Below are 115,343 nucleotides of genomic sequence, written 5' to 3' on the forward strand. Positions count from 1 at the left end.
CAAAGGCCGCTGTGGGCGACCGGTGGCGTTGATCGAGTGCGGCATAAGGATGCGACTGGGGCAGACCGCCCCCGTTGGGTAAACGCTGGATCAGCAAATCGATCGTTACAGGGGAGTTCGCGCTACCCGAAATCGTGACACTGTCGAGGAATACGGTGCGGCCATAATTCTGCGGAATTAACGCAGCTATATCACCTGTAATTCCGCCCGGAGAAAAGTTCAGTGTGCCAGATCTGAAGGACACCTGATCCGGCCGAACCTTGGCAGGAAGCGGCGTTGATTCGTCAACAGGCTTCGCTGCATTCCGCTCTCGTCCAAACGCGATGCCGCCAATTGCGGTATAGTTTGCGGTCGTACGTAATATGGAATTTGAATGCATGAATGGGACCTCGCTATGAAGCCCTGAAATAACCATATAGGTTGATCGTAGGAAAGAAGAATATTATATTTGGTTCAGGGTAATTGATTTAGCCACCGCCTGCCTGTGCACTTTTCAAGCTCTCGCAACAGGTTCATTGTGGCGGATTCCCATGTGAAACATTGCTTAAAAAGACGCTCTCCCCTGACCCGCATTGCGCCTTTTTGCTCTGGGCTGACTGCCAGAAATTGATTCAGGGCTTCAGTCGTACCCTGCGAGGTATCGGGGTGAACCATGCCTGCACCTGCTGCGCTTATTTCGCGCCAGATATTTACCTTGTCGCTGATCAATACTGGGCAGCCGCAAGCGAGACTTTCAGCGACCACGATGCCAAAGTTTTCCTGATGGGACGGGAGTGCAAATGCCTCGGCCCCGCGATAGGCGCCGTATTTGGCATCGCCTAACAGCATTCCCGGCCAATGAACCCGTTCGGAGATTCCCAAGCCGCGAGCCTGCTCGCGAAGCGAAGCAGCGATACCTGCCCGGTCAGGTCCTGCCATAACCAGATCCAGTTCCGGATAGTCGTCTGCGACATTGGCAAATGCCTCGATTAGAAGATCGCACCCTTTCTTTTCGTGAATTCTGCTCAAGAAAAGAATGTATTTCCTGCCGATGATTTCGGGGACTGCCCTCAAGAACGCCTCAACCTGTTCATTGCGGTTGTCCGGTGGCGGTGCAGCACCGTAGGGGACCACACGCTCCGTCAATTCATAAGGGCAAAATGTCCCGCGGGCGCGCATCATTTCCTCCTCGCTTGTAAATAACACGGCGTAGGCGTTCTTTACCAATCGCCCCTCGTTGAACGGCCATAAAACCTGTTTAGCCAGGTGTTTTAGCGGATGGCGCGCACGGAAATACGGGTCCAGCGTGCCATGAGGGAAAACGACGTAAGGCACAGTTGATCCCACCAACGCTTTAACGGCCACCCGGGTCGCATAATTCCACAGGCCATCCACCACCACCGCATCGTAATCGGCAACATGTTGCTTCGCCCAAGCTACAGCCTTTGGAGAAAAACGGGCCCAACTCTCAACCCTTCCCCGCCAGCCACCATTGCCGGAGCGTTCCTGTCCCATCGCATAAACCGGCCTCCCAAGGCCAGCAATCTGCGGCGATGATGGCGGGTCCAGCGTCAAAATCGATTGTTCGATGCCAAGTTTTCTGAGCTCGTCGCCAATCGCCAAAACGCCTTCGATCGGCCCCCCATCCGCGCGATCAACGCTGGCAATGATGTGCAAGAGTTTCAAGCAGCTTCTCCGGAATTTCTACCGCTCTTGCGGGTAACTATGGTTACAAGGACTGCGACAGCAACAAGTTTCAGCCCTTCATTGCCAAACCTGCCAATGGCTGCCCCAATCGCCCCTGACCAGACCGCCCCAATCGCGATGAGCGGCAGTCCAATAATGAGTACAGCGATTTGGGTAAGCAACAGCGGGCGACTTTGGCCTGCCGCCAGAAGCTGATTGTCAAATGCGTGGGTTAGCAAGACCAGCATCTGGCTCGCTGCAAGAACTGTCAGGAGTGTTCCCATATCCAGGCCTGGTGTTGGAAATGCGATTAAAAAATCTGCAAACTGATCACTCAGAAAGATAAATCCCAAAAGGCCCGCGCCGCCAATTGTCAAAGCGGTCAGCAGCCAGATTGTCAAAGGACTGAAGCCATCCCGCTCCTTTCCAGCTGCTTCATCCAGCATGTCAGGCCTGAATCTGTTGGTGAGCCCACTGGTTATTACCCCATATGGCTTTGCGACCGCGCCCGAAAGTGCGGCCAGCACGCCGGCCTGCGCCAATCCGGTGGTCGCTCCCACAATATACCGATCTGCGAACAGCCCGAGCCAGCCCAGTGGCCCCATAATAGCAACCGACGAACCAAATCTAATTGCCCGCGGGCGCGCGATCCGTGCAGCATCCCGGTCCACGTTAAACTTGCTTCCGATTATCGCGATGCCGCCGATCGAAGCGGAAACGATCCGCCCCGCAACCGCACCAGCGACAAGCGAGGCAGGGTTCCCTTGTGTGAGCTTTATGGCGATCACGGAAAAAAATAGTGTCATGACCGCTTCTAGCGCGATCCAAGTCGAAAGCGCGGCATATCGCCGTTCCAGCAAAAGGACCATTTGCCCCGTTAGTCGAACCGGCTCGAGAATGCAGAAGGCGGGTAGCAAAACGGCCAGGACGCCCGCGCTTGTCCAATCGAGAAAAATACCCGTTAAGATGATCGCGGCCGCTCCGGTAACAGCTTGGAAGAGTGCCATGTCGCAGCCCAGGCCAAGGCCCAAGCCAATCCGTTTGCGGCCATCGTCCAGATCTTTCAGTAACTGTGCGAGTACCTGGCCAAACGCGCTTGTCGTGAAACCGTCGAACAGAGCCATCCCGCCCAATGCCAACATCGCAGCGCCAAAGGGAACCGCCCCCAGCTCAGCAGAATAGATCCGGAGCGAGAACAGCAGCACAATCGCCGCAACTGCCTGGCCCCAACTGGCCGCCAGCAGCCCACCCGCAAATCTCACAGATTGATTGAACCTCACGATCTCAGGGATTCACCGGGTCGCAGAAATTGGCGGGAGAGCATGACTGACTTCCTCAATACCGGTCCGCCTACCCGACAAAAGGCGGTTCAGGACAAATAATGCAATGATGACCGGCAAATAAGTCATCACATCTACTCCGGCTTCGAACAGGCTGGGCGGAGCTTTCCGGACGGCCCAGTTGAAAAATGCCATGACAAAAAAGGTTTGCCCGATAACTCCGCCTTTCGAGAAAGTCGTAAGCAGAAACGCGAACAGTCCGCCTGTCAGCAGCCCGTTAATCACCATCCAGATCCATCCACCCTCGCGATATGCCAGAATACTACCGAATGCCGTGAGGCTTCCATCGGAAGGACCGACAACCAGCCTCCACGCCAGAATTGAAGCCTCACTCTGGGCGTCGCCGGTATCACTCAGCACGTGAGGTTTTTGGCTGTAGATTGCGCGGGGAACCGGGATAACAAGAACGGAAGTGTAGTACAGCGGTCCGACATATCCGGCGCGGTCGACATGGGCTTTCAGGGCCGCCATGTTGAGCAGAATATCCCCGCGATCGACAATCGATTGCAGGACCGTATCGACCGGATCATCGCCGTAGGAGAAATTCTTGGCAGCAATGTCCTGTTGGCTGTTCCAGGAACTGGAACGCAGGGCGACCGCAAAGGGACTTACGATCAAAAGCGCGACGACGGCAGTGACCAAGGCGATACTAGCAGTCCGATAACTTCTCCGCACGATCATGGCAGCGAAGGCCAAAACGATCGGCGTGATGAAAATCAGTCGCTGGCCGGCATTCACGACGAGGTACAGCTGTACCGCTAGCACCGCTGCCGCCACCATACTCTTGATCACATTCCGGTCTTTGATCGCAATCGCCAGATGCAATGCAACCATGGCTTGCGCGAAACTTGCCAAAAAACCAATAATACCTGCCAATGGCGATTGCTGCTCATTGAAAGCAGCGACGCCGCCGGCATCGTAAAATGTTAGAGTTCGCGAGCTGTAATAGTAAATCGTAATAATACTACTGACAGCAAAGGAAGGCCACCAGTTGCGGTATAGTACGCCGTCCAAAAGCGGGAAATTTAAGCCTTTTATAATTCGCTTGCGCCGAGCCATCGCAACAAAGCCAACCAGTAATGCGACAAAATAAAACAGCGCCATAGCTAGCACGGCGCTGACTTCGGTTAGCGGCAAGTAGCGTAAAGCTGACCGGTCGAGAAAAATGATCGGCAAGCAGTAATAGCCAATCGAAAACAACGCGAGGGTCGCCAGAAACATCGAGGTGGCGCTCACGCGGAGAACCGCAAATAGCAGGCAAGCACTGCATATAAGCAGCAGGGCCAAGACTAGAAGATTCTGCATGATTGCGCTGCCCGATAGCGGTTCAGGGCTGGTTGTGCCTTGAAAGCAGGCAGCGCTCAACTGTTTTACGGTTTCAGATCCGGCCGCACCCTAATCGGCTTAGTAACGTTTGACAGATGCTGTCTTGTAGCGGAGTCATTCTCCCGATGAAGATTACTATCGCGACCAGCACTGGATTCCATTTGCGAAACCTTGCGGCAGAGTTGCTGGATGCAGGGCATGAGGTGCGATTTTACTCCTATTTGCCGAAGTGGAAGACACGTTCTTACGGTCTGCCTGACACTGTTTGCACGTCATATTTTTGGCGGTTTTTGCCTTGGTCTGCGCTTGCCTTGGCGCGATTTGGCGGGACATCCTCGTGCCTTCTCAATATCCGGGAAAGCCTGTTTGCCCGTCTCGACGATGCCATCGAAAATGACATGGAAGTTGCCGATATATTTGTTGGCCTTTCCGCTATTGCGGTTCGCAGCGCGCAAAAGGCGAAGGCCATGGGCCAGCTGGTGTTGATAGAGCGTGGTGCCACACATATTCACTCGCAATCTTCGGTCGCACAATCGGCTGGCGCTATTCCTTGCACGACAACCTATGTGCAGCGCGAGCTCGCGAGTTACGACGCAGCCGATAGGATTGTCGTCCTCTCGTCTCATGCCAAAGCAACGTTTGTTGAGCATGGTCACGAAGTGGACACTGTGGAAATTGTTTGTCCGGGGACCGATCTTCGCCTCTTTCATGGCCCTGAAGAACCGCGAACTTCGCATGTAAAAGCGCTTTATGTTGGCGCTTGGTCAAAACGTAAGGGGGCCGATTTATTTGCAGGGTTGTTGCGAGAAATACCGGACCTCACCCTTTCGCATATAGGTGTAAAAGTGGATGTTGCGTTCCCTAAAACCGAGCGCTTTGCAGCGCTGGGATATATGGATCATGCTTCGCTGGCTGCGGCTATGCGCGAGCATCATGTGTTCATATTCCCGAGCCGTGATGACGGTTTCGGAATGGTGCTTTGCGAGGCATTAGCTTGCGGTATGCGTGTGGTTGCAACAACCTCGAGCGGCGCGCCTGACATCGCCCGGCTTGTTGATTCAAATATAATGACAATTGTTCAGCCAGATTCGTTGCCTTCACTGGTCGAGGGGACCCTTGAGCAGTTAAGTCACGCAAATGCGGATAAGGGTGCATCGGCAATATCGAACAGAGAACGCGAGAAGTTCGGGTGGACGCAATATGCCGAGCGCTACATCAACATGATCGATAGAATTTTGGCAACCCGGCGATGAAAACGGTAATTGTTTCGGTGTATATCGGGGAACTTCCCGGTCATTTCGACTTATGGATGCGGTCGGCAGGGTTAAACCCGGCCTTCGAGTTTTTGATAATTACCGATCAGGCTGCGCCCGCGTCAGCGCCATCTAACGTCCGGTTCTGGCATAGGGAGTTGGAAGAGTTAAAGGATTTCTGGTCACAAAGCCTGGGCCTCAACGCCGCCTTGAGCGACCCGTATAAGCTGAACGATTTCAAACCACTGTTCTGGATGCTCGTCGATAATCTTGATGACTACGATTATTGGGGGTTTTGTGATCTTGACACACTTTTAGGCGATTTATCCGGCTCCATCTCGCCCAGGCTGGGTAATTACGACGCAATTTTATCGGAAGGCCATCTAAGGCTGTTTCGCAATCGGCCTGAAATGCACCGCCTGTGGGAAAAAGTCGCATCGCCGATGTCAGGTAGGAACATACTTGCCCGGCCAGGGTTTTTCGGAATGGACGAACATTCAGGCATCAATAAACCTCTCATGGAAGGGAATTACGGTTGGTTCAGCGATCCGCCGCTGGTGGCCGACATCGATCCAAGTTTTCGTCGGTTTCGCTGCTTGCCTTTCCATGAGAACGACCGGCATCAAGCCTTTTTCTGGCAGGACGGCAAAGTCTTCCGGGAATCTATCCGTGATGGCGTTTATCAATTGTCCGAATATGCATACATCCATTTCCAGAAGCGCAAGATGCACTTTAATCCGCAATGCCTGCACGCAGATGCGGTCGACATCGGGCCGGGCGGCTTTTCAGTCAGGGACGATAGCAAGGCAAGTGTCGCAGACATCGACCGGCGTAATCCGCCGACAATTTTTCCCAATTTATCGGAAGCAAGAATTCTGGCGAAAGAATTGCGCCGGCGGCTGACCGGTGCGACGGTGCCATTCCCCTCGCTTGACCGCCCCGACCGCGCTGGTGAATCTGCTTGATGACGATTTTGCAACCAAGCCCCCTATCCCGCGCTGCTTCCCGGCGTCTCGACTGGTTCAAGCTGCTGCTGGTGGCACAGGTTGCGCTGGGCCATTATGCGATGCTGGCCTATCCGCAATTTCCGGAGCTTGATTTTGGACGGACTACTGATGTGTTTGTTGCCGGATACCGGCTGGTAACGCGGTTCGGCGCCCAAGCAGCCTATGCGTTTGTTTGCTTGAGCGGGTATTTTCTGATTGCCCGACTGATTCTCATCGCCAGCGATCGCGGCGACGGGCATTCAGCAACCACCTTTCTGGTGCAAAGGCTGCGGCGGATATACCCCACCCTGGTAGCGGCGATAGCGTTAACCTTCGTATGTGACTGGTCTGGAATTTACGCGCTGGATGCTGGCGCTCTGTACCGCAATTTTGCCAATTATGACGCTGTTGCTGCACTGAACGCGGGTTCGGCACTCGGCAATCTGGCTTCGCTTCAACCCACTTTTGTATCGGCTTTCGGTTCGAACGCCCCGCTGTGGACGCTGGGCTATATTGTACAGTTTTATGTTGTTGGCGCGGCCTTGGCTGCCATTGCGGCACGCTCGCGATTGATAGCGGGCGTACTCGCCATTGCAATAATGCTGGTGGCCGTCTTGTTCAGGCCGGAGTGGGCCATGCTGTTTGCCGGATGGACCGCATGCGGTGCCGTCCGATACTTCTCCAAACCCGCGCGCGGCACCGGATTGATCACGCTCGTCGCCGGTTTGCTGTTGTTTGTGTTCGCGAATCTTCTGCCCGCCCTCTGGTCGATAGCGATCTGCATTGCCGCCACGTCGTTGAGCGTATTTGGACTGGGCGCATCCTTTTCCGGTGATCAAGCAAAGAATTACCGCGCGAACGGTTGGCTGGCGGGCGTGTCGGATGCGAGCTATCCGATTTACGCATTTCATTTTCCTGTTGCAGTGCTGACCCTTGCGGCGTTGCCGGCATTCATAGACAAAGACAGTCTGATATTGAGGATGGCCTGGCCAATGGTTGCAGCGACGCCGGCTCTAATTCTTTCCCTCCTGTGGCAGCGCAGCCTGCGCCGGTGGCTGCCTGAGGGGGCATGAGCACGGCTCCCAAAATCTCCGTCATTTTGCCGGTTCGCGATGGTGAGGAATATCTCGTCGCCGCGCTCGAAAGCGTCGTTTCGCAGGATGGGCCCACTTTCGAAACGATCGTTATAGACGATGGCAGTACGGATTCCACTCCCGCTATTCTGCAAGATTTCGCTGGCAAGGGCATCACGGTTTTGCGGCTGGAGGGTGGCGGCCTGGTAAGTGCGCTCAATGCCGGTCTGGCCTGTGCGCAGGGCGAGTATATCGCCAGGATGGATGCCGATGATATCTGTTTGCCAGGCAGGTTCGCAGCACAGGCAGCGGTTCTGGACCAAGATTTCGGCACCAGTCTCGTTTACGGGGCAGTCCGGATTATAGATGATGTGGGCCGTGCCGGTCATACAATTGCTGCCCAGCCATTGGACGCCGCAGAGCGTCATTCGCAGCTAACAGATGCAATATCTGCGCGGCCAATAATCCATCCCACCGTCATGATGCGCCGCGATGCGCTTGATCAGGTTGACGGCTACCGCAATGCCCCCTGCGCTGAAGATCACGATCTTTGGCTTCGCACAGTGGATGACTGGAAGTTCACAGCCTTGCCCCAGCTCGTTTTGCACTACCGACAACATAGCGCAGGTGTATCACGAGCACGCGCTTTCGAGAGCCGGATTTCGCACCTGATAAACTGTGTTTGCGACCGCCACCGGCGTGCCACGGGAATCGATTTGTATTGTGACAGGCCAGAACGCTACGCCGCCATCCGGTCCGAAGTGGTCGCAGCGGTAGGGCGCAGGGTGGAAGACCTGGTCCAGGTTCGGAAGTTTCGTGAAGCTGTGCGCGCGGGGAAGGTCCGGGATGCCGTCAGATCAGCTCCGCGATGCCTGCTACATCAACCCGGCTTACTCAATCCGGAAAACGAGCGGGTGCAGATGCGAGCGATGCAAGCCGAATTGTTTGCCAAATTGACGCTGACTTAAGCCGCGCGTTCCACTTGTTTCACAAAGTTGCCCAGCAGTTCTCCGCGGCTCCAGCGTTCCTCGGCGCGCTGCCTTGCAATGGCTGCCATGGTTGCCAGTCCGTCAGGATCGTCAAGCAGATCTTCAACCTTGCGGGCAAATGCACCGACGTCGCCCGGCGGGGTAATCGCTCCGGCTCCACCGACTTCTTTGGCCAGACCGGTCCCTGCCTTTGCGGTGGCAATCACCGGCCTGCCCGCGGCAAGGATATTGGCAAGTTTGGAGGGCAGGACCAGATCTGCCGCGCCTGCGATTTGCGGCAACAGACAAATATCCGCGGTGGCCAATAATTCGCCGATTTGCTCTCGCGGCTGTAAGGGATGCAATTGAATGTTGGGCAGGCCCTCCGCCAACCGGTCCAGGTTCTTCCGGTTCGGGCCGTCTCCGCAGATGACGAAAACAATATCTGCCCGGCCGCGCAGAAGCCGCGCAGCCTCGACGATAATTTCGATGCCTTGCTTATGCGCAATGTTGCCGGAATATAATGCGACCTTTCGATCGCCCAAATTCCATGCCTGCCGGTAGATGGTGTCACGTGACCGGGGCACGATCGTATCGATTTCGGCCCAATTCCTGAATTCGACAATCCGCGCGGGGTCTGCTCCCTTGTTCGCAGCTTTCTCCATCATCGTACCCGAAATGGTGCTTACCGTATCAGCACATTCGAGCATTTTCTGTTCGAGCCACATTGCGATTTTTGCAGCCATGCTTGCGGGTTTGACGAGGCCGGTCGCAATCGCTGCGTCAACCTCGAAATCCTGGATATGTATCCAGAAATGCGCGCTCGCTATTTTCGCGCACAAGTAGCCGACCGGAGCGGACATAATCGATGGTACCGGCGCAAAAACCAGCCGGGGCCGCTGTTTTCCCCAGACAACCTTGAGCGCAGGCCAGATGGCGCTTAAGGCAAAGCTGAGTTGATGGATTATCCGCCGAAACCCTGTCGGCTGATCGGGGATATAATGCGCACACCGAATGACAGTCACTCCGTTTTCGCGGCTGGTGCGCCACAGCCCGCCGCGATAATTCTCAACAGATTGCCAATCGGGGTAAAAAGGCTTGCCGCAAATTACCGTTACACGGTGGCCTGCCGCGGCCAATGCCTCCGCAGTTCCGGCGCTGTATGGCCCGATGCCGAGGGGCTCGGGCGAATAATTCAACGAAAGGACAAGAATATTCACCCTCAACCCTGATTGGCTTTGAACCACTCGTAGGCCGATGACACACCGCCGCGCAGCGCAATCGACGGTTCCCAGCCCAACCTTTGCAGCTTTGACGAATCGAGCAATTTCCGCGGCGTGCCGTCCGGTTTGTCTGGGTCGTTCGATACGTGGCCATTGAAGCCGATAATCTGCTTGATCAGATCAGCGAGATCCGCAATCGAAACCTCCTCACCCGAACCGACATTCACGTGACTTTCGCCGGAGTAATTGCAGAGCAGAAAGATGCATGCGTCGGCAAGATCATCGACATGGAGAAACTCACGCAAGGGCTTTCCCGACCCCCAGATTCGGACGCTAGCCGATCCCGTTTCTTTCGCCTCGTGGATTTTGCGGATGAGGGCAGGCAAAACGTGACTGGATTCAAGATCGTAATTGTCGCCGGGGCCATAAAGATTGGTTGGCATTGCACTGATAAAATCGCAGCCATAATGCCGCCGGTATGACTGGCAAAGTTTGATCCCGGCGATCTTTGCTACCGCGTACCATTCGTTGGTCGATTCGAGCGGTCCTGTCATCAAAGCTGCTTCGCTGATCGGCTGGGCAGCGTGTTTGGGATAAATGCAGGACGAGCCAAGAAACAGCAGTTTCTGGCTGCCATGGACCCGCGCTGCTTCGATCACATTAGCCTGAATCATCAGATTGTCATAAAGAAATTCGGCGGGGTAACGATCGTTAGCCAGGATGCCGCCAACTTTAGCCGCAGCGAGAATGACCACTTCGGGGCGGTTCGTTTCAAACCAGCCATTCACGGCAACCTGATTGCGCAAATCCAGGTTCCGGGCTGATGTTACCACCGTACAATCTTCGGATACCAGCCGGCGAAGCAAGGCCGAACCAACCATACCCTGATGACCGGCAACATAAATGCGCTTGCCCTCCAGGCTGAACATCAATCGGCTTTCGGAGCGGACGCGGCGCGCAGAAGTTTCAAGTCCGCCTCGACCATTTCGCGGGCCAGATCGCGCGCTTCAATTTCCGCTTGCCAACCCAGCTTCTCCCTCGCTTTGGAAGCGTCACCCAAAAGAACTTCGACTTCTGTGGGTCTGAAATATCGCGGGTCGACCTCCACCAGAAGGCGGCCGTCGGATTTTGCATAGGCTTTTTCGCCTTCGCCGGTCCCATGGAATTCAACGGCGATACCGGCATCTTCGAATGCCCACCGCACGAATTCGCGGACCTGCGTGGTTTTGCCTGTCGCCAGCACGTAATCGCCCGGCTCATCTTGCTGCAGCATCAGCCACATTCCGTGGCAGTATTCACGTGCGTGTCCCCAGTCGCGTTTTGCGTCGAGGTTGCCCAGATAAAGCTTGTCTTGCTGGCCAAGCGCGATGGCCGCCGCCGCGCGAGTGATCTTGCGCGTCACAAAAGTCTCGCCCCGCAAAGGGCTTTCATGGTTGAACAAGATGCCATTGGAGGCGTGCAGCCCGTAAGCCTCGCGGTAATTTATCGTTATCCAGTAGCCGTATAATTTGGCCGCAGCATAGGGGCTGCGAGGGTAGAACGGGGTGGATTCGTTCTGCGGAGTTTCCTGCACTTTTCCGTAAAGTTCCGAAGTTGACGCCTGATAAAACCGGCAATGCTTTTCCAGCCCGAGAATGCGGATTGCCTCAAGCAATCGTAATACGCCGGTGGCATCCGAATTTGCGGTATATTCGGGTGTTTCGAACGACACCGCGACGTGGCTCTGGGCGGCCAGATTGTAGATTTCGTGCGGCTTCACATCCTGCATGATGCGGATCAGATTGGTTGAATCCGTCATGTCGCCGTAATGGAGTTGGAAGCGCTGGTCCTGCTCGTGTGGATCTTGATAGATATCCTCAATCCGGCCCGTGTTAAACGAAGATGACCGCCGTTTGATGCCGTGAACCTCATACCCCTTGCCCAGCAGCAAACGCGCCAGATAAGCGCCGTCTTGCCCGGTGATGCCGGTTACCAGTGCTCGCTTACGTTCTGTCATCGGTGTCCTCGTGGCTGTGCGACAAATTTTGCACCGATGCTGTGTCTAGCGGTATCGCGGTAACGGGCAAAGTGTCCCGCCGTGATTGTCCAGCGCTGTGATTTAGCCAGTTATTCAATTGAACCAGTTTCAAGCCGGTCCGTCTCGTTTCACGATCTGTAAGTTGGGCCAGCGTCCGACCCGTCCGGCCGAAAAGCCATTGCCAATAAGGCTGCCCGGCGGGGCGACCGCGGCCGCCAAGCCTGTCCAGCGCGCGTTTGCCCATCATCGCCGTGCCGCCTTCATGGTTCGCGCCGCCAAGTGCAGCCATGAGACCGGCAGACTTGCGCGTCGCCCTGCTTTGTAGCAGCAGGTCTGGTACAGCGTCGATCAACGAAGGGGGTACAGCGATCCTGCAGCCGCTGTGGTCGAGCAGTCCGGGAATGCGCCATCGATCCAGCGCTGCGATTATCAGCGCTGCCCCGTTCTCCCAACCTCCGTTTTCGGCCCGTGCCCACAATTGCTGCCAGTCCACAGCGGTTGACCGGACGAGATAATTTAGATCGCTGAGCAAGAGCGGGCCTACGTCCAACTGATGACTGTAAGCAGCGTGAATGATCAGGTGGTCGAGCATGTCGCGGGGCGAAGGGTATTTGACGGGATCTGTAGCGCGCGCGCCCTTGCTGGCTCGCTCGCGAATGCCGGGATCGTCATTGGCGGGAACAAAACTTTCGAATGCTGCTTGCGTTTCCCAGCAGCGCATATGCAGTTCCAGCCGGATACCGCCGGGGCTTTCAAGCGGCGGCAAATGTTTTGCCGACTTGACCATTTCAGCTGCTGGCTTGGCGCTTGGCTCCGCCTGCATATAGCCGGCATCCAAGAGCAATTCGAATGCTGCGAGCACCTGATTTGGCGCAATCAGCAAATCGATGTCGCGAACAGGGCGCTCTGCCGGTGACGGGTAAGCATACCAGGCGAGCCAGGCACCCTTCAATGCGGTTGGCGCAATCCCTGCGCCCGACAGGATGTCCGTCAGCCGCATGAGTTCAGCGCGGTGCGCCAGAGCGGAAATTGCCGACCGTCGATGTGCAGCTTCCCATGTTGCGGCAATGCCAGGCGGGGGCAGGACAGTCAGCTCGCCGCGCGATAATCTGCCGTGCAAATGCGGCTGGAGACGGTGTTCGCCGGCAAGCGAGGACAGCAGGTCCCACTGCCGGCTATCAGGCGCGGCGGCGTTTGCTTGTGGCCCGAGCAGGCCCATGAGCAACCGGCGTATTTGCGCGGGGCCGGTTAGCTCCGGCGCTGCCACCAGTTAGTTTTCCGGGACGGAGAACGTACCGCTGACCCGGCCATTATTGTTGGTAGATGTCCCCGGCGCACCCGAAACCGACGAAGAGCCCGATGCGCTGCCATCCACACTCGAGATGCCGCTTCGCAAGTCAATCACCAGCCGCCCGCCGTTAAGCGTATCGCCGCCGCGCTTCAGCCTGACATTGCCGGACAGGGTGATGATCCTGCGGTTGAAATCATAAATCGCGACATCGCCGCTGGCGGCTTCGTTACCGCGCGCCACATTCACCCCGCCGGTGGCGGTGATACGCTGGATCTGCAAACTTCCCGCGTCGGTGTAATTGACGATGGTGCGCGCCGCGCGCAGCCGCAGGCCGGCCTGCGTAATATCGACACCGCCCGACAGAACCACGCGGTTCTGGCGGTCCTGCAGTTCAATCCGGTCTGCAGCATAGCTTACCGGAGCATTGGAGTTGTGACCGGCAATTGCCTGGGCGCGCAATTGCATGCCGCCAAAGGCCAAGATGGTGACAATAAAACCGGTGAGTGCCGGGCGCCATGAATTACCAAGGGGAACTAGTTTCATCAGGGCATCCTTAATTTACCGGGCTGCATGCGCAACCGGGCATTGCCTTGCAACGCAATGACGCGGGCATCCAGATCAGCCTCTATCCGGTCGGATGAGAAGGTCCCGGCGGGAATTGCCCCTTCGATACCGCCGCTTCCGGCCAGCGTTTTGTTCTCCAGGTCGATCGCGACATTGCTCGCGCTCATCCGGTATCCGTCAGCAGCGACAAACCGGACCGGACCGATGACGCCGACCACGCGGTCTTCGATATTGTAACGGCCCGCATTGGCCACCAGCCGCGCGGGCCCGTCATCCAGCAATATCCGGGCGACAAGGTCCTGCATCCGGACAACCCCTTCGGCGGCGCTGCGCTGGACCGCTTCGCCTGCAGTGAGCGAAAATGGCCGGCCTTCTTCGTCGCTGCCGCGGTATAGCGCATTGTCCACCCGCAGCCGGTTTTCGATCACCGCGACCTTGTTGCGGTCGAGCAGGAAACTGACCTCGCCTCGCGGGCTGAGCGGAGTGATGACCATCAAGGCGGCAAGTACCCCGACCGCCATCGGCAATGCTGCACCCAGAAACCGCACCAGCCGGTCGTGAAATCCGCCTGGCGCAGCAAATGCCTGACGCTTCGAGCGCAGTTGCCTGGCTTGGGCGGTTTCGATCCTTTGGCTCATCAGACTAGCTAGCGCTTCCTTGTATTACGCGTGGCTGAAGATGTCGTGTTCAGCCCACCCGGCAAGGTCCAGTCTGGCGCGCGCAGGCAGGAAATCGAAGCAGGCCTGCGCCAGTTCGGTGCGGCCTTCGCGTTCCAGCCGCCCGACGAATTTTTCATGCAACTGGTGCAGATAGCGCACGTCGGATGCGGCATAATCCTGCTGGGCATTGCTGAGTTCGGGCGCGCCCCAGTCGCTGGATTGCTGCTGTTTGGACAAATCCTTGCCAAGCAATTCCTGCACCAGATTTTTCAACCCGTGACGATCGGTATAGGTGCGGGTCAGCTTGCTGGCGATTTTGGTACAGAACACCGGCGCGGCGATCGTGCCGAGATAATGTTCGATAGCCGCCAGATCGAAACGCGCAAAGTGATACAGCTTGAGCCGCTGCGGATCGCCCAGAACACCTTTCAGGACGGGCGCGTCATAGCCGCTGCCAGGCTTGAACCGCACAAGATGTTCATCCCCGCCGCCATCGGAAATCTGCACAAGGCAAAGCCGGTCGCGCGGCGTAACCAGGCCCATCGTTTCGGTATCGACGGCGATCGGCCCGGGTGCGAAAACATCTTCGGGCAGGTCTTCTTCATGGAGGTAAACTGTCATGCGTGCGGCCTTAGTCCGATTGGGGAAAGAGGGGAAGGCTTCGCTGATGACGAATTGCGCGCGAGAATCGCTGCGCCTAGACATCGCGCCATGATCGATGCGGTTCCGCAAAGCTGGCAGACGGTGCTTGAACCCGTGCTGACCGCGCCCGAGGCGCGCAGTCTGGGTGCGTGGCTGCGCGCGGAAGAAGCGGCGGGCAAGGCGATTTACCCACCTCGCGGCCAGCGGATGGCGGCATTGGAATTAACGCCGCTGGACCGCGTCAAGGCCGTGATCCTGGGGCAGGATCCCTATCACGGTCCGGGACAGGCGCACGGCCTCAGCTTTTCGGTGCAGGACGGGGTCAAATTGCCGCCCAGCCTGCGCAATATCTTCAAGGAACTGGCCAGCGACATGGGCTGCGGGCCGCCGCTTTCGGGCGATCTTGGCGAGTGGGCGCGGCAGGGCGTGCTGATGCTGAATACATCCCTTTCGGTGGAAGCCGGGCAGGCGGGAAGCCATGCAAACCGCGGCTGGGAAGCGATTACCAATGCCATCGTGGCGGCGGCGGCGGGGCGCAGCGAGCCGACGGTGTTCATTCTGTGGGGCAATCACGCGCAGGCCAGCGCGGCGCGTATTCCGGGTCTGGCAAGCGGCCACCATCTGGTGCTGCGATCAGCCCACCCCAGCCCGCTATCGGCGCACCGCGGCTTTTTCGGATCAAGGCCTTTCAGCCGGACAAATACGTTTCTGCAAGCGCATCACCGCGCCGCAGTGAAATGGTGCCGCGGGTAAACGGCAGGGTTACACTAGTTACCCCGTGTCACTCTGCGGATGGATGGCGCAAACCATTGATAGAACAGGAAATTATCTGTGGTACGCGCAGGTTACACCTTGCGCGACCGCGCGCAAAACACTGCAATATCGAACGACAATGGGAAAGAGCCGGCCAAAAAGGTAGCATCACGCAAAGGTGTAGGAAAATGCTGCGTTTCCAGATGCAACCTGCCCCGGATTGCTGTTCACGCGCTGCCATCTGCACGGTTCTAGATACCCGAAAACTTTTCGATATCGCTGATCCGTCCCGACACGACCAGTTGGTCGTCGGGGAACATGATTGTGTCGGGCACGGCATGGATGAAGTCTTCGCCGTGACGTTTCACGCCAACCACCGTGACAGAGAATTTCCTGCGGCATTCGCTGGTAATCAGCGGCAGGCCGACAATCGGTTCGGGCGCTTTCAGCCGGGCGATCGCAAATTCATCACCAAACGAGATAAAGTCGGGAAGCCGTTCATTCAGAAGCCGGGCAACCCGTTCCCCCATTTTCTGTTCGGGAAAAACGACATGGTTGGCGCCGGTCCGCTCGAGAATGCGGGCGTGTTTTTCGTTGGTGGCCTTGGCCCGGATATTCACCAGACCAAGATCCGACAGCGCCAGAACGGTCAGCACGCTGGCTTCTATATCAGTGCCGATAGCCACCACCGCAGCGTCAAAGTCTCGCACGCCCAGCTTTTCCAGTGTGGCACTATCCGTACAATCAGTTTGCACCACTTTGGTCAGATCGGCGGCGAAGTCCTGAACGATCTGCGGGTCCGTGTCGGCGCCCAGCACTTCATACCCCATATCCTCCAGCGTGCGTGCCGCCGCACCGCCAAATCGCCCCAGACCGACGACCAGTACAGGTTTGCGTTTCCTAGCCGACAATGGGGTTTTCCTTGGGATAACGATACGGGATTTCGTGTTTGCCCAGCGCCAGCGCCAGCGCAGTCGCAACCGTGATAGTCCCGACGCGGCCGATAAACATCAGCGCAATGATGACGAACTGGCCGGTCAGCGGCAAATACGCCGTAATTCCGGTGGACATTCCGACCGTCGCGAAAGCGGATATGCATTCGAACAAGATATCGTCGAGCGGCAAGGTGCTGACCGGGGCGATAGAGGTCGTCGCGGTAAAAATGAGCGAGGCCGCCAGAACGGTGATGGTAAGCGCCTGGCGTTCCACCGAATTGTCGAAACGGCGCTGGAACAGGCCTGCGTCGCGGCGGCCGCGTATTTCCGACAGGACGACTGCAAACAGGACAAGGAATGTCGTTATCTTGATCCCGCCTGCCGTACCCGCGCTGCCCCCGCCGATGAACATCAAAAAGTAATTCACCATGATCGTTTCGTCTTCGAATGCGCCGACATCCAGCGAATTGAAACCGGCGGTGCGCGGCATTACCGAATGGAAGGCTGCATTCAGCAATTTGCCCCCGATACCCATCGGGCCAAGCGTTGCCGGATTGTCCCATTCCATCAGCAGGATCGTGACAAAACCGAACAACAGCAAGGCAAGCGTGCCCGACACGGTGATTTTCGTGTGCAATGACCACAGCCGCCAGCGCAGCCGGTTTGCGCGAATATCCTGCATGACCGGAAAGCCCGGAGCCGACAGGATTACAGCAAACATGATCGGGCCGAGAATTACCGGATCGGACTGATACCCCATCACCCTGTCGGTATGGCTGGAAAAGCCGGCATTGTTGAACGCGCTGATAGAATGGAAGACACCGTGCCAGATCGCTTCCAGAGGCGGTATTTCATGAACCACCATCATTTGTGCGGCGAGTATCACTGCGATAATCGCCTCGACACGGATTGTAATTGCGAAAATGAGTTTGAGCACGGAGGCCGCATCGCCCGTTTCAAGCTGATTGCGTTCGATTTCGGTCGCCATCCGGTCGCGCAAACCGAAACCGCGTCCGGCCATCAGGCCAAATAGCGTGGCTGCTGTCATGATGCCCAGTCCGCCGATCTGGAAGAGCAGCAAAATGACGGTCTGGCCGAACATCGTCCAACAGGTCGCCGTATCGACTACAATCAGACCGGTCACCGCAACTGCCAAAGTCGCTGTGAAAAGTGCTGCCGCTAAGGGAGCGCGCTGAGCAGGCGTCAGGTCATGCCAGGATTTGCGGCATCGCGCGGATCCGGCTTGTCAACCGGGCTGGCCATGTCACGAAAATAGGCTGCACCCTGGGGTTTGGAGAAGTGATATCCTTGCATGAGCCGCACGCCGAGCGATCTTGCCTGCAGCGCCTGTGCTTCTGTCTCCACCCCTTCGAGAACGCATTCCAGGCCTATTTGCCGCGACAAAGCCAGGATCGTTGCAACGATAGCCCAGCCATGATCGCTGGAGCTTGCATCCTGGCAAAATGATTTGTCGATCTTGATCTGGTCGAGCGGCAGTTTGTGGATGCGCGAGAGGCTGGATTGGCCCACCCCGAAATCATCCAGTGCAATCCGGAAACCGCCAGCCCTCAAGCGGGTCAGATTGCCGGTGGCTAGCTCTCCGCCCGAAAGGATCGCTGTCTCGGTAAGCTCGAGCAGGACCTGCGTCCGGGGGAAGGTATGAAAAGCATCGCTTGCCAGAAGCCAATCGACAAAGTCGGTGTTGGTAATGTCTTTGGCCGACAGGTTGATATGGAGCGATAATTGTCTGAAAGCCTCGGGCAATTCGGAGATCGATTTTGCGACTATGATCTTCGTTAATTCGCTGGTGCGGTGCGTGCTTTCGGCCATCGGGATAAAGACGTCGGGCATGATGATAAACCCGTCGACGGAATTCCAGCGGGCCAGCACCTCGACCGACTGGATTTCGCCGCTATCGAAATCCATGATCGGTTGGTAAACAACTTCCAGCTGGTTGGCCAGATCGGCGCTGTCGAACAGTTGGGTAATTCGGGCGCGTTCGTGCATCACCACTTCGTCGTCTGCCGAGAATATGGTGACTTTCCCGCCATCCTGTTTGGCCTTGTAAAGCGCCCAGTCGGCCCGTTCGATGCACTCGTGCGTGGAAAGACCTGCAGTCTTCCTGAGGCCTATCGACGCTTTCACTGTCAGCAACTGGGGCTCCAGCGGGATGGGTTTGGCGATGAGTTTTGCCAGTTTCTCGGCCCGATCGACAGCCTCAGGCCTGCTCAACGAACCTGACAGGAGAAATCCGAATTCGTCCCCGCCCAATCTACCGCAGCTGATAACATTCGGGAAATCGGTAAGCCGCTTTGCAACCGCCTTCAGCACCTCGTCTCCGGCAAGGTGTCCAAGTAAATCGTTCACCGTCTTGAACCCGTCCAGATCGATCAGGCCCAGCCAAGGGGCTTCATCTCTTCGCCGGGTAAGATGGGTTTCGAAGGATTCCAGAAACGAACGCCGGTTCGCGATGCCGGTCAGATCATCGACATACGCCTGTGTGTGCAATCGATCATTCAGCCGCGCTGCTTCGATTTCCCGGAATTGGAGAGCGTTTTTGGACCGGATCAGATCGATCAGCCCTGCGTGCTGTGTCCGCGCAATCAACAGCAGCAACAGTGAAACGCAAACCATCGTGGCGCTGATGGCCCAGGCATTCGGGTGGCCGAGATAAAGGAACATCGTAATCGATGGAACAACACTGACCAAAGTCATTCCCAGCGCGGTTTTGGGTGACGGATTGAGGCCCAGAATACCGATAAAGCTGGTGAGCGTGGCGATATAGTGGATAAGGCTTTGTTGCTGCGTGTCGCCGAACGGATAAAGGCTCAGTCCAAACACCATCAGGCAAGCTGCAACTGCAGTGCCCGTGACGGGCAGGACAGCCAGGTCGCGAGCGATCTTTTCCGGCGAACGCCGCGCCACAAAATGCGGATGCCAATGCATCGCCCTGGCGATTGCGATTATCAGCAGAGGCACAGTGATAAGCAATAAATGGAGGTCGGAGACTGTGCCGTAAAATGCGTCCGCGACCAGAAGCAGATTTACAATGGCGATCGCATAAACAAACGGCATCCGCTTCGAAAGCTGTTTGGCGAGAGCGAGATCGACTGCTTTGAGGTCGAGGCCGACCTGTGCCATATCATGCGAATGCGGTTCTGCGGATTTGACCGGTACAGCCGGCCGCGGCGGGTGCTTGCCAGCTTGCCTTCGGCGCCGTTTACCAAAATTTTCGCCGACCCGCTGCATCATGCATGGGTAAATCGTTTAACCTACCATCGCGTTAATCAGCGCATTGGTTCGACTACGCATTCTGGTCTGGACGGCGCACATCGCGACCGCTGCCAACACATGAACACCGCCGGATTGTCAGCGCATCAGCGGGGCAATTGGGTTGTGCCCATCAATGCCTCGTCAACGCTGCGCGCGGCCTGGCGTCCTTCGCGGATAGCCCACACCACCAGACTTTGTCCGCGGCGCATATCCCCGCAGGCAAACACGCCTGCCTCGCTGGTTTTGTAATCTGCGGTATTGGCCAGCACATTGCCGCGCGGATCCAGTTCGACACCGGTCTGGTCAACCATTCCCGATTTGATCGGGCCAAGAAAACCCATCGCCAGCAGGATCAGGTCTGCCTTCAGCGTGAAGGTGCTGCCTTCAACTTCGGTAAATTTGCCGTCTTTCCATTCGATATGCGCGCATTCGAGTCCGGTTACCTGACCATCCTTGCCCACGACGCGCTTGGTCAGGACCGACCAGTCACGCTCCACCCCCTCTTCATGGCTGGAAGTGGTCCGCAGCTTCATCGGCCAGTCGGGCCAGGTGAGCGCCTTGTCCTCACGCTCGGGCGGTTTGGGCATGATTTCCAGCTGGGTGACGCTGGCTGCGCCCTGCCGGTTGGATGTGCCGACACAGTCGCTGCCGGTATCGCCGCCGCCCAGCACGACCACGTGTTTGCCCTGCGCGGTCAAGGTACCGCGCGGCGCGGCGCGGACTTCATCATCGCCGGCATTGCGTTTGTTCTGCTGGGTCAGGAATTCCATCGCCAGCCGCACACCGGGCAGTTCCGCGCCGGGGATTTCAAGCGGGCGGGCGGTTTCTGCGCCGCCTGCCAGCACAACCGCGTCGAAGTTTTCCTTGAGCGATCTGATCGAGACATCCACGCCGACTTCGGTGGAGGTTCTGAAAGTCACGCCTTCGGCTTCCATCTGGACCGCGCGGCGGTTGATCAGGTGTTTTTCCATTTTGAAATCGGGGATTCCGTAACGCAGCAAGCCGCCGATCCGGTCATTCTTTTCAAACAGGGTGACTGCATGGCCCACGCGGGCGAGCTGCTGGGCGCAGGCCATTCCGGCGGGGCCGGAGCCGATGACTGCAACCGATTTGCCGGTGCGCTGCGCGGGAAGTTGCGGTCTGACCCAACCTTCATCCCATCCGCGATCGATAATCGCCATTTCGATGCTTTTGATCGTGACCGGCTCGTCGGTGATATTGAGCGTGCAGCTGGCTTCGCACGGGGCGGGGCAGATGCGGCCGGTAAATTCGGGAAAATTGTTGGTCGAATGCAGTACATCCAGCGCGTTCTGCCAGTCGCCTTCATAGACCAGATGGTTCCAGTCAGGGATGATGTTGTTTACCGGGCAGCCGTTATGACAATAGGGAATGCCGCAATTCATGCAGCGCGCGGCCTGGTTTTTCAGCTTTTCTTCCGATGGCGGAATCGTGAACTCGCGGTAGCTTTTCAGCCGTTCTTCGGGCGCAATATAGTCACGGTCCTCGCGCTCGATTTCCAGGAAGCCTGTTTCTTTACCCATCAGTGTAACCCTTATTCCGCCGCAACCAGCGCCGCTTCGTCGCGCTCTGCTTCCATCAGCCGCAGCGCAGCCGCGTAATCGCGCGGCATGACTTTTACAAAATTGCCAAGCGTTTCATCCCACTCGTCCAGCATCTTTGCGGCCCGCGCCGATCCGGTGTGCAGTTTGTGCCGGGTGATCAGGATTTTCAGGCGTTCGGCATCATGGCGCAGCATATCGCCCATGCCGAAATCGCCCACGCTGCTGCCGCGCTGTGCAGGACGGCCGGTCCCGTCATCGGCATCCGGCGCGGCGGAAATCGGCTCCAGTTCCACCATCGCCAGATTGCAGCGTTCGTGGAACGTGCCCTTGGGATCGTACACATAAGCCACGCCGCCGCTCATGCCTGCAGCAAAATTGCGTCCCGTGCGGCCCAGCACAGCCACGACGCCGCCGGTCATATATTCGCAGGCATGGTCGCCCGCGCCTTCGACGACTGCAATCGCGCCCGAATTGCGCACTGCGAAACGCTCGCCCGCGACACCGTTGAAGTAAGCCTCGCCCGCAATCGCACCATAGAGCACGGTGTTGCCCACGATGATATTTTGCGCCGGATCGCGCGTCGTGCCATCGGGCTGGCGCACGATAATCCGTCCGCCCGACAGTCCCTTGCCGACATAGTCATTGGCATCGCCCACCAGATCCAGCGTGACGCCGTGCGCCAGCCATGCGGCAAAGCTCTGCCCTGCAACGCCGGTCAGATTGATGCGGATCGTGTCAGCGGGCAAACCCTCGTGGCCGTAAGCGCGGGCAATCTCGCCCGAAAGCATGGCGCCCACCGTCCGGTTCACATTCTTGACCGTGCGGTCCAGCACAACCGTTTCGCCGTGCGTGATCGCGGGCTGGCAGGCCTTGATCAGTTCGACATCCATCGCCGCACCCAGATTGTGGTCCTGCGTTTCGGTATGATACAGCGTCTTGCCTTCGGCGGGTTTCACCTGATGCAGCATTTTGCCCAGATCCACGCCCCCGGCCTTCCAGTGCCGGATGGCGCGGTTCATGTTGATGCGGTCGACGCGGCCGACCATTTCGTCAATCGTCCGAAAGCCCATATCCGCCATGATCTGGCGCAATTCTTCGGCGACGAAAAAGAAGTAGTTGATGACGTGTTCTGGCGTGCCGGTGAACCGCTTGCGCAGTTCAGGGTCCTGTGTCGCGACACCTACGGGGCAGGTGTTGAGATGGCATTTACGCATCATGATGCACCCTGCAGCAATCAACGGCGCGGTGGCAAAACCGAACTCGTCCGCGCCCAGCAATGCGCCAATCGCGACATCGCGGCCGGTGCGAAGGCCGCCATCCACCTGCACCGCGATCCGGCTGCGCAAATCGTTCAGCAGCAGCGTCTGCTGGGTTTCGGCCAGCCCGATTTCCCAGGGAGAGCCGGCATGGGTCAGCGAAGTCAGCGGCGAAGCGCCGGTGCCGCCTTCATAACCCGAGATCGTGACATGGTCGGCGCGCGCTTTCGATACGCCCGCGGCAACGGTGCCGACGCCGACTTCGGACACCAGCTTGACCGAAATCCGCGCGGCGGTGTTCACATTCTTGAGATCATGGATCAGCTGCGCGAGGTCTTCGATCGAATAGATATCATGATGCGGCGGCGGCGAGATCAGACCGACACCGGGCGTGGAATGCCGCACCGCGCCGATCCGTTTATCGACCTTGTGGCCGGGCAACTGGCCGCCTTCGCCAGGCTTTGCGCCCTGCGCCATCTTGATCTGGATATCATCGGCGTTGACCAGATATTCGGTCGTCACACCAAACCTGCCCGATGCCACCTGCTTGATCCGGCTGCGCATCGAATCGCCATTGTCCAACGGCTTGTAACGAAACACTTCCTCGCCGCCTTCGCCGGTGTTGGAACGCCCGCCGATGCGGTTCATCGCGATGGCCATGGTGGAATGCGCTTCATGGCTGATCGAACCGAAGCTCATCGCGCCGGTGCTGAACCGTTTAACGATTTCGGCTGCGGGTTCGACTTCGGACAATGGCAGTTTCCGGTCTGCCGGTTTCAATTCCATCAGCCCGCGGATGGTCAGCAGGCGTTCTGCCTGTTCATTCACCGACCGGGCAAATTCGTCGTAATTCTTGTGGTCGCCGCCGCGCACGGCGTGCTGCAGGCTGGCGACATTGGCGGGCGTCCAGGCATGGGTTTCGCCGCGCAGGCGGTATTGGTAGATACCGCCAACATCCAGCATATTCTTGTACAGCGGGTTGTCGCCGTAAGCCGAACCGTGACGGCGCGCAGCTTCTTCGGCGATCGCCTTCAGCCCCACGCCTTCGATGCTGGTCGCAGTGCCTTTGAAATAATCATCGACGAACTTGCTCGACAGGCCGACCGCGTCGAAAATCTGCGCGCCGCAATAGGACTGGTAGGTCGAGATACCCATTTTGGACATCACCTTGCGGATACCCTTGCCGACCGCCTTGATATAATTCTGTTCGACCGCATCCTGTTCGAGATGGGCAAACTTGCGGCTGCGCAAATTTTCAAGCGTTTCGAACGCGAGATACGGGTTCACCGCCTCGGCACCGTATCCGGCAAGCGCGCAGAAATGATGGACTTCGCGCGCTTCGCCTGTTTCCACGACGATGCCGGTCTGCATCCGCAGGCCCTGCCGCACGAGGTGGTGATGGACCGCCGCGGTTGCGAGCAGCGCGGGCATCGGAACACGGTCAGGGCCCTGCGCCCTGTCGGACAGGATCAGAATTGTGTGATCCTGCAGCACAGCCTCGGTCGCAGCCCAGCACATTTCGCGGATCGCCAGTTCGATCCCGGCTTCATCTGCCGCAACATCCCAGGTCATATCGATGGTGGCAGTGCGGAACGCGCCGTCCAGCGCCGCTTCGACAGAGCGTATCTTGGCCACATCACGGTTGGTCAGAATAGGTTGCTGCACTTCGAGCCGTTTGTGCGTACCGGCTTCGCGGCCCAGCAAATTCGGGCGCGGGCCGATCATCGACAGCAGGCTCATCACCAGTTCTTCGCGGATCGGATCGATCGGCGGATTGGTAACCTGCGCGAAGTTCTGCTTGAAATAATCGTACAGCAGACGCGAACGGTCCGACAGCACGGCAAGCGGTGTATCGGTGCCCATCGAACCCAGCGGATCATCGGCGTTCACCGCCATCGGTTCGAGAAAGCGGGTGATGTCTTCCTGCGTATAGCCAAAGGCTTGCTGGCGCTCCAGCAGGCTGGAATCGTCCATCGGCAATTCGGACAGCTCGGGCTCGATCGTGCCCAGATCCTCCAGCTTGTACTGCGCTTTTTCCAGCCACTGCGCGTAGGGGTGCGCTTCGGACAGGGTGGCCTTGACCTCCTCGTCTTCGATGATGCGCCCTTCTTCAAGGTCGATCATCAGCATCCGGCCCGGCTGGAGCCGCCATTTGCGCGTGATGTCTTCCTCGGCAAAAGGCAGCACGCCGCTTTCCGATGAAAGGCAGACAAGGTCATCCTTGGTCACGCAGAAGCGCGCGGGGCGCAGACCGTTACGGTCCAGTGTCGCGCCGATCTGCCGGCCATCGGTGAAACAGACCGCGGCGGGGCCATCCCACGGTTCCATCAAGGCGGCGTGATATTCGTAAAACGCGCGGCGCTGCGGATCCATCAGCTCGTTCTTGGCCCAGGCTTCGGGGATAAGCATCATCATGGCATGGGCCAGCGAATAACCGCCCGCAACCAGCAGTTCGAGCGCATTGTCGAGACAGGCGGTGTCCGACTGGCCATGCGGAATAATCGGCCACATCTTGTCCAGATCGGGGCCGAGCAGGTCGCTTTCCATCGTCCGGCGGCGGGCATTCATCCAGTTCACATTGCCGCGCACCGTGTTGATTTCGCCATTATGCGCGATCAGGCGGAACGGGTGTGCCAGCCGCCAGCTGGGAAATGTGTTGGTGCTGAAACGCTGATGCACCAATCCCAGCGCACTGATACAGTCAGGATCGCGCAAATCGTCGTAAAAACTGCCGACCTGTGTTGCCAGCAGCAGTCCCTTGTAAACGATGGTCCGGCTGGAAAAACTGGGAATATACAGCTCGGTCAGACCGGGCATGGAATGTTTTATCGCCAGTTTGTGCAGCGGGTTCAGCGCCTGTTTGCGGATCGACAGTAATTTGCGTTCGAAAGCGTCCTGATCGGCGCAATTCCTGCCGCACGCGACAAAACACTGGCGGATGACCGGCATCGAATCGATAACCGCTTTGCCCAACCCGTCGATGGTGACGGGAACATCGCGCCAGCCGATCAGCTCCTGCCCTTCCTTGGCGATGAATTTCTCGATCTGCTCGGTCACGAAGCCGCGTTCCTGCTCGCCTTGCGGCAGGAAACACATCGCCACGGCATATTGCCCTTCTGCGGGAAGGGTATGTCCGTTGTCACCGGCCCATTTCTGGAACAGGAGATGCGGAATTTGCATCAGCAACCCGGCACCGTCGCCCAGCAGCGGATCAGCGCCTACCGCGCCGCGGTGATCGAGATTGGCAAGAATTTCCAGCGATTGTTTGACGATAGAATGGCTTTTTACGCCCTTGATATGGGCAAGCATACCCACACCGCATGCATCATGCTCGTTACGCGCGTCGTAAAGCCCTTGGGGCGCTGGAAAGCCCATTCAATTCCCGTCCTGTCTGTGGCCGGACTGCCGCCATCAAGAGGGCGTCCGGCGATCAAGCGCGATTCTGCCCGCCGAAAAGCGGTAGAAACTGTCGCAGCCATTCTTCATGGCGACAGGAAAGAATTATTGCAACCGCGAAGACGCACTATTTCGAATGCGGAACGGGCAAGTTTTGTTTGTTTCAAATGAGACCGGATGCCCCGGTCAGGCCGCACCGCTCATGCGCCGTAGCGTCGATAACGCTTCGCGCAGCGCCTCTTCGGTGTCCTGGGTGGCGGAATTTTTCTGGTCACCGGCGGCCCCGAAATCCGGCAGCGCGGTCCTGATCTGCGTGGCAGCCGCAGCAAACCGGGCATCGGATGATTCCGCTTCTCCGGAGTTCTCTGCCGTAGCTTCCTTGGCATTATCGCGCGCGCGGTGTCGCACGTTCTCACTGCCGCCGGGAAAAATGACCATTGGCTGCACCGATCCGTCCATTTCATCAGGGTCTTCGAATTCTTCGATACGGAACGGTTCTGCGCCGTCCATAAACGGATTGCGCATGGCGAGAAGCGAGCTGTAGGTGCTCTCGTCCTCGCTCTCGGCTTCATCTTCGATCTGCGGACTGTCGGCGTCTTCGACAATCGGCTCTGCAGGAAGCGGAAAGCGTGAGGGCGCTTCGGCTTCCGCCGCTGCGGCTGGCACAAACATCTGTTTTGGTTCGGCATTCGCAGCTTCCGGCGCCGCACGGTGGATGGCTGCGTCGAGCGGGATTTGCGGCATTTGCGGCATTTTCAGGCTTGCCGCCGGAATGAAATCCTCCGCGCCTTCAGGCGCATCATCACAGTCATCACAGTCATCACCGTCATCTCGGTCATGAAAATCCAGGGTGCGTAATGCATCGGGTAAGCGGGCAGGCGGCGCAGGTTCCGCCTCGCGCGGGAAAGCTTGCGCGGACTGCTGCGGCGGCGCTGCCCCGGCTTCGTGATAGTGTCTGATCGACATACCCAGCCGCTCGACCAGTTCCACGATATTCAAGTCCGCAAGAGGCTTACAGGCTAAAGGTTCATTGCCCGATGGCTCATCCTGCGGCGGCGCGGCGGACACGTCCGGCTGCGCGTCCAGAGGCGTTTCAAGCGGCAGCGCGCCGGCTGTGAACCGTTCGCCGGGTTCAACCGAGAAGTCCCCCAGTTCGAGTGGTTCGATCCCCGCCTCGGCCGTATCGTCCCAATCGTATCCGTGTTCAGGTTCCGGTTCGGGTTCGGGGCTTGCTTCAGGAGCAAATCCGGACATATCGGGTAACGCCTCTTCGGCATAATTATGTCCCGGCAGCGGCGCTACATCAAGATATTCGCTGCGGGATTCTTCATTGTTCAATGACAGCGCGCGTCGGCGGCCGGGCAGTCTGGCGGGTTCTACTACCGCCGCAGGCGGTCTGGATGCACCCCGATCTTCACCCGGTTGCTCGCCTAACTCATGGCCCAACTCATCGCCCAACTCATCCGGCGCCGAAATCGGCCTGCGTGCGGGAGCATCGGGATGGCGATCGGTGGCGCGCACGCTTGGCGGCGACTTTACGCCAGACAGGCTGCGCTGCGATGCCGCGATTTTGCGCGCGATAAATATCCCCAGCACGATGCCAAAGCCCGATCCCACCAGCGCAATCAGCAATTTGGCTGTCACGCCCAGCGGTGGCTGTGCAGCAGCGACCATGCCCGCCAAACCGCTCGCCACAGCGACACGTTCGATCAGCGGTGTGGGCAAAACCAGACTGCCCACGCCGAATAATGCGGCAAACCACAATGCAACGATTGCGGGAAACAGCCGGTGGCTGCTGACCGGTTTTTTGCCGGCTGGTTGACGCTCGATTGTTGCCACTGTGCTTGTACCCCGTTGTGCGGCCCTGAATGGTCCGCACACCTTCAAGCGGCGCGGGACAGGTCCGGTCTGGCCTCGGGCGATAACAGGGTTTGGTAAACGTCTTGATAACGACGAATGTTGCGCGCCCAGTCATGATGCGCGGAAATATGGGCGCGGGCGCGGCTTTTCATCCCGGCCCAGTCGGTCCGGTCCGCCAGCAGCAACGCCAGTTCGCTTGCGATGCTCGCCGGATCGTCGGGCGCGAACAGGCGGCCCGTTACCCCTTGGCTCATCAATTCGCGGTGTCCGCCGACGTCGGATGCGGCCACAAGCCGGCCCTGCGCCATCGCTTCCAGCGGTTTGAGCGGGGTAACCAGATCGGTCAGCCTGCTGGCCTTGCGCGGATAAGCGAGAATGTCGATGAGCGAATAATACCGCTCGACTCCGGAATGCGGGACGCGTCCGGTAAAATGGACTGCCCCCGCCGCAGGCGATGCCGCAGCCTGCGCGCGCAAGGCGGCGTCCATCGGCCCGCCCCCGACCAACAGCAATCGGGCATCCGGCTCGCTTGCGATCAGTTCGGGCATCGCGGCGATCAGATCGTCCAGCCCTTCATAATCGTAAAAACTGCCGACATAGCCGATAACCTGCGCGTTGCCGGAATAGCCAAGGCTGCCAGCCAACGCATTATCGCGCGGCGGCGGGCTGCCGAACATGGCCAGATCGACGCCGTTGGGCATAACCCCGATTTTGCCCGCAGGATGGCCGCGCGCGGCAAGATCATCGCGCAGGCCGTGACAGATCGTGAAGACGGCATCCGCAGCCGCCACCACGCGGTTTTCCAGCGCTCTGGTCAGACGGTATTTCGCCGATCCCGTCTTGCCGGTTCCGTTGCCGACCGCCGCATCTTCCCAGAAAGCGCGGATTTCGTACACCACCGGAATGTCCAGCTTCCGCCCCGCGATTATCGCAGCGGCGCCGCATAGTGCGGGCGAATGCGCGTGCAGCACATCAGGCCGCCAGTCGGCCGCCAGGTGCACGATGGCCTGGGCAAGCGCGCCAATCTCGCGCCATTCGCGCAGCGCAGCCGGTCCGCTCGCGCAGCCGGGTGTCCGGTGGAAGGTCAGGCCATCATGTGTTTCCGCGGGCGGCCCGTCTGCCAAATGCCGTTGGCCGGTTATCCCGCGGACATCGATGCCCGATGCCTGCTGGGCCGACAGGATGGCGCGCGTGCGAAATGTATATCCGCTGTGCAGCGGCAGAGAATGGTCGAGAACGTGAAGAACGCGGGTCATCCCGGTCCTTTAGCTCGATAGCCTTAACGCCGCGTCAACCGGACGGTGTTACTGCGCGCATATCGGGATGAAGGAACCGCGTGCTTGATCGACTATTTTGCCCTTGTGCTGACCCACGGCCTGCTTGCCCTTGCGGTTGTCAGGCTGATGACGCGCGCCGATCTGGATAGCGAAGACACGGCGAAACGTCCGCGTTGCAGCCGCCGGGACCGCTAGGCCAGATGCTCGATCTGGCGCTGTTTACCTTTGTTATTGCGTTGCTGGCTGCCGGTGTGCGCCGTCCGTTTATCTGGGTTATGGCCTATATTTATATTGATGTGCTGGTGCCGCAAAAGATCGGCTGGTCGCTTATTCAGGCAATCCCCGTTTCGCTGGTCGCCTTTGCCGCCGCCTTTGCCGGTTGGCTGATGATCGACGACAAATCGAAAAGCCGTTTCACCTACCGCCAGTTTCTGATGGTTCTGCTGCTGGGCTATTGCGCGCTGACCACATTTACCGCCGATTTCCCCGAGGCCGCGCTCGAAAAATGGGCCTGGGTGTGGAAAGCCATGGTCTTCGCCATTTTCCTGCCGCTTACGCTGACGACGCGGCTCAGGTTCGAAGCCACCATCCTCACCATGATCCTGACGCTGGGGGCGATCGTGATCGGCGGGGGTATCAAGACGATCGGATCGGGCGGCGGCGGATATGGCAAACTGCCACTGCTGGTCGATGCCGATTACGGTCTGTATGAAACATCGACGCTGGCCTGCGTTGCGGTGGCCAGCATCCCCCTGGTCCGCTGGCTGGTAAATCACGGGACGATTTTTCCCAAAGACTGGCGGGTCCGGCTGTTTTCTGCCGGACTGATCTTTGCGTGCCTGCTGATCCCGGTCGGCACGGCTGCGCGCACGGGCCTGATCTGCATCATCGCGCTGGGGGTCATGATGCTGCGCGAGGTGAAGCGGCGTTTTACCTATCTTTTTGCGGTCGCTGCGCTGGGCATGGCCACCGTGCCGTTCCTGCCGGACAGTTTTTCGCAGCGGATGGGCACGATCAACAACCACGAAGGCGACGAATCCGCATCAACCCGTGTGGCGGTGTGGCAATGGACGCTGGACTATGTTGCGAAAAACCCCGGCGGCGGGGGCTTCAATGTCTATCTTGGCAATAGCTTCACGTACAACACCCGGTCAGCGGAAGGCGAAGGCAATAACCGCAAGATCGTGTCCGAAGAAGTGACGGACAAAGCCCGCGCGTTCCATTCCAGCTATTTCGAAATGCTGGGCGAGCAGGGCTATTTCGGGTTCGCGCTCTGGATGCTGTTGCAGGCCAGCGGTGTCTGGCAGATGGAACGCATCCGGCGGCGCTGGAAAGCGCGCACGGGCGCTGCCGAACAATGGCAGGCACCGCTGGCCAATGCCCTGCAAATGGCGCAGCTTACCGCGCTGGTCGGGGCATTGTTTGTCGGAATTGCCTTCCAGCCGTTCATCTTGCTGATTCTGGCCATCCAGTGCGGGCTGTGGTCATATTGCCGCCGCACCGATTCGCAGCCGGCCGGGCGGGTAAGACACCGACCCGAAGCCGCGAACGCGATAAAGCCCCGCGATACCGTAACGGCAGGCTCTCCCGCGTTGCAGTAAGCCCGATCATGCGCCATGTAACACCTCGACCAGCAGGTAATTATTGAGGAGAGGCGTATGTCCCCGCAGGAAATCGAAGCCAAAATCGGCGAAAACATCGGCAAATCCCAATGGGCCGAAATGTCGCAGGACCGGATCAACAAATTTGCCGATGCGACCGGTGATCACCAGTTCATCCATATCGACGAGGAAAAGGCCAAGATGACGCCGTTTGGCGGCACCATCGCGCACGGCTTTCTGACGTTGTCGATGATCCCGTATCTGACCGCGAACAGCGATGTTCCCCGCGTTGACGGGATCAAGATGGCGGTGAATTACGGCGGCAACAAAACCCGCTTCATTTCGCCCGTGCGCAGCGGCAAGCGTATTCGCGGCCACTGGAAACTGACCGAAATGACCGAGAAACGTCCCGGCCAGTGGCAACAGAGCTGCGAGATTACCATCGAGATCGAAGGCGAGGAAAAGCCCGCGCTGATCACCGAATGGATAACCCAGTACTTCGTCTGATCCCCGGACATTCCTTCCGCGAAACCAGACCTGATTGTAATTAACCAAGGAGTTCGCCATGCGCGACGCAGTAATCGTATCAACCGCCCGCACGGCCATCGGCCGCGCATATAAGGGCGCTTTCAACAACACCGCAGGCGCAACGCTCGGCTCCTATTCACTCGCCGCCGCGGTCGAGCGGTCGGGCGTCGAAGGGGCGGAATTTGACGATGTCGTCTGGGGCGCTGCGCTGCAGCAGGGCACCCAGGCGGGCAACATCGGCCGTCAGGTTGCCTTGCGCTCGGGCCTTCCGATCACGGTTTCGGGGATGAGCCTGGACCGCCAGTGTTCATCGGGCCTGATGACGATTGCCACAGCGGCCAAGCAGGTCATCGTTGACCGGATGGATATCGTTGCAGCGGGCGGTCAGGAATCGATCAGTCTGGTGCAAACGCCCGAAATGCGCGTCGCGCCCGACCGCGAACTGATCGCGATGCACGGCGATGTGTACATGAACATGCTGCAAACCGCCGAAACGGTTGCCAAGCGTTACGACGTCAGCCGCGAAGCGATGGACGAATATGCGCTCAGCTCGCAAATGCGCACTGCCGCCGCGCAGGAAGCGGGCAAGTTCGACGACGAGATCGTGCCCGTATCGACCACCATGAAGGTCCAGGACAAGGAAAGCGGCGAAATCAGCGATGTCGATGTGACCATCGCCAAGGACGAGGGCAATCGCCCCTCCACCACGCTGGAAGGCCTGCAGGCACTCAATCCCGTGATGGGCCCGGGCATGACGATCACTGCGGGTAACGCATCGCAGCTGTCAGACGGTTCCAGCGCCTGCGTCGTGATGGAATCCAGGGTTGCCGAAAAGCGCGGCTTGACCCCGCTCGGCCGCTATGTCGGCATGGCAGTCGCCGGAACCGAGCCTGACGAAATGGGCATCGGCCCGGTCTTCGCGATCCCCAAACTGCTCGAACGCTTCGATCTGAAAATGGACGATATCGGTCTGTGGGAACTCAACGAAGCATTTGCTGTACAGGTCATTTACTGCCGCGACCGTCTGGGCATCGATAATGATATTCTCAACGTCAATGGCGGCTCGATTTCCATCGGACACCCCTACGGCATGACGGGCGCCCGCTGCACCGGCCACGCATTGATCGAAGGCAAGCGCCGCGGCGCGAAATATGCGGTCGTCACCATGTGCGTCGGCGGCGGTATGGGCGCTGCCGGATTGTTCGAAATCTTCTGATTAAAGTCACAGCATCGGCCGCGGGAGGAAGTCGGTTTCCTCTCGCGGTTTTTTGTCAGGCTCCTGACGGAGCCGCCTCGGACGCCGGGCGCGGGCGGAGGCGGTGCATAGCCAACCAGCCGTGAGGAAATACAGACCCGCAATCTTGCCTCGCGCAAGAATCGGGCGCATCTTGCGCTGATGGGCGTCATGGAAATTATCGGGATTGCCGGAAGTATCAGCCTGTTATCGGGCTGGCGGCTGTATCTGACTGTGTTTGCCACGGGGCTGGCGATGCAATGGGGCGCCTTGCCGCTGCCCGAACATCTGGAAAGCCTGCAGGTGCTGGCCAATCCGTGGGTGATGGGTGCGGCGGGGCTTGCCGCCGTGCTCGAGTTTTTTGCTGACAAGGTCGCGTTTCTCGACACTGTCTGGGACGCCGTTCATACGTTTGTCCGGCCGGTGGGCGGCGCGATGCTGGCGCTGGCAATTGTCGATCCGTCCGATCCTGCGGTGCAGGTCATCGCCTTTGTTCTGGGCGGCGGCGGCGCGCTTCTGGCGCATGGCGGCAAGGCCGGAGCGCGCGCTGTCGTCAATACCAGCCCCGAACCCGTTTCGAACATCGTCGTCTCGACTGCGGAGGATGTCGCCACGGCAGGCCTGCTTTATGCGACCTACGAATATCCCTATGTCGCCGGCGGTATTGCGGCGGTTCTGCTGGCGCTGACGGTCTGGCTGCTGATCAAAGCGCGCAATTTCGTCAGGCGGATTTTCGGGCGCAGACCGGAAGCGGTCCGGCCCGCCGACTGACGCCTAGGCTACCGCTTTCAGGTCCGCTTTCTTCGCAGCGTGCTCGCGCATGAACTGTTCGACCTGCGGGGCGATTTTTTCGCGCCATTTGCTGCCGTTGAAGATGCCGTAATGGCCGGCCCCTTCGGCGAGGTAATAACGCTTCTTTTTCTCCGGCAGTCCGGTCGCCAGTTTCAGCGCGGCCCTGGTCTGGCCGACGCCTGAAATATCGTCCCGCTCGCCTTCGATGCAAAGGATCGCGGTATCGGTGATCTTGCCCAGATCGACGATTTTGCCCTTATGTTCGAATGTGCCGTTGGGAAGCGAGTGTTTCTGGAACACTTCTTCCACTGTCTGGAGGTAGAATTCGGCAGTCATGTCGCAAACGCTGCGATATTCTTCGTAGAAATCCTTGGTCGCATCCGCGCTGGTGGTGTCACCCGCGTTGAGATGTTTGAACATCTCGTAATGGCTTTGCATATGCGCGCCCAGGTTCATGCTCATGAAACTGGCGAGCTGGAGGAAGCCGGGATACACTTTACGGCCGCTGCCGCGATAGGACAGCGGAACGGTGGCAATAACATTCCCGCGAAACCATTCGATCGGGCGGTCCATCGCCATATCGTTGACCGTGGTGGGGCTCTCGCGCGTGTCGATCGGGCCGCCCATCATGGTGAGCGTGGCAGGGCGCGCAGGATGCTTGTCGATATTCATGAGTGCGGTCGCGGCGAGTGCGGGCACGGACGGCTGGCATACGGCCATCATGTGGCTGCCGGGGCCGATGTGGTCCATGAATTCGACCAGATAATCGATATAATCGTCAAGATCGAAGCGGCCTTCCTTCACCGGCACTGCGCGCGCATCGGCCCAGTCGGTGATGTACACTTCGGCGCTTTCGATCATCCGTTCGACTGTGCCGCGCAGCAGCGTTGCGTAATGCCCGCTCATCGGCGCGACGATCAGCAGTTTGGGGGCGCTTTTGGGCAAACCCTCACGGCGAAAGCGCAGCAGATCGCCAAACGGCTTGGTCACCACGATGCTTTCGACGACGACATCATCCTTGCCGTCCACGGCGACCGTCTCGATCCCGAATTCCGGCTTACCGCGTGTAGCAGCGGCGTGGGCGAACACTTCAAGCGCAGAAGCGGCCATCGGGCCCAGACCCAGATAGCCCATCGGCATCATCGGGTTGGACAGCATCTGGGATGAAATGGACGCCCAGGCGCTGGCACCGGCCAGCCACGAACGCTGCATTTCATGCATATGATAGAGCAAATTATAGTCCCCTGCGGTGCCTGAATGGCTATTGTGCACTGCACCCTGAACCGAACCCGCCCATGTTGCAATGCACTATATTTGCCAAATCACCCGCGCCCCGGGCCCGGTTGCCAGCTTTCATGCAGCCAATTCATGGTCTATGGGCGCGCCATGAGTTCTCCCGAAACACCGCATACGGCAAGCCAGCGGCCCCCATCCAGCGAACCCAAGCCGGCAAAGTCGCTTGGCCCGCTGACCATGATCTGGCGCGAACTGGTCAAATATCCGGACCGCGTGGGGTATGCGCTGCTGGCGTTGCTGGTCAGCGCTGCAGCCACGCTTGCGATACCGGCCGGGTTGCGGCTGGTGGTGGACCGGGGGTTTGCTGCCGGAGGCGATCCCGCGGATATCGGGCGCTGGTTCCGGTATCTGCTGCTGATCGTCGGCGTGCTGGGCATCGCTACGGCATTCCGGTTTTATTTCGTCAGTTGGCTGGGCGAGCGGGTGGTCGCCGATCTGCGCGAGCGGGTGCATGCCAATCTGCTGCGCCAGGCGCCGTCATTCTTCGAAGATAATTCGCCCAAGGAAATATCCTCGCGCATGACTTCGGATACGGCGATCATCGAACAGGTCGTGGGGACCACCGTATCGGTGGCGCTGCGCAATGCGATCATGGCAGTGCTCGGCACGGTCTATCTGTTCTGGCTGGCCCCGCAGTTGGCCACCACAATGCTGATCGCCATTCCCGTAATCATAATCCCGATTGCGGTGTTCGGGCGGCGGCTGCGTAACATCAGCCGGTCGAGTCAGGACCGCGTGGCGGATGTCGGCGCGATGGTGTCCGAAGTGCTTGGCGCGATGAAAATCGTCCAGGCGTTCGGGCAGCAGGACCGCGAGGCCAAGCGGTTCGAGGGGGCGGTGGAGCGGACATTCGATACGGCCAGAAAGCGGATTACAATCCGCGCAGCCATGACCGCGATTATCATCACGCTGATTTTCGGATCCATTGTACTGGTGATGTGGCGCGGTGCGTTGCTGGTGGCAGAAGGCGATCTTTCGGGCGGGACGATTCTGGCATTCGTCGTTGCCGGGGCCATCACCGCCGGCGCATTTGGCGCATTGACCGAAGTGTACGGCGATCTGCTGCGCGGGGCCGGCGCTGCGGGCAGGTTGAACGAATTGCTCAACGAAAAGCCGGCGATCAGCGCGCCCGAGCGTCCGACAGCCCTGCCGCAGCCCCCGCGCGGCAGCCTGTCGTTCCGCAATGTAACCTTCCGTTATCCGACCCGGCCCGAAATTGCCGCGCTCAAGGATTTCAGCCTCGAGATCGAACCGGGGGAGACGGTTGCAATTGTCGGCCCGTCAGGCGCGGGCAAATCCACCATCTTCCAATTGGCGGAGCGGTTTTACGATCCGCAGGCAGGCACGATCCGGCTGGACGGAGTGCCGCTGACAAGCGCCGATCCTGCAGAAATCCGCAACCGGATGGCGCTGGTGCCGCAGGACGGAGTGTTGTTTGCCGCCAATGCGCGCGACAATCTGCGCTACGGCCAGTGGGCCGCCAGCGATGAAGAAATCTGGGAAGCGGCGCGCGCGGCCAATGCGGCAGAATTTCTCGAACAATTGCCGCAGGGGCTCGACACCTTTCTGGGTGAAAGCGGGGCGCGTTTGTCGGGTGGCCAGCAGCAACGCATCGCGATTGCCCGCGCGCTGCTGCGCGATGCGCCGATCCTGTTGCTGGACGAAGCGACCAGCGCGCTTGACGCAGAAAGCGAAAAACTGGTGCAGGACGCGCTGGACCGTCTGATGGCATCGCGCACGACACTGGTCATCGCGCACCGGCTTGCCACCGTCCGTGCGGCTGACCGGATAATCGTGATGGAAGACAGCCGGATTGTCGAACAGGGGACGCACAGCGACCTGTCTGCTGCGGGCGGGCTTTATGCCCGGCTTGCCGCGCTACAATTCGACCAAGTGCATGATCGGGTCGGCTAAGGTCGTTCGGGCCCTTAACCAGCGGCCTGATTTCGTGTAGCCGGTATTAATTCTCGAAAGAATTGTCTCAATTCAAACCCGTGGAGCCTAACTGAATGATCAAGAGCACCCTTTTTGCCGGGGCATCTGCTGCCGCGCTTGCATTAACCGTACCCGCCATGGCGCAAGACGCCGACAGCACAGCGCCTGAAATGGTTTACGGCACCTGGGGGGTCGATCCTTCCACGATCGATCAGTCTGTCGATCCGGGCGATGATTTCTTCGAATTCGTCAATGGTAAATGGATTGCTGAAAACACCATTCCTGCCGACAAGGCCCGCTTCGGCGCGTTTGACGCGCTGGGCGAGGCATCGCGCGACGATGTGAAGACGCTGGTTGACGAACTGGTTGCTGCCAACCCTGCGCCCGGCACTGGCGAGCGCCGGATTGTCGATGCCTATAATGCCTTTCTCGATGTCGAAGCGATCGATGCCAGCGGCCTGACACCTGCCTATCCCTATCTTTCCGAGATTTATTCGGCCGCCACGCTCGACCAGCTGGCTGTCCTGTTTTCCAAGCCCGGCTATTCCGGCATGATTGCCGCCGGCGTTTCGGTCGATAGCAAGGATCCCAACAGCTACATCGTGTCGGTCGGGTTCGACGGTATGGGCCTGCCCGACCGCGATTATTACCTCGTCGATAACGAGCGTAACGAAGATATCCGCGCTTCCTATATCGAATATCTGACATTGCTGCTCGATAAGGCGGGTTATGATGATGCGGCTGGCACCGCACTGGCGGTGTACGCCTTTGAAAAACAGGTGGCGGAACTGGAATGGGACCGGACTGCGATCCGCAACAGCGATCTGACCTATAACAAGCTGACGCGCGACGAGTTTATGAAGCTGGCCGGCGATTTCCCGCTGGCAACAGTGCTGGAGGCGGGCGGTTTTGGCGATCAGGATACATTCCTTGCGCCGCAAATTCCGCCAAGTGCAGCAGAAGCCGCACAGCTGGGCCTGTCGGAAAAAATACTGGCCGGAATCGGCGGCGGCACGCCCGCAATGATGAAGCTGCTTACCCAAACGCAGCTGCCCTTGCTGCAGGCTTACATGGCCAAGAGCTTCCTTTCGAACAACGCTGCAGTGCTCTCCAGCGAGCTGGATGCGGCGAATTTTGCCTTTTACGGCACCAAGCTGAGCGGACAGGAACAGCAGCAACCACGCTGGAAGCGCGCGATTGCCGCAACGCAAGGCCAGCTCGGCGAAGTGCTGGGCAAAAGCTATGTCGAGCGGTTTTTCCCCGCCGAAAGCAAACTTGCGATGGACGAGCTGGTTGCAAATCTGCGCACCGCGATGGCGCAGGGCATTGCCGAAAACGACTGGATGACGCCCGAGACAAAAACCGCGGCCAAGGCCAAGCTGGATGCATTCAATCCGAAAATCGGCCATCCCGATACGTTCGAAACTTATGACGGGCTGACTGTCGCTGGCAATGATCCGCTGGGCAACCGGATGTCGGCAGGCGAATGGAACCGTCTCGACAATCTGTCGAAGCTGGGCAAGCCGGTCGATAAAACCGAATGGGGTATGCTGCCGCAGACGGTAAATGCCTATTTTAATCCGGTGTTCAATGAAATCGTATTCCCGGCTGCCATCCTGCAACGTCCGTTTTTCAGTGCCAGCAATGATCCGGCGGTGAATTACGGCGCGATTGGCGGCGTGATCGGGCATGAAATCGGCCACGGTTTTGACGATCAGGGATCGAAATATGACGGCACCGGCACTTTGCGCAACTGGTGGGGCAAGGAAGACCTCGAACGGTTTACCAAACTGGGCGACCGGCTGGCGGCGCAATATGACGCCTACTGCCCGTATGATGGCGGCGAAACCTGCGTCAACGGGCGCTTTACTCTGGGCGAAAACATCGGCGATGTCGGCGGCCTTTCGATGGCGTATCGCGCTTACCGCCTGTCGCTGAACGGCAAAGAAGCCCCGGTTATCGACGGGTTGACCGGCGATCAGCGTTTCTTCCTGTCCTGGGGCCAGGTGTGGCGTTCGATGCAGCGCGAGGCCATGGGCCGCCAGCGTCTGCAAACCGACCCGCATTCACCCGAGGAATTCCGCGTGAATGGCGCGGTGCGCAATCTTGATGCGTGGTATGATGCCTTCAACGTGACGGCTGACGATGACCTGTATCTGGCACCCGAAGAGCGTGTGCGTATCTGGTGATGCGGCCGGCTGCCTGTGCAGCGCCGAATACATGAGTAACAGAGCGGCGGGACCGATATGGCCTCGCCGCTCTGGTTTCGCCGCTCTTGCTTCATTGAACACCTTCCTTCATTGGCTCCGCCATGAATCTCACACTCACCGCAATTCTGCTCGGCATCGTCGAGGGCCTGACCGAATTTGTCCCTGTCTCCTCGACCGGGCATCTGATCCTCGCATCCGAACTGTTCGGCTATGATGCGGCGCAATGGGCGCTGTTCAATGTCGTGATCCAGCTGGGTGCGATTCTGGCTGTGGTTTATCAGTATTGGGGCACCTTCTGGAAAGCCGGAATGGGTGTCCTGCGGCTGGAACGCGAAGGCCTGAATTTTCTGCGCAATCTGCTGGTGGCGTTGCTGCCTTCGGTCATTCTTGGCCTCGCGTTCAAGGACCAGATCGATATCATGCTGGGCAGCCCGATGCTGGTGGCATGGGCGCTGGTTATCGGCGGGATCGCGATACTGGCTATCGAACAGGTCGCCAAACCGGGCAATTACACCGAGGTTGGCGATATGCCGCTTAAAACCGCGATTTTTATCGGTCTGGCCCAATGTCTGGCCATGGTGCCCGGGGTTAGCCGTTCGGGTGCGACAATCATGGGCGCATTGGCGATGGGTGTGAACCGCAAAACGGCTGCCGAATTTTCATTTTTCCTGGCGGTGCCGACGATGATCGGTGCCTCCACGCTCGAACTGGCGACCAAGGGTGATCAGTTGATGGCTGGCACCAGCACGGTCGGATGGTCGGAAATTGCGGTCGGGTTCGCGGTCAGCTTTGTCGTCGCACTGGCAGTTATCAGGATGTTTGTCGCCTATGTCGGCCGCGCGGGATTTGCCCCGTTTGCCTGGTACCGGATCGTGATCGGCATAGTAGCGATAGCCTGGCTCACCATGCGCTGATCCGCGAACCAAAAGGTTAACGGCGGCTTATCCATTTGAGGAACCATCGTCCGCTTCGTGTCTTTTAGTCATGAAAGGATCGATTTGTTGTAATGGGTTTGTTTATTGTCCTCGTTATCGGCGCGACCCAGGGGTGGCTCGCATCAATACTTACCCAAATCGAAGGGCGGCAGAACGTTGTGGTCAACGTGACCGCGGGCGCTATTGGCGCTGCCGCAGTCGCTGTGCTTCTGGCAGGGCCTTCGGTGCTTCAGGGCATTGCGCTGGAAACGCTGTTCTTTGCCATTGGCGGATCGCTGGTCTCGCTGGGTATCGCCAACTTCACCCAGCGCACTGCCGCGAATTGAGGCTCTTCGGCGACGCTGGCTAAACAGCCTTCGCGCCGCTACCCCGTCCGCCCCGCAGCAGATATTCCTGCGTACCGCGATGCACGACATTATCGACATCGATCACCGCCGAGTTTGCATAGGTAAAGGCGGGCGGTAAGTTGTTGTAAAGCCGGTCAAAATCTCGCTCTACCGTCTGCCGGTACAAATCTTCGAAACTTTCGATCACGAAATAGGTCGGCTGAAGATCGCTGATGACGTAATCGGTCCGCATGACGCGGTCCACGTTGAGCATGATGCGGTTGGGGGATTGCGCCTCGACCGCGAATTGCGCTTCCATCGGGCCGGACAGGATCCCGGCGCCATAGGCACGCACGCCGTCCGGTTCCGCTATCAAACCGAATTCGACGGTGTACCAGTAGAGCGCGCCAAGCGCCTTTAACCGGTTGTAACGCATAGCCTTCCAGCCGGCCTTGCCATATTCCTGCATATAGTCGGCATAGACCGGATCGGTCAGCATCGGGACATGGCCGAACACATCGTGGAAGACGTCAGGTTCCTGGATATAGTCGAAAGTGTCGCGCGTGCGGATGAAATTGCCCGCCGGGAAGCGGCGGTTGGCAAGATGCCAGAAAAACACGTGATCGGGGATCAGCATCGGTACAGGCACCACGCTCCACCCGGTCATCGCGCCCAGTTCGGTGCTCAGCCGGTCAAAGCTGGGAACCCCGCCATTGCCGAGATGGAGCTTGTCCAGCCCGCGCAGGAAACTGGTCGCCGCGCGTCCGGGCAGAATATCCATTTGCCGCGCGAACAGATCGTTCCAGATTGCATCATCGTCCGACGAATATACGTTCTGCTCGGGCTCCAGCCAGTCATCACCCAGATGTCCGGGCTTTTTGAGCGGCGCGGTAAACACATCATCCGGCATTTCGGGCAGGCGCGTGTAGTCGCTGTGTGGTTCAACCGATGTAGCCATAATCTGGAGCAGACCCTATCACCAGCCTTGTGGTTAGACAAACGGGTTCAGGCCGGACAGGAGGGTTTATGAAACAGAAAGATTACGAAAATGTGCTGGCGCCGCTCGAACAGGAGCTGGTGGCAATGGCCCGCTGGGCGCGGGTTACCGGCGCCCGCATCGTGGTTGTTTTCGAAGGGCGCGATACGGCGGGCAAGGGAGGCGCGATTTCGGCATTGAGCAATCCGATCAATCCGCGCCAATGCACCACCGCCGCGCTGCCCAAGCCCAGCGAAGAGGAAAGCACGCAGTGGTATTTCCAGCGTTATGTGAAGCATCTGCCATCGGCGGGGCAGATCGTCCTGTTCGACCGCAGCTGGTACAACCGCGCCGGCGTCGAAAGCGTGATGGGCTTTGCAACCGAAGAACAGGTCGCGCTGTTCCTCCAGCAAGCGCCGGTTTTCGAGAAAATGCTGACGGACGACGGTATTCTGCTGTTCAAATACTGGCTGACGACCGATCAGGCCCGGCAGGAAGAACGGCTAGCGGAACGGTTGGACGATCCGCTCAAACGCTGGAAACTGTCACCCGTCGATCTGGCGGCGCGGCAGCAATATGCTGCCTATACCAGCGCGCGGGCACGGATGCTCGAAGCGACGCATACCGGCCATGCACCCTGGACGCTGGTGGATTTCAACGACCAGAAACAGGGGCGTTTGACACTGATCCGCAATCTGCTCGACCGGCTGCCCGATACGCATTGCGAGCCGCAGGAACTGGAATTTCCGCCGCTCGGGCATGAACCGCTGGAGGAAAGCTATAGCGTGCTGAAGCCGATCCCCGATTTCACACCATGATGTGAAGGGCCTATTGCCGCAAGGCCGCCGCGGCCTGCATCACTTGCCGGCCGTCAGCCGCAAATGCGCCCAGTTCGATATTCTCGCCAGCACCGCGCATGGCCAGGATCAGCTCTTCGCCTGCAATTGCCGGGCTGGTTCCGCGAAAGCTGAAACGCGCCAGGGCATTGCCGCCCAATTGCTGTGCGGCATGGTCCAGCAGCAATGTTGCAGTTAGCGGCCCGTGAACCACCAGCCCGCGATAACGCTCGATGTCACTGGCATAGGGCGCATCATAGTGGATCCGGTGGCTGTTGAAAGTCAGCGCCGAATAACGGAACAGCAACGCCGGATCGGGCATCACCATGCGGGTCGCCTGCCATTGCGAAGCATCGAAAGCGGTGTCAGCCAGCGGTGGCGGCGACAAGGTGCTACCGGGTGAAGCGGCGCCGCGGAAAACCAGAGTTTGATCTTCGCGCACAGCCAGCCGGCCACTGGCAACGGTTTCATGCTCCAGAGTAACAAAGACCAGCGGTCCGCTGCCGCCCTGCTTTTGCGAGATTGCCTTGATCGTGGTCGTACGTTCGATTTTCGAACCCGGGGTAATCGGTGCGAGAAATTCAATCTCGCTGCTGGCCCACATCCGGCGGGGCAGGGTCAGCGGCGGAAGGAAACTGGCGGGTGATGTGTCACGCCGGGGGTGCCCGTCTTCGCCCAGCGCGCGGGTCGGTGCTTCGGGTGTGCAAAGGCACCAGTGGATCCCTTGCGGCATGGCGCTGTCGGCAGGGTGCTGAAGGTCGAATGTCGCCAGCCAGCGGCGCGATCTGGCGGCGCTCAGCCGGTCCTCCGATTGCAATGTCCGGCCGATCCAACCGGCAAAATCATAGCCTTGGTCAGTCATGCGCGTTCGAAGATGGCCGCGATGCCCTGACCGCCCCCGATGCACATTGTCTCAAGCCCGAAGCGTACCTCGCGGCGGTGCATTTCATGCGCCATATCGGCCAGAATACGTCCGCCGGTCGCGCCGATAGGATGACCAAGCGAAATACCCGAACCGTTCACATTCACCAGATCGCGGCGGCTGTCATCGTCGCTCCAGCCCCAGCCTTTCATGACTGCAAGAGCTTGCGGCGCAAAGGCTTCGTTGAGTTCGATCAGGCCGATATCATCCCAGCCCATGCCGGTCCGCCCGAACAGACGATCGACCGCAGGAACCGGGCCAATACCCATCCGCGCAGGATCGCAGCCCGCTGCAGCCCAACCGGTAAACCACAGCAGCGGTTCAAGACCAAGCTCATCAACCATATCTTCCGCCACCACCAGACACGCCGCGGCAGCATCATTTTGCTGGCTGGCATTGCCTGCGGTTACGACAGCAGCAGGATTGGTCTTGCCTTCGATTGCGCGCAACGCGCCAAGCGTTTCCATACTGGCATCAGCGCGGAAACCTTCGTCCCTGGCAAACCTGACCGGATCGCCGCGCTGCTGGGGGACATCGACGGGAACCAGTTGCGCGCCGAATTTGCCCGCCTCCCACGCCGCAGCGGCGTTCTGGTGGCTGCGCACGGCAAAGGCATCGGATGCCTCGCGGCCAATGTCATAATCGGCGGCAAGATTTTCGGCGGTTTCGATCATGCCGCTGATCACTCCGAAACGTTCGATCGGCTGCGACATCAGCCGTCCGCGTGTCAGCCTGTCGTGCATGGTCAGATCGCCGAAGCGAACGCCCTGACGGATGCCTGTCGTATAATGTTCGACATTGGACATGCTTTCGACACCGCCGGCAACGACCATATCGGCAGCGCCTGTCTGGATCATCATTGCCGCATTGACGACCGCCTGCAGGCCCGACCCGCAGCGTCTGTCCAGCTGATAGCCAGGCACCGAAATCGGCAGACCGGCGGCAAGCCAGCTCCAGCGCCCGATAGCCGGGGCCTCAGCACTGCCGTAACCCTGGCTGAAAATGACATCATCGACCCGCTCGGGATCGACGCCGCTGCGCTCGACCAGTGCCTTCAGGATCACCGCACCCAGCGGCCCTGCTTCAAGCGGAGCAAGCGAACCCAGAAATTTGCCGACCGGCGTGCGAAGCGGGCTGACGATTGCGGCGCGGCGTAAAGTCATGACGATTTCCTGTGGTCCGGTGCGTCGCTGCACGCGACGATTGCGCTGTCGATCAACTTTGCAATGGCGCCTGATGAAAGTCCCAGACGCTCGGCCAGAACTTCTTCGCTATGCTGGCCAAGAAACGGCGCCGGGCGGGGATTGCCGCGAGTTTCGCCGGGAATATTCGCAATCGATCCGGCCGCGGGATATTCGAATCCGCTGGGGTTGCCGGGCGAAGGGCCGAACAGCGGGTTATTGGTGACCAGATCGGGATCGGTCGCCGCTTCGTGCATTGTCCGGTAACGCTCGAACGTCGCGCCTGCGTTGCCCAGCCGGCTGGCGAGGGCCGCCCAGTCCAGCTTGCCGATGACCTGCTGGAACAACGCAAACAATTCGGCCCGGTGGGTGAAGCGGTTATGGTCGCTGCGCGCAAAGGACAGGCCATGCCTGGCCTCGATCGCGGCGATCTGCGCGGACAGACCCAGCGCCTCGACCAGCGCGGACCATTGCTTGTCGGTCAGCGCCGCCAGCATCATGCGTTGGCCGTCTGCGGTCATGAAATCGCGCCCGAATGCACCCCAGATCGCGTTGCCAAGCCGTTCGCGGTCACCGCCGCGGTAAAGCATTTCGGCCATCGCGCCGCTGTTGGCAACAGTGCCGATGGCGACATCGCCCAGCGGAATACGGATTTCGCCGCCGGCACCCGTCCGGTCCCTGTGCCGAAGCGCAGCCATCAGCGTGAACGCGGTATAGGCGCCCGTGATAAAGTCCCATGCGGGAAGCAACTGGTTGACGGGCGGGGCGCCTTGCGGATCGCCTTCGCCCAGTTCGACCGGGCCGGACATCATCGGATAGCCGCTGGCGGCATTGACGGTAAAATCCATCGCCTGACGCCCGTCATGCCAGCCCATGATCCGCACGGTGATCATGTCAGCGCGGCCCGCCGATACCAGCTCGTGGCTCAGGAAGCTATGTTCGGGAACATTGGTAATCAACTGCCCCGTGGCCCGCGCCAGTTCGGCGGCCAGTTCGCGCCCCTCGGCGCGGCGCATATCCAGAGCGACACTCTTCTTCGCGCGGTTCAGGTTTTCCCACGACAGTGAACGGCCGTCCCGGGTCAGCTGGTAACGGTCATAATCCAGTCCGCCGCCAATCTGGTCCACGCGGATGACTTCGGCGCCCATTTGCGCGCAATAAAGGCCGGCCGTGGGCGACGCGACAAAGCTGGAAACCTCTACAATAGAGAGGCCTTTCAGCAGATCATACATTTACGCTGCCGCTCCGGCTGCAAATTCGCGCAGCATATTCTTGGCGATGACCAGTTGCAGGATTTGCGTCGTGCCTTCGTAAATGCGGTAAATGCGGCTGTCACGGTAGAACCGTTCTGCCTCGTATTCGGCCAGATAACCTGCGCCGCCGTGCACCTGTACGCAGCGGTCGGCCACGCGGCCGCACATTTCGGATGCAAACATCTTGGCGGAAGCCGCCTCGATAATCGCGCGTCCCTGATTGGCTTTGGCGGCAGCATCGCGGATCATGCATTCGGCCGCGTAAATCTCGGCCTTGCTGTCGGCCAGCATCGCCTGAATCAGTTGAAACTGCGCAATCGGTTCGCCAAAAGCCTTGCGTTCGGTCGCATAACGTACCGCAGTATCCAATATCCGCTGCGCGTAGCCGGCACTGGCGGCGGCAACCGACAGCCGCCCGTTGTCGAGGCTTTGCATCGCGGTTGCAAACCCGCGACCTTCCTCGCCCCCGAGCAATGCGTTGCCGGGAATATGCACATCATCAAAAATGATGTCGCTGATATGGCTGCCGGCCTGACCCATCTTCTTGTCCGACTTGCCGCGCGTGATGCCGGGTGTGTCCATATCGACGAGGAATGCGCTGACATGCGCGTTCTTGGGTTGGTTTTCGCGCTGGGTTCGCGCCATGATCAGACCGATCCTGGCAAATGGCGCGTTGGTTATGTAACGCTTCGTACCGTTCAGGACATAGCCGTTGCCATCGCGCGCCGCAGTGGTCTGCATGGCTGCCGAATCCGAACCGCTGCCCGGCTCGGTCAAGCCGAAACACGCAATCTCGCCCGCCGCCAGACGGGGCAGAAATTCCTGCCGTTGTTCTTCTGTCCCGCCGTTCTTCACCGCCGAACATACCATTCCCAGATTGATCGAGGTGATCGAACGATAGGCCGGCAATGCATAGCTCAGCACGCGGATCGTTTCGACATATTGCGGGATATTCATACCGGCGCCGCCATATTTTTCGGGCATGGTCAGCCCGAACAACCCCATTTCGCGCATTTCGTCCAAAATCTCGTCGGGGATCATATCCTGTGCGATCACCTGTTCTTCCGCGGGAATAAGCCGGTCACGGACATAGCGTTTGAGCTGGTCGAGGAACTGGTCGAATATTTCGCCATCCATTCCGCCGGTCGATGTGATCAGTTCATTCATGGGCGGCATCCTTTTGACGGGTTAATCGTTCGCTTAAATCTTATGCAACAGCCCCGTGCGCTAATCAATCGGCCGGGCGCATGACACTTGGTTCTTCCGCAGCGCTGTCTTTCTCTGGCGCCGTCTTGTCGCGCGTCAACAGCCCGGGCTGCGGGCGCCGCGCCTCGATCATTTCGGCAGCATCATCCAACGCTTTCGCCTCGCCCACGCTTACACCGCCCGGGCCGCTTTCGTTGTCCGCAGGCCCGCACCCGGCAATCAACAAGCACAGGATGGCGGCATGATTGCGGGCGGTAGGGAAATGTTTTTTCATGATTTCACTCTAGCTGTGCCAGCCCAAAAGAAAACGGGCCAAAAAAAACGGGCCAAAAAAACGGGCCAAAAAAACGGGCCAAAAAAACGGGCGCGGGGCAATCTGCCACGCGCCCGTCCTGTATCCGATCCCGCTGTCATCACAACGCGGGCACAGTGCCTAGTTAGCAGCGTCCGCCGCGGCATTGGCAGCCTTGGATGCATTTTCGGCGGCAGCTTCGGCTTTTCTGATGGCTGCATTGACGTCTGCAGCCGCCGCTTCAGCAGCTTCTGCCGCGTTTTCGGCCTTCGTCTGCTGCGTTTCAGTGACGGTTTCATCAGTATCTGCAGCAGCGTCGCTTACCGCGTCGGCACCGGCATCTGCAGCAGGCTCTTCGGTCACGTTGGTCATGGCCGCATCTGCAGGCATCTCGACCGTGTCTGCGGTGGCATCTTCCGATGCATCATCGGCGCTTCCGCACGCGGCAAGCGCAAATGCTGCAGTACAGGCAAAGATAGCGGATTTCTTCATTTCATATTCTCCAAAAACTCTGTGCAAGGTTCACGGCCCCGCGAACAGCATTGTAGCGCCCGACTTAGATGGGTGCAAACAAGCTCTCCGTATTTGCAACGGCAAATCGCTCTGGCAGGGACGCGGCAATGGAACATGGTGCCCCGAATGTGTCGATTGCCCAAGAAAGTCCGCTGGGGGTTTTGCGGGAAACCTTTGGATTTGAAGGATTTCGCGGGGTTCAGCTGGACATTATCGAGCGCGTGCTTGGCGGTGGCTCCGCAATGGCGGTGATGCCAACCGGTGCCGGAAAATCGCTTACTTACCAATTGCCCGCGATCCTGATGCGCGGAACCTGCGTGGTTGTCTCCCCGCTCATCGCGTTGATGCATGACCAGATCGATTCGGCGCGGGCCAACGGCATTCGCGCAGCCAGCTTGACAAGCGCGGACAGTGATCGTTCGCAAACCATCGAGGCGCTGCTCGGCGGCGAGCTTGATCTGCTTTATATCGCCCCGGAGCGGGCGAGCCGCCCTGATTTCCGCAATCTGCTGTCCCGCGCAGACATCAGTCTGTTTGCGATCGACGAAGCGCACTGTGTGTCGGAGTGGGGGCACGATTTCCGGCCTGATTATCGTCAGTTGCGACCGTTGATGGATGAATATCCTGCGGTTCCGCGGCTGGCGCTGACGGCAACCGCCGATGCCGCCACGCGGGACGATATCCTTGCCCAACTGGGAATTCCCGCTGATGGTCTGGTGGTTGCGGGGTTTGACCGGCCCAACATCCGCTACGCGATCCGGCACCGCGACAATCCCGTGCGCCAATTGACCGAACTTATCGGGCAGCACCCCGGCCCCGGCATCATTTACGCGCCGACGCGCAAGAAGGTCGAGGATCTGGCCGCAAGGCTCGGCTCCGCGACCGGGCGCGACATATTGCCCTATCATGCCGGACTTCCGCCAGAACAGCGGGTGGCCAACCAGCGGGCATTTGTGGCCAGCGAAGATACCGTGATTGTCGCGACCGTCGCATTCGGCATGGGGATCGATAAGCCCGATGTCCGGTTTGTCGCCCATGCGGGCATCCCCAAATCGATCGAAGCCTATTATCAGGAAACCGGCCGGGCGGGGCGCGATGGTGATCCCGCGCAGGCCGTCCTGCTGTGGGGTGCAGGGGATTTCGCCCTGGCCCGCCAGCGTGTGGGCGAAGTCGAACAAGCGCGCCAGCAGGCCGAGCGGACACGGCTTGATGCATTGGCGATGCTGGTCGAAACACACACTTGCCGCCGCGCCATCCTGTTGCGGCATTTTGGCGAGGATCCGCCGGCAAAATGCGGCAATTGCGACAATTGCCTTGAAACGCCCGGCGTTACCGATGCGACGCAAGTGGCGCGCAAATTGCTCAGTGCGGTTTACCGTACCGGCCAGTCTTTCGGGTTTGGCCATTTGCAAAAAGTGCTGACCGGCCATGCCGATGACCGGATCACGCAGCGCGGACATGATATGCTGTCGGTTTTCGGCATCGTCGATGGCGAAGAAGCGGGACTGCTGCGGCCGGTGGCGCGCGCATTGCAGGCGCGCGGTGCGCTGATATCCACGCAGCATGGCGGCCTGGCGCTGGGCGGTGATGCACCGCAAATACTCAAAGGGCAAAAGGCGGTTGAAATCGTGCTTCCGCCCAGACGCGAGCGCACGCGCGGGAAGCGCGGCGGCGGGGCCGGGCTCAACCCGGTGGGCGATCCGCTGTTCGATGCCTTGCGCGAGCTGAGGCGCGAACTGGCCACCGATGCCGGCGTACCGCCCTATGTCATTTTTCACGACAGCACTTTGCGCGACATGGCGGCGCGGCGGCCGCGCTCGATGAACGATCTGGCCGGTGTATCGGGCATCGGCGTGAAAAAGCAGGAGGCTTATGGCGAGGCATTTTTGACGGTGATCCGCCAGCACTGATACGGTTCTGCTTGCATTCTCTCAAATTTGATATAAATATGATATCATAATTTAGGTTGGATAGGGAGTGTGCGATATGGCCAACGAACCGGGTAAAATGAATGTCAGCCGCGAACGGCCGGCAAATGGCAAGAATGGCTATGTGATGCTGTTGGTTTTGCTGGCGGTCACGATTATCGGTTTCCTGATTGTCAGCAGCGGCTTCCCTGCGGATGGCGCGGCCAAAGGTGCCAAAATCCTGTTTGCGCTGAGCTTGATCGGATCGATCACTGTACTTCTGCTGGTGTCCGCCGGCTTTTACATGATCCAGCCCAATCAGGCCGCTGTTATCACTCTGTTCGGGGCCTATGCCGGAACTGACCGGACGGAGGGGCTGCGCTGGGTCTGGCCGTGGATGATGCGCAAGAAAGTGTCTGCGCGGGTCAACAACATCATTTCCGAACGGCTGAAAGTTAACGATCTGCGCGGCAATCCGATAGAAATCGCCAGCAACGTTGTCTGGCGCGTGGACGATACGGCGCAGGCCACTTTCGATGTCGATGATTACAAGGAATTCATCCACGTCCAGATCGAGGCTGCAATCCGCGCGGTCGGCGCGCGTTACGCTTATGATGACATTGAAGATGATGAAATCACGCTGCGCGCACACCCTGAAGTGGTGAACAAGGAGCTGCGCGAGGAATTGAACGACAGGCTGGATGTCGCAGGTATCGAAGTCGATGAGGTAGGCCTGACGCACCTCGCTTATGCGCCGGAAATCGCGGGTGCGATGCTTCGCCGCCAGCAGGCCGAAGCGGTAATTGCCGCGCGGACCAAGCTCGTTATGGGCGCGGTCAGTATGGTGGAAATGGCACTGGTCAAACTGGGCGAGGATGGCATCGTGGAACTGGATGACGAACGCAAGGCGGCGATGGTTTCGAACCTGATGGTCGTGCTGTGCGGCGACAAGGAAGCGCATCCGGTGGTCAATGCCGGCACACTGTATCAGTAGGTCAGGCTGGAAGATCGATGCCCAAGTCTCCGCCAGCAACAACAGGCAAAAAGGCCTTTGCGCTGCGGCTCGATCCGGCGGTTCACGCCGCGGTCGAGCGACTGGCGGCTGCGGAACTGCGTTCCTCCAATGCGCAGATCGAAATGTTGCTGCGCGAGGCGTTGGCGAAGCGCGGGATCCGGCCCGCAAAATCAAAGCCGCCAAAACGCGGGCGTCCGGCGCTCGAAAGTTGAGGAGAAACCAGATGTATGGATTGAAAACCGGTATTTGTGCAGCAGCGCTGCTCGTCGGCGGCTGCGCGACAATGCAGGCGCAGGACCGGCCCGTCCTGCCCGCAAAGGCTGTATCGGGGCCGATCACCGCAATCGGTCCGCAGGGCGGTCTTGCAGGCACGCTTGTAGCGGCAGAGCCTGGCCAGCCGGTGGTGTTGATCATACCCGGTTCCGGCCCGACCGACCGTGATGGCAACAATCCGCTTGGCGTGGCCGCATCGTCTTACCGGCTGCTGGCCGAGGGTCTGGCGGCCCGCGGTATCGGCAGCGTGAGAATCGACAAACGCGGAATGTTCGGCAGCGCGGCGGCCGTACCCGACGCCAATGACGTAACGATCGGCGATTATGCGACCGATGTCGCAACCTGGAAGACTGCAATTCGCAGCGTCACCGGCGCCGAATGCGTCTGGCTGGCCGGGCATAGCGAGGGCGGTCTGGTTGCGCTGGCAGCGGCGCAGCAGCCCGGCAATATCTGCGGTGTCATTCTGCTGGCATCGATGGGCCGGCCCTTGGGTACCATCCTGCGCGAGCAGTTGAGTGCGAACCCGGCCAACGGCCCGCTTCTGCCAGACGCGATGGCGGCGATAACATCGCTAGAGAATGGCGAGCGGGTGGATGTATCGGCGATGCATCCTGCGCTGGCCGGCCTGTTCGCGCCGCCGATCCAGGGGTTCCTGATCGATGCAATGTCACGCGACCCTGCCGCTCTTGCTGCGGCGAGTGACCTTCCATTGCTGATCATCCACGGCGAAGCGGATATTCAGGTGGCGCTTGCCGATGCTCGGGCGCTGCATTCTGCCCGGCCCGACAGCAAGCTCGTAATACTCCCCGGGGTGAACCATCTGCTGAAAACCTTTGAAGGGGAAACGCCCGCTGCAAATCTGGCAAGTTACAGCAATCCCGACCTTCCGATTTCGCCAGCTGTCGTGGGTGCGGTTGCAGACTTTATATTCTCCGTTCGGGCAGGCGACTGATGCTGCATAAGTTCTTCGAAGAAGGGTATTGGTTCGCGCCCAAGCGCATTGGTTACGGATCAGGTCTGCCGATTGCCTGGCAGGGTTGGGCATTGATCGGCCTGTTTATCCTTTTGGCAGTCGGCTGCGGTTTGCTGGCGGAATGGGAGCCTGAATATGGCCCATGGATCGCGGGCGCAGTGATGATACCGGCCACGATCGGGTTTCTGTTGGTCGCCAGGGCGCGCACGCGCGGCGGTTGGCGGTGGCACTCCGGCGACAGGGATTGACCGGCGAAGAGCAGTTTTAGCTGGCCATTAACCCTTTGCTCCTATGCGGATGGGATGGACAAACCTGCCTATCCCGTCACCTCCGCCGGACAGCCACCGGCGCGCAAAAACCCGCTTTGGCACATGGTGCTTGGCTTTGCTGCCATTGCCGCAATTCCCGCAATTCCCGCCGGGGCATCGCTCGCCCAGTCGGGGGCGAGTTACACAGTGGTGGAGACCGGACAAACCTTTGCCCGGCTCCAGCAGGCGGTCGATGCAATCGGATCAGGCACGGGTTCGATTTCCATCGGTTCAGGCGTCCACCGCGATTGTGCGGTGCAGACCGGCGGAACCGTCTCGTATCTGGCATCGCAGCCGGGCAAGGCTGTGTTCGATAGCGTGACCTGCGAAGGCAAGGCCGCGCTTGTGCTGCGGGGCAGCGATGCGACCATATCGGGCGTGATTTTCCAGAATATGGCCGTGCCAGACGGCAATGGATCGGGCATCCGGCTGGAAAAAGGTAATCTCACGGTTGTCCAGAGCTGGTTCAAGGACAGCCAGCAGGGCATTCTGACCGCGCATGATGGCGGCGCGCGGCTGGTGGTGGACAAAAGCACCTTTACGCGGCTTGGTACGTGCGAATTTTCGGGTGGCTGCGCACATTCGATCTATGCTGGCGAGATTGCCCATGTGCGCGTCACACGCAGCCGCTTCGAAGAAGGGCGTGGCGGACATTATCTGAAAAGCCGCGCCGGACGGATCGATGTGGCATCTTCCAGCTTTGACGATACGGGTGGCCGTGAAACCAATTACATGATCGACCTGCCCGATGGCGCAACAGGGCAAATCACGAATAACTGGTTTGTGCAGGGGCAAAGCAAGGAAAACTATTCCGCATTCATATCGGTTGCCCCGGAAGACCGGGCCAACAGTTCGAACGGTTTGCTGATCGCGGGTAATGACGCACGGCTTGCACCAGGCGTACAGCGCAGCACGATATTTGTCGCCGATTGGTCGGGCGACAGTCTTGCCATCGACGATAACAGGCTTGGCAGCGGGTTGGAGCGGTTCGAAAAACGCTAAGCCGGAACGAGCGGCTTTCCTGCCCGTTAAACCGGCAAAGGAAGCATTCATGGCAGGCGGATGGGCGCGCGACGGCGCCGTTCAGGATCAGATAGACGACACTGTAAACGACGCGGTCAAAGCTGCGCGTTCCCGATTGCCCGCCCCGACACCCGGCGGCGAGAGTGCGCAATTTTGCGGCGATTGCGGCGATGACATTCCTGAAAAACGGCGTATTGCCTTGCCCGGTGTGACCACTTGCGTGGCGTGCCAGTCGGACCGCGATCAAACAGTCCGTCACAGCGCGTTCAACCGCCGCGGAAGCAAGGACAGCCAGCTGCGCTGATGCGCCGAACCGAAAAAGGCAATAATCACGCTATGTCGATCAATCCGTTTATATGGTTGCAGCACGCGGTGCCGCAACATCTGCTTTCACGCGGTGCGGGCACGCTCGCCAGCAGCGAATTGCCGTGGCTGAAGGATTTGTTGATCCGGCGCTTTATCGAATTTTACAAAGTCCCGATGGACGAGGCGCAGCGCCCTGCATCCCACTATCGTTCCTTCAACGATTTCTTCACCCGCGCTTTGAAACCGGGCGTGCGACCGCTTGGCGATGCGGCAGAGCACATTGTCTGCCCTGCGGATGGCGCGGTCAGCCAGCTTGGGGAAATTCGCGGCGGACGAATTGTTCAGGCGAAGGGACAGGATTTCAGCGCCGCTGAACTGCTTGGAGGCGATAAGGATCTGGCCGGGCAATTCGAGGGTGGTTCGTTCATCACCATCTATCTTTCGCCAAGCGATTATCACCGTGTCCATATGCCCGTCGCGGGCGCGCTTGAGCGATCGATTTATATCCCCGGAGACCTGTTTTCGGTCAACACCGCCACCGCCGAGGGCGTGGATCGCCTGTTTTCACGCAACGAGCGCATGGCGGCTATCTTCGGCACCGGATCGGGGCGGGTTGCCAGCATAATGGTCGGCGCGATGATCGTCGCCAGCGTGGAGACTGTCTGGTCGGGGTTGATCCAGCCGCACGGCAAAAAAATCATCCATTCCGCATTTGCAGAAGGTGAGCACCAGTTTGCCGCCGGCGATGAAATGGGCCGCTTTCTGCTTGGTTCGACTGTCATATTGCTGTTCGAGGCGGGCAAAATCGCCTGGCGTGATGATCTTGGGCCGCTAGATACGGTGCGGATGGGCGAAGCCATCGCGCGCAAGCTCTAGCCAAACGCAGGCGCGAAAGAAGCGACACCGCGCGGTTCTGAACCTGCTAGCACAAGCCGCTGGAAATATTCTGCCGGCGGTCCGGGATATTGCAGTTTCGGATCATGTTCGAAGCCGAACCGTGAATAATACAGCGGGCTGCCCAACAGGATAATCCCCCGCGCGCCAAACGCCCGCAGATCGGCAATCCCGCGCTCGATCAGCGCCGACCCGGTTCCCTGCCGTTGCAGTTCCGGCGTGACTGAAACCGGACCCAGTCCGTACCAGCCGCGCGATCCGTCGCTGATGGTCACGGGGGAAAAGGCGATGTGACCCACTATCCCATCGGCATCCAAAGCGACCAGAGACAGCGTCAGATCGCCATCATCGCGCAACTGGCCAACCAGTGCAGGCTCGTCACCATCGCTGAACTCCATCTTCGCAAATGCCGCTTTGGTGAGATCGTGGATCACGTTCTCATCGCCAGCCTGTTCTGGCCTTATCGTGATGGCGGTCATTTCAGCAAGTGTCCCGACCGGTCACGCTTGGTTGCAAGATAGCGGACATTATGCGGATTGGCGGGCAGTTCGTGCGCGACCCGCCGGCTGATGGTGACGCCCGCCTGTTCGAGCGCGGCAACCTTGCGCGGATTGTTGGTCATCAACTGCACCTCGCGCACACCCAGTAACTCCAGCATTTTTGCGGCCGTGGCAAAATCGCGAGATTCGTCGGGCAGCCCCAGACGCTGGTTGGCATCGACTGTGTCGAAGCCCTGGTCCTGCAAGCGATAGGCGCGCAATTTGTTTACGAGGCCGATGCCGCGGCCTTCCTGGCGCATATATAGCAGCACACCCCAGCCGCCCTTGGCCGCCTCGTCCGCCATCGCTGCGAGCGCCGCATCAAGCTGCGGCCCGCAGTCGCATTTGAGGCTGCCGAGGATGTCGCCGGTCAGGCATTCGGAATGCAGCCGGACCAGAGGTACCTTATCCGAATTTTGCGCGCCGATGATCAGCGCCACATGCTCGCGGGTGTCGTCGGCGCTGCGGAATGCGACGATTTGCGCGTCGTCGCTGGCTGCCACCGGCAATTTTGCGCGTGTCGCAATCGTGAGGTTATGACTGTCGGCCCATGCAGCCAGATCGGAAACGCAAACCGGCTGCGGTTCGCCCGGATTATCGGGATCAACCATGAATGCCGGCAATATCCCGGCCACACGGGCCAGTTCCAAAGCGGTTTCGGCCTGTTCGCGCCAGTCCAGCGTCTCTGCCAGAAAGGGTCCTTTGAGCGGAGCGGTCAAATCCATCGCGGGATCGGCGATAGCGCGGGCCGCAGCCAGAGTGAATTTCTCCGGCCCGCAAATCAGCACGGGCGAATGCGGCTGCGCGGCCTCGCGCTGGTTTGCCAGTTTCAGCGTGATGGCTCTGGCGCAGGAAATCAGCAAAGCGCCAGAACGCGCATCCCCCGCGATACCGGTTTCAACCGGCAGCAGAACAGGCCCGCCATCAACCATTATCGGCCAGCCATGCCGCAGCGCGTCGATTGCCTGCGCAACCCGCCGTGACGGAGAGGGGCCGCGCCCCGTCAGAGATCGAACTCGGTGATGAGCGGGACATGGTCGGACGGCTTTTCCCAGTCGCGGCAATCTTCGCGCACGCGGTGGCCGGTCGCCTTCGCCGCCAGATCCGGACTGGCCCACATATGATCGAGCCTGCGGCCACGGTCATTCACGCGCCAATCCTTCGAACGGTATGACCACCAGCTGAAATACCGTTCCGGATCGCGAATGTGCTCGCGGCCGATATCGACCCAGCCATGTGCGTCTTTGAACCGCTGCAAGGTTTCAACCTCCAACGGCGTGTGGCTGACCACCTTGAGCAGTTCCTTATGGCCCCAGACATCGCTGGGAAGCGGTGCGATATTGAAATCGCCCACGATCAGCGTCGGTTTGTCGATCACACCTGCCCAGTCGGTCATGCGCTGGAGAAAATCGAGCTTTTGGCCGAATTTCGCATTTTGGTCACGATCGGGAATATCGCCGCCTGCAGGCACATAGACGTTTTCGATCACGGTGCCTTTGCCGGGCCCGGTCAGTTCCACCCCGACATGGCGCGCCTCGCCATTGTCCTGCCAGTCATGACGCGAATATTCTTTCAGCGGAATGCGGCTGACGGTGGCGACGCCGTGATAACCTTTTTGCCCGTGCACAGCGTGATAGGTATAACCCAGATCATTGAATGCATCGAACGGGAAGGTTTCCTCGACTGTCTTTATTTCCTGCAAACACAGCACATCGGGCGCCTCCTGAGCAAGGAAACGCGCCACAATCGGCATACGCAGGCGGACCGAATTGATATTCCAGGATGCAACTGAGATCATACTGCCAGCTTTAGGTGCGTTGCGCGCACAAAAAAACCCCTGTCCCGGGGGCATTGGGACAGGAGTTCCTTCTAGCGTTCGTCACGCTGTCACAAGGTGGGTATCATTGAGAGGGTAACAGGGGGGAACCCGACTCAACCCGCCTTGTGAGATAATAATATTCGATGCGGTCTTTCGGGGGAATGAACAGCTTCGGTATTCTGCCCCGCGCGGCAAACGGTGTATCGCTTGCCCGTTCGTCAGTTGCGACGAGACGACGTGCGCGGGTCAGTAAAGGTGAATGCCCGGTCCGAAACCGACATCCCGTAACGATGGTTGCGCAAACGGACCGTGGTGCGCTGGTTCTGCGAATCGAGCGCGACCCAGCTTACCAGTTCCAGACCGCCGGGCGCCTTTGCCTTTTTAACGAACAGCAGCGTGATGACGCCGAATTCAGGTTTCTTGGGATCTTTCACCTCGACACTGATGACATCGGGGTTGCCCGTCGCCTTGAGCTTGCCGTATTTTTTTACATCGCGATTGGGGTCAAGCAGGGCGCCCAGCGGCGAGTTTTGGATCGGCCAGCGCTGGACCTGCTTCACTTCATAATCGACCAGCGTCAGCGATTTTCCGTTCGACACGACGAGCAGGGGTATACCCTTGTCATACTGGAAGCGAATCCTGCCCGGGCGCTTGAGCGTCAACACGCCGCCGATGGTTTGTCCGCGGCGGTCGGTCTGCGTAAAATCGGCCTGCAATGTAGAGATACCCCGCAAGGCGGTAACCGCTTTGTCGAGGTCACCGGCCGCGTATGCGGAAACCGGTTGTGCCGGGATCAGCAGGGCTGCGGGCGCGGCAATTGCCGTCATGCCGAACATGGCGGCATAAAGCGGCTTCGAAAAAATTCTGGTCAAACTGTTCATGCTCCGTGATTTAGGGTCGAAGCCTTGAACTGTCACTGAACCGGGTGCGTTCCCGCCGTTCAGGAGAATTACTTGATTTTCGCTTCTTTGAATTCGACATGCTTGCGCACGACGGGATCATATTTGCGAAAGGACATCTTTTCGGTGATGTTCCGCGGGTTTTTATACGTGGTGTAATAAAACCCGGTATCAGCGGTGCTGACGAGCTTGATCTTAATGGTTGCGGACTTCGCCATCGCGGTTTCCTAAATTTATGCTGGCCCACATGGGGCGAAAAATAAATCGGGCGGCGCGCGCAGCACCGCCCAAGACCGCGCGCAAATGGCGTAAGCGCGGCGACAAGTCAAGCATTGAGAACAGGCGGGAAAGCGCCTGCTACCAATCGACCTTGCCGCGGCCAGCCTTGATTGCGCCGCGGTTCTTCTTTGCTTTTATACGCTTTTCCTTGCCAATCCGGTTGACCCGGCTCTTTTTGCGCTTGGCCGGATGATCCTGTGCCTGCGCCAGCAGGGCTAGCATCCGTTCGCGTGCATCCGTCCGATTCGCTTCCTGCGTGCGGTGCGAGCGTGCCGTAATCAGCACTTCACCCTTTGAATTCATCCGGCTTCCGGCCAGTTCTTTCAGCCGGTTGAAGGTGGGCGGGTCCAGCCGCAAACCAAACACATCCAGCCGCAATTGCACCGCTGTCGCCACCTTGTTCACATTCTGCCCGCCGGGACCGCTGGAGGCGATGAAGCTTTCCTGCATGTGTTCCAGCGCGCGGTCGGCGATCTCACCCATCGGCAAAACCGAGTGCACGAAAATCGTCCGGCATCGGCGATGTCGCGGCAATCGGCGGCTTGTTGTCGCGCGTCATCGTGATGCTGGAGCCATGAAGCATCGTGCGCGGTGCAGTGCCGCCGTCGCCATAAACGGGATCGCCCAGCAGCGGGCTGCCAAGCCCGGCCAGCGCATGGATCCGGATCTGGTGCGTGCGGCCGGTTTCCGGCCGGAATTCGACCAGCGTATTACCGCCGCTTTCCGACAATTTGCGCCAATGCGTGACCGAGGGTTTGCCAGCCAAGTCAGCAATCATCCGCCAGCCTTCTTCTTTTGTGCTGACTTTGCTCAGAGCCAGGTCGATAGTGCCTGCTTCTTCCGCCAGCGTTCCCGCAACAATCCCGACATACCGTTTTTCGACCAGACGGTTCTGGAAGGCCTGTGCAAACCGTTTCACTGCCTTGGGATTGCGGGCCAACAAAAGGCATCCCGACGTATCCTGATCAAGCCGGTGCACGATCCACGGCGGGCGGTGAAAATTGAGTTTCAGATCTTCGAGATGGTCTTCAAGCGAAGTGCCGCCGCGCTTGGGCCGATCAACCGGCATCCCTGCAGGCTTGTCGATGACCAGCGCTTCGCCGTCCTCGAACAGGATGGGAAAGCGGCTCATGTCAGCAGCCGGGCAGGCAGCAAGCCGCGCAGGGCATTGCCGATGAAAAATCCGTCTTCAAGGTCGCTAATGGTCAATTCCGATTCTCTGGCTTTGCCGCTGTCGATCAATGAACGGCGCAGGACACCGGGCAAAAGGCCCAGCGACAGGGGAGGGGTAAGCAGGACGCCGGCTCGCTCGACAAAGATTGACGTATAACTGCCCTCGGTCAGCAATCCGTCGTCGCGCATCAACAGCGCCTCGTCCGCCCCGGCGCCGCGCGCGGCGGCCAACGCATCGTCGTAGAACCAGCGGTCGGTTGTCTTGTGCCTCAGCCGCAGATCGCCTTCATCAATCGGCAACGGCAGGACCGCGCATTTCATGGCGCCTTCGATTGTGCATGGCACGGGGGACACTTCCAGTGCCGTCGCCCCGCTCCGCGCCAAAGCCAGCCGCAGTTTCGCGGCATCCGACAGATCGAAACACAGCGCCTGGATCTGGTTGCGCATCGCATGACGGTCGAACGCGAAGCCAAGCTCGGCAGCGCTCGCTTTAAGACGCTCGAGATGAAGTTCGAGCAGGGCAATGCCTGTTTCAGGATCGAAATGCATCGTTTCGAACAGGTCGAACCCGGCAGCGTCACCCTTTTGCACGAACCCTCCTTTCAACAGACATTCCCGCCATTCGGGCAGGCACTGCGAATCTGCGACAATGGCGGAACCAACACCCATTACCGCGCGCCCGCTGCCATTTTCGTCAGGCGTAAGGTGCACTGTGCGGATTGCAACATTGAAGGCGGCATCGCCCGATCCGTCAATCCTGCCGATCGCGCCGCAATAGGGCCCGCGCGGATCGCTTTCGGTATCATTTATCAATTCCATCGCACGGATTTTCGGCGCGCCGGTTATCGATCCGCACGGGAACAATGCGCGGATCATGTCGGCTGCCGTGCGGCCTTCAGCCAACCGCGCCTTCACCGTCGTGACCATCTGATGCACGGTGGGGTAGGTTTCGACCGAAAAAGCATCTTCCACCGTCACTGTGCCGGTGCGGGCAACGCGCGACAGATCGTTGCGCAGCAGATCGACAATCATCAGATTTTCGGCGCGATCTTTCACCGATACGGCGAGCTCGCCGGCATAGGCTGAATCTTCCGCTGCAGTCTGCCCGCGCGGACGCGTGCCTTTCATCGGCTTGGCCTTGGCTTCCCCGTCCCGCAGCGACACGAACAGTTCTGGCGACAGGCTGAGCAGCCAGTGCGATCCGTCAAACACGATCCCGCCATAGCCGGCGGCTGCGTGGGGGCGGATGGCGGCATATAAATCCAGCGGGTCGCCGCGATAGGTTCCGCCCAGCGGAAATGTCAGATTGGCCTGATAGATATCGCCCGAACAAATCGCGTCCTGCATCCGGTCGAATGCGCGGGCATAATCGCCGCAGGAAATGCCCGGTTTCAGCGGGCCGATATGCGCCGGTTTCCCGCTGCCATGCGCGGCCAGCCATTCAGGCACTGCGGCGGGAGCAAATTTTTCGCAGCTTTCAAACAGGCCCAGCCAGACCAGCGGACCGTTCGCGCCGGTTCTGGCCGCCGCTAGCGGCGCCAGCTTTGCCTCCAGCGCAAGTCCCGCCTCATAAGCGATATAGCCCGCCAGCGTATGCCCGGTTTGAGAGCGGACCTGCTCTGCCTCTGCCAGAACTGGGGCCACCTCGTGAGCGCGGTATGCGACGAACATCTGCACCGGCGAGCGAAACAATTGCGCTTCCGCGGCATCTTGGGTGCGCGCATCATCGAGCAACACGAAGGGTTCGCTTATCGCCATCGCTTCCCCCCATAACCAGTGCTGCGGCCAAGTCGAGGCCTTGACCGTTTGGGCGCTGGCAAGCAGTGACTGTCGGGCGATTTGCGGAGACTGAACTGATGAGCGATATTTTCCTTGGGCTGGCAGCAAATGGCGAACGCCAGTCACTCGCCATGTCGCGTGCCAACCGGCACGGACTGGTTGCCGGGGCAACCGGCACGGGCAAGACGGTAACCTTGCAGGGGATGGCCGAAAGTTTCTCCGCGCAGGGCGTTCCGGTATTTGTCGCAGACGTAAAAGGCGATTTGTCGGGTGTGGCCATGCCCGGCTCACCAACCTTCAAACACGCGGACAAACTGGAAGCGCGCGCGAAAGAACTGGGCATGGCCGACTATACCTATTCCGATAATCCGGTGATTTTCTGGGATCTGTTTGGCGAACAGGGGCATCCTGTCCGCACGACTGTCAGCGAGATGGGTCCACTGCTGCTGTCACGCCTGCTTGATCTCAATGAAACGCAGGAGGGCGTTCTCCAAATCGTCTTCCGCTATGCGGACGAGAACGGATTGCTGCTGCTGGACTTCGCCGATCTGCAATCCATGCTGGCTTACGCGGCCCAGAACGCGGGCGAATTATCGTCGCAATACGGCAATGTCAGCAAACAAAGCGTCGGGGCGATCCAGCGCCAGTTGCTCAGCTTCGAAAGCCAGGGCGCGGACAGGTTTTTTGGCGAACCGGCGCTGGAAATAAACGATTTTATCCAGACTGATGATCAGGGCCGCGGGATGATAAACATTCTGGCGGCGGACAAGCTGATGCGCAGCCCAAAGCTTTATGCCACTTTCCTGCTGTGGCTGCTGGCCGAACTGTTCGAGACGCTGCCCGAAGTTGGCGACCCGGAAAAGCCCAAGCTGGTGTTCTTTTTCGACGAGGCACATCTGCTGTTCGATGATGCGCCCAAAGCGTTGGAAGACAAAATCGAGCAAGTTGTCCGTCTGATCCGGTCCAAAGGCGTCGGTGTGTACTTTGTCACGCAAAACCCGATCGATATTCCCGAAGAAATTGCCGGACAGTTGGGTAACCGCGTCCAGCACGCCTTGCGCGCGTTTACACCCAAGGACCAGAAAGCCATCCGCGCGGCGGCGGACACATTCCGGATCAATCCCGATCTGGACGTCGCAGAGGCAATTACCGAATTGCGCGTCGGTGAAGCGCTTGTCTCGACGCTGATGGAAGACGGGGCGCCTTCGGTCGTCCAGCGCACCCTGATCAAACCGCCGCGCTCGCGGCTCGGGCCGCTGACCCCGAAAGAACGCGCGATTATCCAGTCAATTTCGCCGGTCGAAGGCAAGTATGACACGTCGGTGGACCGCGAAAGCGCCGCCGAAGTGCTGACCCAAAAGGCTGCCGATGCGGCCGAAACCGCCAAAGAAGTCGCGGCGCAGGGCGAAGCGGAAGTCGCCAAGCGCGAGCGTAAATCGACCAGCATCTGGGACAAGGCGATGGGCCGCGCCACGGGCGCAGTTGCGGGATCGGTCGCGACAGTGCTGGCGGCCAAACTCACCGGCAGGCAGTCGCGCTCCAGCCCGGTGCGCAATGCGGCGACCTCGGGCGCAGGCTCGATCGCGACGGACCTGGCCGGTCCGATGGCCGGGCGCTTTGTCCGCAATCTGATCGGCGGACTGATGCGCTAGGCTTTGTTGGCCGGGCCCAGGATGCTTACAGATCCTGCCGCGCCAGCCAGTCGCCCACTTCCCCGCGAATGCGCGGTGCAGCCGAAAAACGCTGGCTCAGTACAGTGATCGCGCGGTCGAGCGGGCGGCGCTGGTCAGCGGGCAGCTTCTCGGCGTACGCTTCAAGCCGTGCCAGCATTTCTATGCTTTCCGCCCCGTAGAACAGTCTCGCGACGAATTGCGATTTGCCCGATTCGTCAACCAGCGCGTCCACTTTTTCCTGATTTGCCAGATAGAAGTCGAACGCCATTTGCGAATGCAACTGCGACACCGCGGCGATCATTCCCGCGCTGTTTGTTTTTCCCGGTACATCGGTCAGCGCCATGTCGAGCGCGGCCTGCGCGAGCGCCGTATCCGTTGTCTGACCAAGCAGGCGGTAATAGGTCTGCTTTTCGACGGTGCTTTTGGATGTTGCAGCCAGTTCGGCAATCCGGTCCCATTCCGACTTGGTGGCATTGCCCGCGACAATGCCCAGCCAGGTTGTCTTGAGCGGGCCGTCCATTGCCCTTTCATCACTGCCCAGCGCGGTGAACAGGCGGCGCGCCTCTGCAGTCACAGCAGCATTGCCCATCCCGCCCAGCACGCTGATCAGCTGCGAGCGCAGGTTGGAATCTGCCAGTGTTTCCTCGTCACGCGGCACAAATCCGAGCTCGCCCAGTCGCGCACCCCAGCTGTTTTCTGCCCATTTCGCCAATGCGGCTTTTGGTGCATCGTCCACCAGAACGCCGTAATAGCCGCCAAGCTGTCCGATCGCGGATGAAGCCACCACCGGATTGGCATCGACCGGAATGGCCGCCATCAGGTCCAGCGCGGGCGCCATCGGTTGATAGCCGGCTTCCGACATCTCGAGCTGGTCGCGCATCAGGCCAAGCTGGTCGATATCGGCAAATTCGCTCATTCCACCCTTCAGCGCCTCGAGATTGGCGGGCGTGTAGCGGGTCCGGTAATAGCCGAGCTGTCCCGCGTTGGCATTTACCGGGCCGCAGCCGGGCAGCGTAAGCGAGGCTGTGCCTTCAAGCACGTGGCGGGTGGCGGGGCCGCCCGATACGGACAGCAGGACAGGTACCCGCCAGCTTTGCGGGCTTTCCATTACTTCCTGCATCCGGTCGCGGCTGAATTCGCTTTGGCGGATTTTCAAGGTCGTATTGTTGCCAGTACAAGCGATGTCGCCCACTTCGACCATGGGCACACCGGGCTGCGTGGTGAAATCACGCGCGATTTCGCTCAATCGCGGCGCGCCGGCACTTTCAACTGCCGACCACAGATCATTGCCGACCGTATTATCGTAAGAGTGCGCTTGCATATACGCGCGGATACCGCTGCGCCAAATGTCTTCTCCGGCATAGGCTTCCAGCATGGAAATAACCGCTTCGCCCTTGGAATAGGTGATAGCGCTGAAGGCCTGATTGATTTCCTCCACCGAACGAATTTCCTGAACGATCGGATGGGTTGTCGCGAAAGCGTCCAGCGCCATCGCGCTTTCACGCCCGCCGACACGGCCGAGTTCGGGATACCATTCGGGATGGAAGTGCGCGGTGGTCTTGGTTTCCATCCAGCTGGCAAACCCTTCATTCAGCCACAGATCGTCCCACCAGGCCATGGTCACGATATTGCCGAACCACTGGTGGGCGACTTCATGCGCCTGGGTGGCCGAAAGGCCTTGTTTCGCTCGCGCGCTGGTAATTGCCGGATCGACCAGCAGAATGCGCTCGAACGTGAAAATCGCGCCCCAGTTTTCCATCGCGCCAAAAAATTGCGAGCTGCCCGGCCCGGCGATATTATCAAGTTTGGGCAGCGGGTAATCGACCCCGAAATAATCGTTCATATAGCCCATCAGCGGGGCCAATTCCGCCAGTGCGTAATCTTTCTGCGCACCGCTACCGACAGGTGCAACGATGCCCACTTCGGTGCCGCCCGAAGCCATCTTGGCCGCGCGTTCGAAATCGCCCAATCCGAAGAATAGCAGATAGGACGACATTTTCGGACTGGTCGCAAATGTAACCTGCTTGGTCCCGTCACCCAGATCGGTTTCACTTGCCACGGGCATATTGCTGACCGCCATCTGGTTTGCGGGCACGACCGCTGTCAGATCGAAAGTCGCCTTGTAACTGGGTTCATCGAACATCGGCGCGAACCGGCGCGCGTCGGGCGCTTCGAACTGGGTAAACAGCCCGCGGCTCTCGCTGCCATCGATCTTGCTGGGGTAATCCAGCGCGAACAGACCGTTCGCCTGCGTGTTTATCTGGCCCAGATAGGCGGTGTCGATCCGGTACTTACCCGGTTGCAAGGTGCGTGCGGCGGTCAGCGTGGCGGTTTGGCGCTGCGGATCGTAAGAAACCGTCAGCGCATCGCCGCTGCCCGTCGCCAGATCGATCAGGCTGGCTGACTTGATGTCCAGCGATACGGCGTGCAGCGTCACACTGTCGGAGGGTTCGAACAGGTCGATATTAACCGAAGACGAGCCCGAAAACACCAGATTGGCCGCATCGGGCACAATCTTGATCGCATAATGCGACGGGCGGGCGATGCGCGGCAAATCGGTGTTCGTCGATGCCGGCAATGGCTGCGGGGCCGCGGCCGCAATTGCAGCCGACTGTCCGTCCTGCAGCGGTACAGCGGTGGCGGATTTTGCGACAGGAACGGTGGCACAGCCGGCAAGCAGGCTGGCTGACAAAGCGGCGACAAAGGCAGAACGCATGGGGTTATTCTCCGAAATTCCGGCGCGGACTAGCAGGGTAACAATCTGTTAGCGAAGGTTTTCTGCCAGGGGAGCGTACACACCGCCAAAGTGGCCATTTTCAGTCCAGCGGCATGGTGATTGCCGCGTCCAGTCCTGCAGTGCGGCCCGCTGCATCGGCGCGGTTGGTCAGGGTAAGCTGACCGCCATGCTGTTCGGCGATGGCGCGCGCCAGCGTAAGGCCGAGCCCGGCCCCGCCGGTCAATCGATTTCGTGATGGTTCGCCCCGCGTAAAAGGCTCCTGCATACGTTCAAGATCGGCAGGCGGAATGCCGGGGCCATCGTCTGCCACCAGCATGATGACACCCCCCGGTTGCCGCATGATCGATACGCGCGCCGTGCCGCCATAGCGCAGCGCATTGGAAATGAGATTGCGCAACGCACGCCGGACCCAATTGGCGCGCATTCTGCCGACCATGCGCTCGCTCGCGACGAGCGTAACAGGCTCGCCAAGATCTTCGTACTCTTCGACGATCGACGCGGCGAGTGAACCGAGTTCGACCGATTCGAGCGGATCTGTCGGCCGGCCAACGCGCGCCAGCGATAATATGTCGTCGAGTGAATCGGCAATTCCGTCGATAGTTTCGGCCATTTTGGCCCGCTCCGCCTCGTTGGCGACCGTTTCAATCCGCACACGCAGCGCGGCGAGCGGGGTTTTGAGATCATGCCCGATCGCGCCGAGCATGACGTCTTTTTCATCAAGCAAACCGGCAATCTTGGTTTCCAGACTGTTATGCGCGGTAATAAGCCTGCTGACATCCGCCGGGCCGCTGGGCTCCAGCTGGTCTGCGGCGTCGCGCGTGCGGGCGAATTGCTCGCTGCGGGCGGTCAGCGCGGCGAGCGGGCGCGTGATGCGCCGCAGGATCACGGCCAATGCGCCAAACAGGATCAGGAAAAGCAGCAGCGTCTGGATGATGATTGCACTGATCCCGCGGAACGTCTGTTCACGGATGCCGGCGACTTGCACCACGCGCCACCTGCTACCGTTGTCTGCCTGCACCCCGACTATGAAAAACTGTCTTGGCATTGCCCGGTTTGGCAGACCGGCGCGGGCCGCGCGGCGCAGCATCCTTTGCCTCGCCTCGGGCTCGTCATCGAACCTGCGTCTCACGGCGACGATGTGTGCCGGAACAACGCCTTGCCGCAGCAAAATCTCGGCCAGTTGTTCCTCGATACCTGTTTGCCGCCGCTCCCCCGCCCGCTGCGGCGAAACATCCATCCACCGCGGCCTGAATGCGCGCGCGCCGCCGATATCGCCGCGCAAGCCGTCGTCGTTTCCGCGTCTGCGCGCTGCGCGGCGATCGTCGCTTCCGGGCCTCTCGGGCGCCAGCAATCTGAAGGCCGCGCTGTTGGCAACGGTCATCTCCTGCCGGACCTGCTGCCCGCGGTGCAGGACAACCAGATTGACGCCCTGCGCAATGAGCAGGGCAACGGCTATTGCGGCGAGGACTTGCCCGCGCAGCGAACGAGGCCACAAGCGCGTCACTGTTCGCGCAATTCAATCCGGCGCACGTCCGCAGCAAACCGGTAGCCGCCGCCGCGCACGGTCTGGATCAATTGCGGATCGCTGCGATCAAGTTCGATCTTGCCGCGCAATCTGCTCACCTGGTTATCCACCGCACGGTCGAACGCATGGGCCTCGCGGCCCTGAACCAGATCGAGCAGCCGGTCACGGTCCAGAACCTGGCGCGGGTGCTGGAGAAATGCCGACAGCAGCCGGTACTCAGCCGACGAGATCGGCACCAGAGCGCCTTCGGCATCGGTCAGCCTCTGTTTGAGAGTGTCGAGTTTCCACCCCTCGAATTCATAGCCAAGTTCGCCATCGGGGTTGGAATGCGTGGTTCCACGTGTGCCGCGGCGCAGCACAGAACGGATGCGCGCGACCAGCTCGCGCGGCTCGAACGGCTTGACGACATAATCATCAGCACCGATCTCCAGCCCGACGATCCGGTCGGTCGCCTCGCCCTTTGCCGTGAGGAGTATGACGGGAATGCCGATGGATTCGGTAATGTGACGGCACAGCGACAGGCCGTCTTCACCCGGCATCATGATGTCGAGCAGGACAAGGTCGGGCTTGTGGTCTCGCAGAATGCTGCGCGCAGCGGCCGCGCTCTCGGCCATAACGACAGAAAACCCCTGGCCGAAAAGATATTCGGCCAGAGGTTCCCTTAAGGATGCTTCGTCATCGACGAGCAGAATTCGGGTAGGCGATGTTTCGGCCATAAGATTTCGCAGCGCCTACCAGCGTGCCCTCGGTTCAATCAACCCGAGCTTAATTATCCGGCGCGATTGGTGCGGCGCAATTCGCGCATTTTTTCGCGCGCTGCCTTGCGTTCCTCGCCGGTAATCTGCCCGTCATTATTGGCATCGGCCATTTCGAAATGGCTGGTGACAACTTTATCGAATTCGGCCCGCGAGATGGTCTTGTCACCGTCGGCATCGGCCATGCGCATCATCATGCGTGCCTGACCCCCGCCGCCCTTTCCGCCGCCCTTTCCGCCGCGATGGCCGCGCATACCGCGCTTGCCTTCGCCGCGTTCGCCGCGGCGTTCCGTGCGCGCTTCATGGCCGGCTTCCATTTCAGCCGCCGTCAAGCCGCCGCTGCCATCGGTATCGAGGCGGGCAAAGCGTTCTGCCCCGCGCTGGCCGCGATTTTCACTGCGTTCAGCTTGGCGTTCAGTCCGGCGTTCAGCTTGCCGTTCCTGACGCTGGGCGCGGTGGGCCTGCATTTCGGCCTGTGTGACTTCACCGTTATTATCGGCATCCATTGCGGCGAAACGTTGGGCCTTTTTTGCTTCACGATCGGCGGGATTGATAATGCCATTGCCATCGGCGTCCATGCGGGCGAACATTGCCGCACCAGCGGTTCTGGCCTCGGCAAGGGTTACGACACCGTCATTGTTGGCGTCAGCTCTGTTGTTCTTGCCACCGTCCTGGGCAGCAATCGCGGCACCGCCAGCGGTCAGCGCGAGTGCGGCAGCGGATAATGCGAGAGTAAACTTCTTCATGGAAAACTCCTGAAATTACGAAAAGGCGGGCTGCGGCGATACGTGCAGAAGGGGGAGAAACTTTTCGGTATCGCCGCAGCCCTTGATCCCGGTTCTAGAGGCCGACTGTCGCAGCAATATCCCGCAAAACCGCAAATTTGTCGCAAATTGTCGCAAAACGAAGCTGGCGTTAATTTGCCAGCAAGCGTGCTATCGCGGACGGTGCTGCGTGCCTTCGCCAGCGGTTATGAACATCGCCTCAGCCGATCCGGATATGTCGGCTGTATGCCAGACGCCCGGCGGATTGATCGCATATTGACCGGGGGCCAGAGCGGTCCGGATATGCTCGCCATCACTGCCTTGCTGGATCAAATCCATTGATCCCGAAACGCAAACGACGACTTCGGTTCCGGACGGATGCATTTCCCAGACATCCCACGGTGCATCGAAACGGTACATACTGACCAGCCGCCCTTCCGCACCATCGCTACCGTGCCGCTGCTCGTAACCTCCATACCACTCCATCCCGTCAAATGGCGGCTGCGTGACCGAGGTTGCCCCCGGTCCCAGATGAATGAACTGTTTGCGGAGATCGGGCGCGTCAGCCATGGCTCAACCCTCTTTCGCCATACAGAAAGCGTTGAGCTTATTTCCGTCCAGATCGCGGAAATAGGCCGCATAAAAGCCGCCGCCACGATCGCCTGGCGCACCTTCATCAGTGCCGCCCTGGGCAATGGCAATATCGTAGATCCGTTTTACCTGATCCGCATCTTCAGCCTCGAACGCGACCATCGTGCCGTTCCCGGCTGTCGGTTCTTGTCCGTCGAACGGCCGGGTAATCGCGACCCCGGCGGGACCGCCCGGTTCCCCCCAGGCGATGAATGTGTCTTCATCCATCATCCGGCCAACACCCATCTCCCTGGCAATGGCATCGTAAAATTTCGCGTGTTCTTTGAGGTTTTTCGTGCCGAGCGTGACATAACCAATCATCTTTTTTCTCCCTGACGACTCGCGACCTCCTAGAACATTACGGGAACAAGGGTTCTGCTACAAGGGCGTGCACGCATCCTTCAGAAATGCCAGTGCTTCGCCGTCCATTTGCGGCGCGAGCACTGCGTCGACTTTGGCATGATAATCATTCCACCACGCCTTTTCGGCCTGCGACAACATCGACACATCGACCATGTTGCGGGCAATCGGGGCAAGTGTGAGCGTTTCGAAGCCGAGATAATCGCCGTCCGAACCGGCTATGTCGCGCGGTTCGATCAGCACCAGATTTTCGATCCGGATGCCGTATTCGCCAGCCTTGTAATAGCCCGGCTCGTTCGAGCAGATCATGCCGGCGCGCAGCGGTTCATTGGTGCCTGCCTGCCCGCCTGCAGGTTTCGCGATCCGCTGCGGCCCCTCGTGAACCATCATGTAAGCGCCGACCCCGTGGCCCGTACCATGCGCGTAATCAACACCGTCCATCCACAGGAATTGCCGTGCGAGCGCATCCAGCTGACCGCCGGTGGTGCCATCGGGAAATATCTGGCGGTCAAGCGCGATATGGCCCTGCAATACGCGGGTAAACCGGTCGCGAACTTCGGCTGGTGGGGCAGCTTTATCGCCTTCGCCGGCAATCCAGACGGTGCGGGTGATATCGGTTGTTCCGGCAGGATATTGCCCGCCTGAATCGCACAGAAATACGCTGCCGGGAACAAGCGGAGCGTTGGTTTCTTCATTCACGCTGTAATGCGGGCTGGCCCCGTTGGCGCCAGCGCCAGAGATCGTGTTGAACGAACGTCCGCGCAAATCGCCGCATTCGCTGCGGAATTTGAACAGCCGGGCTGCGGCGGACAGTTCGTCGAGCTCGCCCTTGGGACCTTCGACAGACAGCCAGTGAAGAAATTTGGTGATCGCTACGCCGTCCAGCGCCTGGGCATCGCGGTGGCCCTGTTGTTCGGCCGGATTTTTCTGCGCGCGCGGCAACACGGTGGGGTCGCGGGTGGTGACGATAGTGGCGTCCGCTTCGCCAAGCGCGGCAAAAATTGCCGCGACCGAGCGTTCTGCATCGACTGCAACACGCTTGCCCTTCAGGCCTTTGAGCGCAGGCACAAAATCATCGCGGCTGCGAACCCTGACGGCGTTACCCAGATGCGCGGTCAGTTCAGGAGTTACCTTTTCAGGTGCGATGAACATGTCCGCCGTACCGTCGGCATGAGCGATTACAAAGGACAGCGCCACAGGCGTATTATCGACATCGGCACCGCGAATATTGAGCAGCCATGCGACCGAGTCGAGCGCGGATACAACAGTCGCATCGAGATTTTCAGCCTTGAGCCACTCGCCGATCTCGCCGCGCTTTGCGGCGGAGGATTTTCCCGCCAGTTCATCCGAATATGGCACCGCAACGGCAGACGATGCCTCCGGCTGGTCCTGCCACACCGCGTCGAGCGGATTTCCGTCAGTGGCCACAAGCTCGCCGCCCTTAGCGTTCAAAACCGTCTCGACCGAATTTGCCCAGTCGCGGCCATGCAGCCATGCATCATAGCCCAGCCTGGTGCCTTCAGGCGCATTGGCCTTCAGCCATTTCGGGATACTGGTCGCCGGGACATTCTCATATTCCCAGAACTGGCCGTCCACCTGCTCGCGCACTTGCAGCGTGTATCGCCCATCGACGAACATCACAGCGCGGTCTTTCATCACCAGCCCGGTGCCCGCCGAACCCCCAAAACCCGACAGCCAGCCGAGCCGCTGGGCATAGGCCCCGACATATTCGGACATATGTTCATCGGAGATGGGAATGACGAAGCCGTCGAGTCCCCGGCGATCAAGCTCCTTGCGGAGGGCGTCGAGGCGGGCTTCGTGTGTGTGCATAAGCATGGCTTGCGGTCCTTTCGTGCGCACAATAGACGCGCTGGATGACCATTTCCACTCCAGTGTCGCCGCCCGTCGCGGCAAAACGCCCTTTTACCTCCACTCATCACGGGATTGAACTGTCGGATGATTATGCGTGGCTGCGCGATCCCGCCTATCCAAAGGTGGAGGATAAGGAGATTCTCGCGCATCTCGAGGCTGAAAATGCCTGGTTCAAGGCGCGCATGGGCGACCGGCAGGACCGGATCGATGCGCTGTTTGCCGAAATGCGTGCCCGTATCAAGGAAGCCGATAAATCGGTCCCGCAGAAGGACGGCGATTACCTTTACTGGACCGAATTCGAAGACGGCGCGGAATACCGCAAATGGTGGCGCAAACCTGTTTCCGGCGGGGCTGACCAGCTGATCCTTGACGAAGTTGCACTGGCCGATGGCAAGGAATATTTCCGCCTCGGTGCGCTGTCGGTCAGCAAGGATGGCAGGCTGCTCGCCTATTCGGTGGACGATAATGGATCTGAACGCTTCACCATGCGGATCAAGGACCTGGCGACCGGCGACCATTTGCCGGACGAAATTCCCGGTACATTGTCCGCACTGGTGTGGTGCGCGGATGACAAGGCACTGGTTTACTCGCTCGCGAATAAACAATGGCGCACGGATAATGCGCGGCTTCACTGGCTGGGCCAGCCGATCGAAGACGATGTCGAGCTGTATCACGAGGATGACGACGGTTTTCGTGTGGGCAGTTCAATCTCGGCGCAGGATGACTGGCTGGTGATCGGCACTTCGGATCATCAAACGAGCGAAATCCGGATCGTCCCCGCTGCCAATCCCGAGGCCGAGCCGGTGCTTGTGAAACAGCGGGTGGACGGTGTCGAATTCGACATCGACATCCGAGATGAAACCGTCTTCGTCCACACCAATGACACGCATGAGAATTTCCGGCTGGCCACCGCGCCGGTATCCGCGCCCGGCGAATGGACCACACTGATCGAAGGATCGGACGATTTCTATCTGACCGGCTTCGATATTTTCAAAGATTTTTATGTCACCGAAGGGCGTTTGCGCGGTCTGGATCAGGTCCAGCTGCGGTATTACGATGATCCATCGCGGGTTGAAACCGTAGCATGGCCAGAAGCCAGTTTCAGCGCGGGCACGGCGGGCAATCCCGAATATGACAGTCGGGTGCTGCGGATGACGTATAATTCGATGGTCACGCCCAACACGGTGTTCGATTATCACGTAGCCGAAAAACGCCTCGAACAGCTGAAGGTGCAGGAAATCCCGTCGGGCTATGATGCCTCGCTTTACACCACCGAGCGGCTGGAGTTCGCAGCGCGTGACGGAACGATGATCCCCGCCAGCATCATCTATCGCAAAGACAGAGAGGGCTCAGGCCCGCTGCATCTTTACGGATATGGCGCTTACGGGATCGCGATCGAACCGGGTTTTTCAACCACGCGGTTCAGCCTTGTGGATCGGGGTTTTGCCTATGTTATCGCGCATATTCGCGGCGGCGATGATCTGGGCCGCGCCTGGTACAAGGCGGGCAAGCTGGAACGCCGCACCAACGCCTTCAACGATTTCGTCGATGTCGCCAAAGGGCTGATCGATCGCGGATACACCGCTGCAGGCAAGATCAGCATTTCGGGCGGGTCGGCCGGCGGCGAACTGATGGGCGCGGTGATCAATTCCGATCCCGACCTGTTCGGCGCGGTGGTGGCGCATGTGCCGTTTGTCGATGTGCTCAACACGATGCTGGATGCCAGCCTGCCGCTGACGCCGGGTGAGTGGCCCGAATGGGGCAATCCGATCGAGGACAAGGCCGCTTACGAACTGATTGCCAGCTACAGCCCCTATGACCAGACCCGCGCGCAGGATTATCCGCCGATGCTGGTGACCGCTGGCCTGAACGATCCGCGCGTGACCTATTGGGAGCCCGCCAAATGGGTCGCTAAATTGCGCGAAGTGAAAACAGACGACAATATCCTGTTGCTCAAAACCAATATGGGCGCAGGGCACGGCGGCAAATCGGGGCGTTTCGAAAGCCTGAAAGAAACCGCCGAAGAGTATGCCTTCATCCTGTGGCAAATGGGCGCGGACGAATAGTGCTGCGTTTCACCCGCACTTTCACCGCTGCGCCCGAACACATCGATGTGATGGGCCATGTGAACAATGCCGTCTGGGTGCAATGGGTGCAGGATATGGCGACGCAGCATTGGGATGCAGCGGCGCGGCCGCAAGATCAGGCGGCTTTCATCTGGCTGGTGATCCGGCACGAGATCGACTATCGCGGCAATATCGGGGCGGGCGAAACCGTGACCGGTGAAACATGGATTCCCGGCGCGGCGACGGGGGCGAAATCCGTGCGGCGGGTCGATTTTCGCAATGCAGCGGGCAAAGTGATTGTCAGTGCCAACACCACATGGGCAATGCTGGATAAGGAGAGCGGACGACTGGCCCGCGTCCGGCCCGAAGTGCTCGCACCATTTATCGAGGAATCCGAATGACCCGGTCGCTGCTGTTTACCCCGCTAACGCTGCCCAATGGTGCAATCGTACCGAACCGCATTTGCAAGGCGGCGATGGAAGAAAACCTTGCCGATGCAGGGCAGCTTCCGGGCGAACGCCTGTATACATTGTATGAACGCTGGGCGCGCGGCGGGGCGGGCATGATTTTGACCGGCAATGTCATGGTCGCACCTGACGCGCTGACGGGTCCGGGCGGGGTGGTGCTGCAAAAGGAAACGCCGGTTGAACGGTTTGCGCGCTGGGCTGACGCGGGAAAATCGGGCGGCGCGCAGTTCTGGATGCAGATCAACCATCCGGGCCGCCAAGTGTATAAAGCGATGGGCGAACAGGCCGTCTCGCCGTCGGATATTCCAGTCGATCTGGGCAAGTTTTCGGGCATGATGGGCCAGCCGCGCGCGCTGACCGGGCCGGAGATAGAGGCGATCGTCACGCGCTTTGCCGATACCGCAGAGCAGGCCGAGAAGGCCGGCTTCGACGGTGTCCAGATCCATGCAGCGCATGGCTATCTCGTCAGCCAGTTTCTTTCGCCCAATGCCAATAAGCGAACCGATAGGTGGGGCGGTAGTCTGGAGAACCGCGCACGCTTCCTGCTGGCGATCGTCGATGCTGTGCGTGCACGCGTAAAGCCCGGCTTCGGCGTCGGCGTAAAACTCAATTCTGCCGACTTTCAAAAGGGCGGCTTCTCGTTCGAGGAAGCACGGCAGGTTGTCGAATGGCTGAACGACAAGGCGCTCGACTGTGTCGAATTATCGGGCGGCTCTTACGAAAGTCCCGCAATGCAAGGCAATACTGCGGAAGACAGCCCGGAGCAAACCAGTACTGATAAACGCGAGGCCTATTTCGTGAAATTCGCGCGCGACATCGCCCATGTCGCCAAAATGCCGATCATGGTTACCGGCGGTATCGTCCGGCTGGACGTTGCCGAGGATGCGCTGGAGAAAGACCCGCAGGGATTTGGCGTCGCGATGCTCGGGATAGCACGCGCGCTCGCGTTCGATCCCGACTTGCCCGAAAACTGGCTGGCAGGCGAGCAAACCGAAGTCCTCTGGCCCGACATTACCTGGAAATCGGGCGCGCTGAAGGGGCTGGCGACCATGTCCGTGACAAAGGCCCAGCTGGAACGGATTTCTGTTGGCAAGGCTGTGAAACCGGACGTCTCGCCGGTTTGGGCGTTGCTTTCCGATCAATTCAGGACAGCCCGGCGCACCAGGCGTTACAAGCAATGGCGCGCGGGCGGCACGGTCTAGGCAACCCGCCGGTCGTCCTTGCGCCGATCGGTACGCGCACCAAAATCGGTCAGCTTTTCATAGGCAGTGCGATTGCGGCCGGATTTCTTTGCCTGATAAAGTAGCCTGTCGGCAATCTCGAATGTCGGCCCAAACCCCATGTCGCGGAATTCTCCGCAGGGCATTTCCACAATGCCCATACTGGCGGTGATGGGCGAATCGAGGCCCGGCACCATTGCCGCGACGCGCGAAGTGATGGCCAGTCGCAGCCGTTCGGCACGTTGGCGCGTGTCGGTTCCGCGTAACAGCAGGATAAATTCTTCGCCGCCCAGACGGATAGCCAGAGTTTCGTGATCACCGCTGAGCGCACTGGCAGTGGCGCGGAGCACCTCGTCGCCCAGCTTATGGCCATGCACATCGTTAATCCGTTTGAAACGGTCCAGATCGAGTACTGCCATCGTGTCGAACCCGCTTTCGCGCAGCCGTTTGAAACGCGGTTCAATCGCTCTGCGGTTCATCAATCCGGTCAGCGGATCACGCTGCGACAGTTCTCCCAACACCTGCGCTTCGGTCAGCGCGCTATCGCGCTCGCGCCGGAGCGACAGGAAACGCTCAGCCACGCCCAGTGTGATTATCAGAACTTCGAAGCCGAGGCCGAGAAACAGCAGCTGATCAAGCGTCGATGGCCCAGAATAGGCGCCGATACCGCGTAACAGCCGGTCAATCGCAGCCAGGACAATCGGCACCCATGCTGCGGCAAGGAACCGCGCCGACCGGCTACCGCGCAAGAGCGCCTGCACTATGCCCGCGATGTAAATGGCTATGACGGGGATAAAGGCCAAGAAGTACAGCGCGTTGTCAAAACTTTGGGTCGCATCCAGTTGCAGCGCGCAAAACCCGATGACGATCAATGTCCACCAGCCCGAAGCGCGGATCAACTTGCGCATCGCCGGGGTGAGCGCGCTGTTTTCCAGAAATTCGAGCGAGAAGAACGCCGAGACGGCGACGCCGATTGCCCACAGCAGCGGGCCGCTGATCGCAAGCAAAGTTACGGGTAAAATGAGGAAAACGTTGATTAAACCTCCCGCAATCAACAGATAGCCGATCATCGAGATGATCATGACCGCGTGAAGCAGGACAAACCGTTCGCGCAGAACAATGTAGAAGTTTACATCGAACAATAACGGGGCAATCAGCAATCCGCCGATAAACGCCATCAAGGCGATTTCCTGCATTCCCCAAGCGGCATTCCCGATGTCCGGCGTCAATCTGGCGTCGGCAAACACAGTCACGCTGTGGGGCTTGGTTATTTTGACGATCACCGCGCTGGTGTCGGCGTTGATCTGCGGCACATCGGCTGCAAACATCGGGCCCGCAGGGATGGCTTCGACTTCGCTGGCGTTCAGGGTGGAGGCCCTGATCGACCCGTCTTTATCGATTGCCGCGATGGTGATGTCGGCAAACCGGGTGATCCGCGAGAAGAATGTTTCGGGCGCTGCCTGGCCGGTCCAACCGCTGGCATCGAACAACAGCCATCCTGCCTGCGCGTTACCTTTGAAATCCGTCGTATCACAATCCCACAATGCCCGGTTTGCAGCCATGGTTTCGATCGGGATATCTGCCGCGCCATGCGCATGACATTGGGCCTTGATTTCCGCCGGATCACCGTTTGCCAACGCAGGGACGCCTGCCGCGAGCGCGGCAACCATAATCCAGAAACGCAGAAAAACCTGTCCCATGAGCAGTTTAATATGGAACAGTTATTTACATACTGCTTACAATTGGCGCTTTATTAGACCTGAAAAATGGCAGTTTAATTAAGGTTAACGGTCAAGCGCGTCCGAAACCGGCAAATGCTCGTAATCAAGTTCCTGGGCAACAGCGGCGTAGGTTACCTTGCCTGCATGGACATTCAGACCTTCCGCAAGATGCGGGTTGGCGCGCAAGGCGTCCTTCCAGCCCAGTCGCGCAATCCGCAAGGCGTGGGGCAGTGTGACGTTGTTCAGCGCATAAGTGCTGGTGCGCGCGACTGCGCCAGGCATATTGGCGACGCAGTAATGCACAATGTCATCAACGACATAGGTCGGATCGGCATGGGTTGTCGCCTTGCTGGTTTCAAAACAGCCGCCCTGGTCGATCGCTACATCGACAAGCACCGAACCGGGCCGCATCATGCCGAGCATTTCGCGGGTAATCAGCTTGGGCGCGGCGGCACCGGGGATCAGCACGGCGCCGATGACCAAATCCGCCTCGCGCACTGCTTCTTCAAGATTGGCCTTGTTTGAAAATCGGGTTGCCGCGCGATTTTCGAAATGCGTGCCGACCGCTTCCAGCACTTCGGGGTTGCGGTCGAGGATGGTCACGCGGCCGCCAAGACCAACCGCCATCTGGGCTGCGTTGAACCCGACCACGCCGCCGCCGATCACCACGACGTTGGCGGGCATTACGCCCGGCACGCCGCCGATCAGCACGCCGCGGCCATTGTGCTCCTTTTGCAGCGCTGTCGCGCCAGCCTGTATGCTCATGCGCCCGGCCACCTGGCTCATCGGTTTGAGCAGCGGCAAACTGCCACCGGGGCCGGTCACCGTCTCGTAAGCAATTGCGGTGACACCGCTTTCAACCAGTTCGCGGGTCTGTTCCGGGTCGGGTGCAAGATGCAGATAGGTATAGAGGATCTGCCCCTCGCGCAGCATGGCGCGCTCACCCGCTTGCGGTTCCTTGACCTTGACCACCATTTCGCAGCCATCGAAAATTGTCCTGGCGTCGGGTTTGATGGTACCGCCCGCGCTTTCATACTCCGCATCGGTGCAGCCGATCCCGAGACCGGCGCCGGTTTCCACCCAGGCTTCGTTGCCTTGCGATACCAGTTCGCGGACGCTTTCCGGCGTCAAACCGACACGGTATTCGTGGTTCTTGATTTCGCGAGGTGTACCGACGATCATGGAAAAATCTCCCTAGGCCGCTGCTTTTATAGACGAAACGATTGCGCGGCAACGCAAGTTTGTTGCGTAAATCGCGCTAGTGCCGACCGCGTGCCCCGAACAGCGCGGTTCCTACGCGGATATGCGTGGCGCCCATCATGATCGCGGCCCTGAAGTCACTGCTCATTCCCATACTGCGGCCGGGCAGGTCGTGGTCGGTAGCCAGCTTGTCCAGCAGTGCGAAGAACGGGGCAGGCTCGATTGCCAGCGGCGGAATGCACATCAGGCCGATTACCGGGATACCGGCGTCATTTGCGCGGCTGAGCAGGTCCGGCAAAGCACTGATCGCGCAGCCGCCCTTTTGATCTTCCTCGCCCACATCCACCTGGATAAAACACGGTATGCGGCGTCCGGCCTTGTTCATGGCTTTGCCCAACGCCGTGACCAGACCGGGGCGGTCAAGCGAATGGATGCAGTCGAATACAGTCACCGCATCATCGGCCTTGTTCGACTGGAGCCGGCCGATCAGATGCACCTCCGCGTCAGGATATTTCTCACGCATCCGCGGCCATTTGGCCTGCGCCTCCTGAACACGGTTTTCGCCAAATACGCGGTGGCCCTGCTCCAGCAACGGGAGGATGCTTTCCTCCGGGTGCGTTTTGCTGACTGCGATTAGCGTAATATCGTCACTCTCCCGCTGTGCGATTTTGGCGGCCGCGGCAATCTGGCGGTTGATTTCCTCAAGCGGTGTGGCTGCGTTTTCCATGATGCCGCGCTATAGCGTGCAAATGGATCAAAACCAGCCCGACTTACCGCGCATCTGGCTGCTCAGCGATGCACGCAACGATGCAGTGCTGGAACGTGTGCTGGCTTTGCTGCCACCGCGTTCGGGGTTTATCTATCGCCATTATCATCTTGGTCCGCGCCAGCGCCGCAGCCGCTACGCGGCGCTTGCGACGATTGCCCGCTCGCATGATCATCTGCTGTTGCTTTCGGATGGGCCGGCAACCGCTCAGAATTGGTCTGCCGATGGAGTGTACGGATCGCCGACTTCGATCGGTCTGGGCGGCGGATTGGTGAGGCTGGCGACTGTTCATGATCGCCGCGAGTTGGACGCGGCCAATTTGGTCCGCGCCGATGCGGTGGTAATCTCGCCCGTTTACGAAACGAAGTCTCATGAAAATGCGCAGCTGCTGGGAGAGGATGGCTTTCGCAAACTGGCGCAGCTGGCAGAGATGCCGGCAATCGCGCTGGGCGGAATGGACGCAAACCGCGCTGCGCGGCTGGGTTGCGAGCGATGGGCAGCGATTGACGGACTGTCGAGCTGCTAGAACCCCGGCAATCGCAGACGCTCGCAAAACCGAAGGATTCTTGACGGGGACTCGCCTCCCGGCGCATGGTAGTGTCAGGGAGCTTGAGGATTATGGCATCACGCGCGGCAAAGGCGCAGACAGACTGGCGCGCTGCGTTTCGCCGCAGCGCCCGCCGCGCTGCCCAGATGACGGGCGCGGCAACGCTATTTGCGGCCATGGTGTTCCTCGGTCTGGCGCTGGCAAGCTACACGCAAACCGATCCGAGCATTTCAACCGCCGCTGCGACCGGAAATATCGGCAACTGGATGGGCCTGCCCGGCGCGTGGGCAGCCGAACGCGCGCTGTTGCTGTTTGGCTGGACAGCGACATTGCTGCTGCCGCTGCTTTATATCTCGGCGCGCAATTTATGGCGTGCGATCGAACAGGACGACAAGCCTGAAGACACGCATTGGTGGCGCCCGCTGGGGATGCTGCTGCTCGCCATGGTCCTGCTTGGCACCGCCTTGGCGCTGATTATCGATCCGGAGCGCGGCACGATGCCTGCCTCGATGGGGGGCATTTCCGGGTTGCTGGGCGCTGGCGCAATCAGGGCGATTGCCGCCCGTTTGCCCGAAGCTGCGCAATTCTGGACGATCCTGCTACTGGGGCTGGGATCACTGGCGGGCGGTGCGGTGCTGGTCGGGCGTGTCTTCACCATCGATTGGGCCGCTCTGCTCACGCTACCCGATTTTCTCAAGCGTTCGCGCGGCGATGACGAATTCGACGATGGTGCCGGTGCGAGGCCATCGCGCCGCAGTGCAGGCGAGAAGAAACCGCGCGAGAGCAAAAGCACCCCGATCATCGACGAAACACCGCGGCGGAGCCCTGAAATCGCCGATCCTTCAACCGCACCAAAACGCGCGAAACCGCAGCCGAAAAAACAGCAAAAGGACATGTTCGCCGAATACGAACTGCCCAGCCTCGACCTGCTTGAAGACCCGCCCGTCCACGCTGCGCCAAAGCTGGACAAGATGGGGCTGGAACGCAACGCCCGGCTGCTCGAAAATGTGCTCGACGATTTCAATGTGAAGGGCGAGATTACCGCAGTTCGAACCGGACCGGTGGTTACGATGTACGAACTGGAGCCTGCGCCGGGTATCAAGGCCAGCCGCGTGGTCGGGCTGGCTGAAGATATCGCGCGCAACATGTCGGCCATCAGCGCGCGCGTTTCGCCCATTCCAGGCAAGACCGTGATGGGCATAGAATTGCCAAATGCCGACCGCCAGATGGTGGTGCTCAAAGAACTCGCAGCGTGTGAAGATTTCGCCGAAGCCAAGGGCGCATTGCCGATCATTCTGGGCAAGGATATCGCGGGTGATCCTGTCGTCGCCGACCTTGCGGCCATGCCTCATTTGCTGGTTGCGGGTACCACCGGATCGGGAAAATCGGTGGGCCTCAACTGTATTCTCCTGTCGCTGCTTTACCGCTTCACACCCGCCGAATGCCGCCTGATCCTGATCGATCCCAAGGTGCTCGAGCTCAAGAGCTATGACGACATCCCGCATTTGCTCTCGCCAGTGGTGACAGAGCCGCACAAGTCGGTGCGCGCACTGAAATGGGCGGTCGAGGAAATGGAGCGCCGCTACCGCATGATGTCGAGCATCAACTCGCGCAACATCAGCGGCTTTAACGAAAAGCTTAAGGCCGCAGCGGCCAAGGGTAAACCGCTTGGCCGCCGGGTGCAGATCGGGTTCGATCCGGATTCGGGCGAGGAACTGTTCGAGGAAGAACAGCTCGATTATGAAGTGCTGCCCCAGATTGTCCTGATTGTTGACGAGCTGGCCGATTTGATGGTCACCGTGGGCAAGGAGATCGAGGTTCTGATCCAGCGACTGAGCCAGAAATCGCGCGCAGCAGGAATCCATCTCATCATGGCGACGCAGCGTCCGTCGGTCGATGTGATCACCGGCGTGATCAAGGCCAACCTGCCAACCCGCATCAGCTTTAAAGTCACCAGCCGGATCGACAGCCGCACAATTCTGGGCGAGCAGGGCAGCGAACAGCTGCTGGGCAAGGGCGATATGCTATACAAGCCCAACACGGGCGCGATGGTCCGCGTACACGGCCCGTTCGTATCGGACGAAGAAGTCGAAGCGGTTGCCGACCACTGGCGCGCGCAGGGCAAGCCAGACTATGTCGACGCGGTGACCGAGGAACCCGAAGATGGCGGCGGCCTCAATTTCGAAGACGATCTGACCGCTTCCGACAATCCGGACGAGCGCAAATATCGTCAGGCCTGCCAGGTGGTGATCGAAAACCAGAAGGCATCGGGAAGCTGGCTGCAGCGGCAGATGAGCGTAGGTTACAACACTGCTGCGAAATGGATCGAGCGGATGGAAGGCGAAGGTCTGGTTGGCCCGGCAAACCATGTCGGACGCCGCGAAATCTACCGCGACCGCGATGGCAATCCGTTGTAATCGGTAAATTCAGGCAGCAGCTTCCTCGGCAGCCAACTCGTCGCTTCCCGCCGCGACCAATGCAGCCTTGATTCTGCCGAGCCGGTCCATCGCCTCGATCTTGTGACCCAGCAGATCCGTGACGTAGAATACGTCGGTCGCGCGCTCGCCATAGTTGGTTATATGGGCCGACTGGATCAAAAGCTGTTGATCGAACAAGGCGCGCGCCAGCCGGCTGAGCAGCGCCGGCCTGTCGCGCGCCGTCACTTCGAACACGGTAAAGCGGTTGGAAGCCGAATTGTCGAACACCGCGCGCGGGCGGACTTCGAAACTGTCAGCGCGGGTCCGCGGCAGGGGCCGCCGCGCCAGTTGCGGAACCATCTCGATCCGGTTCGCCAGCGCATCTTCGATCGAAGTCTTCAGTCTTTCCAGCTGTGCCTGTTCTTCGAACGGGCGGCCAAAGGGGTCCTGAACCAGAAAATTATCGACCGCGATACCGTCGCGCGTGGTGTGGACACGGGCATCGATGATGTTTCCGCCAGCCAGGTGGATTCCGCCGGCAATCCGGTAAAACAGGCCGGGATGATCGGACGCTATGATGCTGACCAGCGTGGCGCCGCGCGATGCGTAAACCTCGCAATGGATCGATAATCGCCGCGCGAGCCCCTGCGCCGCGTCATGCTGGACCAGATTAAGCGCAATGATGTCGGCAGGTTCGGCAATCCAGTAAGAATCGTGAAACCGTTCGCCCAGCCTGTCAACAAGGTCCCCGCGCGGGCCAAGGATGGCGCGGACATCTTCCTTGCACGCCAGAACCCGCTCGGCCCGTCCGCGCGATTTGTGCCCCAGACGCAATTGTTCCTTCGCCAGATCATACAGTTCGGCGAGAAGCTGCCGCTTCCAGCTGTTCCAGACGCCGGGGCCGACCGCGCGAATATCGACGATGGTGAGGATCGACAGCTGACGCAATCGTTCCATCGTTTGCACTTCCGCAACGAAGTCGGTGATTGTCTTGGGGTCCGAAAGATCACGTTTGAACGCCGTCGCGCTCATCATCAGATGGCGCCTTACCAGCCAGGCGACCAGATCCGTTTCCGCTGGCTTCAGCCCCAGACGCGGGCAAAGGCGTTCGGCGATTTCTTCGCCGAGGACCGAATGGTCGCCGCCGCGCCCCTTGGCAATATCATGCAGCAACACAGCCACATACGCCACGCGCCGCGACACGAGCTTGGGCAGGATTCCGGTTGCCAGAGGGTGATCGGCTGCCAATTCGCCGCGCTCGATCCGCGACAGTAGCCCAATCGCGCGGATAGTATGTTCGTCAACCGTATAGTGATGATACATGTCGAATTGCATTTGTGCATTCACGCGGCCGAAGTCCGGCACGAAGCGTCCGAACACGCCCGCTTCGTTCATCCAGCGCAGCGCCGTCTCCGGGTCGTTGCGGCCGGTGAGCACATCGAGGAACAGCGCGTTGGCGCGTTTGTCCTTCCGCACACTTTTCGTAATCAGCTTCGTGTCGCGGCTGGCCTGCCGCATGGTTTGCGGGTGGATTTCCAGCTGTTCGCTTTCGGCCAGGGCAAACAGTTCGATCAGCCGAACGGGATCCTTTTCAAACCAGTCGTCGCCCGGCGCTTCGATCTTGCCGCCGAACACCCGGTAGCCTTTCAATATGCGCGGCTTCGCCCTGAAAGTTGCCAACAGCCCCCGGTGCGACTGTTTTTTCGCAAATTGTTCGTTGATGTGTTCAAGGAAAACACCGGTCAGACTGCCCACCCGCTGCGCTTGCAGGAAATACATCTGCATGAACCGTTCGACAGCGCTTTTTCCGGTCCGGTCGGCAAACCGCATCCGTGCCGCAATCTCGCGCTGCAAATCAAAGGTCAGACGGTCTTCTGCGCGCCCGGTTACGATGTGGAGATGGCACCGGACCGCGAGCAGAAAAGTCTCCGCGCGGCGGAATGCCCGGTATTCTGCCTTTGTAAACAGATTGGCCCCGACCAGTTCGGATGCGCTGCGGACCTTGTGGATATATTTGCCGATCCAATAGAGCGTCTGCAGATCGCGAAGGCCGCCCTTGCCCTCTTTTACATTGGGTTCCACGACATAGCGGCTGTCGCCCACTTTCTTGTGGCGCAGGTTCCTTTCGGCCAGCTTTTCGGTCACGAATTGCCGTTCTGTCCCGTGCACAACCTCCGTGTTGAAACGCGCAGCAGCCTCATCGTACAGGTCGCGGTCGCCCCAGACGTAGCGGCCTTCCAGCATGGCTGTCCGGATCGTCAGATCTTCGCGGGACATCTTGACCATTTCATTCAGGCTGCGGCTGGAATGCCCGACCTTGAGGCCCATGTCCCACATGAAATAGAGGATCGCTTCGATCACCTGTTCGCACCAGGGGGTGCGCCGGTCCGGCGTCAGAAATGCTATATCCACATCGGAATGCGGGGCCATTTCTGCGCGCCCGTATCCCCCGACTGCCATGACGGACAGGCGTTCGCCGGTCGTGCGATTGTCAGCCGGATAGACATTGGCAATGACATGATCATGGACCAGGCGAACGAGCTGATCGACGAGGAATGATTGCCCGCTGGTGCATTCATGCCCGGCTGACGGTTTATCCTGCAGCCGCGCCGCAATTTCAGCGCGGCCAGCCTCCAGCGCGCCTTTCAGCAAAGCGACTATCTGCGGGCGTGCATCGCTCCCCGCCGCGGCGATTATCGCTTCGATCCGGCCCGCCAGTTCGCGGCGGTCGATGATCGCGCGTTGCCGGGCGATCTTGATCCCGCTCACGCGTTTGCCGAACCCGCCGTAAACTGGTCACGGACTGTGCGCTTGTCGATCTTCTGCGTGCCAAGTCGGGGCAGCGGCTCTTTCGCTTCCCACATTATTTCGGGAATTTTGAACTTCGCCAGATGCTCCGCGAGATAGGCGCGCAGGGCATCTTCGGTCAGTCCGCTGCCGGGTTTGGCATACCAGACAGCGCCGGGCACTTCGCCCAGCCGTTCGTCGGGCAAACCGAATACGGAGCATTCGACGATATCTTGATGGCCGTAGATCCCCTGTTCGACTTCGATGCAGGTGATATTCTCTCCGCCGCGAATGATGATGTCCTTCTTGCGATCAACGATGAACAGATATCCGTCTTCGTCCAGATAACCCAGATCGCCGGTCAGGAAATAGCCGTCAGGCAGGATAGCTTCTGCGGTGGCTTCGGGGTTTTCCCAATATCCGCCGAAATTGGCGATGGTCCTGATAGCGACTTCGCCGACCTTGCCCTGCGGCACCGGTTTGCCGTCATCACTCAGAATCGCCATGTCCACCAGCGGCTGGCTGGGTTTGCCAGTGCTTTCGGGTTTGGCGAGATAGTTTTCGTTAAAATTGCCGCAGCCCGCAGCATTGGTTTCGGTGAGGCCGTATCCCAGGAGCGGGAAACCGCCCGGAAATGCTTCCTTGATCCGGGTCACGTGTTCGACCGGACGCGGCGCACCGCCCGCGGCAAAGCTCATGCAGGCGGACATGTCGTATTTGGCGCGGTCGGGGTGAGTGGCGATCTCATAGCTCATCAGCGGCACACCGACAAAATAGGTGACCTCTTCCGCCTCCATCATCCGCATGGCTTCGACAGCGTCCCATTTGGGAATAATCACCAGCTTGCGGCCGATCGCAAAGCTTTGCAGCAGCAGCGGAATTTCGCCGGTTACATGGAATAGCGGCACCGCCACGAGCGCGCATGGCTGGCGCGTAGGCGCTTCGCCCTTTGCCGTCAGATAATGCAGGCTCATGACGGTTTGCGCGACGTAGTTGAACACCCCTTGCACCACCCCGCGGTGGTCGGACCAGGCACCTTTGGACTGGCCGGTCGAACCCGATGTGTAGAGAATTGTTGCCAGATCGTCCGGCCCCAGATCGGGCAAGGCGGTGGTTTGATCGCCGCCTTTCGACAGCAGAACCGCCAGACCCGTTTCAGGCGGTCCGTCGTGCGAGAATACTACTATTTCGGCGCCATGATCGCAGCCATCGAGACGCGCGGCGCGGTCGGCATCGGCCAGGACGATGCTGCATCCGGCCAGTTTGATACCGCCGGTCAGTTCTTCACCGGTCCACCAGCCGTTGAGCAGCGTCGAACAGCCGCCCGCCATCATGATGGCCATATGCGTGATTATCCAGTTGGCTGAATTGCGCGCCGCAATACCGATGCGGTCACCGCGCTTTACACCGTAGCCGGCAACCAGACCGCCAGCGACCTTGCGCGCCGCGGCATAGGTTTCGGCAAAGGTCAGGCGGATGTCGCCATCGACGATAAATGTCTTGTCGCCATGTTCGGCGCAATAATGGGCAAAATAATGTGCCATGCTTGGCGGGGCGTTCTTGAACGCAGGCAAATCACGGCCAAACCGCTGCACCGGTTCGGTTTCGAACATAGCCCCCGGCGCAGTCAACGCTGCCATGATATTCGTAAGAGCGGTGTCGAGCTCGGTCGCCATAGTGCATTCTCTCCAAGAGGATCATTTCAACCAATTAACTGGCTATTTGCTGAATAGCGGTCTTTCGCCGCCTCTCAGCCTATGCCAAAAGCCGCGCGAAAGTCCCGCGCGGCGGGCTATGTCTTAAGGGGTAAGCGCCTTGCTGTCACTATTGGCTGCGGCTTCCGCGCCGTTGCAATGGTCCGAATTGGGCCTCACGCCGGGAATCGATCTCGGATTCTTCCAGTTGCGCTACTATTCGCTCGCTTATCTTGGCGGAATTCTGTTCGCTTACTGGCATGTCGGGAAAATGATCAAGGCGCCCGGCGCGCCCATGGCGCAGCGGCATGTGGACGATTTGTTTTTCTACTGCACTCTGGGTGTGATTTTCGGCGGACGGCTGGGCTATGCCCTGTTCTACAAGCCCGAACTGTTCAGCACATTTACCGAAGGCGAATTTGTCAGTTACAATCTGCTGCGGCTGTGGGACGGCGGGATGAGCTTTCATGGCGGATTGCTGGGTGTGGTTCTCGCCATCGCTTTTGTCTGCTGGCGCGGTAATCTCAAGCTGCTGCGCGTTGCCGATTATATCGCCGTGCCGGTTCCCATGGGCATGATGCTGGGCCGGCTGGCAAACTTCATCAACGGGGAATTATGGGGGCGTGAAGCCGAACCGGGTCTGGCGTGGGCCATGATTTTCCCCGGCGCGGGCGACATTCCCCGCCATCCCAGCCAGCTGTACGAAGCGGTTCTGGAAGGCGCGATTCTGCTGGTCATCCTGCTGTTTATGTTCTGGCGTACGCGCGCCCGCTGGCGGCCGGCTCTGCTTGTCGGTGTGTTCACAACGGGTATGGGGCTTGGCCGCTTCATCGTGGAATATTTCCGCCAGCCGGACGAGCATTTGACCGAGTTTGCGCTGCAATCCGGCCTTTCGATGGGCCAATGGCTGACGATACCCCTGATCCTGCTGGGAGCGGCGCTGATCATATGGTCGCTGACCCGGCCACCACTGGGCGCCGGCGACATCAAACTGCCCAAGGAGCCTGCCGAGGCATGAACGCGAGTTCGGGCGGCGACCTGACGGCAACCTTCCGCAGGTTGATTGCCAATAGCGGTCCGATTTCCGTCCAGCATTTCATGGGCGAAAGTAATGCCCGCTATTACGCCAGCAAGGATCCGCTGGGGCGCGCGGGCGATTTCGTCACCGCGCCGGAAATCAGCCAGATGTTCGGCGAACTGATCGGTTTGTGGCTGGCCGATATCTGGATCCGTTCGGGCAAGGATGATCTGGTCCATTATGTCGAACTGGGCCCGGGGCGCGGAACGCTGGCAAAAGACGCCATGCGAACCGCAAAACGTTACGGTTTGGAACCGCGCATCCATTTTGTCGAAGGGTCCACAACCTTGCGCGACCGGCAATTGGCGATGGTGCCCGGCGCGCAGTTCCACCACGATTTATCGACCGTGCCGCTCGACGGAACCGTGCTGATTGTCGGTAATGAATTTCTCGACGCCCTGCCGATCCGCCAATTGGTAAAAACCAGAGATGGCTGGCGCGAAAGGATGATCGGGGTGGACCCCGAATATGCTTCGTTCATTCCGGTTGCCGGCACCCAACCGATGGATGCAGCGGTGCCCGAAGATATGCGCGATGCGCCGCCGGAAACCATCATCGAAAGCTGTCCCGGTGCCGCAGCGGTGCTGTATGAGATAGCCGGACGGCTGAACGCGCAAGGCGGCGCGGCATTGCTGATCGATTACGGCTATACGAAAAAGCGCACAGGATCGACCTTGCAAGCCGTTGCCGACCACAAGAAGGTCAACCCGTTTGAAAATCCTGGAACGGCGGATTTAACCGCGCACGTCGATTTCGCCACGCTGGCGCAGATTGCGCAGTCGCGTGAATGCAAATGGCTGGGAACGGTAACGCAGGGCGACTGGCTGCGCGCATTGGGAATAGAAGCGCGGGCCGAAAATCTTGCCCATGCCGCCCCGCAATATGCGGCCGAACTGCAAGCAGCGAAGGACCGTCTGATCGGTGACAAGCAAATGGGCAGGCTGTTCAAGGTAATGGGTCTGTCGGCGCCGCATTGGCCTGACGGTGTGGGTTTTGCCGCCGCCCACAATATCGCCTGAAGTCAATCAAGTCCCAGTTTCGCCGCGAGCTGCGCTGCGGCACGGGCCGGCGTTTGCTTGTCTTTGGTCCGATCGACTGCAAAATTCGCTTCGCGCATGGCCGCCACATCGATCGCGCCGATCAGCGGCTGCAATGCTGCCTTCAACTGATCGTTTTCGCTGTGCTGCGGTGCCAATATCAACAGCGCATCGTAGGCCGGCAAAGCGTCCCGCGGGTCTTCCAGGACCAACAGCCGGTCAGCGGCGATCCGTCCATCGGAAGTATAGGCTGAGATCACATCCGCCTCGCCGCCGGTCAGCGCGTCATACATGAATGTGCTGGTGAAATTGCGCTGGCGGGCAAATTTCAGGCCGTAGGCATCTCGCACCGATTTCCATTCGGGACGTTCGAAAAACTCGACATCGCCGCCCATCACCAGCGTGGGCGCAGCGCGGGCCAGATCATCCAATGTGCGAATGCCCAGCTCGTCCGCGCGGCTTTGCTTCATGGCAAACGCATAAGCATTTTCAAAGCCCAGTGCGCCCAGCATCAGCGCGCCGCTGGTTTCCGCTTCCCAGCGTTTGATTTCAGACAGCATCTGCGCGGCGGGCAGATTGTCGGACCGGTTCAACTGATTGGTCCACAGCGTACCCGAATAGTCGATCGAGATATCGATCGCTCCGGTGGTCACCGCCTCGTGCACGACTGCCGAACCTAGCCCGTCGCGGTAGCGCACGTTAAAACCTGCGGTCTCGAGCCGCTGCCCGACGAGCCGCGCCAGAATATACTGCTCGGAGAAATTTTTTGCGCCGATTGTTACCGTGTCGTCATCGTCTGCCGTCTGGGATGCGAATGCAATTATCAGGCCTGTGGCAGCCAGTGCGCTGCCGGCCCAGACCATCCACCGCTGCCGGTCGCGCAACCCTTTTTCGACCAGACCAAGCAGCCCGTCGGTGGCAATCGCCAGCCCCGCAGCGGCGATGCAGCCAGCCAGAACCAGCGCCCAGTTCTGCGTTTGCAAACCGGCGAAAATCGGATCGCCCAGACTGGGTTGGCCGATCGTGGTGGACAGGGTGGCCGCACCGATTGTCCAGACGGCAGCCGTCCGGATACCCGCCATCACGAAGGGCGCGGATAGCGGCGCCTCGACCAGTCGCAATTTCTGCCACTGCGTCATGCCCACCCCGTCGGCCGCCTCCAGCACGCCGGGGTCGAGATTGGCGCGCGCGGTTACCGCGTTTCGCAGGATCGGCAGCAAGGCATAAAGCGACAGTGCCAGCAACGCGGGTAAAAAGCCCAATGTGGGCAACCCTTCGCCAAAGACAGCGCGCAGACTGAGCAGGATCGGGAAAAACAATGCCAGCAGGGCAAGTGCAGGAACCGTTTGGACGAGACTGGCAAAGCCGAGCGAGAGCCGCGCCACCATGGGCGAACGGCCTGCCCAGATCGCCAACGGCAAAGCGACCGCCGTACCCAGCGCCAGCGCCGCCGCGCTCAGGATCACATGCGCCGCGAGCCGGTCGCCAAGGCCCAGAAGCGCGGTCCAGACTTCGATCATCGTGTCAGGCCTGCCAATTGTGCGGCCTGATTTCGCGGCACAGCGACCATTCCTTGAGCAATTTCGCCGCCAGCGCCGGATAACAATGCCTGCGGAGTTTCGTCGGCAATCAAACTTCCCTGATCCATCACCAGCACGCGGTCAGCCAGCAGCAAGGCTTCGGCCATGTCGTGCGTCACCATAATCGTGGTCAGCCCCAGCCGGGCGTGCAGGCGGCGAACCGAAGTGCCCAGTGCATCGCGCGTGACCGGATCAAGCGCGCCGAACGGTTCATCCATCAGCATCAGTTCCGGCTGCGCTGCCAAAGCGCGCGCCACGCCGATACGCTGGCGCTCCCCGCCTGACAGTTCGTGCGGGTAGCGGGGCTCGTAACCCTGATCCAGTTCGACCAGATCCAGCAGCGCGCTTAGCCGCCCGGTATTGTCCCGCTCTCCCGCGATCCGCCGGGTGATGGAAAGATTTTCGCCGATGGTCATATGGGGGAACAGGCCGACCCCCTGAAAAACATAGCCGATTGACCGGCGCAATTGCGCGGGCGAGGCCGCCGCTACATCGGCCATCCCGAGCAGCACGCGCCCGCTGGTCGGTTCAACCAGACGGTTCACGGTTTTGAGTAACGTGGATTTTCCCGAACCCGAAGCGCCGACCAGAGCGGTAAAGCTGCCTGCTGCAATATCGAGCGATACGCCATCGACAGCGGTTATATTACTATAGGTCTTGTGGACCGCGTCAAAACGCAGCAACGGATCGGCGGGGCGGGGCATTGGACAGCCTCTACGCGGTCACCCGCTTTTTGCAAAGCGTGGCGCGCGGCCGCTTAGCTGGTGAGCGCGCTGCGCATTACCGTAAGTTCCACTTCGAGGCCTTCGGGATGCCATCTGCGTTCGAGAGATCCCTGCAACTGGCCCTTCACGCTCATTTCCATCAGCCGCGAGCCGAACCCGCGGTGGTCTGTTTCAACGATTTGCGGTCCGCCGGTTTCACGCCAGGCCACGACAACATTCTCGCCCGATTCCGAAATGTCGATGGCGACGCTGCCTGCGGGGGCGGAAAGCGCACCATATTTGGCCGAGTTTGTGGCCAGTTCATGGAACACCAGCGCCAACGGCGTCGCCGCCCTGACAGCCAGCGGAATATCGGCACCGGTTACCTTTGCACGTGCCTGATTACCGGTGCCATAAGGCGCCATCAGTTCCTTGAGCAGTCCGGCCAGAAATTCGCCCTTCTTGCTGTCGATCGGGCGGACAAAATCATGTGCCCGGCCCAGCGCGGTAATCTTGCCGTTCAGTTCCTTGGAAAAGTCCGCGACTTCCGGTTTGCCTCGCGAAGACAAGGCTATCAGGCTTGATACGACCGCGAATATGTTCTTGATCCGGTGGGAAAGTTCGCGGGTCAGAATTTCGTTGGTTTCGGATTCGCGGTATGTTTCATCGATATCCGTCAGCGTCCCGAACCACCGCTGCCCGCCCTTGTCCGATCCGAACGGCTTCACACGGGACAGCATCCAGCGCCATTCCCCGTCACCGTTTTGCAAGCGGTATTCACCTTCGAAAGGCAGACCCTGATCGACTGCGGCGTACCAGTCGGAAAATGTCGGCTCATGATCGTCAGGATGGATAAACGGGCGCCAGTCTTCGCTTGATGCCGGCGGTTCGGCGCGCGTGAAATCAAACCAGCCCTTGTTGTAAAATCCAAACGTTCCGTCGGGCTGCATGGTAAAGGTGATCTGCGGGATCAGATCGACCATCTCGCGCAAATCCTGCGCGGTTTCCTCGCGCTTGTTCTCCGCCGCCAGTGCTTCGCGCCGGTGCCGCATTCGCCGCATGACGCTGGCGGCCAGAACCTTGAGTCCGCGGCGCTGCAACGGGGTCAGTCCGGCGGGACGCGGTTCGACATCGATAACGCACAGCGATCCGATCGGCGCACCTTCGCCCGATATCAGCGGGGCCCCGGCATAGAAGCGGATATGCGGATGCCCGGTTACGAGCGGATTGTTTTCAAACCGCGGGTCGAGCATGGCGTCGGGGACTTCCATCAGTTCCGCTTGCAGCATGGCGTGCGCACAAAACGACGTCGGTCGCGGTGTTTCGGTTTCCGTCACACCCTCGCGAGCGAGAAACCGTTGACGCTCTTTTTCCACAATCGAAACCAGAACAACCGGCGTATCGCACAGTTCTGCCGCGAATTTGGCGATCTCTGACAGCTCGGGATCGTCTTGCAACGCATCGAAACCATAAGTGGCCAGAATGCTGGCGCGCGCATCCTCACCGCAAAAACCGGGTTCGGGCGGGCGGCCGTCGGGCCAGGGCATGAGATCGGGCGTACGCATTTTTCGCTGATGAACGATAAGCCGTTGACCTGTAAAAGCAAATATAAAGAATCGCACGTCAAAAGCTTCATTGATTCCATACGATTTTTATTGTTTCAGCGCGCTTGCACAGCGCACCCGTCTTGCTATGCCGTTACGTAACAGGAGAGAGTATGCGCGCGACCCCCGATTTCGATTTCCAGCTTGGCGAAACAGCCGGGATGATCCGTGAAAGCGCGGCACGATTTGCCGACGAGCAAATTGCGCCGCTGGCCGACCGGGTTGACCGCGATGACTGGTTCCCGCGCGGACTGTGGACCCAGATGGGCGACCTCGGCCTCCACGGGATTACCGTGCCGGAAGAAGACGGCGGTCTGGGGCTCGGCTATCTGGAACACGTGATTGCGGTGGAAGAAGTCAGCCGGGCAAGCGCCTCGGTCGGGCTGTCCTACGGCGCGCATTCCAACCTCTGCATCAACCAGATCAAGGCGTGGGGCAATGCCGCACAGAAGGCAAAATATTTGCCGGGCCTGATAAGCGGCGAACATGTCGGGTCGCTTGCCATGAGCGAAGCGGGCGCCGGGTCGGATGTGGTTTCCATGAAGCTGCGCGCAGAAGCGGTGCAGGGCGGATACATCCTGAACGGCACGAAGTTCTGGATCACCAACGCGACCTATGCCGATACGCTCGTGGTCTATGCCAAGACCGGTGAGGGGTCGCGCGGCATCACCGCCTTCCTGATCGAGAAAGACATGGAGGGTTTTTCGATCGGTCAGAAGATCGACAAGATGGGGATGCGCGGTTCGCCTACGGCGGAACTGGTGTTCGACGATTGCGAAGTGCCCGAAGAAAACGTGATGGGGCCCGTCAACGGCGGCGTGGGCGTGTTGATGAGCGGGCTCGATTACGAGCGCGTCGTGTTGTCGGGCATCCAGCTGGGGATCATGCAGGCCTGTCTGGACACAGTAATCCCCTATCTGCGCGAGCGGCAGCAATTCGGCAAACCCATCGGCAGCTTCCAGCTGATGCAGGCGAAGGTGGCGGATATGTATGTCGCGCTGCAATCGGCGCGGGCCTATACTTACGCTGTGGCGAAGGCGTGCGATGCGGGCCAGACGACGCGCTTCGACGCCGCCGGCGTGATCCTGCTGGCGAGCGAGAACGCTTTCCGCGTGGCGGCCGAAAGTGTCCAGGCGCTGGGCGGCGCGGGCTATACGAAAGACTGGCCGGTCGAGCGATATTTGCGCGATGCGAAACTGCTGGATATCGGTGCAGGCACCAACGAGATCCGCCGGATGTTGATCGGGCGCGAACTGATCGGGGCAGCGGGATGACCGCTCCGACACTCACTTCCAGGCTTGTCGCCGATTCGCCTGAAGCCAAAGCCAACGCCGCGCATAATCGCGCGCTCAACGAAGAGCTTCGCGCCAAGGTTGCGCAAACGGCGCTGGGTGGCAGCGAAAAATCGCGTGAGCGGCACGTGTCGCGCGGCAAGCTGTTGCCGCGTGAGCGGGTGGAGCGGTTGCTCGATCCAGGGTCGCCCTTTCTTGAAATCGGCCAGCTTGCCGCGAATGGCATGTATGATGACGATATCGCAGCCGCCGGTATGATTGCCGGGATCGGGCGTGTGTCGGGCCGGCAGGTGATGATCGTTGCCAATGATGCCACAGTGAAGGGCGGCACGTATTATCCGCTGACGGTAAAGAAGCATCTCCGCGCGCAGGAAATCGCGTTGGAGAACCATCTACCCTGCATCTATCTGGTCGATAGCGGCGGCGCGAACCTGCCACATCAGGCCGAAGTGTTTCCCGATCGCGATCACTTCGGACGTATCTTCTTCAATCAGGCGAACATGTCGGCGGCGCAAATTCCGCAAATCGCTTGCGTGATGGGCAGCTGCACCGCGGGCGGGGCCTATGTGCCTGCCATGTCCGACGAGACTGTGATCGTCCGCAATCAAGGCACCATTTTTCTTGCCGGACCGCCGCTGGTGAAAGCTGCGACGGGCGAGGAAATCAGCGCCGAGGATCTGGGCGGCGGAGATATGCATGGCCGCAAGTCGGGCGTGGTCGATCATGTGGCCGAAAATGACGAACATGCGCTCACCATTGTGCGCGATATCGTCAGCCATCTGGGCAAGGTGCATGAACCCGATGTCGAGCTGAAAGAGCCGCGCTCGCCCAAATTCGATGCGGACGAACTGTATTCGATCATCCCCGACGATGTCCGCGCGCCTTATGATGTGCACGAGGTAATTGCGCGGCTGGTGGATGGCAGCGAATTTCATGAATTCAAGGCGCTCTATGGTGCCACACTTGTCTGCGGTTTTGCGCATATCTGGGGGACGCCGGTTGCAATCCTCGCCAATAATGGCGTGCTGTTTTCAGAAAGCGCAGTAAAGGGCGCGCATTTTATCGAACTTGCATGTCAGCGCGGAATTCCGCTGTTGTTCCTGCAGAATATTTCCGGCTTCATGGTCGGGGGGAAATATGAACAGGAAGGGATTGCCAAACACGGCGCCAAGCTGGTGACAGCGGTTGCCACGGCGCAGGTGCCCAAGATCACAGTCGTGATCGGTGGCAGTTTCGGCGCGGGCAATTACGGCATGGCGGGCCGGGCATACTCCCCGCGCTTCCTGTTCACCTGGCCCAACGCGCGCATCAGCGTGATGGGCGGCGAACAGGCGGCGAGCGTATTGGCCACCGTTCACCGCGATGCCGACAGCTGGAGCGAGGAAGACGCGGAAGCTTTCAAGGCACCCATCCGGCAAAAATACGAAGACGAAGGCAACCCCTATTATGCCACTGCCCGGCTGTGGGATGACGGCGTGATAGACCCCGCGCAAACGCGCGACGTATTGGGATTGGCGTTCGCCGCGGCGCTGAATGCGCCAATCCCCGAACAACCCCGCTTCGGCGTTTTCAGGATGTAGTACATGACCGCTGTCACAACCCGGAAGTCGCTTGCCCCGACAAAGCTCGACTACACGCTTGGTGTGCTTGCGCTCGCCATTCTGTCGGCAGCGGTTGTTGCGCTGTATCGCGGAATGGAAGAGTGGCACGAACTGGAACCGCGCCTGTGGTTTCATATCATCACGGTCATGATTGCCACCACGCTTACTCCGATTATGCTGTGGCGCAGACGGGGTGACAAAAGCCACCGCGTGCTCGGCTATATCTGGGTGTTCTGCATGGTTTCGACGGCGCTGGTTTCGTTCACCCTGCGCTACATAAACGAAGGTAATTTCAGCCCGATCCATTTACTGTCCGTCCTGACCCTGATTGTGTCATGGAAACTGGTGGCCAAGGCGCGGGCGCACAAACCGGTCGAACATCGCCGCGAAGTGCGCGGAATTGTGACAGGGGCGCTGCTGGTCGCAGGGTTTTTCACCTTCCCGTTCAACCGGCTGATGGGGATGTGGCTGCAGGGAATGCCAGTTTTCAACTGATTGCGGCCATTGGTATAAGCTACGGCATCGCATTCCTCCTGCATGATGCTAAACAGTTTGCGGAGAGAGTGCATGACGAGCAATAATAAAGATCTCGCGATCCGCGAGCCGACACTACTCTCGCGCTTTGTGCGGCGGATCATCTGGGGCATTTACCGGCTCAGGGGATGGAAGCTGGACGGGCATCTGCCCGACATCCCGAAATATGTCATTGCCGGTGCACCGCATTCGTCGAACTGGGATTTCGTGTTTTTTATCGGGGCCACTGCCGAAGAAGGCATCCAGCCAAACTTCATGGGAAAGCACACGCTGTTCAAAGGCATCATGCGCAATTTCATGTTCGATATGGGCGGTATTTCGATTGATCGCCGCAAGCGCGCCAACGCTGTCGAACAGGTGGCCGAAGAATTCGCCCGCCGCGACAAACTGGCACTGGTCATCGCTGCAGAAGGTACGCGCAGCAGCAACGGCGAATGGCGGTCAGGCTTTTATCACATTGCCGAAGCTGCAGGAGTGCCGGTGGTTCCGGCCTGGGTTTGCAACAAGCGCCGGATACTGGGCTTCGGGCCGCCGGTCTGGCCAACCGGCGATTATCCAGCCGACCTTGCCAGGATCGCCGCATTCATGCGCTCGAAATTGCCGGATTACGAGCGGTACAAAGTCATGGAAGCCCAGGCCGAGCGCCTGAAACTGGAACAGGAGAATGACGATGATTGAACTGTTGCTGGTCAACGCCGCCATTCTGGCCGCCGTAATGGTAGCTTTCTGGCTGATCTCGCTGAAGATAGACGACGTATCCTTCATCGATTCGGTGTGGGGCGCAGGAATGGCGCTGATGGCTTTCGTCAGCTGGTTGCACTCCGGCTCTCCCGGCGCGCTCGCCGATATGATCATGGTCATGGCAGTGGTTTGGGGGCTGCGCCTCGCCGCGCATCTGTTTGTCCGGTGGCGCAAGGACGGCGAAGACCCGCGATATAAAAGGATGCTGAAGAAAGACCGCGAGGCAGGGCATTTCGCGCGCGCTTCGCTGATCAAGATTTTCGGTATGCAGGCAGTCTTGCTGTTCATCACTTGCCTGCCCGCCCAGCTGGGTATTCTGGCCAGCGCGGAGCCTGCACCCGTCACCGCGCTTGCATGGGCGGGGCTGGCGCTTTGGTTGGCCGGCATGTTTTTCGAAGTGGTTGGCGACTGGCAGCTCAAGCGGTTCAAGGCTGACCCTGCCAATGAAGGCAAAATCCTCGACACCGGCCTGTGGCGTTATACCCGCCACCCCAATTATTTCGGCGATGCCTGCGTGTGGTGGGGGATTTGGCTGGCCGCCGCATCAGCGGGTTGGGATATTGCGCTATACAGTGTGATCGGCCCGATATTCCTGACTTTTACGCTGACGAAGTGGTCGGGCGCAGCCTTGCTGGAAAGCGGAATGAAAAAGAAGCGCGGCGATAAATACGCGGATTACATTGGGCGCACATCGGCATTCATCCCATGGCCGCCCAAAAAATCAGTCTGAAGGATTTTTCCGGACCCATCACAGGTCTGGTTCGTTGCAATTTCAATGGAGGAAACAGAATGAAGAAATTTACCCCGATCGCGCTTACTGCGCCGCTTGCACTTGCGCTGGCATCTTGCGGAAGCGACAAGGCCGAAGATACCCCTGCCGAAGCCGCAACGCCAACAGCTGTCGCGCCCGCTACGGCTGAACTGGCCCCGGTTGGCGCGGATGCCCGCACCACTGTCGCCTATGACGGTACATATTCAAAAACCATGGCTGACGGCACTCTGCGCAGCATAACATTGAATTCAGCCGACGATACGTACAGCATGATCGATGGCAGCGGCCAACCCGTTACCGGAACATACAACTGGTATAGCGACAACAGCCGTATCCTGATCAAGAACGGCAATGAAACGATGGTGTTCGCCGTTGCCGACGGTGCTATTTACGAAATGGCTGATGCGGACGCTGCAGTAACAACCGCGAATGCCGAAAACGCCTATACGCGCAACTGACCGCACGATCGGATTGGCATGGGGCTCCGCTGGCGAATCGCTGGCGGGGCCCTTTTTCTTGCCGCTAGCTTGATTGCGCGCGGTTTTCATACCAATTGCAGAGACAATTGGTTATGTGGCAGGTGCATTCGAGGGAAGCGGACTGATGGGTAACGGCGAGATGGATAGCGAGAGGCGCGAGCTGATAACGCTGGCCATGCAATTGACCCAGCGGCGCGGTGAAGAAGCCTCTGTCGCGCATCTTGCCGCGCAGCCGGGCGTAACCAGGGCAATGGTCGCGCGTCATTTTGCCGATGACAGCGAATTGTTCGATGCGGTGGTGGAAGCATGGTACGCGCCCGACATCGCCATCATGGAAGAAACGGTGGCGTCCGACCTGCCTGTAGAGCGAAAATTATACGAATTCTTTGCACGCCGGTTCGTTCGCGAAAGGGCAAGGTATCGCGAGGATCCGGCTTTGTTTGCCCTCTATTGCGAACTTGGTTCAGCGCGATTCGAGCAGGTTCGCGGCTATATCGATCTGGCCGATCATTATCTGAGCGAACTTATCGCGCAGGCTCAGGCCGAAGGCTATTTCAGCGGACTGACCATCAGCCGCGCTTTGACGCTGATCAACCAGATGGTGATTTGCTACACTTCGCCCCAATTGCTGTTGATGCTTGAAGAACGTCTGACCGAAAGCAAGCTGGCCGCCATTATCGACACGCTGTTTGCGGGCCTGGAAGGCGGCGATAGCAAGGCGGCGGGCGTTACCGGACTGCGGCTGGCCTGAACCGCACAGGTTAATCCCGCGGTGTTTGATCCGTCAGTCTGCCCGTCGCGGGCAATTGCCGCATTTCGGCAGCAGCAAACCACATTTCAAGCGAGTCCAGATCAAGCGGTCCTACCACCGCGTCCGTGCCTTCATCAAACATGGTGAAGCTGTCCCCGCCAGAGGCAAGAAAACCGTTCATCGTCACGCGGTATTTCTTTTCAGGATCGAGCGGTGCACCGTTCAGAGTGACCGAACCGATACGCTGGCCCCCGGGCCTGGTCCGGTCATACGCAAAGCCAAACCCTTCGGAAACGGAGAATGTCTGGACCACCCCCTTATCATCGAATTGCTGTTCAAGCAGCGCGATGACCTGCGCCCCGCTGAATGTCTTGGTGACCAGCGTGTTTGAAAACGGTTGCACACTGTAGATTGCGCCAAATGTGATTGTTCCGTCTTCTGCCGGAACCAGATCGGCGCGGATGCCCGTATTGTTCATCAACGCAATTTGCGCACCGGCACTGCGGGTGGCTGCCAATTGTGCATCGGCAATCAGATTTCCCAGCGCGGTTTCGCCCACCGCCGGCGGGTCGAGGGCGATCCCCGACAGCTTGCCGACAGCGCGTGTCGCAAAGCTGCTGGCGGCCTCGGCATATCGCGCGACATAGGCTGCAATCTCCGCATTTGCAGCAAAGCTTTGAAGCTCCGCCAGCGGTTCGGCAGCGCCCACCTGACTGGTAATCCCGTCGTTCTGGACAATCACATTTTCGGCGCTTCGCGCGGTGACGTTGCCGCTGGCGGGATCGATTGTCAGCGCGATGTCAGTCAGCATGGTACCTGCCCATGACGCGCTCGTGACGAGAAAATTGCGCGTGGGATCGATTGCGGAATAATCGCAGATATATGCGCGGTGGGTGTGACCCGAAATAACCAGATCTACCCTTGGATCGAGCTTCGCGAGAATGTCCAGCAAACGCCCGGACACGCCGGCGCAGCTTGCATCGTTATAGCCTGCTTCGGTGTACAGTCCCTGATGGATCGATACCACGATGGCATCTGCGCCCTGCGCTTCCAGCTGCGGGATCAACGCATTGATCGTTGCGGATTCTTCGGCAAAGGTCAGCCCCTCGATACCGCCCGGGGTGACCAGAGTGGGCGTGTCTTCCAGCGTCAGGCCGATTACGCCGACCGAAACTTGCGATGCGCCGGTGCCGAATTGCTTGATACCAAAAGCCGGGAATATGGTGCTGCCGTCAGGATTCGTCACATTGGCTGCGAGAAACCGGAAGTCTGCACCCCGATATGCTTCTACCCTGCATGGCTCGCGCGGCGTATGGACTTCGCAGCCACCGTTCTGGATACGCTGCAATTCGGCAGATCCGCGATCAAATTCATGGTTGCCGACCGCGTTGAAATCGATCCCGATGCGGTTCATCACGCCGATCGTCGGTTCGTCCAGAAACAGCGATGATACCAGCGGGCTGCCGCTGATCATGTCGCCCGCACTGATTACCATATAATTTTCGTTCTTCGCCTTGATCGATGCGATTGCACTGGCGAGATAGGCCGCCCCGCCTGCCGGTGCGCGCACTTCGCCGTCACCTTCGCCGCGGACTGTGACCGCGCGGACGGGCGGCTCCAGATTGCCGTGAAAATCGTTGATCCCGATGATGCGCACGGTGACCGGCGCAGTGATTTGGGTAGCGGTTGGAACGGTGGCACAGGCCCCGAGCGCGAGAACGGCCGGCACGGCAATGAGTTTGCGGATCATATTGCGACATTAACCGCCGAAAGCGACGCGGCAAAGACTCTATCTGCGGCGAATTGCCTAAGCCGGCCGGCCCGCCTATCGCCAGACAAACAGAACCTGGCCGGGAGACCATTATGAACAGTGAAGGCAAGCGCGTATGCCTGATCATGGGGGCCGGGGCGGGACTGGGCAGCAGCCTGGCCCGCGCATTTGCGGCTGAGGGTCTGGCGGTCTGTATCACCCGGCGCGAACGCAATCTGCCCGAACTTGAAGCGCTCGCCGCAGAGATCGGCTCGGATGGCGGCGAAGCGCACGCTTTTGGCGTTGATGCCCGCGACGAGGACGCTGTCATGGCGCTGGTCGGCCGGATCGAGCGTGATATCGGCCCGCTGGAACTGGTGATCTTCAACATCGGCGCAAATGTCCGCTTCCCGGTCCGTGACACGACTGCCCGCGTCTATCGCAAGGTTTGGGAAATGGCTGCATTCGCCGGATTTCTGACCGGGCGCGAGGCAGCGCGCGTCATGGTGCCGCGCGGGCAGGGCACGATAATCTTTACCGGCGCGACGGCATCGGTGCGCGGCAGTGCCGGGTTCGGCGCATTTGCCGGGGCCAAACATGCCTTGCGCGCGCTGGCGCAAAGCATGGCGCGTGAACTGGGGCCCCAAGGAGTGCACGTGGCGCACACGATCATCGACGGGTTGATGGACGGAAAATTTGCCCGGGAAAATTTCCCCGACGCGGCGCAGCGTGCCGCCAGCGACAAAATACTGTCGCCTGATGCGGTTGCACAGGCTTATGTGAACCTGTGGAAACAGCCCCGCTCTGCCTGGACGCACGAGCTGGATATGCGCCCCTGGACGGAGAATTTCTGAAATGGCCAAAATCGCCGAATTGCTATTCGATTTCGTCAGCCCCAACGCCTATCTGGTATGGCAGCCGTTAAAGGATATCGCGGTCAGAACCGGTGCAACGCTAAAAGTTACGCCGGTATTTCTGGGCGGGATGCACAAGCTGACCGGTAACGCGCCGCCATTTATCCGCGACGGCGAAGTAAAGGGCAAGAATGCCTATGCCATGCTGGAGATGAACCGTTTCATCAATGCGCATGGAATGGACCGGTTCACAATGAACCCGAACTTTCCGTTCAATTCCATCCTGCTTCAACGCCTACTGGTGGCAGCACAGGATAGCGGACAGGAAATCGCCTTTATCGACTGTCTGCTCCCGCATATCTGGGAGCAGGGCGCCAATGTAGCGGATGCCGCGGTCGTTGCGGCGCTGCTTGCGGACAGCATTTTCGATGCCGATGCCCTTTTGGCCAAAACGCAGGATCCGGCGATCAAACAACGGCTGGTCGATAACACTGCCGACAGCGTCCAACGCGGGGCGTTTGGTATTCCGACATTCTTTATCGGCGAGGACATGTTTTTCGGCAAGGAACGGCTTGGCCAGATCGAAGCTGCGCTGGCCTGATCAGCTGGCCGCATAGAACAGAGCGCCCGCCAAAACCAGTGCCGGGATGGCGAGCACCCGGTACATCCACAGCGGGATGCGCTTGGCCCACGCCGCGGCATAAGCGTGATGCCAGCGGCGCGGCAGGATCAGTATCAACGCCGACGAGACGACCATAAACCATCCGGCGATTTCGAAAGCTGCAGGAAACTTCGACAGGTCAGCGCGGATCACCAGCGCCGCCCCGGCAGTTGCGCGCAGCACATGTTCTACCGCATGGACCGGCCACGTGCTGCCCATCGCGCCTAGCGCCGCACGCGCCCTTTCAGGGGCGGCCAGGCACAGGCCGGCGACGAAAACGAGCCAGCCTGCTCCCAGAATTACAATTCCGAGAGCGATTGGCTGGATCACACGTCGAGATTGGCGACGTTAAGTGCGTTATCCTGGATAAACTCGCGGCGCGGTTCGACAACGTCACCCATCAACCGGGTGAAAATTTCGTCGGTCACGTCAGCATCTTCGACCTTTACCTGCAGCAAGGCGCGATTATCTGCATCCAGCGTGGTTTCCCAAAGCTGGTCCGCATTCATTTCGCCCAGCCCCTTGTAACGCTGGATTTTCAGACCCTTTCGGCCGGCGGCCAGGATGGCTGCCAGCAGCTGTGTCGGGCGGGTAATCACTTCCTCGCCCTTGATGGTGGTTGCTTCGCCCTCGCTCTCTTCGCCCCCGCCCTCTTCACCATCGTCGTCGTCGGCAGGTGCGGCCGATCCGCGGACCAAACGGGCGGGTTCGCCGTAAATCGGGGCCTGTTCACCGGCTACGCGGTGCAGTTTGCGGGCCTCTGCGCTGATAAGGAAGCTGGCTTCAAGCTCATGCACATCGGTCACACCGCGCCACACGCGTTCGAACCGCGCCGTGCCGTTTTCGAGGATCGAGGCCGACCATCTGGCTTCCTCGTCACCGCGCTGCAGGCGGCCCGCGGCGCGTTGCAACGCTTCCTCGCGGCCCTTGTCATCCAGCCCGGGTTCGAGCGATCCGGCCAGTGCCATCGCTTCGATCATTGCGGGGTCATATTTGCGCGGAACAAAGCCCATCAGGCTCCGCAAACGCATCGCGTGTTCGACCATCTCGCGCAGCTCGCCTTCGCCGTGGACGCCGGTGGCGCTTTCGAGAATGCGGCCCTGCAAACCGCCATCCACCAGATAACGGTCAAGCGCGGCATCATCTTTCAGATACACTTCACTGCGCCCCTTGCTCACTTTGTAGAGCGGCGGCTGCGCGATAAACAGATGTCCGGCCTTGATGATGTCTGGCATCTGGCGGTGGAAAAATGTCAGCAACAAAGTACGGATATGCGCGCCGTCAACATCAGCATCGGTCATGATGATGATTTTGTGATAGCGCAGCTTTTCCAGATTGAATTCGTCACGGATGCCGGTGCCCATCGCCTGTATCAGCGTTCCGACTTCCTTGGACGAGATAATCCGGTCGAACCGCGCGCGCTCGACATTGAGAATCTTACCCTTGAGCGGCAGGATTGCCTGGGTTTTACGGTCGCGCCCCTGCTTGGCGGAACCGCCGGCGGAATCGCCCTCGACCAGAAACAGTTCAGATTTTGCCGGATCGCGTTCCTGGCAATCGGCAAGTTTACCCGGCAGGCTGGCAATGCTCATCGCGCCTTTGCGGCTCATTTCGCGGGCGCGCTTCGCAGCTTCGCGGGCGGCAGCAGCATCGATCACCTTCTGGATGATGATCTTGGCGTTGGCGGGGTTTTCCTCCAGCCATTCGGACATCTTGTCGCCCATCAGGCTTTCGAGCGGCTGGCGCACTTCGGAGGATACCAGCTTGTCCTTGGTTTGCGATCCGAATTTGGGATCGGGCAGCTTGACCGAAACGATTGCCGTCAGCCCTTCGCGCATGTCTTCGCCCGACAGGCTGACCTTTTCCTTTTTCAGCGCGCCCGAAGAAGCTGCATAATTATTGAGCGTGCGTGTCAAAGCGGCGCGGAATGCGGCAAGATGCGTACCGCCATCGCGCTGCGGGATATTGTTGGTGAAGCACAGCACGTTTTCGTAATAGCTGTCGTTCCATTCCAGCGCGACTTCGATGCCGATGCTGTCGCGTTCCGCCGAAATCGCAATCGGATCGGGGATCAACGGTTCCTTGTTACGGTCGAGATATTTCACGAAGGCACCGATGCCGCCTTCGTAGAACAGGTCGTGTTCCTGCATTTCCTCGCCGCGCTTGTCGCGCAGCAGGATATGGACACCGGAATTGAGGAAGGCGAGCTCGCGGTAGCGGTGCTCCAGCTTGTCGAAATCATAAGTCGTGACGTTCTTGAACGTATCTTCGCTGGCGAGGAAGGTCACGCGGGTACCCTTGCGTTTGCCGCCGTCTTCAGCCGGAGGGGCGGGGCCTTTCTCGACCAGCGAAGCAACCGTTTCGCCATGCTCGAACCGCATCCAGTATTCCTTGCCGTCGCGCCAGATGGTCAGTTCCAGCCATTCGGACAGGGCGTTCACAACCGACACACCCACCCCGTGCAGACCGCCCGAAACCTTGTAGGCGTTTTCGTCATTGGTGTTGTCGAATTTGCCGCCGGCGTGAAGCTGGGTCATGATAACCTCGGCAGCGGAAACGCCCTCTTCCTTGTGCATATCCACCGGAATCCCGCGACCATTGTCTTCGACGGACACCGACCCATCGGGATTCAGCTCGATCAGGACGAGATCGCAGTGGCCGGCCAAGGCTTCGTCGATGGCATTGTCGGACACTTCGAACACCATGTGATGCAGGCCCGAACCGTCATCCGTATCGCCGATATACATACCCGGACGTTTGCGCACCGCGTCCAGCCCTTTGAGAACCTTGATGGAATCAGCGCCATAGGCGCCCATCTGGACGACTTTTTCAGGCGGCAGGTCGGTGGGGATTTTGGCCGTATTTTCGGCAGGTTTTTCGGCAGGATTCTCGGGTGTTTCTGTCATGCTCATTATATAGGCTCTCGGGCCCGCAATCCCAAGCAATTCGGCCATTTCGTTAAAGTTTTTCCACCGTTCCAGACACAGTTTGCAGGGGCTGTCTGCCAGCGGTGTTTTTCGGGCTCGACACATGCGCCGCGGCGCTTACGATAAGCCTGATGCAAAACAGCGAAACGGACAACTTTCTGAGCGCCGGATTCGGCTCCTATCCGGCGATGATCCGGCATTGGGGCAAGGTCCGGCCGGGCGCGATCGCCATGCGTGACATGACGCGGGAACTGACCTGGGGCGAATTGGCCGGTCAGGTCGACCGAATTGCCGCACGGTTGCAGGAAACCGGGCTGCAGCGCGGGCAATCGGTTGCGATACTGGGCCTGTCGGACATCGATTATGCGCTGGTTTTTCTTGCGGCGATCCATGCCGGCGGGGTGGCCGCTCCGCTGACCACCAGCGCGAGCGCAGCCCAACTGGCCGCAATGGCAGCCGACAGCGGGGCGAGGCATCTGTTTATCGACCGGGCAAAGCTGGATGAGCTTGGCAGCGGCTTCATGCCGGAAATGCAGCATATCATACTGGACGAGGAATTAGCCGGTTGGGCGGCGGAGACTGCGGCTTTGGCGGAACTGTTCGAGCCTGCGCCGGGCGATCCATTCAATATAATTTATTCGAGCGGTACGACAGGAACGCCCAAAGGGATTGTTCACAATCATGCGATGCGCTGGTTCCAGTTTGCCCCCACGGCCAGGGCTGCCTACAGCCCGCAGGCTCAGGCGCTTGCGGCGACACCGCTTTATTCGAACACCACGATGGTCGCGTTTCTGCCCGCAATTCTGGCGGGCGCCTGCGTTAATATCATGGGCAGATTTTCTGCGCTCGGCTGGCTGGAAACCGCGCAGCGTTTTGGCGTCACACATGCCATGCTGGTGCCGGTGCAATACAAACGGCTGATGGAAGAACCCCGGTTTGGCGAATACGATCTTTCGTCGCTGGCGCTGAAATATTGCACATCGGCCCCGTTTTCGGCTGAACTCAAGGCCGAGGTTCTGCGCCGGATGCCGGGCGGCCTGATCGAGATTTACGGGATGACCGAAGGCGGGGTGACTTGCCTGCTTTACGCCCATGAACATCCTGACAAACTGCACACGGTGGGCCGGCCCGCTCCCGGTGGTCACGCAGTCAAAGTGCTGGATGACAACGATAATCAGCTTCCCGCCGGACAGGCGGGACAGATGGTCGGGATCAGCCCCGCGATGATGGCGGGTTACAAGAACCGCCCGGATGCAACGCGTGAAGCGACATGGACCGATCCGGCGGATGGTTCGGTGTGGATGCGGATGGGCGATATCGGCAGGATTGATGCGGACGGTTTTGTCGAGCTGGTCGGGCGCGCGAAGGATGTGATAATTTCGGGCGGGTTCAACATTTACCCGATCGATCTTGAACAAGCGCTGGAAAAGGATGCCAGAGTGGCGGAGGCCGCAGTGGTCGGAATGCCCAGCGAAAAGTGGGGCGAAACGCCGGTCGGATTTGTCAGGCTGGAGGCGGGAGCGGGCCGGGATCAGGTCGCTTCGGTACTTGCCGAAACCAATGCGGCACTGGGCAAGACGCAGCGGCTGGCCGCATTACATGCGCTGGACGAAATGCCGCGCAGTCATATCGGGAAATTACTGAAGACCGACTTGCGCGCACTTGCCGCCGAGATTGGCGGGATCGCCTGAAACTGCACCAATGCGACGCGGAAATCAGGCTGGGAAGAAATAGGCGGCCGCCCTCGTCTGTCTTGGGGACTGAGGGGGAGGGGAGGACGGCCGCCCGTCTTTTCCCGCTTGGCACTCAGGTAAGCGTAGCGGAAAACATCAAGCCGCTTATCGATGTCGCGACGAGAATAGGCATAAATCTGATCATAAAGAGACGCATGAGGTTTCTCCTTCTTATGGCGCCGGAGCCGACATGCACCGCCCGATTGGCCGCGATGTCAGCTTTCGATCCTTGAAATAATGTTTCGCGGCGCTTTCGCAATTGCGAAGAAAGCGGCCTGAGTTGCATAAAATTCAACTAAACGATGTTGCGTGCTTTCCCATCGCCAGCAGCGTCTGATACTGGATCGGCGCAGATTGGCCTGCCGATGACCAGAGCAAGCGGCATAAGAAAGCTGCCCGACAGAGCGGCCGGAGAGAGCGGCTGGACAGTTTGGCCGGGCCCACCTAATTCCGCCCGCATGACCGCTGCTGAAAAATCGCCCGAATCCAATCTCCCCGATTCTATTCTGATTGTCGACTTTGGCAGCCAGGTCACCCAGCTGATTGCACGGCGCGTGCGCGAGGCTGGCGTATATTCCGAAATCGCCCCTTTCAGCATGGCGGAGGAAGCTTTTCACCGGATGAAGCCCAAAGGGATCATTCTTTCGGGATCCCCCGCCGGAGTGCCCGAAGAAGGGAGCCCGCGCGCACCGCAAATGTTGTTCGAGGCGGGCGTGCCGATCCTGGGCATTTGCTACGGCCAGCAAGTGATGACACATCAGTTGGGCGGTGAAGTGCGGCCCGGCCACGAGACCGGAGCTGCCGGAAATCGGGGCGGCGAATTTGGCCGCGCTTTCCTGACGGTAACTGAAGAGTGCGCGCTATTCGACGGGCTGTGGAATGTCGGTGAGCGCCATCAGGTCTGGATGAGCCACGGCGACAAAGTGACCCGCTTTGCCGAGGGGTTTGACATCGTGGCCACCAGCGACGGCGCGCCATTTGCCGTGATCGCCGATGAAGACCGCAAATTCTACGGCACGCAATTCCACCCGGAAGTCGTGCACACGCCGGACGGCGCAAAACTGATCGCCAATTTCGTGCGCCATGTGTGCGGGCTCAAGGGCGACTGGACGATGGCCGAATTTCGCAAGACCAAGATCGACGAAATTCGCGCGCAGGTCGGGACAGGCAAAGTCATTTGCGGCCTCAGCGGCGGTGTCGATAGCGCAGTTGCCGCCGTGCTGATCCACGAAGCGATCGGTGAACAGCTGACCTGCGTATTCGTCGATCACGGGCTGATGCGGATGAACGAGGCCGAACAGGTCGTCACCCTGTTTCGCGACCATTACAATATTCCGCTGATCCACAAGGATGTAAGCGGGATATTTCTTGGCGGGCTCAAAGGCGAAACCGATCCCGAAAAGAAGCGCAAGTTCATCGGCAAGACATTTATCGATGTGTTCGAAGCCGAAGCCAAGGCCATCGGCGGCGCAGATTTCCTCGCGCAGGGCACGCTTTATCCCGATGTAATCGAAAGTGTCAGCTTTACCGGCGGTCCCAGCGTGACGATCAAAAGCCACCATAATGTCGGCGGTCTGCCCGAACGGATGAATATGCAGCTGGTCGAACCGCTGCGCGAATTGTTCAAGGACGAGGTCCGCGATCTTGGCCGCGAGTTGGGGCTGCCCGATGTGTTTGTCGGCCGGCATCCATTTCCCGGTCCCGGCCTTGCCATCCGCATTCCCGGCGAAGTAACCGAGGAACGCTGTGATATCCTGCGCAAAGCCGACGCGATTTATCTCGAGGAAATTCGCAATGCCGGATTGTATGACGCGATCTGGCAGGCATTTGCCGTGTTGCTACCGGTAAAAACGGTTGGCGTGATGGGCGACAGCCGCACTTACGATAACGTCTGCGCGCTGCGCGCCGTGACCAGCACTGACGGTATGACAGCCGATATCTACCCTTTCGACGCCAGTTTCCTGAGCGCAGTTTCCACCCGCATCATCAACGAAGTGCAGGGGATCAACCGCGTGGTCTATGACTACACCAGCAAACCGCCGGGCACGATCGAGTGGGAGTAAGACGGCGGGCACTGCGTCGAGCGGGAGCGCGGTGAGGGCCCGGTTGACGGAACATTCGCTGTAAACGCACGTTGAAAAGTGAACAAAGGAGTTCCGACATGATCCGACACATCGCCCTGGCCGCCGCCGCAACTGTTACCCTGACCGGCTGCGAGACGTTGGAAGAAGCATATACCGAACGGACTTCTTCGACCTACCGGGCTGAACTGTCAGGGGCCAACGAAGTCCATGCGGGTGATCCCGATGGCTCCGGATCGGCAGAAATTAGCGTGGCGGATGAATTGACCCGTGTCTGCTGGGATCTGAACAAATTGCAAAACCTTGGCCCGATCACCGGAGCGCACGTCCACCGCGGTGCTGCCGGGACGGACGGACCTGTCGTTCTGGTGTTGCAACAGGCTACCGAAGGCGGATGGCGCGGATGCAGCAGCGACACGTCATGGGTGCAAAAGGCGTTTGACGAAGGATTGTCCAATTATTACGTCAACGTTCACACCGTAGAATATCCCAAAGGCGCGATACGCGGACAATTGCAGCGATAATTGAAAGCTCACGGGTCGCTTGCAACTCTCACTGGGCTCTGATCCGCGAACCGCAACGCTGCGTATGATGCAGCAGGCGCTGATTGGGCGTTTTGGCCGGATCGGACGCCAACATACCAAACGTACCGATCCGGTCTGGACGCTTGTTCAGGGCGTGATCGGTGCGCGCACCAAAACGGAAATTTCCAACGCGGCGACCGATCAATTGCACATGACATTCGGGTCGTGGGAAGCGGTCGCTTCCGCCCCGCTCGATGCGTTAACCGATGTGCTTGCCAAACAAACTTTTTCCGAACAATCTGCCCGGCGGCTCAAGGATTGTCTTGCGGCAATCATTGCCGAACGCGGCGAGGCCGACCTGCGCCATTTGTCGAACCAATCGACGCCCGACGCGATGATGTGGCTGGAAAACTTGCCCGGCGTGGGACGCAAGATTGCCGCCGGAGTGATGAATACCAGCATCTTTGCCCGCAAGGCACTGGTGATCGACAGTCATCACCGGCGGATCATGCAGCGTATGGGGCTGGTCCCGGCCAAGGCCGACACCGCGCGCGCCTATGATGCGTTGATGCCGGCCATTCCCGACGAATGGTCCGCTGCCGAACTCGATGAACATCATTTGCTTGTGAAGCGGCTGGGGCAGGAAATCTGCCGCCCCTCAGCACCGCAATGCGCACGCTGTCCGGTTTCAGAAATGTGCGAGTTTGCTGCAGCTAGGCGCTGAACCCGACACCGGTCAGCTGCTCGGATTTTGTCCAGAGCCGCTGTGCCAGATCCTCGTCGCGGATGTGCGGTGATACGCCTGAGCCGCGGGGCGTATTCTCGTCGGCCATCGCGCCAATGTTGCAATCCTCGCAATAGACGCCGCCCATATCTTCCAGCATTGGCGAGGTTGCGCACCAAACGCTGGTGGCGGCGCCTTGCTCGACCGTTTTGAAGGATTCGTGCGCATTACCGTCTTCGTCATACCAGCCCATCGCGACCTGTTCTTCCATCGTCAGATGGCGCTGCAGCGGAGTGGTTATTCCGCCGGGATGGACCGCAAAGGCGCGCACGCCCCTGGCCTCGCCAATCTTGTCCAATTGCAGCGCAAACAGCGCGTTGGCTGATTTGGCCTGACCGTAAGCAGGCCATTTTGCATATTCGCGCCGCTTCCAGTTCAGATCGTCGAGATCCAGGCCGTTCAGGCGGTGTCCCACCGATGATACCGCAACAACGCGTGCGGAGTCGCCACTTTTACCGGCCTCTGTCAGCAGCGGCCACAGCCGTGCGGTAAGCTGGAAATGACCCAGGTGGTTAGTCGCAAACTGGCTTTCATAACCGCGCTCGTCGCGGGTCAGGGGGTTGGCCATGATCGCGGCATTGTTCACCAGAATGTCGATCCGGTCGAGCAGCTTCATTGCTTCACCCGCGAAGGCATCGATCGATTCAGGATCGGACAGATCGAGCGGCAGGATCGTGATGTTGCCCGGCATATCCGCGAGAACCTGCGCTGCGGTATCGGGCCTGCGCGCCCCGACGACCACATGCGCGCCCTTGTTCGCCAGTGCCCTGACGGTTTCGGTTCCCAGTCCCGAATAGCCTCCGGTTACGACCACGGTTTTGCCGGTGAGATCGATACCTTCGGCAACCTCAAGCGCGGTGGAGCGATTACCAAATGGTGAATTAATCGGCGTTTGCGGCGATACCATGAATAATCCTTTGCAAAGGCACAACCGCGGGATGACGCTGCGGAATCAGGCATATCCTGCGTCAGATCACACGTTTCGACAAGGGTTTTGGGTGCCGCGCAAACAGGTCTGACCCTTGCACGGCGCGCATTTCTGGGTGATCCAGCCAACCGACAAACACACGACATCAACCGGAGAGCCTCATGAAAACTGCCATCACCGAAATGTTCGGCATCCAGCACCCCATCATCCAGGGCGGAATGCACTGGGTGGGATTTGCCGAAATGGCTGCGGCGGTTTCCAACGCTGGCGGACTTGGCACTATCACCGGCCTGACCCAGAAAACACCTGCCGATCTGGCCAACGAAATCGCCCGCTGCAAGGATATGACCGACAAACCCTTTGCAGTGAACATCACAATTCTGCCCACGCTAACCCCGCCCGATTATCCCGGTATCATAAGGGCGGTAATCGACGGCGGCGTGAAAGTGGTGGAAACAGCGGGACGCAATCCTGCCGAATTGTTGCCACCGCTGAAAGATGCCGGGATCAAGGTAATCCATAAATGCACCAGCGTGCGCCATTCGCTCAAGGCGCAGGAAATCGGCTGCGATGCCGTTTCGGTCGATGGCTTCGAATGCGGCGGCCATCCGGGCGAAGACGATGTGCCCAATTTCATCCTGCTGCCGCGTGCGGCCGACGAACTGGAAATTCCGTTCGTATCAAGCGGCGGCATGGCGGACGGGCGCAGCCTTGTGGCGTCGCTCGCGATGGGGGCGCAGGGCATGAACATGGGCACGCGGTTCATCGCCACGCAGGAAGCACCCGTTCACCAGAATGTGAAAGATGCCATTGTCGCGGCCAGCGAGCTTGATACGCGGCTGGTGATGCGCTCGCTGCGGAACACCGAACGTGTGCTCAACAACGATGCGGTCCAGCGCCTGTTGCAAAAGGAAAAGGAACTTGGCGACGCGCTGACGATCCAGGACATTTTGCCCGAGGTTGCAGGCGTCTATCCCTCGATCATGCAGGAAGGCGATATGGACAAGGGCGCGTGGAGCTGCGGGATGGTTGCCGGGCTGATCAGCGATATCCCGACCTGTCAGGAATTGATCGACGGGATCATGGCTGATGCCGAAGCAATCCTTGGCCGGATGAACGCGATGCAGGCCGGCTGACGCCTACCAGCTGAACCCTTCATCGATTGCGGCTTGTTCTTCCGGCGTCGTGTCGCGGTCCAGAACCTTGTTGCGGTGGGGAAACCGGCCAAATCGTGCGATCATGGCGTGATGGCTGTTCGCGTATTCCGAATTGCCTGGCAGATGGTCGGAAAAATACGCCAGGCTTGCCTCCTGATCAGCCAGGTCTTCGCTATGCATCAGCGGCATGGCGATGAACTGGCGTTGCTGATCGGGTAATTCGGCATCCCATCCCTGATCGATGACATGCCGGGCAATGTCGCGCGCCAACCCGTCATAGGCGAAGGCTGCGGCTTTTCCGCGATAGATATTTCGGGGAACCTGATCGAATAACAGGATTGCCGCCTGCGCGAGCTTCAGGTCGCGCGTGAAATTACTGGCGGGCTGCGCGCCCAACGCCATCAGCTTGCGTTCGAACCGCACGCGCAACAGATGGTCCATGCGGCTGTTGGGCTTGAACCAGTCGGCCGGTTCCATCTCTTCGAACCAGATATGCAACAGTTCGGCCGCCCAGGGGCGCTGTGCGGCTGCCATATTGTCTAATCCATCTTCTTGTAGGGAACGAAGTCGTTGAGCGTGACAAAGCCGCGAAGAAAGCCGGACCCACGATCGATCATCTTTATGGGCTGGTTGTGGCATAACTGGTTGGTCCCGCGATATTCGATCAGCAGAACATCATCGTCATCCAGCGTTTCGGGATAATCGGGCACATTCACGAATATCGTATTGCCACGCTTCATATAGAGCGCGGTCCTGTCGATGACCGTGAATTGTTGATTGCTTGCCGGGCTGATGCAGCGGACAGGTTCGCCGGCAATGTATCCTTCGGTAAGCTCTGCCAGTTTAAGCTGTCCGCGTTCGGCAGCGGCGGCGCGGGCGGCTTCGTTGCTGGTTGTGCAACCGCCGGCCAATGCCGTAAATGCAGCAACGGCCAAAACTACTGAAGCACGGGAACGGCGCATCGGGTGTCTCCTTGAAAGCGGAGAGCCTATCATATCAGGCTGAACCGCTGCTGTCAGGATGCTGCCGAGCTGATATCGCGCAGTCCTGACTGGTCCGCCCCATCTGCGGGGCCGCCCTTCAGGATAAATCGCTTGTCGCAATATCCGCAGTCGACATAGCCATGTTCGTCGATTTCCAGCCAGACGCGCGGATGCCCCAGCGCGGACGGCGAAAATCCGCTGCCGCGCCGGATGGCGACCGCGCCGTCGCATTGGACGCGGCGGGTTTCGACAAGGGCGGTTTCAGGTGGCGGTATCGACATGGATGCCGCGATAATCGCTGCCAGTCATCCGCGCAATAGCAACCGCGCCAGACAGGCAGGGTATTTATTTGTAATCGAGCCGGACCTCGAAGCTGCCCGAATAAACGCCCGGGGCCTGATTGGCGCCGACATTCAACGTGCCCCCGACACGGAAGGCAAAGACGCCTGATGGGCTTAATATCTCGTACCGCACGAAACCCTTACCCTTGCCGCTCTGCACCAGCATCGGATCGCCATCGACCACGAAGCGGGTGACAGTCATGGCCGTACCCGGACCGGTTAGCGGGATGCTGTCGCCCGGCGGCAGTTTTATGCGGACAGTCTGCCGCGGGTCTCCTGCGCCGGTAAACAGGGCTGGTTGGCATTCATTGACATGGATTAATCCGGCGCTCGGGGTGCAAGTGGCCGTGGCTGTAGGCACCATCACCACCGTTCCGGCGACGGGACCGGCTATACTGCCGAAATCCATGTCTTTCGCTTTGGTAATCGTCAATGCGCCGATAACCGAAACTTCGCTTTGTCCGGCGGCGGTATCCAGGCTCTGCGCGTGCACCGGTGCGGCTACCAGAACCGCCGCGATGGCGCCCATGGCAAGCGTGCGCGCAAGCCGCGCGGCAACGCCCGAAAGGCGCAGCGTGCCGATATTGGTGTGTTCCATATTCTGACTTTTACCCCGCATTGTCTGAAGGGGGCATAAGTCACTATGGTTACTATCGGGTTTACCGGCGCCGTTCACTGTCCGGCCCGGCCAGTATTGCCTGCACTCAATTATACTCGACCGTGACTTCAAACTCGCCGGAGTAAATGCCGGGCGCCTGATTTGCCGCAACCAGCAACTGCCCGCCCACACTGAATGCAAAGGCGCCATCGACACTGAAATTGTTCATCGCCGTGAAATTGCGCGTCAGCGCTGTCTGCGGTGTTGTGCCCGCGCGCAACCGGCGAAGGCGCATGGTTTCGGTTCCTCCATCGCGGGTCAGGTCGTAGAAGTTACGGTCAAGCTTTATGACCATGCCCTGATCGCCAACCCCGGCCCCCTCGAATTCGGCAGGCTGCGTCGTCCCGGAAAGGACCAGAATACCCCCGGTTGTGAGGATGGTGCCGTTCGGCCGCAAGGTTATGATGCCATCGATCGTCCCGGGCACAATTTTGCCGAAATCGAGGTCCTTGACCTTGATCAGCGTAAGCGGGACGACCACAATCGTCTCCGCTTCGGCAGAGGAAGTCTCCTCCGCCTGTGCCGGTGCTGTTGTAATGGCCAGAGCCCCTGCGATTAACATCGCGCTGCGCCCTGCATATGCCGCATATGCGGCAATCTGATGTGTCCCTGTCATGATGCCGCACTAATGGCCATTTCTGAAACCGTGATGAGCAGATCTGGTAACCAGCGTCTTAACCCGCAGGGCTGCGTTCAGCGCTCTTTACCTGCGCGCAACACTGCCCCAATGGACGTTTGATGACCACAGAAGCTGCCATTTCGATCCGCAATCTCGTAAAACGCTATGCCGGACAGGGCGGCGATCCTGGCAAGCTGGCGCTGGACGATGTCAGTTTCGATGTCCCGCAAGGCGGGATTTTCGGACTGCTTGGCCCGAACGGCGCGGGCAAATCCACGCTGATCAACATCCTCGCCGGGCTGGTTAACAAGACCGGCGGCGAGGCTGAGATATGGGGTTTCGACATCGACAGCCAGCGCCGCAATGCGAAGGCAAGTATCGGGATCGTCCCGCAGGAAATCGTTTTCGATCCTTTTTTCACACCGTTTGAAGTGCTGGAAAACCAGTCCGGCCTGTACGGTGTTCCCAAATCCCGGCGCAGAAGCGAGGAATTGCTCAAGGCTGTTCACCTGTTTGACAAGCGTGATGCCTATGCCCGCACATTGTCAGGCGGGATGAAACGCCGCCTGCTGATCGCCAAGGCGCTGGTCCATTCGCCGCCGATTATCGTGCTGGACGAACCGACAGCGGGTGTCGATGTCGAACTGCGCCGCCTGCTGTGGGAAATGATCACCGACCTCAACCGCAAGGGCGCGACTGTTGTGCTGACCACGCATTATCTGGAAGAGGCCGAGCAGTTGTGCGACCGCATCGCAATTATCAATCACGGCAAACTGATCGCAAACAAGCCGACCCGGGACATGGTGGATATGGCACGCGAGAAGATTGTGGTGCTTTCGGTCGATCGCGATCTGGATGCGGCACCATCACACGAGGCATTCGTCAACAGCGAGCTGACCGGAGACCGGACAGTCGAAATCACTTACAACAAAGACAGCATGACAGCGGGGCAGATACTCAGCATTGTTCAGGCGCTGGGCTTTGCGATCGAGGATGTCACCACCCGCGAAGCCGATCTGGAAGATGTCTTCGTCTCGCTTACCAACGCTGGCGCTTCAGCCTGACATTGGCCGACGGGTGCCGGTCGCGCACCCAGTCATTATTGCCGCGGCGCTGGATAGCCATGCCGCAGCGTTTGCAGTGGCCGACCAGTTCGCCATGCGCCTGGCGCACATGGTTGCGGCGGGGTTTGTGCCTGCCGAACAGGCATAGCGGGAAAAGGATGTTCATTATGTGCGACTCCGAAGCCCCCGGATACACCCCCGACCATGTCGCGCGCCTGGCGATAAATTGGCAAGCCCTTTTACATTGAAGCGTGCGCTTTCTGCGGCCATTACGCTGAAATGACTGCAACCCAATATGATGTCCTCGTGATCGGATCCGGCGCTGCCGGCCTGACTGCTGCGCTTGCTCTGGCCCAAACCAGG

The 115,343-nt window shown here is 59.5% G+C and carries 106 protein-coding genes (2 of these 106 cut by a window edge); 47 read left to right on the forward strand and 59 right to left on the reverse strand.

Translation table 11 applies throughout. The annotated features are described in order from the left end of the window. From WFP06_RS01140 to WFP06_RS01155, 4 genes are all read right to left on the reverse strand, one after another. Window positions 1-379, reverse strand: partial view of a hypothetical protein gene (locus WFP06_RS01140; protein WP_336985427.1) — the 5' portion only. It extends 992 nt beyond the left edge of the window; the window shows 379 of its 1,371 coding nt (coding positions 1-379); its start codon is at window positions 377-379; its stop codon lies off the left edge, out of view. A 74-nt stretch (window positions 380-453) separates the two neighbouring features. Then, window positions 454-1,665, reverse strand: a complete 1,212-nt coding sequence (locus WFP06_RS01145; protein ID WP_336985428.1) for a glycosyltransferase — start codon at window positions 1,663-1,665, stop codon at window positions 454-456. Next, window positions 1,662-2,927 carry a lipopolysaccharide biosynthesis protein gene (locus WFP06_RS01150; RefSeq protein WP_336985429.1) on the reverse strand — a complete coding sequence of 422 codons (1,266 nt, stop codon included), beginning with the start codon at window positions 2,925-2,927 and terminating at the stop codon, window positions 1,662-1,664. Before WFP06_RS01150 ends, WFP06_RS01145 begins: the two co-directional genes overlap by 4 nt. 30 nt (window positions 2,928-2,957) lie before the next feature. Beyond that, window positions 2,958-4,241 carry a hypothetical protein gene (locus WFP06_RS01155; RefSeq protein WP_336985430.1) on the reverse strand — a complete coding sequence of 428 codons (1,284 nt, stop codon included), beginning with the start codon at window positions 4,239-4,241 and terminating at the stop codon, window positions 2,958-2,960. A 215-nt stretch (window positions 4,242-4,456) separates the two neighbouring features. On the opposite strand from WFP06_RS01155, the gene WFP06_RS01160 reads away from it, so the two are divergent. The 4 genes from WFP06_RS01160 to WFP06_RS01175 are packed head-to-tail and all read left to right on the forward strand — an operon-like array spanning window position 4,457 to window position 8,611. After that, complete coding sequence (locus WFP06_RS01160) at window positions 4,457-5,584, forward strand: glycosyltransferase family 4 protein (protein WP_336985431.1); 1,128 nt, start codon at window positions 4,457-4,459, stop codon at window positions 5,582-5,584. Continuing rightward, entirely contained in the window at window positions 5,581-6,549 is a 969-nt protein-coding gene (locus WFP06_RS01165) for a DUF6625 family protein (RefSeq protein ID WP_336985432.1), read from the forward strand. Before WFP06_RS01160 ends, WFP06_RS01165 begins: the two co-directional genes overlap by 4 nt. Then, window positions 6,549-7,643 (forward strand): acyltransferase family protein, encoded by a 1,095-nt coding sequence (locus tag WFP06_RS01170; RefSeq protein WP_336985433.1) that lies wholly within the window; start codon window positions 6,549-6,551, stop codon window positions 7,641-7,643. Before WFP06_RS01165 ends, WFP06_RS01170 begins: the two co-directional genes overlap by 1 nt. After that, entirely contained in the window at window positions 7,640-8,611 is a 972-nt protein-coding gene (locus tag WFP06_RS01175) for a glycosyltransferase family 2 protein (RefSeq protein WP_336985434.1), read from the forward strand. The genes WFP06_RS01170 and WFP06_RS01175 overlap by 4 nt, the downstream gene beginning before the upstream one ends. On the opposite strand, the gene WFP06_RS01180 is transcribed toward WFP06_RS01175, so the two are convergent. The 7 genes from WFP06_RS01180 to WFP06_RS01210 are packed head-to-tail and all read right to left on the reverse strand — an operon-like array spanning window position 8,608 to window position 14,986. Continuing rightward, complete coding sequence (locus WFP06_RS01180) at window positions 8,608-9,831, reverse strand: WcaI family glycosyltransferase (RefSeq protein ID WP_336985435.1); 1,224 nt, start codon at window positions 9,829-9,831, stop codon at window positions 8,608-8,610. The genes WFP06_RS01175 and WFP06_RS01180 overlap by 4 nt on opposite strands. A 2-nt stretch (window positions 9,832-9,833) precedes the next feature. Continuing rightward, a complete protein-coding gene (fcl, locus tag WFP06_RS01185; protein WP_336987592.1) occupies window positions 9,834-10,763 on the reverse strand; it encodes a GDP-L-fucose synthase in 930 nt (309 codons plus the stop codon). After that, window positions 10,763-11,830 (reverse strand): GDP-mannose 4,6-dehydratase, encoded by a 1,068-nt coding sequence (gene gmd, locus WFP06_RS01190; protein WP_336985436.1) that lies wholly within the window; start codon window positions 11,828-11,830, stop codon window positions 10,763-10,765. The genes fcl and gmd overlap by 1 nt, the downstream gene beginning before the upstream one ends. After that, window positions 11,817-13,118 carry a nucleotidyltransferase domain-containing protein gene (locus WFP06_RS01195; protein ID WP_336985437.1) on the reverse strand — a complete coding sequence of 434 codons (1,302 nt, stop codon included), beginning with the start codon at window positions 13,116-13,118 and terminating at the stop codon, window positions 11,817-11,819. Before WFP06_RS01195 ends, gmd begins: the two co-directional genes overlap by 14 nt. A gap of 3 nt (window positions 13,119-13,121) precedes the next feature. After that, the gene (locus WFP06_RS01200; RefSeq protein ID WP_336985438.1) at window positions 13,122-13,685 is read right to left on the reverse strand and encodes an LptA/OstA family protein; all 564 of its coding nucleotides are present in this window, start codon (window positions 13,683-13,685) and stop codon (window positions 13,122-13,124) included. Beyond that, window positions 13,685-14,344 carry an LPS export ABC transporter periplasmic protein LptC gene (lptC, locus tag WFP06_RS01205; protein ID WP_336985439.1) on the reverse strand — a complete coding sequence of 220 codons (660 nt, stop codon included), beginning with the start codon at window positions 14,342-14,344 and terminating at the stop codon, window positions 13,685-13,687. The genes WFP06_RS01200 and lptC overlap by 1 nt, the downstream gene beginning before the upstream one ends. A 24-nt stretch (window positions 14,345-14,368) precedes the next feature. Next, window positions 14,369-14,986, reverse strand: a complete 618-nt coding sequence (locus tag WFP06_RS01210; protein ID WP_336985440.1) for a ribonuclease D — start codon at window positions 14,984-14,986, stop codon at window positions 14,369-14,371. A 90-nt stretch (window positions 14,987-15,076) separates the two neighbouring features. On the opposite strand from WFP06_RS01210, the gene WFP06_RS01215 reads away from it, so the two are divergent. Next, the gene (locus tag WFP06_RS01215; RefSeq protein ID WP_336985441.1) at window positions 15,077-15,760 is read left to right on the forward strand and encodes a uracil-DNA glycosylase; all 684 of its coding nucleotides are present in this window, start codon (window positions 15,077-15,079) and stop codon (window positions 15,758-15,760) included. A gap of 251 nt (window positions 15,761-16,011) precedes the next feature. Here WFP06_RS01215 and WFP06_RS01220 read toward each other — a convergent pair whose 3' ends face one another. The 7 genes from WFP06_RS01220 to WFP06_RS01250 all read right to left on the reverse strand — a co-directional run bounded on the left by WFP06_RS01220 (window position 16,012) and on the right by WFP06_RS01250 (window position 29,298). Then, window positions 16,012-16,671: a potassium channel family protein gene (locus WFP06_RS01220; RefSeq protein ID WP_336985442.1), complete on the reverse strand. Its 660-nt coding sequence runs from the start codon at window positions 16,669-16,671 to the stop codon at window positions 16,012-16,014. Continuing rightward, window positions 16,661-17,902: a TrkH family potassium uptake protein gene (locus WFP06_RS01225; protein ID WP_336987593.1), complete on the reverse strand. Its 1,242-nt coding sequence runs from the start codon at window positions 17,900-17,902 to the stop codon at window positions 16,661-16,663. The genes WFP06_RS01220 and WFP06_RS01225 overlap by 11 nt, the downstream gene beginning before the upstream one ends. Next, the gene (locus WFP06_RS01230) at window positions 17,899-19,836 is read right to left on the reverse strand and encodes a putative bifunctional diguanylate cyclase/phosphodiesterase (protein ID WP_336985443.1); all 1,938 of its coding nucleotides are present in this window, start codon (window positions 19,834-19,836) and stop codon (window positions 17,899-17,901) included. The genes WFP06_RS01225 and WFP06_RS01230 overlap by 4 nt, the downstream gene beginning before the upstream one ends. A gap of 236 nt (window positions 19,837-20,072) precedes the next feature. Continuing rightward, on the reverse strand, window positions 20,073-21,509 hold the full coding sequence (locus WFP06_RS01235) for a glutamate synthase subunit beta (protein WP_336985444.1): 1,437 nt from the start codon (window positions 21,507-21,509) through the stop codon (window positions 20,073-20,075). 11 nt (window positions 21,510-21,520) lie between these two features. Further along, window positions 21,521-26,161 (reverse strand): glutamate synthase large subunit, encoded by a 4,641-nt coding sequence (gene gltB, locus WFP06_RS01240; RefSeq protein WP_336985445.1) that lies wholly within the window; start codon window positions 26,159-26,161, stop codon window positions 21,521-21,523. A gap of 207 nt (window positions 26,162-26,368) precedes the next feature. After that, complete coding sequence (locus WFP06_RS01245; RefSeq protein ID WP_336985446.1) at window positions 26,369-28,021, reverse strand: hypothetical protein; 1,653 nt, start codon at window positions 28,019-28,021, stop codon at window positions 26,369-26,371. A gap of 44 nt (window positions 28,022-28,065) precedes the next feature. Beyond that, a complete protein-coding gene (locus WFP06_RS01250; protein ID WP_336985447.1) occupies window positions 28,066-29,298 on the reverse strand; it encodes a TIGR04063 family PEP-CTERM/XrtA system glycosyltransferase in 1,233 nt (410 codons plus the stop codon). An 84-nt stretch (window positions 29,299-29,382) separates the two neighbouring features. Here WFP06_RS01250 and WFP06_RS01255 point away from each other — a divergent pair, with 84 nt between their 5' ends. From WFP06_RS01255 to WFP06_RS01275, 5 genes are all read left to right on the forward strand, one after another. Further along, window positions 29,383-29,514 (forward strand): hypothetical protein, encoded by a 132-nt coding sequence (locus WFP06_RS01255; protein WP_336985448.1) that lies wholly within the window; start codon window positions 29,383-29,385, stop codon window positions 29,512-29,514. A gap of 5 nt (window positions 29,515-29,519) precedes the next feature. Continuing rightward, window positions 29,520-30,920, forward strand: coding sequence for a putative O-glycosylation ligase, exosortase A system-associated (locus tag WFP06_RS01260; RefSeq protein ID WP_336985449.1), 1,401 nt, complete (start codon window positions 29,520-29,522; stop codon window positions 30,918-30,920). A 57-nt stretch (window positions 30,921-30,977) separates the two neighbouring features. Beyond that, on the forward strand, window positions 30,978-31,427 hold the full coding sequence (locus tag WFP06_RS01265) for a MaoC family dehydratase (protein ID WP_336985450.1): 450 nt from the start codon (window positions 30,978-30,980) through the stop codon (window positions 31,425-31,427). A 58-nt stretch (window positions 31,428-31,485) separates the two neighbouring features. Beyond that, window positions 31,486-32,664, forward strand: coding sequence for an acetyl-CoA C-acyltransferase (locus WFP06_RS01270; protein ID WP_336985451.1), 1,179 nt, complete (start codon window positions 31,486-31,488; stop codon window positions 32,662-32,664). A gap of 180 nt (window positions 32,665-32,844) precedes the next feature. Next, complete coding sequence (locus WFP06_RS01275; protein WP_336985452.1) at window positions 32,845-33,453, forward strand: DUF4126 domain-containing protein; 609 nt, start codon at window positions 32,845-32,847, stop codon at window positions 33,451-33,453. A gap of 3 nt (window positions 33,454-33,456) precedes the next feature. Here WFP06_RS01275 and WFP06_RS01280 read toward each other — a convergent pair whose 3' ends face one another. Further along, window positions 33,457-34,707 carry a polyhydroxyalkanoate depolymerase gene (locus WFP06_RS01280; RefSeq protein WP_336987594.1) on the reverse strand — a complete coding sequence of 417 codons (1,251 nt, stop codon included), beginning with the start codon at window positions 34,705-34,707 and terminating at the stop codon, window positions 33,457-33,459. Between the two features lie 153 nt (window positions 34,708-34,860). On the opposite strand from WFP06_RS01280, the gene WFP06_RS01285 reads away from it, so the two are divergent. From WFP06_RS01285 to WFP06_RS01300, 4 genes are all read left to right on the forward strand, one after another. Beyond that, complete coding sequence (locus WFP06_RS01285; RefSeq protein ID WP_336985453.1) at window positions 34,861-36,684, forward strand: ABC transporter transmembrane domain-containing protein; 1,824 nt, start codon at window positions 34,861-34,863, stop codon at window positions 36,682-36,684. Window positions 36,685-36,779: 95 nt separating this feature from the next. Beyond that, complete coding sequence (locus tag WFP06_RS01290; RefSeq protein WP_336985454.1) at window positions 36,780-38,894, forward strand: M13 family metallopeptidase; 2,115 nt, start codon at window positions 36,780-36,782, stop codon at window positions 38,892-38,894. A 122-nt stretch (window positions 38,895-39,016) separates the two neighbouring features. Continuing rightward, on the forward strand, window positions 39,017-39,829 hold the full coding sequence (locus WFP06_RS01295) for an undecaprenyl-diphosphate phosphatase (RefSeq protein ID WP_336985455.1): 813 nt from the start codon (window positions 39,017-39,019) through the stop codon (window positions 39,827-39,829). 92 nt (window positions 39,830-39,921) lie between these two features. Further along, window positions 39,922-40,176 carry a hypothetical protein gene (locus WFP06_RS01300; protein ID WP_336985456.1) on the forward strand — a complete coding sequence of 85 codons (255 nt, stop codon included), beginning with the start codon at window positions 39,922-39,924 and terminating at the stop codon, window positions 40,174-40,176. Between the two features lie 19 nt (window positions 40,177-40,195). On the opposite strand, the gene phhA is transcribed toward WFP06_RS01300, so the two are convergent. After that, the gene (gene phhA / locus WFP06_RS01305; RefSeq protein WP_336985457.1) at window positions 40,196-41,134 is read right to left on the reverse strand and encodes a phenylalanine 4-monooxygenase; all 939 of its coding nucleotides are present in this window, start codon (window positions 41,132-41,134) and stop codon (window positions 40,196-40,198) included. A gap of 68 nt (window positions 41,135-41,202) precedes the next feature. Here phhA and ppk2 point away from each other — a divergent pair, with 68 nt between their 5' ends. After that, complete coding sequence (ppk2, locus tag WFP06_RS01310) at window positions 41,203-41,970, forward strand: polyphosphate kinase 2 (protein WP_336985458.1); 768 nt, start codon at window positions 41,203-41,205, stop codon at window positions 41,968-41,970. A gap of 10 nt (window positions 41,971-41,980) precedes the next feature. On the opposite strand, the gene WFP06_RS01315 is transcribed toward ppk2, so the two are convergent. From WFP06_RS01315 to WFP06_RS01340, 6 genes are all read right to left on the reverse strand, one after another. Further along, window positions 41,981-42,850, reverse strand: coding sequence for an HTD2 family dehydratase (locus WFP06_RS01315; protein ID WP_336985459.1), 870 nt, complete (start codon window positions 42,848-42,850; stop codon window positions 41,981-41,983). After that, window positions 42,847-44,073: an acetyl-CoA C-acetyltransferase gene (locus tag WFP06_RS01320; RefSeq protein ID WP_336985460.1), complete on the reverse strand. Its 1,227-nt coding sequence runs from the start codon at window positions 44,071-44,073 to the stop codon at window positions 42,847-42,849. Before WFP06_RS01320 ends, WFP06_RS01315 begins: the two co-directional genes overlap by 4 nt. Then, the gene (locus WFP06_RS01325) at window positions 44,070-45,323 is read right to left on the reverse strand and encodes a CoA transferase (RefSeq protein ID WP_336985461.1); all 1,254 of its coding nucleotides are present in this window, start codon (window positions 45,321-45,323) and stop codon (window positions 44,070-44,072) included. The genes WFP06_RS01320 and WFP06_RS01325 overlap by 4 nt, the downstream gene beginning before the upstream one ends. After that, a complete protein-coding gene (locus WFP06_RS01330) occupies window positions 45,324-46,511 on the reverse strand; it encodes an acyl-CoA dehydrogenase family protein (RefSeq protein WP_336985462.1) in 1,188 nt (395 codons plus the stop codon). Window positions 46,512-46,575: 64 nt separating this feature from the next. Next, window positions 46,576-46,824: a hypothetical protein gene (locus WFP06_RS01335; protein WP_336985463.1), complete on the reverse strand. Its 249-nt coding sequence runs from the start codon at window positions 46,822-46,824 to the stop codon at window positions 46,576-46,578. 159 nt (window positions 46,825-46,983) lie between these two features. After that, window positions 46,984-47,334, reverse strand: a complete 351-nt coding sequence (locus WFP06_RS01340; RefSeq protein WP_336985464.1) for a hypothetical protein — start codon at window positions 47,332-47,334, stop codon at window positions 46,984-46,986. 128 nt (window positions 47,335-47,462) lie between these two features. Here WFP06_RS01340 and recQ point away from each other — a divergent pair, with 128 nt between their 5' ends. The 8 genes from recQ to asd all read left to right on the forward strand — a co-directional run bounded on the left by recQ (window position 47,463) and on the right by asd (window position 54,036). After that, complete coding sequence (gene recQ / locus WFP06_RS01345) at window positions 47,463-49,265, forward strand: DNA helicase RecQ (RefSeq protein WP_336985465.1); 1,803 nt, start codon at window positions 47,463-47,465, stop codon at window positions 49,263-49,265. Window positions 49,266-49,341: 76 nt separating this feature from the next. Next, window positions 49,342-50,256, forward strand: coding sequence for an SPFH domain-containing protein (locus WFP06_RS01350; RefSeq protein ID WP_336985466.1), 915 nt, complete (start codon window positions 49,342-49,344; stop codon window positions 50,254-50,256). Window positions 50,257-50,273: 17 nt separating this feature from the next. Continuing rightward, entirely contained in the window at window positions 50,274-50,489 is a 216-nt protein-coding gene (locus WFP06_RS01355; RefSeq protein ID WP_336985467.1) for a type II toxin-antitoxin system antitoxin, read from the forward strand. 11 nt (window positions 50,490-50,500) lie between these two features. Beyond that, the gene (locus WFP06_RS01360) at window positions 50,501-51,502 is read left to right on the forward strand and encodes an alpha/beta hydrolase (protein ID WP_336985468.1); all 1,002 of its coding nucleotides are present in this window, start codon (window positions 50,501-50,503) and stop codon (window positions 51,500-51,502) included. Further along, the gene (locus WFP06_RS01365) at window positions 51,502-51,771 is read left to right on the forward strand and encodes a hypothetical protein (RefSeq protein ID WP_336985469.1); all 270 of its coding nucleotides are present in this window, start codon (window positions 51,502-51,504) and stop codon (window positions 51,769-51,771) included. Before WFP06_RS01360 ends, WFP06_RS01365 begins: the two co-directional genes overlap by 1 nt. A gap of 123 nt (window positions 51,772-51,894) precedes the next feature. Then, window positions 51,895-52,833 (forward strand): right-handed parallel beta-helix repeat-containing protein, encoded by a 939-nt coding sequence (locus tag WFP06_RS01370; RefSeq protein WP_336987595.1) that lies wholly within the window; start codon window positions 51,895-51,897, stop codon window positions 52,831-52,833. 49 nt (window positions 52,834-52,882) lie between these two features. Then, complete coding sequence (locus tag WFP06_RS01375; protein ID WP_336985470.1) at window positions 52,883-53,158, forward strand: DksA/TraR family C4-type zinc finger protein; 276 nt, start codon at window positions 52,883-52,885, stop codon at window positions 53,156-53,158. Then, the gene (gene asd, locus WFP06_RS01380) at window positions 53,158-54,036 is read left to right on the forward strand and encodes an archaetidylserine decarboxylase (protein ID WP_336985471.1); all 879 of its coding nucleotides are present in this window, start codon (window positions 53,158-53,160) and stop codon (window positions 54,034-54,036) included. Before WFP06_RS01375 ends, asd begins: the two co-directional genes overlap by 1 nt. Here the strand turns inward: asd and WFP06_RS01385 are convergent. The 8 genes from WFP06_RS01385 to pabB form a co-directional block, all read right to left on the reverse strand. Further along, window positions 54,033-54,533, reverse strand: coding sequence for a GNAT family N-acetyltransferase (locus WFP06_RS01385; RefSeq protein WP_336985472.1), 501 nt, complete (start codon window positions 54,531-54,533; stop codon window positions 54,033-54,035). The two genes, asd and WFP06_RS01385, sit on opposite strands and share 4 nt — an antisense overlap. Next, window positions 54,530-55,525, reverse strand: coding sequence for a GTP cyclohydrolase II (gene ribA, locus WFP06_RS01390; RefSeq protein ID WP_336985473.1), 996 nt, complete (start codon window positions 55,523-55,525; stop codon window positions 54,530-54,532). The genes WFP06_RS01385 and ribA overlap by 4 nt, the downstream gene beginning before the upstream one ends. A gap of 71 nt (window positions 55,526-55,596) precedes the next feature. Continuing rightward, window positions 55,597-56,391 carry an exodeoxyribonuclease III gene (locus tag WFP06_RS01395; protein WP_336985474.1) on the reverse strand — a complete coding sequence of 265 codons (795 nt, stop codon included), beginning with the start codon at window positions 56,389-56,391 and terminating at the stop codon, window positions 55,597-55,599. A 239-nt stretch (window positions 56,392-56,630) separates the two neighbouring features. Continuing rightward, the gene (locus WFP06_RS01400; protein WP_336985475.1) at window positions 56,631-57,293 is read right to left on the reverse strand and encodes a LolA family protein; all 663 of its coding nucleotides are present in this window, start codon (window positions 57,291-57,293) and stop codon (window positions 56,631-56,633) included. Between the two features lie 68 nt (window positions 57,294-57,361). After that, window positions 57,362-57,529 (reverse strand): 50S ribosomal protein L33, encoded by a 168-nt coding sequence (gene rpmG, locus WFP06_RS01405; protein WP_114520995.1) that lies wholly within the window; start codon window positions 57,527-57,529, stop codon window positions 57,362-57,364. Window positions 57,530-57,668: 139 nt separating this feature from the next. Further along, complete coding sequence (gene arfB, locus WFP06_RS01410; protein ID WP_336985476.1) at window positions 57,669-58,073, reverse strand: alternative ribosome rescue aminoacyl-tRNA hydrolase ArfB; 405 nt, start codon at window positions 58,071-58,073, stop codon at window positions 57,669-57,671. Next, window positions 58,066-58,722 carry an RluA family pseudouridine synthase gene (locus WFP06_RS01415; protein ID WP_336985477.1) on the reverse strand — a complete coding sequence of 219 codons (657 nt, stop codon included), beginning with the start codon at window positions 58,720-58,722 and terminating at the stop codon, window positions 58,066-58,068. The genes arfB and WFP06_RS01415 overlap by 8 nt, the downstream gene beginning before the upstream one ends. After that, the gene (gene pabB / locus WFP06_RS01420) at window positions 58,719-60,521 is read right to left on the reverse strand and encodes an aminodeoxychorismate synthase component I (RefSeq protein ID WP_336985478.1); all 1,803 of its coding nucleotides are present in this window, start codon (window positions 60,519-60,521) and stop codon (window positions 58,719-58,721) included. Before pabB ends, WFP06_RS01415 begins: the two co-directional genes overlap by 4 nt. Before the next feature lie 98 nt (window positions 60,522-60,619). Between pabB and WFP06_RS01425 the strand changes: the two genes are divergently transcribed. Beyond that, on the forward strand, window positions 60,620-62,194 hold the full coding sequence (locus tag WFP06_RS01425; protein ID WP_336985479.1) for a helicase HerA-like domain-containing protein: 1,575 nt from the start codon (window positions 60,620-60,622) through the stop codon (window positions 62,192-62,194). A gap of 25 nt (window positions 62,195-62,219) precedes the next feature. Here WFP06_RS01425 and WFP06_RS01430 read toward each other — a convergent pair whose 3' ends face one another. The 7 genes from WFP06_RS01430 to WFP06_RS01460 all read right to left on the reverse strand — a co-directional run bounded on the left by WFP06_RS01430 (window position 62,220) and on the right by WFP06_RS01460 (window position 70,822). Further along, window positions 62,220-64,931 (reverse strand): M1 family metallopeptidase, encoded by a 2,712-nt coding sequence (locus tag WFP06_RS01430; RefSeq protein ID WP_336985480.1) that lies wholly within the window; start codon window positions 64,929-64,931, stop codon window positions 62,220-62,222. A gap of 100 nt (window positions 64,932-65,031) precedes the next feature. Then, window positions 65,032-66,456 carry a sensor histidine kinase gene (locus WFP06_RS01435; RefSeq protein ID WP_336985481.1) on the reverse strand — a complete coding sequence of 475 codons (1,425 nt, stop codon included), beginning with the start codon at window positions 66,454-66,456 and terminating at the stop codon, window positions 65,032-65,034. Further along, a complete protein-coding gene (locus WFP06_RS01440; RefSeq protein ID WP_336985482.1) occupies window positions 66,453-67,193 on the reverse strand; it encodes a response regulator transcription factor in 741 nt (246 codons plus the stop codon). Before WFP06_RS01440 ends, WFP06_RS01435 begins: the two co-directional genes overlap by 4 nt. 53 nt (window positions 67,194-67,246) lie before the next feature. Beyond that, window positions 67,247-67,978: an EF-hand domain-containing protein gene (locus WFP06_RS01445; protein WP_336985483.1), complete on the reverse strand. Its 732-nt coding sequence runs from the start codon at window positions 67,976-67,978 to the stop codon at window positions 67,247-67,249. Between the two features lie 189 nt (window positions 67,979-68,167). Beyond that, on the reverse strand, window positions 68,168-68,566 hold the full coding sequence (locus WFP06_RS01450) for a cupin domain-containing protein (protein WP_336985484.1): 399 nt from the start codon (window positions 68,564-68,566) through the stop codon (window positions 68,168-68,170). A 3-nt stretch (window positions 68,567-68,569) separates the two neighbouring features. Continuing rightward, window positions 68,570-68,947, reverse strand: coding sequence for a VOC family protein (locus WFP06_RS01455; protein WP_336985485.1), 378 nt, complete (start codon window positions 68,945-68,947; stop codon window positions 68,570-68,572). A gap of 57 nt (window positions 68,948-69,004) precedes the next feature. Beyond that, a complete protein-coding gene (locus WFP06_RS01460) occupies window positions 69,005-70,822 on the reverse strand; it encodes an aminopeptidase P family protein (RefSeq protein ID WP_336985486.1) in 1,818 nt (605 codons plus the stop codon). A 38-nt stretch (window positions 70,823-70,860) separates the two neighbouring features. On the opposite strand from WFP06_RS01460, the gene WFP06_RS01465 reads away from it, so the two are divergent. From WFP06_RS01465 to WFP06_RS01475, 3 genes are read left to right on the forward strand one after another with little or no spacing between them, the layout of a single operon-like run. Further along, window positions 70,861-72,924: a S9 family peptidase gene (locus tag WFP06_RS01465; RefSeq protein ID WP_336985487.1), complete on the forward strand. Its 2,064-nt coding sequence runs from the start codon at window positions 70,861-70,863 to the stop codon at window positions 72,922-72,924. Continuing rightward, the gene (locus WFP06_RS01470) at window positions 72,921-73,325 is read left to right on the forward strand and encodes an acyl-CoA thioesterase (RefSeq protein ID WP_336987596.1); all 405 of its coding nucleotides are present in this window, start codon (window positions 72,921-72,923) and stop codon (window positions 73,323-73,325) included. Before WFP06_RS01465 ends, WFP06_RS01470 begins: the two co-directional genes overlap by 4 nt. Continuing rightward, window positions 73,322-74,593: an NADH:flavin oxidoreductase/NADH oxidase family protein gene (locus WFP06_RS01475; RefSeq protein ID WP_336985488.1), complete on the forward strand. Its 1,272-nt coding sequence runs from the start codon at window positions 73,322-73,324 to the stop codon at window positions 74,591-74,593. Before WFP06_RS01470 ends, WFP06_RS01475 begins: the two co-directional genes overlap by 4 nt. On the opposite strand, the gene WFP06_RS01480 is transcribed toward WFP06_RS01475, so the two are convergent. The 3 genes from WFP06_RS01480 to WFP06_RS01490 form a co-directional block, all read right to left on the reverse strand. Beyond that, a complete protein-coding gene (locus WFP06_RS01480) occupies window positions 74,590-76,281 on the reverse strand; it encodes a sensor domain-containing diguanylate cyclase (protein WP_336985489.1) in 1,692 nt (563 codons plus the stop codon). The two genes, WFP06_RS01475 and WFP06_RS01480, sit on opposite strands and share 4 nt — an antisense overlap. 114 nt (window positions 76,282-76,395) lie before the next feature. Next, on the reverse strand, window positions 76,396-77,514 hold the full coding sequence (gene ald / locus WFP06_RS01485) for an alanine dehydrogenase (protein WP_336985490.1): 1,119 nt from the start codon (window positions 77,512-77,514) through the stop codon (window positions 76,396-76,398). 76 nt (window positions 77,515-77,590) lie between these two features. Further along, complete coding sequence (locus WFP06_RS01490; protein WP_336985491.1) at window positions 77,591-78,259, reverse strand: YggS family pyridoxal phosphate-dependent enzyme; 669 nt, start codon at window positions 78,257-78,259, stop codon at window positions 77,591-77,593. Between WFP06_RS01490 and WFP06_RS01495 the strand changes: the two genes are divergently transcribed. Beyond that, window positions 78,258-78,824: a thiamine phosphate synthase gene (locus tag WFP06_RS01495; RefSeq protein WP_336985492.1), complete on the forward strand. Its 567-nt coding sequence runs from the start codon at window positions 78,258-78,260 to the stop codon at window positions 78,822-78,824. The two genes, WFP06_RS01490 and WFP06_RS01495, sit on opposite strands and share 2 nt — an antisense overlap. Window positions 78,825-78,916: 92 nt before the next feature. Next, window positions 78,917-81,262, forward strand: a complete 2,346-nt coding sequence (locus WFP06_RS01500; protein ID WP_336985493.1) for an FtsK/SpoIIIE family DNA translocase — start codon at window positions 78,917-78,919, stop codon at window positions 81,260-81,262. A gap of 9 nt (window positions 81,263-81,271) precedes the next feature. On the opposite strand, the gene WFP06_RS01505 is transcribed toward WFP06_RS01500, so the two are convergent. Beyond that, a complete protein-coding gene (locus WFP06_RS01505; protein ID WP_336985494.1) occupies window positions 81,272-84,031 on the reverse strand; it encodes a [protein-PII] uridylyltransferase in 2,760 nt (919 codons plus the stop codon). Beyond that, window positions 84,028-85,725, reverse strand: a complete 1,698-nt coding sequence (locus WFP06_RS01510) for a class I adenylate-forming enzyme family protein (RefSeq protein WP_336985495.1) — start codon at window positions 85,723-85,725, stop codon at window positions 84,028-84,030. Before WFP06_RS01510 ends, WFP06_RS01505 begins: the two co-directional genes overlap by 4 nt. Window positions 85,726-85,864: 139 nt before the next feature. Here WFP06_RS01510 and lgt point away from each other — a divergent pair, with 139 nt between their 5' ends. Next, window positions 85,865-86,761 carry a prolipoprotein diacylglyceryl transferase gene (gene lgt / locus WFP06_RS01515; protein WP_336985496.1) on the forward strand — a complete coding sequence of 299 codons (897 nt, stop codon included), beginning with the start codon at window positions 85,865-85,867 and terminating at the stop codon, window positions 86,759-86,761. After that, window positions 86,758-87,840: a class I SAM-dependent methyltransferase gene (locus tag WFP06_RS01520; RefSeq protein WP_336985497.1), complete on the forward strand. Its 1,083-nt coding sequence runs from the start codon at window positions 86,758-86,760 to the stop codon at window positions 87,838-87,840. Before lgt ends, WFP06_RS01520 begins: the two co-directional genes overlap by 4 nt. Before the next feature lie 2 nt (window positions 87,841-87,842). On the opposite strand, the gene WFP06_RS01525 is transcribed toward WFP06_RS01520, so the two are convergent. From WFP06_RS01525 to WFP06_RS01535, 3 genes are read right to left on the reverse strand one after another with little or no spacing between them, the layout of a single operon-like run. Continuing rightward, window positions 87,843-89,378 carry an ABC transporter permease/substrate-binding protein gene (locus WFP06_RS01525; protein ID WP_336985498.1) on the reverse strand — a complete coding sequence of 512 codons (1,536 nt, stop codon included), beginning with the start codon at window positions 89,376-89,378 and terminating at the stop codon, window positions 87,843-87,845. Next, window positions 89,375-90,142 (reverse strand): ATP-binding cassette domain-containing protein, encoded by a 768-nt coding sequence (locus tag WFP06_RS01530; RefSeq protein WP_336985499.1) that lies wholly within the window; start codon window positions 90,140-90,142, stop codon window positions 89,375-89,377. The genes WFP06_RS01525 and WFP06_RS01530 overlap by 4 nt, the downstream gene beginning before the upstream one ends. A 53-nt stretch (window positions 90,143-90,195) precedes the next feature. After that, window positions 90,196-91,707, reverse strand: coding sequence for a sensor histidine kinase (locus WFP06_RS01535; RefSeq protein ID WP_336985500.1), 1,512 nt, complete (start codon window positions 91,705-91,707; stop codon window positions 90,196-90,198). A 152-nt stretch (window positions 91,708-91,859) separates the two neighbouring features. On the opposite strand from WFP06_RS01535, the gene WFP06_RS01540 reads away from it, so the two are divergent. From WFP06_RS01540 to WFP06_RS01570, 7 genes are all read left to right on the forward strand, one after another. Next, a complete protein-coding gene (locus WFP06_RS01540) occupies window positions 91,860-93,020 on the forward strand; it encodes an isovaleryl-CoA dehydrogenase (protein WP_336985501.1) in 1,161 nt (386 codons plus the stop codon). Beyond that, window positions 93,017-94,618 (forward strand): carboxyl transferase domain-containing protein, encoded by a 1,602-nt coding sequence (locus WFP06_RS01545; protein ID WP_336985502.1) that lies wholly within the window; start codon window positions 93,017-93,019, stop codon window positions 94,616-94,618. The genes WFP06_RS01540 and WFP06_RS01545 overlap by 4 nt, the downstream gene beginning before the upstream one ends. Window positions 94,619-94,621: 3 nt before the next feature. Continuing rightward, entirely contained in the window at window positions 94,622-95,134 is a 513-nt protein-coding gene (locus tag WFP06_RS01550) for a DUF2306 domain-containing protein (protein WP_336985503.1), read from the forward strand. A 72-nt stretch (window positions 95,135-95,206) separates the two neighbouring features. Next, entirely contained in the window at window positions 95,207-95,851 is a 645-nt protein-coding gene (locus tag WFP06_RS01555) for a lysophospholipid acyltransferase family protein (RefSeq protein WP_336985504.1), read from the forward strand. Further along, window positions 95,838-96,644, forward strand: a complete 807-nt coding sequence (locus WFP06_RS01560) for a DUF1295 domain-containing protein (RefSeq protein ID WP_336985505.1) — start codon at window positions 95,838-95,840, stop codon at window positions 96,642-96,644. Before WFP06_RS01555 ends, WFP06_RS01560 begins: the two co-directional genes overlap by 14 nt. A 59-nt stretch (window positions 96,645-96,703) precedes the next feature. Next, a complete protein-coding gene (locus tag WFP06_RS01565) occupies window positions 96,704-97,144 on the forward strand; it encodes a hypothetical protein (protein ID WP_336985506.1) in 441 nt (146 codons plus the stop codon). Window positions 97,145-97,259: 115 nt separating this feature from the next. Continuing rightward, window positions 97,260-97,916, forward strand: coding sequence for a TetR/AcrR family transcriptional regulator (locus tag WFP06_RS01570; protein ID WP_336985507.1), 657 nt, complete (start codon window positions 97,260-97,262; stop codon window positions 97,914-97,916). Window positions 97,917-97,926: 10 nt separating this feature from the next. Here WFP06_RS01570 and WFP06_RS01575 read toward each other — a convergent pair whose 3' ends face one another. Further along, on the reverse strand, window positions 97,927-99,666 hold the full coding sequence (locus WFP06_RS01575) for a bifunctional metallophosphatase/5'-nucleotidase (protein ID WP_336985508.1): 1,740 nt from the start codon (window positions 99,664-99,666) through the stop codon (window positions 97,927-97,929). Window positions 99,667-99,779: 113 nt separating this feature from the next. On the opposite strand from WFP06_RS01575, the gene WFP06_RS01580 reads away from it, so the two are divergent. Both WFP06_RS01580 and WFP06_RS01585 read left to right on the forward strand, forming a co-directional pair. Beyond that, window positions 99,780-100,520 (forward strand): SDR family oxidoreductase, encoded by a 741-nt coding sequence (locus tag WFP06_RS01580; protein ID WP_336985509.1) that lies wholly within the window; start codon window positions 99,780-99,782, stop codon window positions 100,518-100,520. Window position 100,521: 1 nt separating this feature from the next. Then, the gene (locus tag WFP06_RS01585; protein WP_336985510.1) at window positions 100,522-101,121 is read left to right on the forward strand and encodes a 2-hydroxychromene-2-carboxylate isomerase; all 600 of its coding nucleotides are present in this window, start codon (window positions 100,522-100,524) and stop codon (window positions 101,119-101,121) included. Here WFP06_RS01585 and WFP06_RS01590 read toward each other — a convergent pair whose 3' ends face one another. Both WFP06_RS01590 and gyrB read right to left on the reverse strand, forming a co-directional pair. After that, complete coding sequence (locus tag WFP06_RS01590) at window positions 101,122-101,511, reverse strand: hypothetical protein (protein WP_336985511.1); 390 nt, start codon at window positions 101,509-101,511, stop codon at window positions 101,122-101,124. Continuing rightward, complete coding sequence (gene gyrB / locus WFP06_RS01595; protein WP_336987597.1) at window positions 101,508-103,997, reverse strand: DNA topoisomerase (ATP-hydrolyzing) subunit B; 2,490 nt, start codon at window positions 103,995-103,997, stop codon at window positions 101,508-101,510. The genes WFP06_RS01590 and gyrB overlap by 4 nt, the downstream gene beginning before the upstream one ends. Before the next feature lie 242 nt (window positions 103,998-104,239). On the opposite strand from gyrB, the gene WFP06_RS01600 reads away from it, so the two are divergent. The 4 genes from WFP06_RS01600 to WFP06_RS01615 all read left to right on the forward strand — a co-directional run bounded on the left by WFP06_RS01600 (window position 104,240) and on the right by WFP06_RS01615 (window position 109,170). Continuing rightward, on the forward strand, window positions 104,240-105,799 hold the full coding sequence (locus WFP06_RS01600; protein WP_336985512.1) for a class I adenylate-forming enzyme family protein: 1,560 nt from the start codon (window positions 104,240-104,242) through the stop codon (window positions 105,797-105,799). A gap of 500 nt (window positions 105,800-106,299) precedes the next feature. After that, the gene (gene guaA, locus WFP06_RS01605) at window positions 106,300-107,904 is read left to right on the forward strand and encodes a glutamine-hydrolyzing GMP synthase (protein ID WP_336985513.1); all 1,605 of its coding nucleotides are present in this window, start codon (window positions 106,300-106,302) and stop codon (window positions 107,902-107,904) included. Between the two features lie 98 nt (window positions 107,905-108,002). Further along, window positions 108,003-108,446, forward strand: a complete 444-nt coding sequence (locus WFP06_RS01610; protein ID WP_336985514.1) for a CHRD domain-containing protein — start codon at window positions 108,003-108,005, stop codon at window positions 108,444-108,446. A gap of 19 nt (window positions 108,447-108,465) precedes the next feature. Beyond that, complete coding sequence (locus WFP06_RS01615) at window positions 108,466-109,170, forward strand: endonuclease III domain-containing protein (RefSeq protein WP_336985515.1); 705 nt, start codon at window positions 108,466-108,468, stop codon at window positions 109,168-109,170. Here WFP06_RS01615 and WFP06_RS01620 read toward each other — a convergent pair. Continuing rightward, a complete protein-coding gene (locus WFP06_RS01620) occupies window positions 109,160-110,137 on the reverse strand; it encodes an oxidoreductase (protein WP_336985516.1) in 978 nt (325 codons plus the stop codon). The genes WFP06_RS01615 and WFP06_RS01620 overlap by 11 nt on opposite strands. A gap of 182 nt (window positions 110,138-110,319) precedes the next feature. On the opposite strand from WFP06_RS01620, the gene WFP06_RS01625 reads away from it, so the two are divergent. Continuing rightward, window positions 110,320-111,294 (forward strand): NAD(P)H-dependent flavin oxidoreductase, encoded by a 975-nt coding sequence (locus WFP06_RS01625; protein ID WP_336985517.1) that lies wholly within the window; start codon window positions 110,320-110,322, stop codon window positions 111,292-111,294. A 3-nt stretch (window positions 111,295-111,297) separates the two neighbouring features. Here the strand turns inward: WFP06_RS01625 and WFP06_RS01630 are convergent, their stop codons facing one another. From WFP06_RS01630 to WFP06_RS01650, 5 genes are all read right to left on the reverse strand, one after another. Beyond that, window positions 111,298-111,849 (reverse strand): DUF924 family protein, encoded by a 552-nt coding sequence (locus WFP06_RS01630; protein WP_336985518.1) that lies wholly within the window; start codon window positions 111,847-111,849, stop codon window positions 111,298-111,300. Window positions 111,850-111,854: 5 nt separating this feature from the next. Then, entirely contained in the window at window positions 111,855-112,277 is a 423-nt protein-coding gene (locus tag WFP06_RS01635; RefSeq protein WP_336985519.1) for a hypothetical protein, read from the reverse strand. Between the two features lie 53 nt (window positions 112,278-112,330). Beyond that, window positions 112,331-112,579, reverse strand: coding sequence for a zinc-finger domain-containing protein (locus WFP06_RS01640; protein WP_336985520.1), 249 nt, complete (start codon window positions 112,577-112,579; stop codon window positions 112,331-112,333). A 64-nt stretch (window positions 112,580-112,643) separates the two neighbouring features. Further along, window positions 112,644-113,237, reverse strand: a complete 594-nt coding sequence (locus WFP06_RS01645; protein WP_336985521.1) for a DUF4402 domain-containing protein — start codon at window positions 113,235-113,237, stop codon at window positions 112,644-112,646. 106 nt (window positions 113,238-113,343) lie between these two features. After that, window positions 113,344-113,913, reverse strand: a complete 570-nt coding sequence (locus WFP06_RS01650) for a DUF4402 domain-containing protein (protein WP_336985522.1) — start codon at window positions 113,911-113,913, stop codon at window positions 113,344-113,346. Window positions 113,914-114,035: 122 nt separating this feature from the next. On the opposite strand from WFP06_RS01650, the gene WFP06_RS01655 reads away from it, so the two are divergent. Beyond that, window positions 114,036-114,980: an ABC transporter ATP-binding protein gene (locus tag WFP06_RS01655; protein ID WP_336985523.1), complete on the forward strand. Its 945-nt coding sequence runs from the start codon at window positions 114,036-114,038 to the stop codon at window positions 114,978-114,980. Here WFP06_RS01655 and WFP06_RS01660 read toward each other — a convergent pair. Further along, window positions 114,955-115,146 carry a hypothetical protein gene (locus tag WFP06_RS01660; protein ID WP_336985524.1) on the reverse strand — a complete coding sequence of 64 codons (192 nt, stop codon included), beginning with the start codon at window positions 115,144-115,146 and terminating at the stop codon, window positions 114,955-114,957. The two genes, WFP06_RS01655 and WFP06_RS01660, sit on opposite strands and share 26 nt — an antisense overlap. A 113-nt stretch (window positions 115,147-115,259) precedes the next feature. Between WFP06_RS01660 and nadB the strand changes: the two genes are divergently transcribed. Further along, window positions 115,260-115,343: the start of an L-aspartate oxidase gene (nadB, locus tag WFP06_RS01665; protein WP_336985525.1), read on the forward strand. The gene runs 1,503 nt beyond the window's last position; the window shows 84 of its 1,587 coding nt (coding positions 1-84); its start codon is at window positions 115,260-115,262; its stop codon lies beyond the right edge, outside the window.

The organism is Altererythrobacter aquiaggeris, assembly GCF_037154015.1.
GTDB classification, from domain to species: Bacteria; Pseudomonadota; Alphaproteobacteria; order Sphingomonadales; family Sphingomonadaceae; genus Aestuarierythrobacter; species Aestuarierythrobacter aquiaggeris.

Coding starts and splice junctions, on each gene's coding strand:
- WFP06_RS01160 (WP_336985431.1), top strand. CDS start 4,457: ATGAAGATTACTATCGCGACCAGCACTGGATTCCATTTGCGAAACCTT.
- WFP06_RS01165 (WP_336985432.1), top strand. CDS start 5,581: ATGAAAACGGTAATTGTTTCGGTGTATATCGGGGAACTTCCCGGTCAT.
- WFP06_RS01170 (WP_336985433.1), top strand. CDS start 6,549: ATGACGATTTTGCAACCAAGCCCCCTATCCCGCGCTGCTTCCCGGCGT.
- WFP06_RS01175 (WP_336985434.1), top strand. CDS start 7,640: ATGAGCACGGCTCCCAAAATCTCCGTCATTTTGCCGGTTCGCGATGGT.
- fcl (WP_336987592.1), bottom strand. CDS start 10,763: ATGTTCAGCCTGGAGGGCAAGCGCATTTATGTTGCCGGTCATCAGGGT.
- gmd (WP_336985436.1), bottom strand. CDS start 11,830: ATGACAGAACGTAAGCGAGCACTGGTAACCGGCATCACCGGGCAAGAC.
- WFP06_RS01200 (WP_336985438.1), bottom strand. CDS start 13,685: ATGAAACTAGTTCCCCTTGGTAATTCATGGCGCCCGGCACTCACCGGT.
- lptC (WP_336985439.1), bottom strand. CDS start 14,344: ATGAGCCAAAGGATCGAAACCGCCCAAGCCAGGCAACTGCGCTCGAAG.
- WFP06_RS01210 (WP_336985440.1), bottom strand. CDS start 14,986: ATGACAGTTTACCTCCATGAAGAAGACCTGCCCGAAGATGTTTTCGCA.
- WFP06_RS01215 (WP_336985441.1), top strand. CDS start 15,077: ATGATCGATGCGGTTCCGCAAAGCTGGCAGACGGTGCTTGAACCCGTG.
- WFP06_RS01230 (WP_336985443.1), bottom strand. CDS start 19,836: ATGGCACAGGTCGGCCTCGACCTCAAAGCAGTCGATCTCGCTCTCGCC.
- WFP06_RS01235 (WP_336985444.1), bottom strand. CDS start 21,509: ATGGGTAAAGAAACAGGCTTCCTGGAAATCGAGCGCGAGGACCGTGAC.
- gltB (WP_336985445.1), bottom strand. CDS start 26,161: ATGGGCTTTCCAGCGCCCCAAGGGCTTTACGACGCGCGTAACGAGCAT.
- WFP06_RS01250 (WP_336985447.1), bottom strand. CDS start 29,298: ATGACCCGCGTTCTTCACGTTCTCGACCATTCTCTGCCGCTGCACAGC.
- WFP06_RS01260 (WP_336985449.1), top strand. CDS start 29,520: ATGCTCGATCTGGCGCTGTTTACCTTTGTTATTGCGTTGCTGGCTGCC.
- WFP06_RS01265 (WP_336985450.1), top strand. CDS start 30,978: ATGTCCCCGCAGGAAATCGAAGCCAAAATCGGCGAAAACATCGGCAAA.
- WFP06_RS01270 (WP_336985451.1), top strand. CDS start 31,486: ATGCGCGACGCAGTAATCGTATCAACCGCCCGCACGGCCATCGGCCGC.
- WFP06_RS01275 (WP_336985452.1), top strand. CDS start 32,845: ATGGGCGTCATGGAAATTATCGGGATTGCCGGAAGTATCAGCCTGTTA.
- WFP06_RS01285 (WP_336985453.1), top strand. CDS start 34,861: ATGAGTTCTCCCGAAACACCGCATACGGCAAGCCAGCGGCCCCCATCC.
- WFP06_RS01290 (WP_336985454.1), top strand. CDS start 36,780: ATGATCAAGAGCACCCTTTTTGCCGGGGCATCTGCTGCCGCGCTTGCA.
- WFP06_RS01295 (WP_336985455.1), top strand. CDS start 39,017: ATGAATCTCACACTCACCGCAATTCTGCTCGGCATCGTCGAGGGCCTG.
- WFP06_RS01300 (WP_336985456.1), top strand. CDS start 39,922: ATGGGTTTGTTTATTGTCCTCGTTATCGGCGCGACCCAGGGGTGGCTC.
- phhA (WP_336985457.1), bottom strand. CDS start 41,134: ATGGCTACATCGGTTGAACCACACAGCGACTACACGCGCCTGCCCGAA.
- ppk2 (WP_336985458.1), top strand. CDS start 41,203: ATGAAACAGAAAGATTACGAAAATGTGCTGGCGCCGCTCGAACAGGAG.
- WFP06_RS01315 (WP_336985459.1), bottom strand. CDS start 42,850: ATGACTGACCAAGGCTATGATTTTGCCGGTTGGATCGGCCGGACATTG.
- WFP06_RS01320 (WP_336985460.1), bottom strand. CDS start 44,073: ATGACTTTACGCCGCGCCGCAATCGTCAGCCCGCTTCGCACGCCGGTC.
- WFP06_RS01325 (WP_336985461.1), bottom strand. CDS start 45,323: ATGTATGATCTGCTGAAAGGCCTCTCTATTGTAGAGGTTTCCAGCTTT.
- WFP06_RS01330 (WP_336985462.1), bottom strand. CDS start 46,511: ATGAATGAACTGATCACATCGACCGGCGGAATGGATGGCGAAATATTC.
- WFP06_RS01335 (WP_336985463.1), bottom strand. CDS start 46,824: ATGAAAAAACATTTCCCTACCGCCCGCAATCATGCCGCCATCCTGTGC.
- WFP06_RS01340 (WP_336985464.1), bottom strand. CDS start 47,334: ATGAAGAAATCCGCTATCTTTGCCTGTACTGCAGCATTTGCGCTTGCC.
- recQ (WP_336985465.1), top strand. CDS start 47,463: ATGGAACATGGTGCCCCGAATGTGTCGATTGCCCAAGAAAGTCCGCTG.
- WFP06_RS01350 (WP_336985466.1), top strand. CDS start 49,342: ATGGCCAACGAACCGGGTAAAATGAATGTCAGCCGCGAACGGCCGGCA.
- WFP06_RS01355 (WP_336985467.1), top strand. CDS start 50,274: ATGCCCAAGTCTCCGCCAGCAACAACAGGCAAAAAGGCCTTTGCGCTG.
- WFP06_RS01360 (WP_336985468.1), top strand. CDS start 50,501: ATGTATGGATTGAAAACCGGTATTTGTGCAGCAGCGCTGCTCGTCGGC.
- WFP06_RS01365 (WP_336985469.1), top strand. CDS start 51,502: ATGCTGCATAAGTTCTTCGAAGAAGGGTATTGGTTCGCGCCCAAGCGC.
- WFP06_RS01370 (WP_336987595.1), top strand. CDS start 51,895: ATGGTGCTTGGCTTTGCTGCCATTGCCGCAATTCCCGCAATTCCCGCC.
- WFP06_RS01375 (WP_336985470.1), top strand. CDS start 52,883: ATGGCAGGCGGATGGGCGCGCGACGGCGCCGTTCAGGATCAGATAGAC.
- asd (WP_336985471.1), top strand. CDS start 53,158: ATGCGCCGAACCGAAAAAGGCAATAATCACGCTATGTCGATCAATCCG.
- WFP06_RS01385 (WP_336985472.1), bottom strand. CDS start 54,533: ATGACCGCCATCACGATAAGGCCAGAACAGGCTGGCGATGAGAACGTG.
- ribA (WP_336985473.1), bottom strand. CDS start 55,525: ATGGTTGATGGCGGGCCTGTTCTGCTGCCGGTTGAAACCGGTATCGCG.
- WFP06_RS01395 (WP_336985474.1), bottom strand. CDS start 56,391: ATGATCTCAGTTGCATCCTGGAATATCAATTCGGTCCGCCTGCGTATG.
- WFP06_RS01400 (WP_336985475.1), bottom strand. CDS start 57,293: ATGAACAGTTTGACCAGAATTTTTTCGAAGCCGCTTTATGCCGCCATG.
- rpmG (WP_114520995.1), bottom strand. CDS start 57,529: ATGGCGAAGTCCGCAACCATTAAGATCAAGCTCGTCAGCACCGCTGAT.
- arfB (WP_336985476.1), bottom strand. CDS start 58,073: ATGGGTGAGATCGCCGACCGCGCGCTGGAACACATGCAGGAAAGCTTC.
- WFP06_RS01415 (WP_336985477.1), bottom strand. CDS start 58,722: ATGAGCCGCTTTCCCATCCTGTTCGAGGACGGCGAAGCGCTGGTCATC.
- pabB (WP_336985478.1), bottom strand. CDS start 60,521: ATGGCGATAAGCGAACCCTTCGTGTTGCTCGATGATGCGCGCACCCAA.
- WFP06_RS01425 (WP_336985479.1), top strand. CDS start 60,620: ATGAGCGATATTTTCCTTGGGCTGGCAGCAAATGGCGAACGCCAGTCA.
- WFP06_RS01430 (WP_336985480.1), bottom strand. CDS start 64,931: ATGCGTTCTGCCTTTGTCGCCGCTTTGTCAGCCAGCCTGCTTGCCGGC.
- WFP06_RS01440 (WP_336985482.1), bottom strand. CDS start 67,193: ATGGCCGAAACATCGCCTACCCGAATTCTGCTCGTCGATGACGAAGCA.
- WFP06_RS01445 (WP_336985483.1), bottom strand. CDS start 67,978: ATGAAGAAGTTTACTCTCGCATTATCCGCTGCCGCACTCGCGCTGACC.
- WFP06_RS01450 (WP_336985484.1), bottom strand. CDS start 68,566: ATGGCTGACGCGCCCGATCTCCGCAAACAGTTCATTCATCTGGGACCG.
- WFP06_RS01455 (WP_336985485.1), bottom strand. CDS start 68,947: ATGATTGGTTATGTCACGCTCGGCACGAAAAACCTCAAAGAACACGCG.
- WFP06_RS01460 (WP_336985486.1), bottom strand. CDS start 70,822: ATGCTTATGCACACACACGAAGCCCGCCTCGACGCCCTCCGCAAGGAG.
- WFP06_RS01465 (WP_336985487.1), top strand. CDS start 70,861: ATGACCATTTCCACTCCAGTGTCGCCGCCCGTCGCGGCAAAACGCCCT.
- WFP06_RS01475 (WP_336985488.1), top strand. CDS start 73,322: ATGACCCGGTCGCTGCTGTTTACCCCGCTAACGCTGCCCAATGGTGCA.
- WFP06_RS01480 (WP_336985489.1), bottom strand. CDS start 76,281: ATGGTTGCCGCGCTCGCGGCAGGCGTCCCTGCGTTGGCAAACGGTGAT.
- ald (WP_336985490.1), bottom strand. CDS start 77,514: ATGATCGTCGGTACACCTCGCGAAATCAAGAACCACGAATACCGTGTC.
- WFP06_RS01495 (WP_336985492.1), top strand. CDS start 78,258: ATGATGCCGCGCTATAGCGTGCAAATGGATCAAAACCAGCCCGACTTA.
- WFP06_RS01490 (WP_336985491.1), bottom strand. CDS start 78,259: ATGGAAAACGCAGCCACACCGCTTGAGGAAATCAACCGCCAGATTGCC.
- WFP06_RS01500 (WP_336985493.1), top strand. CDS start 78,917: ATGGCATCACGCGCGGCAAAGGCGCAGACAGACTGGCGCGCTGCGTTT.
- WFP06_RS01510 (WP_336985495.1), bottom strand. CDS start 85,725: ATGGCGACCGAGCTCGACACCGCTCTTACGAATATCATGGCAGCGTTG.
- WFP06_RS01520 (WP_336985497.1), top strand. CDS start 86,758: ATGAACGCGAGTTCGGGCGGCGACCTGACGGCAACCTTCCGCAGGTTG.
- WFP06_RS01525 (WP_336985498.1), bottom strand. CDS start 89,378: ATGATCGAAGTCTGGACCGCGCTTCTGGGCCTTGGCGACCGGCTCGCG.
- WFP06_RS01530 (WP_336985499.1), bottom strand. CDS start 90,142: ATGCCCCGCCCCGCCGATCCGTTGCTGCGTTTTGACGCGGTCCACAAG.
- WFP06_RS01535 (WP_336985500.1), bottom strand. CDS start 91,707: ATGCGTACGCCCGATCTCATGCCCTGGCCCGACGGCCGCCCGCCCGAA.
- WFP06_RS01540 (WP_336985501.1), top strand. CDS start 91,860: ATGCGCGCGACCCCCGATTTCGATTTCCAGCTTGGCGAAACAGCCGGG.
- WFP06_RS01545 (WP_336985502.1), top strand. CDS start 93,017: ATGACCGCTCCGACACTCACTTCCAGGCTTGTCGCCGATTCGCCTGAA.
- WFP06_RS01550 (WP_336985503.1), top strand. CDS start 94,622: ATGACCGCTGTCACAACCCGGAAGTCGCTTGCCCCGACAAAGCTCGAC.
- WFP06_RS01555 (WP_336985504.1), top strand. CDS start 95,207: ATGACGAGCAATAATAAAGATCTCGCGATCCGCGAGCCGACACTACTC.
- WFP06_RS01560 (WP_336985505.1), top strand. CDS start 95,838: ATGACGATGATTGAACTGTTGCTGGTCAACGCCGCCATTCTGGCCGCC.
- WFP06_RS01565 (WP_336985506.1), top strand. CDS start 96,704: ATGAAGAAATTTACCCCGATCGCGCTTACTGCGCCGCTTGCACTTGCG.
- WFP06_RS01575 (WP_336985508.1), bottom strand. CDS start 99,666: ATGATCCGCAAACTCATTGCCGTGCCGGCCGTTCTCGCGCTCGGGGCC.
- WFP06_RS01580 (WP_336985509.1), top strand. CDS start 99,780: ATGAACAGTGAAGGCAAGCGCGTATGCCTGATCATGGGGGCCGGGGCG.
- WFP06_RS01585 (WP_336985510.1), top strand. CDS start 100,522: ATGGCCAAAATCGCCGAATTGCTATTCGATTTCGTCAGCCCCAACGCC.
- gyrB (WP_336987597.1), bottom strand. CDS start 103,997: ATGGGCGCCTATGGCGCTGATTCCATCAAGGTTCTCAAAGGGCTGGAC.
- WFP06_RS01600 (WP_336985512.1), top strand. CDS start 104,240: ATGCAAAACAGCGAAACGGACAACTTTCTGAGCGCCGGATTCGGCTCC.
- guaA (WP_336985513.1), top strand. CDS start 106,300: ATGACCGCTGCTGAAAAATCGCCCGAATCCAATCTCCCCGATTCTATT.
- WFP06_RS01610 (WP_336985514.1), top strand. CDS start 108,003: ATGATCCGACACATCGCCCTGGCCGCCGCCGCAACTGTTACCCTGACC.
- WFP06_RS01620 (WP_336985516.1), bottom strand. CDS start 110,137: ATGGTATCGCCGCAAACGCCGATTAATTCACCATTTGGTAATCGCTCC.
- WFP06_RS01625 (WP_336985517.1), top strand. CDS start 110,320: ATGAAAACTGCCATCACCGAAATGTTCGGCATCCAGCACCCCATCATC.
- WFP06_RS01630 (WP_336985518.1), bottom strand. CDS start 111,849: ATGGCAGCCGCACAGCGCCCCTGGGCGGCCGAACTGTTGCATATCTGG.
- WFP06_RS01635 (WP_336985519.1), bottom strand. CDS start 112,277: ATGCGCCGTTCCCGTGCTTCAGTAGTTTTGGCCGTTGCTGCATTTACG.
- WFP06_RS01640 (WP_336985520.1), bottom strand. CDS start 112,579: ATGTCGATACCGCCACCTGAAACCGCCCTTGTCGAAACCCGCCGCGTC.
- WFP06_RS01645 (WP_336985521.1), bottom strand. CDS start 113,237: ATGGAACACACCAATATCGGCACGCTGCGCCTTTCGGGCGTTGCCGCG.
- WFP06_RS01650 (WP_336985522.1), bottom strand. CDS start 113,913: ATGACAGGGACACATCAGATTGCCGCATATGCGGCATATGCAGGGCGC.
- WFP06_RS01655 (WP_336985523.1), top strand. CDS start 114,036: ATGACCACAGAAGCTGCCATTTCGATCCGCAATCTCGTAAAACGCTAT.
- WFP06_RS01660 (WP_336985524.1), bottom strand. CDS start 115,146: ATGAACATCCTTTTCCCGCTATGCCTGTTCGGCAGGCACAAACCCCGC.